Origin of the sequence: Ruminococcus sp. AF20-12LB (assembly GCF_003478985.1) — a bacterium.
GTDB lineage: Bacteria > Bacillota > Clostridia > Lachnospirales > Lachnospiraceae > Blautia_A.
The window spans coordinates 230,687-311,953 of the sequence record NZ_QUGH01000005.1 but is presented as its reverse complement, the minus strand read 5'-3'; the positions used below and the strand labels follow the sequence as shown (position 1 = coordinate 311,953).

74 protein-coding genes, 1 tRNA gene and 1 other annotated feature (1 of these 76 running past the window's edge) are annotated in these 81,267 nt (G+C 45.3%); of the genes, 64 read left to right on the top strand and 11 right to left on the bottom strand.

Annotated features, from left to right (window positions below; translation table 11 throughout):
• Window positions 1-381: 381 nt before the first annotated feature.
• From DWX61_RS09095 to pgeF, 8 genes are all read left to right on the top strand, one after another.
• Window positions 382-1,080, top strand: a complete 699-nt coding sequence (locus DWX61_RS09095; RefSeq protein WP_118624906.1) for an energy-coupled thiamine transporter ThiT — start codon at window positions 382-384, stop codon at window positions 1,078-1,080.
• A gap of 324 nt (window positions 1,081-1,404) precedes the next feature.
• Complete coding sequence (locus DWX61_RS09090; protein ID WP_118369130.1) at window positions 1,405-2,280, top strand: methionyl aminopeptidase; 876 nt, start codon at window positions 1,405-1,407, stop codon at window positions 2,278-2,280.
• 138 nt (window positions 2,281-2,418) lie between these two features.
• A complete protein-coding gene (gene rplS / locus DWX61_RS09085) occupies window positions 2,419-2,766 on the top strand; it encodes a 50S ribosomal protein L19 (protein ID WP_015525316.1) in 348 nt (115 codons plus the stop codon).
• 96 nt (window positions 2,767-2,862) lie between these two features.
• A complete protein-coding gene (lepB, locus tag DWX61_RS09080; protein WP_118369132.1) occupies window positions 2,863-3,471 on the top strand; it encodes a signal peptidase I in 609 nt (202 codons plus the stop codon).
• 42 nt (window positions 3,472-3,513) lie between these two features.
• Complete coding sequence (ylqF, locus tag DWX61_RS09075; protein WP_015525314.1) at window positions 3,514-4,371, top strand: ribosome biogenesis GTPase YlqF; 858 nt, start codon at window positions 3,514-3,516, stop codon at window positions 4,369-4,371.
• On the top strand, window positions 4,371-5,126 hold the full coding sequence (gene rnhB / locus DWX61_RS09070; RefSeq protein WP_118369134.1) for a ribonuclease HII: 756 nt from the start codon (window positions 4,371-4,373) through the stop codon (window positions 5,124-5,126). Before ylqF ends, rnhB begins: the two co-directional genes overlap by 1 nt.
• A 45-nt stretch (window positions 5,127-5,171) precedes the next feature.
• Window positions 5,172-5,531 carry a YraN family protein gene (locus DWX61_RS09065; RefSeq protein ID WP_118369136.1) on the top strand — a complete coding sequence of 120 codons (360 nt, stop codon included), beginning with the start codon at window positions 5,172-5,174 and terminating at the stop codon, window positions 5,529-5,531.
• Window positions 5,532-5,549: 18 nt separating this feature from the next.
• Entirely contained in the window at window positions 5,550-6,395 is an 846-nt protein-coding gene (pgeF, locus tag DWX61_RS09060; RefSeq protein WP_118369138.1) for a peptidoglycan editing factor PgeF, read from the top strand.
• Here the strand turns inward: pgeF and DWX61_RS09055 are convergent.
• Window positions 6,382-7,554 carry a ribose-phosphate pyrophosphokinase gene (locus DWX61_RS09055; RefSeq protein WP_059085936.1) on the bottom strand — a complete coding sequence of 391 codons (1,173 nt, stop codon included), beginning with the start codon at window positions 7,552-7,554 and terminating at the stop codon, window positions 6,382-6,384. The two genes, pgeF and DWX61_RS09055, sit on opposite strands and share 14 nt — an antisense overlap.
• A gap of 144 nt (window positions 7,555-7,698) precedes the next feature.
• Here DWX61_RS09055 and DWX61_RS09050 point away from each other — a divergent pair, with 144 nt between their 5' ends.
• From DWX61_RS09050 to DWX61_RS09035, 4 genes are read left to right on the top strand one after another with little or no spacing between them, the layout of a single operon-like run.
• Window positions 7,699-9,084: a DUF512 domain-containing protein gene (locus tag DWX61_RS09050; RefSeq protein WP_118514489.1), complete on the top strand. Its 1,386-nt coding sequence runs from the start codon at window positions 7,699-7,701 to the stop codon at window positions 9,082-9,084.
• Window positions 9,047-10,372: a ribosome biogenesis GTPase Der gene (gene der / locus DWX61_RS09045; RefSeq protein ID WP_118624904.1), complete on the top strand. Its 1,326-nt coding sequence runs from the start codon at window positions 9,047-9,049 to the stop codon at window positions 10,370-10,372. Before DWX61_RS09050 ends, der begins: the two co-directional genes overlap by 38 nt.
• A 4-nt stretch (window positions 10,373-10,376) precedes the next feature.
• Window positions 10,377-11,024, top strand: coding sequence for a glycerol-3-phosphate 1-O-acyltransferase PlsY (gene plsY, locus DWX61_RS09040; protein WP_118624902.1), 648 nt, complete (start codon window positions 10,377-10,379; stop codon window positions 11,022-11,024).
• 12 nt (window positions 11,025-11,036) lie between these two features.
• Window positions 11,037-12,053 carry an NAD(P)H-dependent glycerol-3-phosphate dehydrogenase gene (locus DWX61_RS09035; protein ID WP_118514485.1) on the top strand — a complete coding sequence of 339 codons (1,017 nt, stop codon included), beginning with the start codon at window positions 11,037-11,039 and terminating at the stop codon, window positions 12,051-12,053.
• 148 nt (window positions 12,054-12,201) lie between these two features.
• Here DWX61_RS09035 and DWX61_RS09030 read toward each other — a convergent pair whose 3' ends face one another.
• Complete coding sequence (locus DWX61_RS09030) at window positions 12,202-13,029, bottom strand: aldo/keto reductase (protein WP_173753590.1); 828 nt, start codon at window positions 13,027-13,029, stop codon at window positions 12,202-12,204.
• A gap of 346 nt (window positions 13,030-13,375) precedes the next feature.
• Between DWX61_RS09030 and DWX61_RS09025 the strand changes: the two genes are divergently transcribed.
• From DWX61_RS09025 to DWX61_RS08950, 16 genes are all read left to right on the top strand, one after another.
• Complete coding sequence (locus DWX61_RS09025; RefSeq protein WP_118514483.1) at window positions 13,376-13,768, top strand: DUF8180 domain-containing protein; 393 nt, start codon at window positions 13,376-13,378, stop codon at window positions 13,766-13,768.
• Between the two features lie 64 nt (window positions 13,769-13,832).
• Window positions 13,833-14,015, top strand: a complete 183-nt coding sequence (locus tag DWX61_RS09020; protein WP_118514481.1) for a CooT family nickel-binding protein — start codon at window positions 13,833-13,835, stop codon at window positions 14,013-14,015.
• A gap of 34 nt (window positions 14,016-14,049) precedes the next feature.
• Window positions 14,050-14,982 carry a methylenetetrahydrofolate reductase gene (locus DWX61_RS09015; RefSeq protein ID WP_118514479.1) on the top strand — a complete coding sequence of 311 codons (933 nt, stop codon included), beginning with the start codon at window positions 14,050-14,052 and terminating at the stop codon, window positions 14,980-14,982.
• A 112-nt stretch (window positions 14,983-15,094) separates the two neighbouring features.
• Window positions 15,095-15,865, top strand: a complete 771-nt coding sequence (locus tag DWX61_RS09010) for an ATP-binding protein (protein ID WP_118514477.1) — start codon at window positions 15,095-15,097, stop codon at window positions 15,863-15,865.
• 117 nt (window positions 15,866-15,982) lie between these two features.
• The gene (gene cooS, locus DWX61_RS09005) at window positions 15,983-17,875 is read left to right on the top strand and encodes an anaerobic carbon-monoxide dehydrogenase catalytic subunit (protein WP_118514475.1); all 1,893 of its coding nucleotides are present in this window, start codon (window positions 15,983-15,985) and stop codon (window positions 17,873-17,875) included.
• Window positions 17,876-17,919: 44 nt separating this feature from the next.
• Window positions 17,920-18,693: an ATP-binding protein gene (locus DWX61_RS09000; RefSeq protein ID WP_118514473.1), complete on the top strand. Its 774-nt coding sequence runs from the start codon at window positions 17,920-17,922 to the stop codon at window positions 18,691-18,693.
• Window positions 18,694-18,710: 17 nt separating this feature from the next.
• Entirely contained in the window at window positions 18,711-20,840 is a 2,130-nt protein-coding gene (gene acsB, locus DWX61_RS08995; RefSeq protein WP_118514471.1) for an acetyl-CoA decarbonylase/synthase complex subunit alpha/beta, read from the top strand.
• Between the two features lie 172 nt (window positions 20,841-21,012).
• Window positions 21,013-21,954 carry an acetyl-CoA decarbonylase/synthase complex subunit delta gene (gene acsD, locus DWX61_RS08990; RefSeq protein WP_015525297.1) on the top strand — a complete coding sequence of 314 codons (942 nt, stop codon included), beginning with the start codon at window positions 21,013-21,015 and terminating at the stop codon, window positions 21,952-21,954.
• Between the two features lie 21 nt (window positions 21,955-21,975).
• Entirely contained in the window at window positions 21,976-23,322 is a 1,347-nt protein-coding gene (gene acsC / locus DWX61_RS08985; protein ID WP_118514469.1) for an acetyl-CoA decarbonylase/synthase complex subunit gamma, read from the top strand.
• A 110-nt stretch (window positions 23,323-23,432) separates the two neighbouring features.
• Window positions 23,433-24,218: a carbon monoxide dehydrogenase/acetyl-CoA synthase methytransferase subunit gene (gene acsE / locus DWX61_RS08980; protein WP_015525295.1), complete on the top strand. Its 786-nt coding sequence runs from the start codon at window positions 23,433-23,435 to the stop codon at window positions 24,216-24,218.
• 148 nt (window positions 24,219-24,366) lie between these two features.
• A complete protein-coding gene (acsV, locus tag DWX61_RS08975; RefSeq protein WP_118624900.1) occupies window positions 24,367-26,307 on the top strand; it encodes a corrinoid activation/regeneration protein AcsV in 1,941 nt (646 codons plus the stop codon).
• A 27-nt stretch (window positions 26,308-26,334) separates the two neighbouring features.
• A complete protein-coding gene (locus DWX61_RS08970) occupies window positions 26,335-26,997 on the top strand; it encodes a DUF3786 domain-containing protein (protein ID WP_118624898.1) in 663 nt (220 codons plus the stop codon).
• A 98-nt stretch (window positions 26,998-27,095) separates the two neighbouring features.
• Window positions 27,096-28,781: a formate--tetrahydrofolate ligase gene (locus DWX61_RS08965; RefSeq protein WP_118624896.1), complete on the top strand. Its 1,686-nt coding sequence runs from the start codon at window positions 27,096-27,098 to the stop codon at window positions 28,779-28,781.
• Between the two features lie 98 nt (window positions 28,782-28,879).
• A complete protein-coding gene (locus tag DWX61_RS08960; RefSeq protein ID WP_021977714.1) occupies window positions 28,880-29,509 on the top strand; it encodes a cyclodeaminase/cyclohydrolase family protein in 630 nt (209 codons plus the stop codon).
• 14 nt (window positions 29,510-29,523) lie between these two features.
• Entirely contained in the window at window positions 29,524-30,375 is an 852-nt protein-coding gene (locus DWX61_RS08955; RefSeq protein WP_015525289.1) for a bifunctional 5,10-methylenetetrahydrofolate dehydrogenase/5,10-methenyltetrahydrofolate cyclohydrolase, read from the top strand.
• A gap of 21 nt (window positions 30,376-30,396) precedes the next feature.
• A complete protein-coding gene (locus DWX61_RS08950; protein ID WP_306466233.1) occupies window positions 30,397-31,158 on the top strand; it encodes a glucosaminidase domain-containing protein in 762 nt (253 codons plus the stop codon).
• 60 nt (window positions 31,159-31,218) lie between these two features.
• On the opposite strand, the gene DWX61_RS08945 is transcribed toward DWX61_RS08950, so the two are convergent.
• On the bottom strand, window positions 31,219-32,727 hold the full coding sequence (locus DWX61_RS08945) for a 4Fe-4S dicluster domain-containing protein (protein ID WP_118624894.1): 1,509 nt from the start codon (window positions 32,725-32,727) through the stop codon (window positions 31,219-31,221).
• A 399-nt stretch (window positions 32,728-33,126) separates the two neighbouring features.
• Between DWX61_RS08945 and DWX61_RS08940 the strand changes: the two genes are divergently transcribed.
• From DWX61_RS08940 to spoIVA, 4 genes are all read left to right on the top strand, one after another.
• Window positions 33,127-33,606, top strand: a complete 480-nt coding sequence (locus DWX61_RS08940; RefSeq protein ID WP_015525285.1) for a complex I 24 kDa subunit family protein — start codon at window positions 33,127-33,129, stop codon at window positions 33,604-33,606.
• A complete protein-coding gene (locus tag DWX61_RS08935) occupies window positions 33,603-35,474 on the top strand; it encodes an NADH-quinone oxidoreductase subunit NuoF (protein ID WP_118514461.1) in 1,872 nt (623 codons plus the stop codon). The genes DWX61_RS08940 and DWX61_RS08935 overlap by 4 nt, the downstream gene beginning before the upstream one ends.
• 15 nt (window positions 35,475-35,489) lie before the next feature.
• Window positions 35,490-37,187 carry a [FeFe] hydrogenase, group A gene (locus tag DWX61_RS08930; RefSeq protein ID WP_118514459.1) on the top strand — a complete coding sequence of 566 codons (1,698 nt, stop codon included), beginning with the start codon at window positions 35,490-35,492 and terminating at the stop codon, window positions 37,185-37,187.
• A gap of 144 nt (window positions 37,188-37,331) precedes the next feature.
• A complete protein-coding gene (gene spoIVA, locus DWX61_RS08925; RefSeq protein WP_118624892.1) occupies window positions 37,332-38,801 on the top strand; it encodes a stage IV sporulation protein A in 1,470 nt (489 codons plus the stop codon).
• Between the two features lie 36 nt (window positions 38,802-38,837).
• Here spoIVA and DWX61_RS18940 read toward each other — a convergent pair whose 3' ends face one another.
• Window positions 38,838-38,999, bottom strand: coding sequence for a hypothetical protein (locus DWX61_RS18940; RefSeq protein ID WP_015525281.1), 162 nt, complete (start codon window positions 38,997-38,999; stop codon window positions 38,838-38,840).
• A 128-nt stretch (window positions 39,000-39,127) separates the two neighbouring features.
• On the opposite strand from DWX61_RS18940, the gene DWX61_RS08920 reads away from it, so the two are divergent.
• The 3 genes from DWX61_RS08920 to DWX61_RS08910 all read left to right on the top strand — a co-directional run bounded on the left by DWX61_RS08920 (window position 39,128) and on the right by DWX61_RS08910 (window position 41,748).
• Window positions 39,128-39,400 (top strand): hypothetical protein, encoded by a 273-nt coding sequence (locus tag DWX61_RS08920; RefSeq protein ID WP_118624890.1) that lies wholly within the window; start codon window positions 39,128-39,130, stop codon window positions 39,398-39,400.
• A 148-nt stretch (window positions 39,401-39,548) separates the two neighbouring features.
• The gene (locus DWX61_RS08915; RefSeq protein WP_118514453.1) at window positions 39,549-40,373 is read left to right on the top strand and encodes a S8 family peptidase; all 825 of its coding nucleotides are present in this window, start codon (window positions 39,549-39,551) and stop codon (window positions 40,371-40,373) included.
• A gap of 163 nt (window positions 40,374-40,536) precedes the next feature.
• Window positions 40,537-41,748, top strand: a complete 1,212-nt coding sequence (locus tag DWX61_RS08910) for an NADP-dependent isocitrate dehydrogenase (protein ID WP_118514451.1) — start codon at window positions 40,537-40,539, stop codon at window positions 41,746-41,748.
• Window positions 41,749-41,869: 121 nt separating this feature from the next.
• On the opposite strand, the gene DWX61_RS08905 is transcribed toward DWX61_RS08910, so the two are convergent.
• The gene (locus DWX61_RS08905; RefSeq protein ID WP_118514449.1) at window positions 41,870-42,667 is read right to left on the bottom strand and encodes a sirohydrochlorin cobaltochelatase; all 798 of its coding nucleotides are present in this window, start codon (window positions 42,665-42,667) and stop codon (window positions 41,870-41,872) included.
• Between the two features lie 201 nt (window positions 42,668-42,868).
• Here DWX61_RS08905 and hemA point away from each other — a divergent pair, with 201 nt between their 5' ends.
• From hemA to DWX61_RS08870, 7 genes are all read left to right on the top strand, one after another.
• On the top strand, window positions 42,869-44,098 hold the full coding sequence (hemA, locus tag DWX61_RS08900; RefSeq protein ID WP_118624888.1) for a glutamyl-tRNA reductase: 1,230 nt from the start codon (window positions 42,869-42,871) through the stop codon (window positions 44,096-44,098).
• On the top strand, window positions 44,088-44,579 hold the full coding sequence (locus DWX61_RS08895) for a precorrin-2 dehydrogenase/sirohydrochlorin ferrochelatase family protein (RefSeq protein ID WP_118514445.1): 492 nt from the start codon (window positions 44,088-44,090) through the stop codon (window positions 44,577-44,579). The genes hemA and DWX61_RS08895 overlap by 11 nt, the downstream gene beginning before the upstream one ends.
• Window positions 44,566-45,459 carry a hydroxymethylbilane synthase gene (gene hemC, locus DWX61_RS08890; RefSeq protein ID WP_334303619.1) on the top strand — a complete coding sequence of 298 codons (894 nt, stop codon included), beginning with the start codon at window positions 44,566-44,568 and terminating at the stop codon, window positions 45,457-45,459. Before DWX61_RS08895 ends, hemC begins: the two co-directional genes overlap by 14 nt.
• Window positions 45,456-46,961 carry a uroporphyrinogen-III C-methyltransferase gene (gene cobA / locus DWX61_RS08885; RefSeq protein ID WP_118624884.1) on the top strand — a complete coding sequence of 502 codons (1,506 nt, stop codon included), beginning with the start codon at window positions 45,456-45,458 and terminating at the stop codon, window positions 46,959-46,961. The genes hemC and cobA overlap by 4 nt, the downstream gene beginning before the upstream one ends.
• A gap of 2 nt (window positions 46,962-46,963) precedes the next feature.
• The gene (gene hemB, locus DWX61_RS08880; RefSeq protein WP_118624882.1) at window positions 46,964-47,947 is read left to right on the top strand and encodes a porphobilinogen synthase; all 984 of its coding nucleotides are present in this window, start codon (window positions 46,964-46,966) and stop codon (window positions 47,945-47,947) included.
• Window positions 47,947-49,227 carry a glutamate-1-semialdehyde 2,1-aminomutase gene (hemL, locus tag DWX61_RS08875; protein ID WP_015525262.1) on the top strand — a complete coding sequence of 427 codons (1,281 nt, stop codon included), beginning with the start codon at window positions 47,947-47,949 and terminating at the stop codon, window positions 49,225-49,227. Before hemB ends, hemL begins: the two co-directional genes overlap by 1 nt.
• Before the next feature lie 188 nt (window positions 49,228-49,415).
• A complete protein-coding gene (locus DWX61_RS08870; protein ID WP_118369173.1) occupies window positions 49,416-50,498 on the top strand; it encodes a lactonase family protein in 1,083 nt (360 codons plus the stop codon).
• 129 nt (window positions 50,499-50,627) lie between these two features.
• On the opposite strand, the gene aroC is transcribed toward DWX61_RS08870, so the two are convergent.
• Entirely contained in the window at window positions 50,628-51,722 is a 1,095-nt protein-coding gene (aroC, locus tag DWX61_RS08865; protein WP_118624880.1) for a chorismate synthase, read from the bottom strand.
• Window positions 51,723-51,948: 226 nt separating this feature from the next.
• On the opposite strand from aroC, the gene DWX61_RS08860 reads away from it, so the two are divergent.
• From DWX61_RS08860 to DWX61_RS08845, 4 genes are read left to right on the top strand one after another with little or no spacing between them, the layout of a single operon-like run.
• Window positions 51,949-52,890, top strand: coding sequence for a magnesium transporter CorA family protein (locus tag DWX61_RS08860; protein WP_022426904.1), 942 nt, complete (start codon window positions 51,949-51,951; stop codon window positions 52,888-52,890).
• Between the two features lie 30 nt (window positions 52,891-52,920).
• Window positions 52,921-53,811: a DUF1751 domain-containing protein gene (locus DWX61_RS08855; protein WP_118514435.1), complete on the top strand. Its 891-nt coding sequence runs from the start codon at window positions 52,921-52,923 to the stop codon at window positions 53,809-53,811.
• A gap of 27 nt (window positions 53,812-53,838) precedes the next feature.
• Complete coding sequence (pyk, locus tag DWX61_RS08850; RefSeq protein ID WP_118514433.1) at window positions 53,839-55,275, top strand: pyruvate kinase; 1,437 nt, start codon at window positions 53,839-53,841, stop codon at window positions 55,273-55,275.
• Between the two features lie 52 nt (window positions 55,276-55,327).
• Window positions 55,328-56,617 (top strand): diaminopimelate decarboxylase, encoded by a 1,290-nt coding sequence (locus DWX61_RS08845; protein WP_118624878.1) that lies wholly within the window; start codon window positions 55,328-55,330, stop codon window positions 56,615-56,617.
• A gap of 128 nt (window positions 56,618-56,745) precedes the next feature.
• Here the strand turns inward: DWX61_RS08845 and DWX61_RS08840 are convergent, their stop codons facing one another.
• The gene (locus DWX61_RS08840) at window positions 56,746-58,122 is read right to left on the bottom strand and encodes an MATE family efflux transporter (RefSeq protein ID WP_118624876.1); all 1,377 of its coding nucleotides are present in this window, start codon (window positions 58,120-58,122) and stop codon (window positions 56,746-56,748) included.
• A 78-nt stretch (window positions 58,123-58,200) separates the two neighbouring features.
• Window positions 58,201-58,282 (bottom strand) — tRNA-Leu (locus DWX61_RS08835).
• Between the two features lie 227 nt (window positions 58,283-58,509).
• Here DWX61_RS08835 and ftsH point away from each other — a divergent pair.
• Window positions 58,510-60,369, top strand: coding sequence for an ATP-dependent zinc metalloprotease FtsH (gene ftsH, locus DWX61_RS08830; RefSeq protein ID WP_502696287.1), 1,860 nt, complete (start codon window positions 58,510-58,512; stop codon window positions 60,367-60,369).
• A gap of 73 nt (window positions 60,370-60,442) precedes the next feature.
• On the opposite strand, the gene DWX61_RS08825 is transcribed toward ftsH, so the two are convergent.
• Complete coding sequence (locus tag DWX61_RS08825) at window positions 60,443-61,312, bottom strand: DegV family protein (protein WP_118624874.1); 870 nt, start codon at window positions 61,310-61,312, stop codon at window positions 60,443-60,445.
• Between the two features lie 228 nt (window positions 61,313-61,540).
• On the opposite strand from DWX61_RS08825, the gene DWX61_RS08820 reads away from it, so the two are divergent.
• From DWX61_RS08820 to DWX61_RS08780, 9 genes are all read left to right on the top strand, one after another.
• A complete protein-coding gene (locus DWX61_RS08820; protein ID WP_118624872.1) occupies window positions 61,541-61,888 on the top strand; it encodes an anti-sigma factor family protein in 348 nt (115 codons plus the stop codon).
• Between the two features lie 2 nt (window positions 61,889-61,890).
• Window positions 61,891-64,530 (top strand): DNA polymerase I, encoded by a 2,640-nt coding sequence (gene polA / locus DWX61_RS08815; RefSeq protein ID WP_118624870.1) that lies wholly within the window; start codon window positions 61,891-61,893, stop codon window positions 64,528-64,530.
• A complete protein-coding gene (gene coaE / locus DWX61_RS08810; protein ID WP_118514421.1) occupies window positions 64,531-65,130 on the top strand; it encodes a dephospho-CoA kinase in 600 nt (199 codons plus the stop codon).
• The gene (locus DWX61_RS08805) at window positions 65,117-65,914 is read left to right on the top strand and encodes an MBL fold metallo-hydrolase (RefSeq protein ID WP_022427103.1); all 798 of its coding nucleotides are present in this window, start codon (window positions 65,117-65,119) and stop codon (window positions 65,912-65,914) included. Before coaE ends, DWX61_RS08805 begins: the two co-directional genes overlap by 14 nt.
• Window positions 65,915-65,927: 13 nt before the next feature.
• A complete protein-coding gene (locus tag DWX61_RS08800; protein ID WP_118514417.1) occupies window positions 65,928-66,200 on the top strand; it encodes an ACT domain-containing protein in 273 nt (90 codons plus the stop codon).
• 70 nt (window positions 66,201-66,270) lie between these two features.
• Window positions 66,271-67,635, top strand: a complete 1,365-nt coding sequence (locus tag DWX61_RS08795; protein WP_118514415.1) for a PFL family protein — start codon at window positions 66,271-66,273, stop codon at window positions 67,633-67,635.
• Window positions 67,636-67,693: 58 nt separating this feature from the next.
• Window positions 67,694-67,944 (top strand) — a binding site (T-box leader).
• 132 nt (window positions 67,945-68,076) lie between these two features.
• Window positions 68,077-69,105 (top strand): ABC transporter substrate-binding protein, encoded by a 1,029-nt coding sequence (locus DWX61_RS08790; protein WP_118624868.1) that lies wholly within the window; start codon window positions 68,077-68,079, stop codon window positions 69,103-69,105.
• Between the two features lie 57 nt (window positions 69,106-69,162).
• Complete coding sequence (locus tag DWX61_RS08785) at window positions 69,163-70,089, top strand: ABC transporter permease (RefSeq protein WP_330577218.1); 927 nt, start codon at window positions 69,163-69,165, stop codon at window positions 70,087-70,089.
• Window positions 70,090-70,092: 3 nt separating this feature from the next.
• Window positions 70,093-70,881, top strand: a complete 789-nt coding sequence (locus DWX61_RS08780; protein WP_118624866.1) for an ABC transporter ATP-binding protein — start codon at window positions 70,093-70,095, stop codon at window positions 70,879-70,881.
• A gap of 58 nt (window positions 70,882-70,939) precedes the next feature.
• Here DWX61_RS08780 and DWX61_RS08775 read toward each other — a convergent pair whose 3' ends face one another.
• On the bottom strand, window positions 70,940-72,214 hold the full coding sequence (locus DWX61_RS08775) for a tRNA(Met) cytidine acetate ligase (protein WP_118624864.1): 1,275 nt from the start codon (window positions 72,212-72,214) through the stop codon (window positions 70,940-70,942).
• Window positions 72,215-72,642: 428 nt separating this feature from the next.
• On the opposite strand from DWX61_RS08775, the gene pta reads away from it, so the two are divergent.
• The 7 genes from pta to DWX61_RS08740 all read left to right on the top strand — a co-directional run bounded on the left by pta (window position 72,643) and on the right by DWX61_RS08740 (window position 80,138).
• Window positions 72,643-73,650 (top strand): phosphate acetyltransferase, encoded by a 1,008-nt coding sequence (gene pta, locus DWX61_RS08770; protein WP_015525244.1) that lies wholly within the window; start codon window positions 72,643-72,645, stop codon window positions 73,648-73,650.
• Between the two features lie 27 nt (window positions 73,651-73,677).
• Entirely contained in the window at window positions 73,678-74,868 is a 1,191-nt protein-coding gene (locus DWX61_RS08765) for an acetate/propionate family kinase (RefSeq protein ID WP_118369303.1), read from the top strand.
• 250 nt (window positions 74,869-75,118) lie between these two features.
• Window positions 75,119-75,646, top strand: coding sequence for a YceD family protein (locus DWX61_RS08760; RefSeq protein ID WP_021652543.1), 528 nt, complete (start codon window positions 75,119-75,121; stop codon window positions 75,644-75,646).
• A gap of 3 nt (window positions 75,647-75,649) precedes the next feature.
• A complete protein-coding gene (rpmF, locus tag DWX61_RS08755; protein ID WP_015525241.1) occupies window positions 75,650-75,832 on the top strand; it encodes a 50S ribosomal protein L32 in 183 nt (60 codons plus the stop codon).
• Window positions 75,833-75,928: 96 nt separating this feature from the next.
• Complete coding sequence (locus DWX61_RS08750) at window positions 75,929-77,296, top strand: MATE family efflux transporter (RefSeq protein ID WP_118624862.1); 1,368 nt, start codon at window positions 75,929-75,931, stop codon at window positions 77,294-77,296.
• Window positions 77,297-77,458: 162 nt separating this feature from the next.
• Window positions 77,459-78,229, top strand: a complete 771-nt coding sequence (locus DWX61_RS08745) for a hypothetical protein (RefSeq protein ID WP_147419617.1) — start codon at window positions 77,459-77,461, stop codon at window positions 78,227-78,229.
• Between the two features lie 67 nt (window positions 78,230-78,296).
• The gene (locus DWX61_RS08740) at window positions 78,297-80,138 is read left to right on the top strand and encodes a GHKL domain-containing protein (protein WP_182433973.1); all 1,842 of its coding nucleotides are present in this window, start codon (window positions 78,297-78,299) and stop codon (window positions 80,136-80,138) included.
• Here the strand turns inward: DWX61_RS08740 and DWX61_RS08735 are convergent.
• Complete coding sequence (locus DWX61_RS08735; RefSeq protein ID WP_118624856.1) at window positions 80,077-80,805, bottom strand: LytR/AlgR family response regulator transcription factor; 729 nt, start codon at window positions 80,803-80,805, stop codon at window positions 80,077-80,079. The genes DWX61_RS08740 and DWX61_RS08735 overlap by 62 nt on opposite strands.
• A 455-nt stretch (window positions 80,806-81,260) precedes the next feature.
• On the opposite strand from DWX61_RS08735, the gene DWX61_RS08730 reads away from it, so the two are divergent.
• On the top strand, window positions 81,261-81,267 hold the 5' end (the start) of the coding sequence (locus tag DWX61_RS08730) for an ABC-F family ATP-binding cassette domain-containing protein (RefSeq protein ID WP_118624920.1). Its footprint extends 1,829 nt past the window's final position; 7 of the gene's 1,836 nt are visible here — the first part of the coding sequence; it begins with the start codon at window positions 81,261-81,263; its stop codon lies beyond the right edge, outside the window.

Sequence of the window (81,267 nt, the reverse complement as noted above, 5' to 3'; positions counted from 1 at the left end):
GGTGGAAGTGTGGTAACACATGGAGCTGACTGTTACTAATCGGGTGAGGGCTTGACCAATAAGCCGAGGAAGCGGGGATAACCTCCGCTGGTGAATCGGTACGCAGGTTAGAATTGATTCAACAAAAAGATTAACCATCAACAAGCATGTATGTAGTTTTTAAGGTACAAAGGGAAAGAGGAAATCAGGAGAAAAATCAGTACATGGATTTTTCTCCTGATTTTGTTGTATATGATCATACATCTCCCACCATTTACATCTCCTTTTCCATATGCTACAATAGGTAAGACCAAAGGAGCCTGACCAGACTGTGAGGAGGTGTAGGCTTCGACCTTTGAACTTGATTGGGGTAATTTCATCGTAAGGAGGAGAGAAAAGAGTATGTTTAATTTTCTTGTGACTGCCGAAGGCGGTCTAACAACGGCAGGATATGTCGTAGCTGTTATTGCAGTTCTGATTTTGATAATTCTGATAGCAGTATTACTTCAGAAAAACACATCTGTATTAAAATTTACCACACAGCAGCTGGTTACCTGTGCAGTAGCATTGGCACTTGCATATGTAACTTCCTACATTAAGATATTTAAACTGCCATTTGGCGGATCTGTGACCTTGTTCAGTATGCTGTTTATTGTTCTGATCGGTTACTGGTATGGCATTAAGGTAGGAATTCTTACCGGCCTTGTATATGGGATTTTTCAGTTCCTCCAGGAGCCATATGTCCTTTCATTTTTTCAGGTATGCTGTGATTACATTCTGGCATTTGGAGCCATGGGACTTTCAGGATTATTTGCAAAATCCAGAAAACATGGTCTTCTTAAAGCATACATAATAGCAATTCTGGCAAGAGGGGCATTCCATGCACTTGGCGGATATCTTTACTGGATGGATTATATGCCGGATAATTTTCCGAAGTCTCTGACAGCTTTGTATCCGATCATTTATAATTACAGTTATATTCTTCTGGAAGGTGTACTGACGATCGTAGTGATTTCTATTCCGGCAGTATCCAGTGCACTTGGGCGAATGCGAATAATGGCAACTGGTGGAAACCGACAATCTGCAGCCACCGAAAAATAATTAATACAGACACATAAATAAAAAGAGATCGTTCAAGCTATTACGATCTTTTTTTATTGAAAAATCACAAAAAGTTATACAAAACAAACCAAAAACACAAAGAATACTTTTCACCTAAAGAAAGTTGTGCTATGATAATCAGGCGGAATAATTTCCCATTCAAACGAATGAATGCAAGTCTCCACCCACAGCTTATTGTTTCTCGCAACCACATAGGAGACTTCTTTGATTCAGTTAAAATATTACAGACAGATATAACATATCTGAACATATAAAATACAAAAGAAAAAGCAGCCATACAGTTGCGAAAAGGAGAGGAAAAAGATGTCTAAAAAAATCGAACGAAATGATCCCTGCTGGTGTGGAAGCGGAAAAAAATATAAAAAATGTCATGAAGCATTTGATGAAAAAATGGAACTCATGAAAAAGAAGGGGTATGCAGTTCTTGACCATGATCTGATCAAGACACCTGCACAGATCGAGAAGATCAAAGAGAGCTGCAAGATTAATGTTGCAGTTCTTGATTATGTTGCAGAGCATATCGGACCAGGTGTAACGACACAGCAGATCGATGACTGGGTACATGAAGAAACAGTACGTCATGGCGGAATTCCGGCACCACTTGATTATGAAGGTTTTCCAAAAAGTGTATGTACATCTATCAACGAGGTAGTATGCCACGGAATCCCGGATGAAGAAATTGTCTTAAAAGAAGGTGACATTGTCAATGTAGATGTATCTACCATTTATCAGGGATATTTTTCTGATTCCTCCCGTATGTTCTGTATTGGGCAGGTAAGTCCGGAGAAGGAGAAGCTTGTCCGTGTGACAAAAGAATGCGTAGAGCTTGGCCTTGAACAGGTAAAACCATGGACACCGATCGGAAATATGGGAAGTGCTGTACACAAACATGCAGTGGAAAACGGCTATACAGTTGTGAGAGAAATTGGCGGACATGGTGTAGGTCTTGAGTTTCATGAAGATCCATGGGTAAGCTACACATCTAAGGAAGGTTCAGGTGTACTCATGGTACCGGGAATGATCTTTACTATTGAACCGATGGTCAATATGGGATCTGATGAAATCTATACAGATGAGATCGATGACTGGACAGTGCGGACAGAGGATGGATTGCCATCGGCACAGTGGGAGATCATGGTCCTTGTCACAGAAACAGGACATGAGGTCCTTTGCTGGTAAAAGCCCTCGAAAATCCGGAAAAAAAGTCCTTGCAATGAGAAGTTATCTAGTGTATAATCACAGATGTTGTGATAAAAGATGGTCCTCTGTTACCATATGTGTATTAAGAACATCCAGTATAATTAAGGAGAGAAAGAAATGAACGAAATTATTAAGAACATTGAGTCCGCTCAGCTGAAAGCTGAAGTACCGCAGTTCCGCGTAGGAGACACAGTAAGAGTACATGCACTGATCAAAGAGGGTACACGTGAGCGTGTTCAGATCTTCGAGGGTACAGTACTTAAGAGACAGGGCGGAAGCACAAGAGAGACTTTCACAGTAAGAAAGAGCTCCAATGGTGTTGGTGTTGAGAAAACATGGCCGCTTCATTCCCCACATGTAGTTAAGGTTGAGGTTATCCGTCATGGTAAAGTACGCCGTGCGAAACTGAACTACCTGAGAGATCGTGTAGGTAAAGCAGCTAAGGTTAAAGAGCTTGTAAAATAATTTCATAAGTAAAGAGGCAGGGACAATAACATTTGCTATTGTCCCTCTTTTTACATCAGTGCGTATGCGTGTAAAAGCACATACAGGGGATAGAATATGGGATTAAATAAGAAGATAAATATTGAAAATCTGAAGGAAAACAGAGCTGTTTCCGAAGCAAGGGAGAAGCTTCGTGATGACAGGACAAGAGGAATCGTGAAGTGGGTATTTGAAATTATTGTGACCCTGGTTTTTGCTGTGCTGGTTGCAATCTCTGCATTTCAGACTGTGACATTGCAGGAAAGTGCCATGGAACCCACGTATTCTGTAAGTGAAAAGTTTTTTGTAAACAGGGCTTTATATAAGATCAGTTCACCAAAACGTGGAGATGTGATCGTTTTTAAAACAAGCGCCAGTGATTCGGCAGCCCTGCATATCCGACGTGTGATCGGCCTTCCCGGGGAGACTGTTCAGATTAAAGACGGGAAGATCTATATCAACGGCAAGGTTTATGAAGAAAACGGAGCTTATCAGGATATGACAGATGGAGGACTTGCGAATAGTGCTATAACTCTGGAAAGCGGGGAATATTTTGTCCTTGGTGATAATCGCAATAACAGTGAAGACAGCCGCTTCAGCGATATCGGAAATATCAGTAAGAAGTACATTATCGGGAAAGTTTGGTTTACAGTTTCTCCGAAAAATAAAATAGGTTTTATAAAATAGATCAAAGTAAACAGATTAAAGTACAGATAAATGAGGTGAATTATGAACGTACAGTGGTATCCAGGCCATATGACGAAGGCGAAGCGTCAGATGCAGGAAGATATCAAGCTGATCGATCTGATCATTGAGCTTGTAGATGCAAGAGTTCCTCTTTCCAGCCGAAATCCGGATATTGATGAGCTGGGAAAAAACAAGGCACGTATGATCCTTCTCAACAAAGCAGATCTTGCCGATGAGAGACAGAACCGTGCCTGGATGGAATACTTCAAAGAAAAAGGAATCTATGCGGTAAGTATTGATTCCCGCAATAAGGGATCTATGAAGGCCGTTTCTGCGGCGATCACAGAGGCATGTAAGGAAAAGACAGAGAGAGACCGGAGACGAGGAATCAAAAACCGTCCGGTACGTGCGATGGTTGCAGGAATCCCTAATGTTGGAAAATCAACATTTATCAATACCTTTGCAGGAAAAGCCTGTGCCAAGACCGGTAATAAACCAGGAGTTACAAAAGGAAAACAGTGGATACGTCTGAATAAAAGTGTGGAGCTTCTGGATACCCCAGGAATTCTCTGGCCGAAATTTGAAGATCAGGAAGTTGGAATGCGTCTTGCCTATATCGGTTCGATCAAGGACGATATTCTGAATATTGAAGAACTTGCCCTGGGTCTGATCGGATATCTGCAGGAGTTTTATCCGGCAGCGATCAGAGAGAGATACAATGTAGAAGAAGAGCTGAAACCGCTGGATATCCTTACTGCAGTTGCAAAAGCAAGAGGATGTCTGAAAAAGGGCGAAGAGCTTGACTATGAAAAAGCATCCCGCCTTTTGCTGGAAGAATTTCGTTCCGGAAAACTGGGAAAAGTGACTCTGGAGTTTCCAAAAGGACCGGAGGAAGCGTAATGGAAACAATGAAAGATATCAAGGCGCGTTTTGCGTCAGCGAAGGAGGGCGAATATAACGCCCTTTTTCGTCATTATGAAAATGATGAGAGAAGCGGTGTACAGAAACTGATCCAGCAGTATCACAAAAAGCTTCAAGCGTTGGAGGATGAGCGTGTACGTACAGAGAGCATGAAGAAATATGAACATGAATATGAGCATCTTGGATATCTTTGTGGGATCGATGAGGTAGGAAGAGGCCCTCTTGCCGGACCGGTTGTCGCCTGTGCGGTGATCCTTCCGAAAGACTGCAATATTTTATGGCTGAATGATTCTAAAAAGCTTACAGCTAAGAAGAGAGACGAATTGTACGATGTGATCCTGGAGGGAGCAGTTTCTGTTGGAATCGGAATGGCAAGTCCGGAGAGGATTGATGAGATCAATATCCTGCAGGCAACCTATGAGGCAATGCGTCAGGCAGTGAGCAGGCTCTCTGTACAGCCACAGCTGCTTTTGAACGATGCGGTTACCATACCGGAAATCCAGATTCCGCAGGTACCCATCATCAAAGGTGATGCAAAAAGTGTATCCATTGCGGCAGCAAGTATTGTTGCCAAAGTGACCAGAGACCGGATGATGGAAGAATATGATAAGGTTCTTCCGGAATACGGATTTGCCTCCAATAAAGGATATGGTTCTGCAGCGCATATTGAAGCACTGAAGAAATATGGACCAAGTCCGATACACAGAAAAACATTTATCACACATTTTATATAAAAATACTTAAGATACCGACATCAAAAACAGAAAGGTTTTGTTTATCTGAAGGAAAATAGAAGACAGAAGGGCAGCTATTATGAAGGAATTGCTGCAGCGTTCCTGGCAGAAAAGGGGCTGCAGATCAAGGAAAGAAATTTTCGCTGCCGAAGTGGTGAGATCGATCTTGTTGCGCAGGATGGAAGATATCTGGTGTTTATTGAAGTGAAATACAGAAAGAACGGAAAGAGTGGAAGTCCTTTTTCAGCGGTAGGGAGAGAAAAACAGCGGATCATCAGCAAAGTGGCAATGTTTTATCTGATTGCCCATGGATACCGGGAGCTGCCTCCCTGCCGTTTTGACGTAGTAGGAATTGATGGAGAGAACATCCACTGGATAAAAAATGCTTTTGATTTTTGCAGTTGAAAGGACTGGTCACATAAGATGAAAATAAAATGGTATAAAGATAAACAGCTAATGAATGTAAATCAGAAGAACGAGGTTACCTGGCTTACATATCCTGCTTTTGAGAAATTTCCCGGGATCGTACATGGCTTCAGTACCCGTCTGGGAGGAGTAAGCCAGGGGATTTATGAATCTATGAACTTAAGCTTCACAAGAGGGGATGATGAGGCTGCGGTGAGGGAAAATTATCGCAGACTTTCTGATGCTATGGGATTTTCCATGGAAGATATCGTAACCTCTGATCAGACACATACCACCAATGTACGTGTGGTCACGGAAGAAGACAGAGGAAATGGGATCACAAAACCAAGGCCTTATACAGATGTGGACGGAATGATCACCAATGTGCCGGGACTGGTGCTGGCAACGTTTTATGCGGACTGTGTACCACTTTTCTTTATAGATCCGTTACATAAAGCTGTGGGACTTTCTCATTCCGGCTGGAGAGGTACTGTAGGAAAGATTGGTAAAGCGACGGTGGAAAAGATGACTGAGGAATTTCAGACAGATCCTTCAGAGCTTTATGCAGCCATTGGTCCTTCTATCTGTCAGGATTGCTATGAAGTCAGTGAAGATGTGATCGATCAGTTTAGAGAGGCGTTTGAAGAAAAATACTGGGATGCGCTTTTTTACAGAAAACCAGATGGGAAATATCAGCTGAATCTGTGGGAGGCGAACAGGAGGATCTTTCTGGATGCAGGCATAAAAGAAGAGCGGATCTCAATGCCGGGCATCTGCACCTGCTGTAATCCGCTCTTTCTTTACTCACACAGGGCTTCTCACGGGAAACGTGGAAACCTGGGAGCATTTATTACTGTTCGTTGACTTTTTTCATGAGATTCATGATCTTTTCGTTGCTGGAACGAACCTTCTCGACAGATACATCATGATTGATGATATCGATGATACTTGCAAGATACTTGCTCATATTTGCTTCGATATAGTATGGACGGTCAAGAAGCTCAGGAATACGATAGTTAAGGTTGGTTGTGATGACTCTGTCCAGCCAGCCTTTTTCGTAATATTCATCAAATTTGGCTACGCCATCTGTAAACAGACCGTAGGTTGTGCAGACGAATACACGTCCGGCTTTACGCTCTTTGAGCTGACGGGCAACATCCAGCATACTTTCTCCGGAAGAGATCATATCGTCGATGATGACAACGTCCTTGCCCTCTACGGAATCTCCGAGGAATTCGTGAGCAACGATCGGGTTCTTTCCGTTGACAACGGTGGAGTAATCACGGCGTTTGTAGAACATACCCATATCGACTCCAAGGATATTGGAGAAGTATACAGCACGGGACATAGCACCTTCATCCGGGCTGATGATCATGAGATGATCATTGTCAAGCTTGAAATCAGGGACATTTTTGACCAGAGCCTTCAGGAACTGGTATGTGGGGAAAAAGTTATCAAAGCCCTTCAGCGGAATAGAGTTCTGTACACGTGGGTCATGAGCGTCAAAAGTAATGATGTTGGAAACGCCCATGGCACTTAACTCGCGAAGTGCAAGTGCACAGTCAAGAGATTCTCTCTTGGTGCGTCTGTGCTGACGTCCCTCGTAAAGGAATGGCATGATAACGTTGATACGGTGTGCTTTACCGGTGGCTGCGGAGATGATTCTCTTCAGATCCTGGTAATGATCATCCGGAGACATGTGGTTTTCATGACCGCATACGCTGTAAGTAAGACTGTAATTGGTCACATCTACCATGATATAAAGGTCTGTTCCGCGGACAGATTCCTTGATGTAACCTTTACCTTCACCGGTTCCGAAACGTGGGCATTCGCAGTCTACAAGGAAAGATTTTTCTGCATATCCCTGTGGGATGATGGTGGATTTCTTGGCGGCTACAAGTTCTTTACGGAATTTAACCAGCTTTTTGTCAACCTCCTCGGCCAGTTCGCGGCATCCGGCAAGTGCGGCGATTCGGATCGGGGCAACAGGCATAGACTTTTCCAGCAATTCTATGTTTGGCATAATATTCCTCCTAAGTGTATGTCATTAAAAATTCTCAGTCTATTTATAACATCAGACCCACGTGTCAGTCAAGGTGTTTTCTCAAAGTGTTGATTTTTAAGAGCAAAGTTGTTATTATATACGGGATAGAAAAGGGAGATAATGATGAAATTAAGAAAGCATATGATTTCCAGGGTGCTGCCCGACAGTATTGCCGAGGAGCTGGGGCTGGAGCCGGGAGACAGACTTGTGTCTGTGAACGGACAGCCTGTGGAAGATGTCTTCGATTACCGGTATCTCATGAATGAAGAGCTCGTGGTGCTTCTGGTAGAGAAGCCTGATGGCGAGGAGTGGGAGCTGGAGGTAGAGAAGGAATATGAGGAAGACCTTGGAATAGAATTTGAGAACGGAGGACTGATGGATGACTATCGCTCCTGTTCAAATAAGTGTATGTTCTGTTTTATTGACCAGATGCCGCCGGGTATGCGTGAGACGCTGTATTTTAAGGATGATGATTCCAGGCTTTCCTTCCTTCAGGGAAATTATGTTACGCTTACCAATATGAGTGAGAAGGATATTGAGCGTGTGATCCGCTATCATCTGGAACCGATCAATATTTCGTTCCAGGCAATGAATCCGGAACTCAGGTGTAAAATGCTGCATAACCGTTTTGCAGGAAAGGCTCTGGATAAGGTGGATATGCTGTACAATGCAGGAATCACCATGAATGGACAGATCGTATTGTGTAAGGGTGTCAATGACGGAGACGAGCTGGAATACAGCCTTGAAAAGCTTTCTGCTTATGCGCCGATCCTTCAGAGCGTTTCTGTTGTACCGGTAGGACTTACCAAATACAGAAAAGGTCTTTATCCTCTGGAACCCTTTAATAAGGAAGATGCTGAAAAAGTCCTGGGGCAGATCGAACGCTGGCAGAAGATCATGATGGAGAAATATGGGATCCATTTTATCCATGCTTCAGACGAATGGTATATTCTGGCAGACAGGGAGCTTCCCTGTGAGGATGAATATGATGGATATCTGCAGCTTGAGAATGGTGTGGGAATGCTCAGGCTTCTGGAAACAGAAGTAAAAGAAACGCTGGAGGGGCTTTCCGGTGACGACCGTAAGGTGACAGGCAGGATCGCCACAGGAAAACTGGCGGCGCCTTTTATCGCACGCCATATAAAAGAGATCCAGAAGAAATATCCCAATGTGCAGATTTCGGTCACAACCATCGAGAATCGTTTTTTCGGTGAAAAGATCACAGTGTCCGGTCTGATCACCGGGCAGGATCTGAAAGAGCAGCTTTCCGGTCTTGATCTTGGCGAGAAGCTTCTGATCCCATGCAGCATGCTGAAAGGCGATGAGGAGATTTTTCTGGATGACATGACACTGGAAGAACTTTCGGAAGCACTGAACACAGAAATTGTAATCGTAGACACAGGAGGACATGATCTGGTGGAAGCCGTGATCTACCCTCCGGAACATAAACAAACAAGAAGGAGACAGATTTATGAGCAAACCAGTAGTAGCAATAGTGGGAAGGCCTAATGTAGGCAAATCCACTCTGTTTAACGCTCTGGCAGGTGACAATATTTCCATAGTAAAGGATACACCGGGAGTAACCCGTGACAGGATTTACGCAGATGTCACATGGCTTGACAGGACATTTACCCTGATCGATACAGGTGGAATTGAGCCGGACAGCAGCGATATCATCCTCTCCAGAATGAGAGAGCAGGCACAGATCGCCATTGATACGGCAGACGTGATCATTTTTATCACAGACGTCCGCCAGGGCCTTGTGGATTCCGATGCCAAGGTGGCAGACATGCTCCGCCGCAGCGGCAAGCCGGTACGTCTTGTAGTTAACAAGGTAGACAGCCACCAGAAATATATGATGGATGTATATGAGTTTTACAATCTTGGAATCGGAGAACCGATCCCGATTTCCGCAGCTAACAGACAAGGCCTTGGAGACATGCTGGATGAGGTGATCAAAGAGTTTCCGGATAAGAGTGAAGAGGAAGATCAGGATGATATTCCGAAGATCGCCATTGTAGGAAAGCCGAACGTGGGAAAATCTTCTCTGATCAATAAGCTTCTTGGAGAGGAGCGTGTGATCGTATCTAATATTGCAGGAACCACACGTGATGCTATTGACACAAAGGTTACCTGGAACAAAAAAGATTATATTTTTATCGATACCGCAGGACTTCGACGCAAGGGTAAGGTAAAAGAAGAGATCGAGCGTTACAGTGTTATCCGTACTGTGACGGCTGTAGAGCGCGCAGATGTGGTTGTAGTTGTGATCGATGCCTCCGAGGGTGTTACCGAGCAGGATGCTAAGATCGCAGGAATCGCTCATGACAGAGGAAAGGGTATTATCGTAGCGGTAAATAAATGGGATGCCATTGAGAAAAATGACAAGACCATCTACAAGCATACGGAAAAGATCCGTCAGATCCTTTCCTTTATGCCATACGCGCAGGTCATCTTTATCTCTGCAAAAACAGGTCAGAGACTTCCGAAGCTTTTCGAGAATATCGATACAGTTATCGAAAATCAGACACTCCGTATCCAGACAGGTGTTCTTAATGAGATCCTTTCTGAGGCAGTCGCTCTTCAGCAGCCGCCGTCTGACAGAGGAAGAAGACTGAAGATCTTCTATATGACACAGGTTGCGGTAAAACCGCCGACATTTGTTATCTTTGTCAATGACAAGGAACTGATGCATTTTTCCTATGTAAGATATCTGGAGAACAAGATCAGAGATGCTTTTGGATTTTCTGGAACTTCTCTGAAATTTATTATCCGCGAGCGCGGGGAAAAGGAATAAAAGTATGGAACGTATTATTTGTCTTGTTATCGGTTATGCATGCGGGCTTTTTCAGACAGGCTATATTATTGGAAAAATCCACAAGACAGATATCAGAAAGCATGGCAGCGGGAATGCTGGTACTACGAATGCCTTCCGGACCTTTGGAAAGAAGGCGGGAGCGATCACCCTGCTGGGAGACTGCCTGAAGTGTGTACTGGCTATTGCGATCGTGAGAATGGTTTATGGAAATTCCATGAATGGTATCCTTCCGCTTCTTATCCTTTATGCGGCATTAGGATGTATCCTTGGACACAATTTTCCGATTTCTATGGAATTTCGTGGCGGAAAGGGAATTGCTGCTTCTGTGGGCATGATCATTGCTTTTGACTGGCGGATATTTATTGTATGTGCAGTTGTCTTTTTTGCGCTGTTCTTTACAACACATTATGTATCGCTTTGCTCTCTCAGTGCATATGCGGTGGCTTTTATCCTGGTCCTTGCTTTTGGGCATATGGGAAAATATGGGATGGATCAGCCGCATACCGTTGAGCTTTATATTGTGATGGCAGTTCTTACAGCAATGGCGTTCTACAGACACAGGGCAAACATTGTAAGACTGTTTCATGGAACAGAGAATAAGGTGTTTTTAAGCAGTAAGAATAAAAAATAAGAGGTAAGATTTATGGCAAAAATCAGCGTACTGGGTTCGGGAAGCTGGGGATTAGCCCTGGCACTCCTGTTGCATAATAATGGCCATGAAGTCCTTCTCTGGTCAGCAAGACCGGAGAATGCCCGGAAACTCCGGGAAAAAAGAGAAAATCCTGACAGGCTTCCGGGGGTACGGCTTCCGGATGAAATCGATGTCCTGACGGATATGGAGCGTGCACTTAAGGACGTGGATGTAACAGTTCTGGCAGTAGCTTCCCCGTATATCCGGAGTACTGCACACAAGATGGCACCGTTTGTCTGCAAGGATCAGAAGATTGTCAATGTTGCAAAAGGCATTGAGGAAAAGACACTGAAAACACTCAGTGAGGTGATCGAAGAAGAAATCCCGCAGGGTAATGTAGCCGTACTTTCCGGTCCAAGCCATGCGGAAGAAGTAGGACGCGGACTTCCTACAACCTGTGTGATCAGCGCACATTCACAGGAAACTGCGGAATACCTTCAGAGCATTTTTATGAGCCCTGTGTTCCGTGTGTATACAACACCGGATATTCTTGGGGTAGAGCTTGGCGGAGCATTGAAAAATGTGATCGCACTGGCAGCAGGTACTGCCGACGGCCTTGGATATGGAGATAATACCAAGGCAGCACTGATTACCAGGGGAATCACGGAGATAGGAAGACTTGGCAAAAAAATGGGTGCGCAGATGGAGACCTTTTACGGCCTGTCCGGGATCGGAGACCTGATCGTGACCTGTGCAAGTAAGCATAGCCGTAATCGAAAGGCCGGATACCTGATCGGCCAGGGATATACGATGGAAGAAGCTATGAAAGAAGTGCAGATGGTTGTGGAAGGCGTTTATTCTGCAAGAGCTGCAAGAGAGCTTGCAGAGAAATATGAGGTGGAGATGCCTATCATAACGGAAGTGAACCGCGTACTGTTTGAAGGAAAATCAGCAGCGGAAGCAGTAATGGACCTGATGCTGCGTGATAAAAAAGTGGAAACGCCCATGCTTCCGTGGGAAAATGCGTGAGCGGATCAGTCAAGTATTTATCAGTTTCAGACATGTGAAATACTAAGCGCAGAATTATAGGATTACCATATCAGGTGAAAAGAAAAAAAGATATCTGCCAGGAGATCACTTATAATCTGGCAGATATCTTTTTGCATTATTATGGAAATTAAAACTGAATATCACGGAGATCTTCCGGAACATGAGAAGTATGCAGATCTTCGTTCAGTGTATCGATGATCGCCATATCTTCATCCTCGATATTGAAGTCAAAGATGTTTCCATTGCTACGGATTCGTTCCGGGTTGATGGATTTCGGAATGACAGAAATTCCCTTCTGTATTGCCCAGCGAAGTCCGATCTGAGCAGGTGTCCGGGCATATTTGGTCCCCAGAACACACATTACATCATTATCAAAATATGCACCTCTTGCCAGAGGAGCATAAGCCTGTACCTGAATACCGAAAGCCTTGCAGTATTCGATCAGTTCAGTAGGGTAACACAAAGGATGGCACTCGATCTGGTTTACAGCAGGAATAATCCCGGATATCTTACGAAGCTCTTCCAGATGCCGGATATCAAAATTACTGACGCCGATACTTAAAGCACGTCCGGAGTCAAGAATGGATTCCAGCTCTTTCCAGGTGCTTAAATAGCAGCCGGGAACCGGCCAGTGTATCAGATAGAGATCTACATAACTGACTTTCAGACGGTCGAGGCTACGGGAAAATGCTCCCTGGACATCGCCGAGACGCTGCGCATTGTTCCAGATCTTGCTGGTGATGAAAAGATCCTTTCTGGGAACTCCGCATTTGGCAATGGCACGTCCAACGCTTTCTTCATTTTTATAAACAGAAGCGGTATCGATCATGCGGTAGCCGGCGGAAATAGCAGATGTGACGGCTGCTTCGGCCTGTACGTCATCGGGCAACTTGTATACGCCAAGCCCCAGAAGAGGCATTTCTCTGTCGTTGTTCAGAAAAACAGTTTTTTTCAAAATAATTCCTCCTTGTATGTTCTGCTTTCCATGCTTTTGCTATTATAGCACAAAAATATGAAAGAATCACATCAATTATATTACAAAAGTGATAAAGCTTAGACTTGGCCAGGAAAGCAGATTGGGTAAAGAGTAATGGTTTGAAGAAACTAACTTCGTTAAAAATGAAACAATCGAGTTAATTTACTGTCAAAGTTTTTGGAAAAATAGGAAAAACAGCATATAATTTTGGCTATTTTTTATAATTATTTTCTTGATAATAACAGTGAAAAGATGTATAATGAATTTAATTGATAAATTCTTGTCATGAGAGTGTCCGTACGGCGGATACAGGAAAGGGGTATTTATGCATTTAATCAAAGATGAGAATGGCAATCTTGTTCAGCATGGACATGCAGATAGCCATGAACATACACATGAGCACACCCATGAGGATGGTGTGACTCACAGCCATACACACAGCCATGCGGAAGGAGACAGCCATTGTCATACACACGGTGATGGGCACTGCGGTTCCTGTGAGAATGGTGACTGCAAGAATGAGACTGTAGCACTTCTTACCTATATGCTGCAGCATAACGAGCATCATGCTGCAGAACTTGATCAGATGGCTGACAATCTTAAGAAGCTTAACATGGATGCAGCTGCTAAGACGATCAAAGAGGCAGTAGCAGATTTTCAGAAAGGTAATATGAGGCTTGGACTTGCCCTTACACTTGTTAAGGAAGAGTTGAAATAAAAACTGACAGAATAGTTTTGACAGCATAGTGGTTAAATGACGCCACTTATTTGGAGGAATGATTATGTGTCTTGCAACAGTATATAAGGAAGAAGATAATTCTGTAATTTTTAAGAATGTAAGCCGGATCGATGTAGACGGAAATAAATTGATCCTTCGTGATATCATGGGAGATGAGCGTGAGGTAGAAGGCAGTATCCTTATGGTGGATCTTGCAAACAGCATCGTGAAACTGCAGTGTAACTGATATGATCAAGACGTAAGATGTGGAGGGACGATCGATGAAATTATCTGAAGCAATGAGAGAAAAAATGTTGCTTTCCTTTGAACTTTTTCCGCCAAAGACAGAAAAAGGCATGGCAAATCTGCCGGGAACCATTGAACATCTCATGAAGTATAGACCGGAGTATATTTCCTGTACATACGGTGCCGGCGGCGGAAATGTCGGAGCCAACAGGGAAGTATGCCAGATGATCAGGAATGCAGGAACTATTCCTGTAACACACTTCACAGTGATCAAGAACACAAAAGAAGGAATCAGACAGCAGTTGGAACGGTATCTGTCAGATGGCGTTGACCATATGTTGGCACTTCGCGGAGATATTCCGCTTGGTGAGACAACGACCTGCGGAGACTTCAATTATGCGACAGACCTTGTTAAATTTGTCCGTGATGAATTTGGCGATAAGTTTGAGATTGCAGTAGCCGGTTCACCGGAAGGCCATATCGCATGCAGAAGCTTGGATGCTGACATTGCTGTTTTGAGACAGAAACAGGACAATGGTGCTGATTATATCATGACTCAGCTCTGCTGGGATATGGAACAGTTTAAATACTGGTTGGACGCTATCCGCGAGGCTGGAGTGACAATGCCTGTAGATGTTGGCGTAATGCCGATTTTGGATCAGGCAGCTACCATTAATATGGCCCTTTCACGTAACGGCTGTGTAATGGACAGTGAGCTTTGCAGGCTGATCTCCAGGAACTGGCTGTTCCCGAATCCGTTTAACGCTAAAGATGCTGATGGTAAACCATTTGACATGTTCTATGAGGACAAGGTTAAACGATTCAAAGAAGAAGGAATCGAATACACCATCAGACAGATCGATGAGTATCGCGCTCTTGGTGTTGACGGTATCCATCTTTATGCATTAAACAAATGGAAAGATGTATCCGAGATCATTGACAGATCCGGACTTCGTACACTTATCTAATCATTAACGAAATAAATAAGAATTCCGGCACGATGCGGAGGTGTCAGAACAGTATCAGGCACCTCCCTTATGCGCCGGCATAACAGATATTAAATCAGGAGGTGCCCGTTTTATGGCACATGTTATTGCAGTCGCCGGAAAAGGCGGCGTTGGAAAAACTACATTATGCGGAATGCTGATCCAGTATCTCTGCGAAAAGAAAAAAGGACCTGTACTGGCGGTAGATGCAGATGCCAATTCAAATCTGAACGAGGTTCTTGGCGTAGAAGTAGATACGACTCTTGGCGATGTCCGTGAGGAGATCGCACATGCCGAGATGACAGAGAAAAGCCCGATTCCAAAAGGAATGTCCAAGGCAGATTATGCAGAGGTACGTTTCGAGGATGCTCTTGCTGAGGAAGATGATTACGATCTTCTTGTGATGGGAAGAACCCAGGGAAAAGGATGCTATTGCTTTGTGAATGGCCTGCTTCAGGCACAGCTTGCCAAATACCAGAAGAATTATCCATATATTGTTGTGGATAATGAAGCAGGAATGGAACATATCAGCAGAGGAATCCTTCCGAGCATGGAGACAGCAATTCTTGTAAGTGACTGTTCCAGAAGAGGCGTACAGGCAGTTGGCAGGATTGCAGAGCTTATTAAGGAATGTGATATGAAACCTTCCAGAGTGGGCCTTATTATCAACCGCGCACCAAAAGCAGAACTGAATCCGGGAATCCTTGAGGAGATCCAGAAACAGGGACTCGATCTGATCGGTGTAGTACCACAGGATGAGACAGTTTATGAATATGACTGCGACGGGAAACCAACCGTTACTCTTCCTGAAGATAATCCGATGAGAAAAGCAGCTTTTGAAATTTTTGATAAATTAGGTTTATAATTAAATATAAACCTTTTTTTAAAAAAGAGAATAACCCATGGGTGGGGATGGGTTCCTGCCCGGGGCTTATTATAAAAAAGAAAAAATAAATAGATGTGCTATTAAAGGAGGTCTATAATGAGTGAATTCAAATTAACTACAGTGGAGGAATTTGAAGCCGCTACAGCCCGTCTTCTCGAGACAGGTGCAAAGGTAGGAGCAGATGCATGGCAGATCCGTGCAAAGAACCAGACTCCGCACTGTAAATTCGGTGAGCAGGGTATCTGCTGCCGTATCTGTGCAATGGGACCGTGCCGTATTACACCGAAGGCTCCAAGAGGAGTCTGCGGATGTGATGCTCATGGTATCGTAGGAAGAAACTTCCTTAAATTTACAGCTGGTGGTGCAGCTACTCACTCCGATCATGGTCGTGAGATCTGTCATACACTGTACTGTGCAAAAGAGGGCGGAAATTATCAGGTAAAAGATCCTGAGAAACTTCTTCGCATTGCTAAAGAGTGGGGCGTAGAAACAGAAGGCAAGGATATCTATGATCTGGCTCATGAGATGGCAGAGATCGGTCTTATGGAATATGGTAAACCGTTCGGATATCAGAGATTCCTTGACAGAATGCCTGCAGGACAGAAAGAAAAACTGATCGAGAACGAAATCGCACCACGTGCTATCGACCGTGAGGTTGCAAGTTCCCTGCATATGAGTCATATGGGATGTTCTTCTCTTCCGGAAGCACTTGTAAAACAGTCTATTCGCTGTGGACTGGCTGATGGATGGGGCGGTTCCATGATGGGAACAGAGTTCTCTGATGTATTATTCGGAACCCCGAAGCCGCTTGACACAGAGGCTAACCTTGGAGTAATGGTTGAAGAGAACGTAAACATTGTTGTACACGGACATGATCCGAGTCTTTCTGAGATGATCTGTGAGTATGCAGACAGCAAAGAAATGATCGATTATGCAAAATCTGTAGGAGCAAAAGGAATCACCGTTTCCGGTGTATGCTGTACTTCTAATGAGGTAGCTATGCGTCGTGGTGTTCCGATGGCTGGTAACTTCCTGCAGCAGGAGAACGTGGTACTGACAGGTGCCTGCGAGGCAATCGTAGTTGACGTTCAGTGTATCTTCCCTGCATTAGGACCTCTGAGCAAATGCTTCCATACCAAATTTGTTACAACTTCTCCGATCGCTCAGATGCCGGATTCTGAATTTATCAGATTCAACGCTGAGACAGCAGGAGAAAATGCAAAAGCAATCGTTAAGATGGCTATCGATAACTTCAAGAACAGAAAACCTGAGCTTGTACATATCCCACAGATGAAACAGAAAGCTACTGTTGGTTACTCAGTAGAAGCAATCGTTAAAGTTCTTGATGGTGTTACAAACTCTCAGGTTGACGTAACAGGAACAACCAAACCATTACTTGAGTGCATCACTTCCGGTGTTATCCGTGGTGCTGTCGCTATGGTTGGATGTAACAATCCTAAGATCCGTCCTGACTATGCACATATCGAACTGATGAAGAAGTGTATCGCAAATGATATCATTATCATTGCTTCCGGATGTTCAGCACAGGCAGCTGCAAAAGCTGGTCTGATGGACAAATCTGCAAGAGATCTCTGTGGTGCAGGTCTGAAACGTGTCTGTGAGCTGGCTGACATCCCGCCGGTACTTCATATGGGATCCTGTGTAGATATCTCCCGTATGATGATTCTGGCTGCTGAACTTGCAAAAGATTCAGGACTTCAGATCAATCAGCTTCCGGTAGTAGGATGTGCTCCTGAGTGGATGTCTGAAAAAGCTGTATCCATCGGTAACTATGTAGTTGGTACCGGTATTGATACATTCCTTGGTGTTGATCCATATGTTTCCGGTTCTTCAGAAATGTGTGAACTTCTTACAGAGGGAACAAGAAAATGGACAGGTGCTGCTTATACAGTAGAGACAGACATCGAGAAATTAGTTGATCTTATGATCGAGAGAATTGAAGAGAAGAGAACAGCATTAGGAATCTAATCCGTTGCGATCTTTAAAATGTTATAAAAGGTGGAAGACGTAAAATGAAAATAGCAGTAACCGGTAAAGGCGGAGTAGGAAAGACAACTTTCGCAGCAACACTTGCAAGATTGTACGCAGATGAGGGTAAAAAAGTCCTTGCGGCGGATGTGGATCCGGATGCGAACCTGGGTCTTGCCCTTGGATTTGACGAGGAAACCTTGGATTCTATTGTTCCGATCTCAAAAATGCGTAAGCTTATAGAAGAACGTACCGGAGCCAACAGCCAGAATCAGTTTTATAAGCTGAACCCAAAGGTAGACGATATTCCGGATACTTATGGAAAAACCTGTAATGGCGTAAAGCTGCTTGTCCTTGGGACTGTGGAAACAGGTGGAGGCGGATGCGTCTGTCCTGAACATGTGATGCTTAAAAGAGTGATCAATAACCTTGTGATCCACAGAGATGATGTGGTGATCATGGATATGGAAGCCGGCCTGGAACATCTGGGCCGGGGCACCACGGAGAGCATGGATGAATTTATTGTAGTGATCGAACCAGGGGCAAGAAGTGTACAGACCTATAAGAATGTTAAACGTCTTGCAAAGGATCTGGGAGTTTCTCAGGTTAAGGTCGTGGCCAATAAGGTAAGAAATCCGGAGGATGAGGAATTTATTCGGAATAAGATCCCGGCGGAGGATCTGCTTGGAATGATCCACTACAATACAGAAGTTATAGATGCTGATCGTCAGGGAAAATCTCCCTACGATTTCAGTGAAACTGTAACAGCTGAAATCAGAAAAATCAAAGACAAAATTGATCAGAATTCAATTCTGTAAAAATAGGAGGTATTACAGTGACTTTATTTGATAGAGTATTCGGCGGAAACGATGCTGTATATGGTTTAACAGAGGGTGCTATCGACGGCGCGATCGCTCAGTATGGCGAAGACAAAGCTGTCAGCTTCCCGAATACCGCTTACAGCCTTCCTTGCTACTATGCTGTAACAGGAACAAAAGTTACAACATTAAAAGAATTAAAAGAAGCTCTTGGCGTTGTTAAAACACTTATGACAAGAGAGAAGAGACTGAACGATGCGTTCATGTCCGGTGTTGCCACAGCACTCTGTGCAGAGTTTATCGAAGTTCTGAAATATATCGATGGAGCAACTCCTTATGAAGAGCCATGTTATGGACATCTTGGAGATGCAGTGATCCGTGAGCTCGGTGTACCGCTTGTAACAGGCGATATCCCAGGCGTTGCAGTTATCCTTGGTTCTGCTCCTACTACAGAAGAGGGTGTTGCCCTTGTAAAGAGCTATCAGGCACAGGGTATCCTTGTAACACTGGTTGGAGGAATTATCGACCAGGTTGCTGAAGCTGGAATGAAGACAGGCGCTAACGTACGTGTTATTCCTCTTGGAAAAGATGTTACATCTGTTGTTCATGTAGTTTCTGTTGCAATCCGTGCAGCTCTGATCTTCGGTAATGTAACACCTGGAGATGCAGGAACACTTATGAAATACACAATGGATCGTGTACCGGCATTCGTTAACGCATTCAAACCTCTGGATGATGTGATCGTAGCATGCGGCGCAGGTGCTATCGCACTTGGCTTCCCGGTTGTTACAAATGAGACAGAGAATATCTTCCGCGTACCGAAGAGCCTTATCGTTCAGGAGGACGTAAGCAAATTCAACGCTACTTCCCTTGAGGCACGTGACATTAAGATCAAGATCACAAATATCGATATTCCGGTTGCTTTCGCATCTGCATTCGAGGGTGAGATCATCCGTCGTAAAGACATGCAGGTTGAGTTCGATGGTTCCCGTGTAGACTGTGCAGAGCTTGTACATACCTGCGATGCATCTGAGATCGAGGATCACAAGATCACAGTAATCGGACCGGAAGTAGATGAGATGGAATTCGGCAGCAAGAACAGTATTGCGTATGTTGTTAAAGTTGCAGGTAAAAACATGCAGGCTGACTTTGAGCCGGTTATCGAGCGTAAATTCCACAACTACATCAACTGTATCGAGGGTGTATACCATACAGGACAGCGTGATATGCAGCGTATCCGTATCAGCATTGACGCATTTAATGCAGGATTCAGAATCAAACATATCGGTGAAGTTCTTTATGCATCTGTTAAAAATGAGTTCGATGCAGTTGTTGATAAATGTGAGGTTGTTATCTATACAGATCCTGCTGAGTGTACAAGAATCCGTCATGAGGTTGCAATCCCGATCTTTGACAAACGTGATGAGCGTCTTGATACTCTGACAGATGAATCTGTTGATGTATATTACAGCTGTATCCTTTGCCAGGCATTTGCGCCAAGCCATGTATGTGTAGTAACACCGGAGAGACTTGGACTTTGTGGTGCGGTTTCATGGCTGGATGCAAAAGCTACACATCAGCTTGACCCGGCTGGTCCTTGCCAGATCATCACAAAAGAGCGTCCAATCGATGAGAACCTTGGTGCTTATGAGGACGTTGATGAGGCAGTTCAGAAATTCTCCCAGGGTGCTCTGGAGCACGTTACACTGTACTCCATCATGCAGGATCCGATGACTTCCTGCGGATGCTTCGAGTGTATCTGCGGTATCGAGCCATTCTCCAACGGTGTTGTTATTGCCAACCGTGAGTATGCAGGCATGACACCACTTGGAATGACATTCCCTGAGATGGCATCCATGACAGGTGGTGGAGTTCAGACACCTGGATTCATGGGACATGGTAAACATTTCATTTCCTCCAAGAAGTTCATGAAGGCTGAGGGCGGTATCGAGCGTATCGTATGGATGCCGAAAGAACTGAAAGAATTCGTAGCTGACAGACTTAATAAGACTGCAAAAGAGCTTTACGGAATCGATAACTTTACAGACATGATCGGTGATGAGACGATTGCAGAAGACCCAGAGACACTGGTTGCATTCCTTACAGAAAAAGGACATCCGGCTCTCGGACTTGATCCGATGATGTAATTTGTCAGGGAGAAAGGATGTGCGGACATCCTTTCTCCTGTAAACTGTTAAAAAGTTTGTTGCTTTTTTAACAGAAATATAGTGCTGCATCTTGCCAATAACTGGTGTTATGTAGTATAATATGAGAAGCTCTGTAGTTTTTAATTATTATTTTTAAGGAGGCTAACGAAAAATGCCGTTTAATCAGAAACCACAAAAGTTCAATGCAAAGATTAATGCTGTCACAATCGGAAGCGGAGATAAGACTGTGACAATTGGTGGGGATTGTACATTCCCATTTTATTCCTTTGACGCAGAGTCAGAGAACTGCCCGAAGATCGGTGTAGAAATCTCTGATATGGGTCTTGAGGGCGTATCTGAAGGTATCAAAGCTTACTATGAAGGCGCTACAACAATGGCTGACATTGCTAAGAAAGCTGCAGCTATGGAGGGTGCTGACTTTGTTGCACTTATTCTTGAGGGCGGCGACCCGAACGGTGTTAACAAATCTATCGATGAGCTGATCGCAGTTGTTAAAGAAGTTGCAGATGCAGTTGACTGTCCGCTGGTTGTAGAGGGATGCAAGAATGTTGAGAAGGATGCAGAGCTCCTTCCGAAGGTTGCAGAGGCTCTTCAGGGCAGAAATGCACTGATCCTTTCCGAGAAAGAGGAGAACTACAAAGCGATCGGTGCAGCAGCAGGTCTTGCTTACAATCAGATCGTAGGCGCTGAGTCTGCCGTTGATATCAACCTTGCTAAACAGCTTAACGTTGTTACTACACAGCTTGGTGTAGATGCTAAGAAGATCGTTATGAATATCGGTAGTGCAGCAGTTGGTTATGGATATGAGTACGTAGTATCTACTATGGACCGTATCAAAGGTGCCGCTTTAGGCCAGAATGATAACATGCTGCAGATGCCTATTATTACACCTGTATCCGCTGAGACATGGAATGTTAAAGAGGCAATGGCTTCTGAAGCAGACATGCCGGCATGGGGACCACAGGACGAGCGTGGAATCGACATGGAAGTTGAGACAGCAGCAGCTGATCTTGCAGCTGGTTCTGATGCAGTTATCTTAAGACATCCGGAATCTGTTAAGACAATTTCCAAGCTGATCAAAGCACTTGCGTAATAAATAGGAGGATAAAGAGCTATGGCACTGAATGGTATTCAGATCTTTAAATTAACACCAAAGAAAAACTGTAAGGAATGTGGATGCCCTACATGTATGGCTTTCTCTATGAAAGTTGCACAGGGCGCTATGAAAATTGAGCAATGTCCTCATATGTCAGAGGATGCATTAGCATCTCTTTCTGAGGCAACTGCACCGCCAATGAAAACTATCAAAATCGGAACAGGCGATGGAGAGTTTACACTTGGTGGCGAGACTGTTCTTTTCAGACATGAGAAGACATTTGTAAGCAAAACAAGATATGCCGTATCACTTTGCACATGCATGAGTGATGAAGAAGTAGAAGCAAAACTTGCAGAGATCCCGCACGTTGACTATGATCGTATCGGTGAGAGAATGCATGTAGAGCTTGTTTATGTAAACTGCGATGAGAATGCAGATGCTGCAAAATTTACAGCACTTGTAGAGAAGGCTAAAGGTCTTGGAAGAACACTGATCCTTGGCTGTACAGATCCTGAGATCGCAAAAGCTGCCCTTGAAGTATGTAAGGACGGCAAACCGGTTCTTAACGGAGCAAACGCTTCCAACTACGAGGCAATGAGCAAGGTTGCTACAGATGCAGGCGTAGTTCTCGGTGTATCCGGTAAGGACATCAATGAGTTATATGATACTACAGCAGCTATTGAGAAACTTGGCAACAAGAATCTCGTACTTGATACAACAGGAGCTGACATCAAAGAGACCTTTGCAAATACTGTACAGGTTCGTCGTGCAGCTCTTAAGAATCAGGATAGAACATTTGGTTATCCTTCTATCGTTAACCTTGTTAAACTTGCGAAGGGTGACAAACATTTACAGGCAGCACTTGCTTCCCTGTTTACTATGAAATATGGTTCCATCATCGTTATGGAGCAGATGACATATGCAGAGGCACTTCCGCTGTTCGGACTTCGTCAGAATGTATTTACAGATCCTCAGAAGCCGATGAAGGTAGAGCCGGGTATTTATCCTCTGAACGGAGCAGACGAGAATTCTCTCGTTGTAACAACAGTAGACTTTGCTCTTACATATTTCGTAGTATCTGGCGAGCTGGAGCGTTCCGGTGTTCCGCTTAACCTGGTGATCAATGATGCAGGCGGACTTTCCGTACTTACATCCTGGGCAGCAGGTAAATTCTCCGGAAACAGCATCTCCGAGTACATCAAAGAGAATGTTGAGCCGAAGGTTAAATGCAGAAGACTGGTTATTCCTGGTAAAGTAGCAGTTCTTAAGGGCGATCTTGAGGCTAAGCTTCCTGGATGGGAGATCATCGTAGGACCAAGAGAAGCAGTACAGCTTGTGAAATTCTTAAAAGACCTTGACGCATAAGCTTGAGGTTTAAGAAATCAGCTGTCCGGCAATATCGCCGACAGTTATAAGCGGCTGTGCAGGTTTGCTGCACAGCCATATCCTACTAATATGTAAAGGAGAACACGAGTATGGCAAAATTTGTAACAATTGGGGAGAGACTTTCAACAACAGCACCGGCAGTAAATAAAGCATTTACTGAGAGAGATCCTGAGCCGATCATCAAAAGAGCAAAACAGCAGCTTGATGCAGGCGCTACATATCTTGACGTAAACATCGGACCTGCTGAGAACGATGGCGAGGACCTTATGAAATGGGCAGTACAGCTCCTTCAGTCTGAGTTTGACAATGTTCCGCTTGCTCTGGATACTACAAACCAGAAAGCTATTGAGGCTGGTATTTCCGTATACAACAGAAGCAAAGGTAAACCGATCGTAAACTCTGCAGATGCTGGAGACAGAATTTCCAATATCGACCTTGCAGCAGCTAACGATGCGATCTGTATCGCACTTTGCTCTTCCGGTATGGTTGCATCAGACAATGACGAGCGTATGATGCATTGCCAGAACATGCTTGAGAGAGGTCTTGGCCTTGGTATGGAAGCAGAGGATCTCTGGTTTGATCCGCTTTTCCTTGTTGTAAAAGGAATGCAGGACAAACAGATGGAAGTTCTTGAGGCAATCAAGATGTTCTCCGAGATGGGTCTGAACTCCACTGGCGGTCTTTCCAACAACAGTAACGGTATGCCAAAACATATCCGTCCGATCATGGACTCTGCTCTTGTAGCTATGGCTATGATGAATGGTCTTACATCTGCAATCGTTAACCCTAACGACCTTCGTCTTATGGAGACAATCAAATCCTGTGACGTATTCAAGGGTAACACACTTTACGCAGATTCTTACCTTGAGATCTAATTTGGCGTGTGAACAAAACAGGAGCGCTGTTTCAGAGGCTGGGGGCTTCGGCCTTCAGCCTCTTTTTTACTAATATAGTTTAGTCTAACTCCCAACGCCACAGGTGGAAGACGAATAACTTTTACGAGGCGAGAAAGGTGGTTGCCGAATGTTTAAGGTGACTTTTGCTTTTGAAAATGGCAGTACGGTAGAAGCATTTGCCAATGCGGGGGATAATTTACTGGAGGTTGCTCGTGGCGCCAATGTGGCTATCGATGCACCATGTTCCGGAAACGGAGCCTGTGGAAAATGTCGGGTACAGTTAAAAAGCGGAGAACTGGACTCAAAGAAAACTCTTCATATTTCGGATGAAGAATATGGCGCAGGCTGGCGTCTGGCCTGTATGAGCAAGATCAGTGCAGATGTGGAGGTTCTTGTTCCGGATATTGCATCCGCATATAAGAGCCGAATGAAAGTGGCTGATTTAAGCTCAAAAGAAGAAATTGCTATTTTTGAAAATGCCAAGCATGAAGTTGAGATGGCTGGCATAGAACTTACAAACAGTCTTGATGTTATAGAAGTACACATGGAGGAACCATCTCTGGATGATACCATGCCGGATAATGAGAGACTGACACGGGCACTGCGGAAATATATGAATCTTAAACATATCAGAATTCCCTATTCCGTGCTGAAAAAACTTCCGGATGTACTTCGAAACAGTAAATTTTCAGTGAAATGTGTGGTTCGTACAACACCGAACGACATGTTTGTATACGATATTTTTGACAGTAAAGAAGATGTTGTGATCGGTGGTCTTGCCGTAGATATCGGTACCACAACAGTTTCTGCAGTTCTGATCAATATGGAAAGCGGAGAGATCCTGGCCAAAAGCTCTTCCGGAAACGGACAGATCCGTTTTGGTGCGGATGTTATCAACCGTATTATTGAATCTCAGAAACCTGGAGGAAAAAAGAAGCTTCAGGATGCAGTGATCAAAGAGACCATCAATCCGATGATCCACGAGATGTGCAGAAGCATTCACTTCCCGGAGGAACAGATCTACCGGATGTGTGTTGCTTCCAATACAACCATGAATCATCTGTTTGCAGGGATCAATGCGGATCCGCTTCGCATGGAGCCGTATATTCCTACATTTTTCAAAACAAATTCCTTATTTGCATCCGATGTGGGAATTGAGATCAATCCGGATGCACATATTATCATGGCTCCGAATATCGGAAGCTATGTAGGTGGAGATATCACTGCCGGTACACTGGTAAGTATGATCTGGAACAGACCGGAATTTTCTCTGTTTATCGACCTTGGTACTAACGGAGAGCTTGTGTTCGGTAATTCCGATTTTATGATGAGCTGTGCATGTTCCGCAGGTCCTGCCTTTGAGGGTGGAGATATCAGCTGCGGTATGCGTGCTACAGACGGTGCTATTGAGGCATGTACCATTGATAAAGAAACTATGGAACCGACATATAAGGTTGTAGGCGAACCTGGAACCAAACCGGTAGGACTTTGCGGTTCCGGTATCATTGATGTGATCAGTGAACTTTTTATGACAGGAATCATCAATCCGAAGGGCAAATTTGTTCGTGAAGGCAAAAGAATCCGTCACGATCATTATGGCATGGGAAGCTATGTGATCGCGTTTGAAGAGGAAGCCGGTTCTGCCAAGGATGTTGAGATCACAGAAGTAGATATTGATAATTTTATCCGTGCCAAAGGCGCTATTTTCTCTGCAATCCGTACTATGCTGAATTCTCTTGATTTCGATGTTTCCATGATCGATGACGTATATGTTGCCGGTGGAATCGGAAGCGGGATCAATATGTCTAATGCAGTGCATATCGGAATGTTCCCGGATATTCCTCTTGAGAAATTCCACTATATTGGTAACTCTTCTCTTACAGGTGCTTATCTGATGCTTCATTCCACACCGGCAGAGAAAAAGACATACGAACTTGCATCCAATATGACTTATCTGGAGCTTTCTACAGTTCCGACTTATATGGATGAGTTTGTAGGTGCATGCTTTATTCCACATACGGACACAAATCTGTTTCCGTCTGTTATGGAAGAACAGCAGAAGAGATAAAGCAGACTAAAACAGCAGAGGTAAAACATGGCTTTTAGTATAAATGACTTGAATTATGAAAAAGACAGCAAGGAAAGAATGCCCTGGGAGCATTATATAGAGGAGTTCAGTAAGGCAGACCCGGCAGAAATTGCCGGACGTCTTTCACTTCCTTATGACGAAGAGAAGAAAGTACTGACTCTGAAATTCCTGGAAAGCGTTTATTATATTTCCTGGCCGGATTTTCAGGTAACTCATGAAGAAGACGATGCGGGATTTTATCCTCTTGAGGAAATGCATTATGCAAAGATCCTTGCTATCCGTTTTCTGCTGAACGGGAATGTATCTCAGGGAAGCGGAAGGTTTAAAACATACAGGGAAATGCCCTGGGGAGAGGTTTATCTCCGTCAGTTTGATGGCAGGTGCATCAAACGCCTGGCTTTCACATACGGAAACAGACTTAAGGATTTCAAGGAAATCATGGAACACATCCATGCGGTTCTCGTGGATCATGGAGATATTGCATACCAGGTGGAGATCTTTCCAGGATATGTAGTTCAGATGATCCTCTGGGAGGGGGATGATGAATTTCCGCCGTCCTCACAGATCTTGTTTTCTGATAATTTTCCGGTTTCCTTTGCGGCTGAGGATATGGCCGTTATGGGAGACGTTATCATTGGGTCTTTAAAGGCATTTCTGAAATGTCTTTAAAAATGAAAAATAGTTAAGAACAGGATGGGACCTGTTTTTATAGAGATGCAGTTTTAAGGGATTAAAAACTGTAAAAATACCTAAAGGGAGGTAACATTATGGGATTTAAAAGTGACATCGAAATTGCACAGGAGTGCGAAATGCTTCCAATCACACAGATTGCAGAGAAGGCAGGTATTGACGACAAATATCTGGAGCAGTACGGTAAGTACAAAGCAAAAATTGATTACAATCTGTTAAAAGAGAGTGACAAGAAAGATGGTAAGCTGATCCTCGTAACAGCTATCAACCCGACACCTGCAGGAGAGGGAAAAACAACAACAACCGTTGGTCTTGCAGATGCAATGCAGAAAATGGGCAAAAAAGTAATGGTAGCTCTTCGTGAGCCATCCCTCGGACCGGTATTCGGTGTAAAAGGTGGTGCAGCAGGCGGCGGTTATGCACAGGTAGTTCCGATGGAGGATATCAACCTTCACTTTACCGGTGACTTCCATGCGATCGGTGCGGCAAACAACCTTCTTGCAGCAATGATCGACAACCATATCTTCCAGGGTAATGACCTGAACATTGACCCGAGAAAGATCACATGGAGACGTTGCGTGGACATGAACGACCGTCAGCTTCGTAATGTAGTAGATGGTCTTGGCGGAAGAACAAACGGTATGCCTCGTGAAGACGGATACGACATCACAGTTGCATCTGAGATCATGGCAGTTCTTTGCCTCGCAAGTGACATCAAAGACCTGAAAGAGAGACTTTCCAGAATCATCATCGGATATACCTATGGTAAAGTTTCCGAGCAGAAACCGGTAACAGCTGGTGATCTTCATGCAGAGGGTGCTATGACAGCACTTCTGAAAGATGCCCTGAAACCAAACCTTGTACAGACACTGGAGCATGTTCCTGCAATCGTACACGGCGGACCATTCGCAAACATCGCTCATGGATGTAACTCCGTAACAGCTACAAAGATGGCTATGAAACTTGCAGATTATGCTATCACAGAGGCTGGATTCGGTGCTGACCTTGGTGCAGAGAAATTCCTTGACATCAAGTGTCGTATGGCAGGTCTTCATCCAAGCGCAGTTGTTATCGTAGCTACTGTTCGTGCACTGAAATACAACGGTGGTGTTCCGAAGGCAGATCTGAACAACGAGAACCTTGAGGCTCTTGAGAAAGGTCTTCCAAACCTTCTGAAACATGTAAGCAATATCAAGAATGTATACAAACTTCCATGTGTAGTTGCTATCAATGCATTCCCGACCGATACCAAGGCAGAGCTTGACCTGGTTGAGGCAAAATGTAAAGAGCTTGGCGTTAACGTTGCACTTTCCGAGGTATGGGCAAAAGGCGGCGAAGGCGGCATGAAGCTTGCTGAGGAAGTTATCCGTCTTGTTGAGGAGCCAAACGATTTCACATATGCTTACGAGCTTGAGGGATCCATCGAGGATAAACTGAATAACATCGTACAGAAAGTTTACGGTGGTAAGAAAGTTGTTCTTACAGCAAATGCTCAGAAACAGGCAAAACAGCTGGAAGCACTTGGATTTGGCAACTGCCCGATCTGCGTAGCTAAGACACAGTACAGCCTGACAGATGATCAGACAAAACTTGGTGCGCCGAAAGATTTTGAGGTAACAGTACGTAACCTTAAGATCTCTGCTGGTGCAGGATTTATCGTAGCTCTTACAGGTGAGATCATGACTATGCCAGGTCTCCCGAAAGTACCGGCTGCAACTAAGATTGATGTAGATGAGACAGGAAAGATCACAGGTCTCTTCTAATCACAATAGAAGATATGAAACAACCGGAGGGGGCTTTTTATAAGGCCCCCAATGGGCTCTCAGGAGTGCTAAAATAAGAATATAAGGAGGAGAGTCCTATGGGATTTTCTACAAGTACTTGTACTGAATTTGTCGAGGTATTAAGCTCCAAGGCACCGGTTCCAGGCGGCGGCGGTGCATCTGCCCTTGTAGGTGCTGTTGGTACAGCTCTTGGAAATATGGTTGGAAGCCTTACTGTCGGTAAGAAAAAATATGCGGATGTAGAAGATGAAATGTGGGAGCTGAAAAAGAAATGTGATCAGCTTCAGAAAGATTTCCTTCATCTGATCGAGAGAGATGCGGAAGTTTTTGAGCCTCTTTCCAAGGCTTACGGAATGCCAAGAGAGACAGAAGAAGAGAAGGCTGAGAAGGCTCGGGTAATGGAAGCAGCCCTCAAGGAAGCATGCTCTGTTCCTATGGAGATCATGGAGAAATGCTGCGAGGCTATTGAACTTATCGTTGAGTTCGGAGCAAAAGGTTCCAAGCTTGCAATCAGTGATGCCGGTGTAGGTGCTGCATTCTGCAAAGCAGCTCTTAAGGGAGCAAGCCTGAATGTGTACATTAACACAAAATCCATGGCTGACCGTGCGTATGCAGAGGAATTAAATAAAAAAGCAGACGCTATGCTTGAGAAATATACAAAGATTGCAGACGAGACATTTGACAGTGTTCTCGGAAGACTGAAATAGGAGGAACCAGACAAATGGCAAAGCAGTTATTAGGTAAAGAAGTTACAGCAGCTCTCAATGAGAAGATCAAAGCTAACGTTGCAGAGCTTCAGGCAAAAGGTGTAGATCCTACCCTTTGCATCATCCGCGTTGGTGAGAACCCAAGCGATATTTCCTACGAGAGAGGTGCTACAAAGCGCTGTGAGACTCTTGGTGTTGCATGTGAGAAGATCCTTCTTCCGGAGGATGTTTCCCAGGATGAGCTTCTTGCAACCATTGATAAAGTAAACAAAGATGACAAGATCCACGGAGTTCTTCTGTTCCGTCCGCTTCCGAAACATCTGGATCAGGCAGTGATCGAGAATGCACTTGCAGCAGAGAAGGATGTTGACTGTATGACAGATCTTTCAATGTCTGGTGTATTCACAGGCAAGAAGATCGGATTCCCGCCATGTACACCGCAGGCATGCATGGAGATCCTTGATCACTATGGAATCGACTGCACAGGCAAAAAAGCGGTTGTTATCGGAAGAAGCCTTGTAGTTGGTAAACCGGCTGCCATGATGCTTGTTAAGAAAAATGCGACAGTAACGATCTGCCATACAAGAACCGTTGATATGCCGTCTGTTGCAAAAGAGGCGGATATCGTCATCGTTGCAGCTGGTCGTGCTGGTGTTGTCGGCGCTGATTATGTCAGAGAGGGACAGACCATTATCGATGTTGGTATCAATGTCAATGCAGAGGGTAAGCTTTGTGGTGATGTTGATTATGCGGCAGTTGAGCCAATCGTTGATGCGATCACACCGGTTCCTGGCGGAGTAGGAAGTGTTACAACTTCTGTTCTTGTAGGACACGTAGTTGAAGCAGCAATGAGAAAAGCGCAGTAATAAAGGATTGATTATTGATATATGTACAGATTCCGAAATAGTTTTTGTTTACGGATGATGATGCTTGCAGGCGTTCTGGTATTCGGAACGCCTGTGGGTGTTTTTGCAGAAGAAGCGGATCATTCCATGGAGGGACAGATCTCCAAGCCCCAGCCATCCGGAGAGAGTGATGCAGATAGTTTTGTGGATGATTCCACAGATAATACTTACGGATATTATACGATCATGGGGTGTACCACAGTGACTGGGGAGGATATGGTGGCGCAGTATGAGGCGCAGAATGTGGAATATCCTTCCGGTATCCTGACAGAGGGTGGTGCACCGGACATTGATACGTTTTGCACAATTGTGACAGAGGAAGCGGATGCGGAGGGTGTCCGCGGGGAGGTTGTTTTTGAGCAGGCGATGCTTGAGACCGGTTGGCTTCAGTTTGGCGGAGATGCCAGTGCCGGGCAGTTTAATTTTTCCGGACTTGGGACTACCGGCGGCGGTGTTGCCGGAAATTCCTTTCCGGATGTCAGGACCGGGATCCGGGCTCAGGTACAGCATCTGAAAGCTTATGCGTCTTCGGATGAACTGAACCAGGTCTGTGTGGATAACCGCTTTCAGTATGTGACCCGGGAGAGTGCACCTTATGTGGAATGGCTTGGGATTCAGGAGAATCCTTACGGCGGTGGATGGGCCGCCGGGAGAAGCTATGGATATAAGCTTAGAAGCCTTCTGGCAAATCTGAAAGGTGAGGAATATACCTGGCCGGAGAGCACAGAGACTGTGGAGAAATGATGAAATGGAGATGTGCGTCTGAATAAAAACAGGCGCACATCTTTTTGTGTCAAAGATTAATTAATTCAATTCCAGATTTTCAAGTTCCTGAGATGGAATCTTAGGGTCTGAGCCATCTACATATTTCTTGAGTGCTTTGGAGGTTTTTGCGAAGCCGGCATTGGTTCCGGCACCGCCGATGCAGCCTCCCGGACAGGCCATTCCTTCGATCATGCAGTTTTTGATCTTACCGGCTTTGGCCAGAGTGAGGACTTTTTTGCACTCAGCGAGGCTTTCAGCGTGTTCGATGTGGACGGGGACATCAGGATAATATTCCTTCAGACAGGCTTCGATAGCACCTGCTACGCCGCCTGCGATGGCATATCCTCTTCCGGCAGCTGTTGCAGTCTGGGTTTCTTCCGGAATGTCCTCGCATGCAGATGGAATGATATCTCTGGCATCGAACAATCCCCAAAGTTCTTCGAAAGTGATAACGAAATCCACATCACTTCTTACGGAATGACGCATGGCTTCCAGTTTTTTGGAGGCGCATGGTCCGATGAATACTACTTTCGTATTGGGATGTTCTTTTTTTACAATGCGGGCAGTTGCCACCATCGGGGTCAGTTCCTGTGAGATGTTGTCGATCATAGCCGGGAAGTATTTCTTCGCCATTACAGACCATGACGGGCAGCAGGATGTAAGCAGGAACGGGAGATTGCCGGTGGCTACTTCTGTTGCATAATGATGGGCCTCGGAAATACAGCCGATATCTGCGCCGAGTGCTACTTCATAAATATTGGAAAATCCAAGCTGAGTTAAAGCAGAGCGGAATTTACCGGGAGTTACATCTTCACCGAACTGATTGATGTAAGCTGGTGCAACTTCTGCAATAATCTCAGTTCCCTCACGGAGGGCATGTGCCAGCTGGAAAATCTGGGATTTATCAGAGATGGCACCGAATGGGCAGCTGACCATACACATGCCGCAGGACACACATTTATCCTGGTTGATGGAAGCGCGTCCCTGTTCATCGCTTTCGATGGCTTTTACACCGCAGGCGCGTTCGCAGGGACGTTCTTTATGGGCGATGGCGTCGTAAGGACAGACAGCTTTGCATCTTCCGCAATGGATACATTTGTCCTGGTCGATGAAAGATTTTCCGTTTACCATGGAAATGGCGCCTTTGGGGCAGGTGAGTAAACAGGGATGTGCAACACAGCCGCGGCACATGTTGCTGACTTCGTATTTGTTGGATTCACATGCGGAACATGCGGAAGGAATCACCTGCATAAGAGGTGGTTCATAATATTTTTCATCAATATTGCTGGCTTTTACGCCATCAGTAAGATGTACAGAACGGTTCTCCGGGCGGAGGGAAAGTCCCATGGCCAGACGGACACGTTCACTTGCAACAGCTCTTTCACGATAGATGCTCTCGCGGTATTTCGCACGTTCCTCTACAATATTGTAAGGGATGGATTCAATATCGTGAATCAGGGATTCGTCCGTGGATTCAAATCCGATCTTCGCAATTTCTGTAAAAATCTTTCGCCGGATCTGTTTAACTGGTGTGTCGAGATTTCGCATAAATGTTCTCCTTTTCAAAAAATGATTAAAATGTTTTCCACGCACTTTTTATTCATCTTATAGTAATTGAGAAATAAAATCAACAATAGGAAATGTTTTTTTAGCAGAAACAAAAAAAGAATATTTGTTTCTTTATTGTCATGAATGTTAAAAAATGCACATTTATTATAAAAAATAGATGCAAAACCAGTAAGACGTTGTAAACTTTCTAATATATTCTGAAAAAAACGAAAAAATATCTTGTGAAAAATGACGATATAAGTTATAATTAAAAGCACGAAAATAGTGCAATATAATGATAGGCACGTAAATGAGGCACTGACAGAGTGTTAAAGCATTAACCTGTAGTGGAACAGGTTGATCAAGTGGAAAATCTATGAGAAACAAGGAGGGAACCGAATGTTAGACCAGACGTATTACAGGAAAACGGACGAGATCATCGAGCACTACGGCCGGAAAGCTGCATCACTGATTCCGATCATGCAGGATATTCAGGCTGAGTACCGTTATCTTCCGGGAGAGCTTCTTACTTATGTTGCGGAACAGATTGGTGTAAAAGAAGCGAAGGCGTACAGTGTAGCTACTTTCTATGAGAACTTTTCCTTTGAGCCGAAGGGCAAGTACATCATCAAGGTATGTGACGGTACTGCCTGTCATGTACGTAAGTCCATGCCTGTAAAGGAAGCAATGCTGAAGGAGCTTGGACTGAGTCATAAGAAGCATACTACAGATGATATGATGTTTACCGTTGAGACAGTCTCCTGTCTTGGTGCCTGCGGACTTGCACCGACACTGACTGTAAATGATGAAGTTCACCCGAAGATGACTCCTGAGAAGGCTGTTGAGCTTTTAAATGAATTGAGAGGTGAGAGCGTATGAGTATAACCAGTATGGAAGATCTGAAAAACAAACAGGCTGAGGTTAAGAAGAATCTTGATGGCTATACCTGCCGTGTTCTCGTCTGTTCCGGTACCGGATGTATTGCTTCCGGTGCTCAGAAGATTTATGAAGAAATGTCAAGACTTTGCGAGGGAATCGAGGGCGTTGCAGTTGAGATGCAGAAGGATGTTCCTCATGTAGGAATCGTTAAGACCGGATGCCAGGGCTTATGTGAGCTTGGTCCTCTTATGAGAATTGAGCCATATGATTATCAGTATGTACATGTTCAGGTAGATGACTGTCGCGAGATCGTAGAGAAGACCGTGATCTGCGGACTGCCTGTTGAGCGTCTGTTTTATCGTCATGATGATGAGGCCTGTCCGCATCCGAGTGACATTCCGTTCCTGAACCAGCAGACAAGGATCGTTCTTGAGAACTGTGGCAAGATCGATGCAGAGTCCATTGATGAATATATTTCCGTAGGCGGCTTTTCCGCAATGGCGAAGGCGTTCTTTGAAATGACCCCACAGGATGTTATTGATGAGATCACGAAATCCGGCCTCCGCGGCCGTGGCGGTGCAGGTTTCCCTGCAGGCAAGAAATGGTCACAGGTTGCACGCCAGCCGGAAAAAGTCCGTTATGTAGTATGTAACGGTGATGAGGGTGACCCGGGAGCCTTTATGGATGGCTCCGTAATGGAAGGTGATCCTTACAAGATGATCGAGGGTATGGTGATCGCTGCCTATGCAGTAGGTGCAGAGGATGGTTATATCTATGTACGTGCCGAGTATCCTCTTTCTGTACAGAGACTCCGGATGGCCATTGAGCAGGCAGAGTCCTATGGCCTTCTTGGCGATAATATCCTTGGTTCCGGTATCAATTTCCACTTACATATCAATCGCGGTGCCGGAGCGTTCGTATGTGGTGAAGGTTCTGCCCTGACTGCCTCTATCGAAGGCAACAGAGGTATGCCTCGAGTAAAACCTCCGAGAACTGTCGAGCAGGGTCTGTGGGGTAAACCTACCGTTCTCAATAACGTAGAGACCTACGCCAACGTACCGAAGATCATCCTTCAGGGTGCTGACTGGTTCCACACCATCGGTACAGAAGGAAGCCCCGGAACAAAGACCTTCTCACTTACCGGTTCCATTGAGAACACCGGTCTTATCGAGGTGCCGATGGGAACAAGTCTCCGTCATATTATCTATGATATCGGCGGCGGTCTTAAGAGTGGTGCTGCATTTAAGGGAGTACAGATCGGCGGACCATCCGGTGGATGTCTGATCGATGACCAGATCGATCATCCGCTTGATTTTGATTCCGTTAAGAAGCTGGACGCTATCATGGGATCCGGCGGACTGGTTGTTATGGATGAGAATACCTGTATGGTAGAGGTTGCACGTTTCTTCATGAGCTTTACACAGCGTGAGAGCTGTGGTAAATGTGTTCCTTGCCGTGAGGGTACCAAACGTATGCTTGAGATCCTGGAGAGGATCGTTGAAGGTAAGGGTGAGCTTTCCGATCTGGATGAGCTGGAAGAGCTTGCGAACATGGTTCAGAGCATGGCACTGTGCGGCCTCGGTAAGAGTGCACCGCTTCCGGTCATCAGTACTCTGAAGCGTTTCCGTGACGAATATGTAGAGCATATCGTAGATAAGAAATGTCGTGCGAAGGTCTGCACGGCGCTCCGTCAATTCCATATCAATCCTGAGTTCTGTATCGGCTGTGGCAAGTGTGCGAAGAACTGTCCGGCTGGTGCGATTTCAGGAAAGATCAAGCATCCACATGTAATCAACAACGACGTATGTATCAAATGCGGATCCTGTAAGGATAACTGTAACTTTGATGCGATTTATGTGGAAGCATAGAAGGGAGGATATCTTATGGGTACAATGACAATTGACGGAAGAAAAGTAGAATTTACCGACGAAAAAAATGTCCTGACAGTCATCAGGAATGCCGGTATCAATATCCCCACACTGTGCTATCATTCAGAGGTTTCCACATTTGGTGCCTGTCGTCTCTGTACAGTTGAGGATGACAGAGGCAAGACATTTGCTTCCTGTTCCGAGCAGCCGAGAGACGGAATGGTTATCTATACCAATTCCGGCCGTATTAAGAAATATCGTAAACTGATCGTGGAGCTGCTTCTTGCAGCACATTGCCGTGACTGTACAACCTGTGTAAAGAGCGGCGAATGTATCCTGCAGGAGCTGGCACATCGCCTTGGTGTGCGTAATATCCGCTTCGAAAATACAAGAGAACAGCATGAGATCGATGACAGTTCACCGTCCATCATCCGTGATCCGAACAAATGTATCCTCTGCGGCAACTGTGTACGTGCCTGCGAGGAGCTTCAGGGAATCGGAGCTCTTGGATTCGCATTCCGTGGAACAGAAGCCATGGTTATGCCTGCATTCAATAAAAAGATTGCTGAGACACAGTGTGTAAACTGTGGTCAGTGCCGTGTTTACTGTCCGACAGGTGCGATCTCTATCCGTACACATATGGATGAAGTATGGGATGCACTGGCTGATAAGAATACTCGTGTTGTTGCACAGGTTGCACCGGCAGTTCGTGTTGCAGTTGGTGATCATTACGGACTTGCCAAAGGCAGAAGTGTTATGGGTAAAATCGTTAACGCGCTTCACAGAATGGGCTTTGACGAAGTATACGATACCACATTCAGTGCCGACCTTACCATCATGGAAGAGACCAAGGAGTTCCTAAACAGAGTGGAGAAGGGTGAGAATCTTCCGCTTCTGACTTCCTGCTGTCCTGCATGGGTGAAGTTTATCACTGATCAATATAAAGAATATGTTCCGAACATTTCTACCTGCCGTTCCCCACAGGGAATGATGTCTGCGGTTATCAAGGAATACTTCCGTGATCCGGAGCATGCAGCAGGCAAGAAGACCGTTATGGTTTCCATTATGCCATGTACAGCCAAGAAGGCAGAGGCAATCCGCCCGAACAGCTTTACCGATGGCGAGCAGGATACCGATATCGTTATCACAACCACAGAGCTTCTCCGCATGATCGATAACTTTGGTCTTGATTTTGCAACACTGGATCCGGAAGCATGTGATATGCCGTTTGGATTTGGTTCCGGCGGTGGCGTTATCTTCGGTGTTACCGGTGGTGTTACCGAGGCAGTTCTTCGAAGACTGAGCCCGGATCACAGCAAGGAAGCCATGCATGAGATTGCAGAGTGCGGTGTTCGTGGTGAAGAGGGAATCAAGGAATTTACCGTGCCGTATAAAGGAATGGATATCAATGTATGTGTTGCCAGCGGCCTTGCAAATGCAAGAATCGTTATGGAACGTGTAAAGAACGGTGAGGCAAACTATCATCTGATCGAGGTTATGGCGTGCCGCCGTGGATGTATCATGGGTGGTGGTCAGCCGACCAGATCCGGTGACAGGACCAAGGCAGCCAGAGCAAGGGGTCTGTATAATGCAGATAATACCATGATCATCAAGAAATCCGATGAGAACCCGCTGGTTCTGGAGCTTTATGAGGGACTTCTCAAGGGCAAGGAGCATCATCTGCTTCATAATGAGTTTTATATTAAAGACTGATGTAAGGAATACAAATGGCTGCTGTTCTCGTTGAACAGCAGCATATAAGAAGCCTTCCGGGCATATACTGTGGTATGCGGGAACTATCTTTTGCAGATGGTTTCCGGAGCTTACAGGCCAGTATATGCAGGGAGGCTTTTTTATATGGAAAACTTTCAGGTTTACCGTGATATCCAGGCACGGACGGGCGGGGATATCTACATAGGGGTTGTGGGCCCGGTCCGTACAGGAAAATCCACATTTATCCGGAGATTTATGGAACTGGTGGCACTGCCTGCGCTTAGTGAGGGAAAAAGAGCAGAGCTTCAGGATGAACTGCCGCTCAGTGGCGCCGGGAAAATGATCACAACTGTAGAACCCAAATTCATTCCAAAAGAAGCGGTGGAGGTATCCATAGGGGAAAATCAGAAGATCCGGGTAAAGCTTATTGACTGTGTGGGCTTTTTGGTAAAGAATGCATCCGGAAATGTGGAAGAAGGCAGGGAACGGATGGTCAAAACACCATGGCAGGAAAAAGCAATCCCGTTTCATGATGCGGCCCGGATCGGGACGGAAAAAGTGATCAGCCAGCATTCCACCATTGGAATTGTAGTTACAACAGATGGAAGCTTCGGGGAAATTCCAAGAGAAAATTTTATTCCGGCAGAAGAACAGACGATAAAAGAGCTGAAAGCCCAGGGAAAACCCTTTCTGATCCTGGTAAACTCCCAGACTCCCTACAGTGAGGAAACCGGAAAAACTGTAAAACATCTGGAAGAGAAATTCGGAGTATCCGTTCTGGCAGTCAACTGTGAACAGCTTAGAAAAGAGGATGTGACCAGGATCCTGGAGAAGATCCTTTATGAATTCCCGGTTAGTGAGATAGAGCTTTTTGTTCCCAGATGGGTGGAGATGCTTTCTCCGGAACATGAGGTAAAGGCGGCTCTGTTAAATGAGATTCGGGAAAAGATGACAAGACTTACTCATGTGCGTGATGTAAGCAGAGAATCGGTATATCTGGAATGTCCATATGTGGAAGATACATTGCTTGAACAGATCAGTCTTTCCGATGGAAAAGTCCGTATCCGGATCGCAGTAAAAGACATTTATTATTATCAGATGCTCAGTGAAATGAGCGGGATATCCATGGAAAGCGAATATGAACTGATCCAGACCATAAAAGAGCTTGCCGGTATGAAGGAACAATTTGTAAAAGTCCAGGCTGCCCTGGAAGCGGTAAAAGGAACAGGGTATGGGGTTGTTGTGCCTGAGCTTTCCGAGATCACTATTGAGGAACCTGAGGTGATCCGTCAGGGAAATAAATTCGGAGTAAAGATCCGGTCAAAAAGTCCGTCCATTCATATGATCCGGGCGGAGATCGAAACGGAGATCGCTCCGATCGTTGGTACAGAACAGCAGGCGGAGGATCTGATAAAGTATATCAGAGAAAGTCCGGAGCGAGGGGAAAGTATCTGGGAGACCAATATTTTCGGAAAATCCATCCAGCAGCTGGTGGAAGACGGAATCCGGAACAAGCTGGCCATGATCAGTGAAGAAAGTCAGGTGAAGCTTCAGGATACTATGAAGAAGATCGTAAACGACAGCAAAGGCGGACTGGTGTGTATCATCATATGAATGGAGAATAGAATTGCAAAGCAAAAAGGACGTTCTTCAGCAGACGTCCTTTTTTTGATGTTGTTTTTTCCATTCTGCGATAAACTGAAGCTGTTCCTGGTCAGATAGTTCCTGGGAAGCGGCGTCATTTCCTGCAGCGGCACAGCAGAAAAGAACAAAGATCTGGAGTCCGAAGAATACAAGAAAAAAGAGAAGCATAGAAAAACCTCCTTTATTTTTCAGATATGTTAAGTATTGGAGGAGATAATGTATTTTATACATTATATTGCAAGAAAATCTAATTATCACCGGGTATGAAGATTTTTAAAACAGGAGGAAAAGAAACCATGAAAAAGAGAAGATTCGCACAGCTTGTTCTCATGATCACAATGCTGTTTTGCCTGACATTTGGTACAGTGTGTGCGCAGGCGGCAACAACAGCAACCACAACAACCGCAAAAGCAGCCATTAAAAATGGCTGGAAAAAAGAGGGCGGCCAGTATTATTACTACATAGGACAGGCTAAGGGCTGGCATACCGGTGTTTATGGAAACTACAGCTACGGAATGGACAATCAGATCCAGAAAACAGTTGATTTCCGTACAGGAAGAGGAAACTAAATAAAAAATATACAGCAAAGATCCCGGGGATTCAGATGTAAGATCCCGGGGTCTTTTTATATAAAACGAGTAGCGGGAAAGATGGCCGCAGAATAAGCTAAAGAAAGGTCAGCTGTCCGACGGGAGAGCTTTGGAAAGGTATAAAAGGATGTATACAGGGAAAGGGATAGGCGTGGCAGTTCTGGATACCGGTATTTTTCCCCATATAGATTTTGGCAGCCGTATTTCCGTGTTTCGTGATTTTACAGGAATCAGACGCAGCCCATATGATGATAACGGACATGGGACTCATGTCAGCGGGATCCTTGCAGGGGACGGAACTGCATCAGGTGGAAAATATAAAGGGGCTGCACCTGGCTGTAGTATCGCTGCTCTGAAGGTTCTGGATCGTTTCGGGAACGGAAGCAGGGAGGATGTGATGCGGGCATTTCGGTGGATCATGGAGTTTGGAAGCATTTATCATATCCGTATCGTTAATATTTCAGTGGGAACAACATCCCGGGATCATAAGGAACAGACAGATCTTCTTGAAGGAGTGGAAAAACTCTGGGATCTGGGATTTGTGGTGGTAGCTGCAGCAGGAAATCAGGGACCGGGGGCCGGCACGGTAACAGCACCGGGAAGCAGCCGGAAGATCATTACCGTAGGCTCCAGTGATATGCTGAATGGCAGAAAGGCAGTTTCCGGAAGAGGCCCTACCTTTGACTGTGTATGCAAACCGGATCTGGTAGCGCCGGGAAGCCAGGTCATTGCCTGTGCACCGGGACTGCCGTACTCATATGGGCTCAAAAGCGGAACCTCCATGTCGACGCCTCTGGTGTCAGGAGGAATCGCCTGCCTTCTGGAAAAAGATCCTCGGCTTTCTAATGTAGAGGTAAAGATGTTGTTAAGAGAAAGTGCAGAAGATATGGGACTTCCCAGAAATCAGCAGGGATGGGGAAAATTTAACTGTGAAAAACTGTTGGCAGGTTGAATTATTATACAATTCTTATAAACAAAGCGTGGTAACGCACAAAAGCGTTGACGGAACCGGAAAATATGAGTACAATGTACAGTAAAAGTGCTGAAGAAAGATTCTAAAGGAAAGAGCACCTGGAATCCGAACAGGAGAATAAACCTCAAAAGGAGAAAATAATATGGAAAAAATCAAAATGCAGACACCTTTAGTTGAGATGGACGGAGACGAGATGACCCGTATCCTGTGGCAGATCATCAAGGATGAACTTCTCACACCGTATCTGGAACTGAATACAGAATATTATGATCTTGGTCTTGAGCACAGAAATGAGACAGATGATCAGGTTACCATTGATGCAGCAGAAGCAACCAAAAAATACGGAGTAGCCGTAAAATGTGCCACGATCACACCAAATGCAGCCAGAATGGAAGAGTACGACCTGAAAAAAATGTACAAAAGTCCAAACGGAACGATCCGTGCCATTCTTGATGGAACTGTATTCCGTGCGCCGATCGTTGTAAAGGGAATCGAGCCATGTGTAAAGAACTGGGTGAAACCGATCACACTTGCACGTCATGCATATGGAGATATCTATAAGAATACAGAATTCTATATTGACAAGCCGGGAGATGCATATCTTGTATTTGAGGGCGAAGATGGAGAAGAGCGTAAGGAGCTGATCCAGCATTTTGACGGAGCAGGTGTTCTCCGTGGCATGCATAATCTTGATGATTCCGTAAAGAGCTTTGCGAGAAGCTGCTTTAATTATGCATTGGACACAAAGCAGGATGTATGGTTCGGAAGCAAGGATACCATTTCCAAAACATATGATGGAAGATTTAAAGAGATTTTCCAGCAGATATTTGATGCAGAGTTTAAGGATAAATTTGAGGAAGCTGGCCTGACCTATTTCTACAGTCTGATCGATGATATCGTAGCCCGTGTTATGAAGGCAGATGGCGGTTTTATCTGGGCATGCAAGAACTATGACGGAGATGTTATGAGTGACATGGTATCTTCCGCATTTGGCTCTCTTGCCATGATGACCTCTGTACTGGTATCACCGAAGGGATATTTTGAGTATGAGGCTGCCCACGGAACAGTTCAGAGACACTATTATCGTCATCTTGAGGGAAAAGAAACATCCACAAACTCCGTTGCAACGATCTTTGCATGGACAGGAGCTCTCCGCAAGAGAGGTGAACTGGACGGAAATGAGGCACTTGCTGATTTTGCAGAAAAACTGGAAAAAGCAACACTGGATACCATTGAAAGCGGAAAGATGACCAAGGATCTTGCATTGATCACTTCCCTGAAAGAGGTACAGGTATTGAACAGCAAAGAGTTTATCCTTGCTGTAAAGACAAAACTGGATGAACTGATGGCATAAATAACAGAAATTTCAGAACTTCAAGTAATCTCATAAAAATAAAAAACTGCACCGGAAGATCCTGGGATGGATCACGGTGCAGTTTTTTCATGAGGGATATATGTGGATCATCTTATCTCTGTCAGACCGAAGCGTTCATGGCCTGCTGTACATGTTCCACAAGGATCTGCCGGACCTGGGGATATTCTCCAAGTCCCTTCAGTACAGGGGTGACTTCATATCCTTCGGAAGAAAGACGGTTCATCCAGGAGTCCGAATCTGCACCGGCCAGATCGTTCTGTGCATGGTCGCCGGCTACGATCATGAAAGGCGCCAGCACGATCTTTTTCGGATGAAAGCTGTCGGCAGCCCGGAGAAGGGAGTCCAGGGCCGGATAGGCTTCTACAGTTCCAAGAAAAATATTTTTATGTCCGGTATCTTTAAAACGGTAATCCAAAGCAGCATAAACCGTGTTTGCGTAGTGCTCTGTTCCATGTCCCATCAGTACAAGTGCAGTGTCCGGATCCATGTCCCGGAATTCATCTGCAACTACCCGGACGATCGCCTGGTTATCTTCTTCCGTTGTGAGAAGAGGATTTCCGAAAACAATACTGGAAAAACGGTCACGAAAAGAAAGCGCATCGGCTTTCATCTGATCATTTTCGATACCGTTGATCACATGAGTCGGCTGTACGATCACATCGGTGATACCATCCAGAAGCATCTGTTCCAGAGCTTCCTTTACCGTGTGGATCGTAAGACCGTCCCGCTTTTTCAGTTTGGCAATGATCATTTTGCTTGTCCATGCACGGTAGGTGGGACAGGCAGGGAATGCATCGGCAATATCGTGCTCGATGGCTTCGATGGTAAGTTTACGGGTGTTTTCATAGCTTGTGCCGAAACTTACTACTAGGATCGCTTTTTTTGAAGCTGAGTTCATACGGGGATTTCCTCCATCCTGATAATTATGGTGATTATGATAAACTCTTTATATTTCTCCGCTGGAATATAAAGATAATCCGCAATTTCTACCATAAGATATTATAAAAGGGAGGGCTGACATTGTCAATCGTAGTTGACTTTCCCTGTGGAAATGTTTATCATTATAAAAGATTGTGAAAACAAAGGAGAAACGTAGGACATGAGTATATTCATGCTTGGAATCGATCATAATATGGCACCTGTAGATGTCAGAGCGCAGTTTGCCTTTACCCGCAAAAATACCGGAGAGGCGCTGCACAGGCTGAAAGAAGAAGCTGGGATCTGCGGGTGTATTATTCTGTCGACCTGTAACCGGCTGGAACTGTGGGTAAGTACTGCAGATGAGAAGAAGCCGTACCTGTATCAGTGGCTTTGTTCGTTGAAAGGTGTGCAGGGAGAACAATACCAGAAGTATTTTACCAGCAGAGAAAATGAAGAGGCGGTGGAGCACCTTTTTTATCTTACCAGCGGACTGAAATCCCAGATTCTGGGGGAAGATCAGATCCTGACCCAGGTAAAAGAGGCGTTGAGCATGTCAAGGGATGAGTTTACCACAGACAGTGTTCTGGAGGTGCTTTTCCGTATGGCGGTAACTGCAGGCAAGAAGATCAAAACGGAAGTGCCGTTTTCCCATGGAAATCCTTCTGTGATCCATCAGGCTATCCGTTTTCTGGCAGAAGGCGGTTACGATGTTCGCAATAAAGTCTGTATGGTGATCGGAAACGGTGAGATGGGGAAGATGGCTGCCCAGACACTGCGTGAAGCAGGAGCGGATGTGACGGTTACGATCCGTCAGTACAGAAGTGGTGTTGTGAGTATTCCGGTTGGATGCAGCAGGATCAATTATGGTGAGAGAATGGACTATCTGCCGGAGTGTGACCTGGTGGTCAGCGCAACAGCAAGCCCCAATTATACACTGACGGAAGAATTGTTTGAGGATGTACGTGTGGAACGACCTATGATCCTTATCGATCTGGCAGTTCCAAGAGATATTGATCCGGAGATCCGAAAAAAAGATAACATCACACTTTATGATATGGACAGCTTCCGAACCGACGAGACACCGAAGGAACTTGCAGATAACCTGGAAGCAGCAGGCTCCATTGTGAAGGACCAGATGAACGAATTTTTCCAGTGGCTGGAAGGTCGTGATATCATCCCGCGCATCCAGGAGATCAAAGCGGATGCTGTGGAAGATCTGAACCTGAGGATCGAAAAAATCTTCCGGAAAACTCCTATGGAGGATTCAGACAGAGAAAACCTGAAAAAAGCAGTGGATATTGCAGCCGGAAAGGTTGTAAACAAGCTGATCTTCGGGCTTCGGGACAGTCTGAATCAGGATGCTTTTCTGGAATGTGTGGAAGGACTGGAGAAACTTTATGAAGAATAAACCTTATTTCCCCATGTTTATAGACCTGTCCGATAAAAATATCGTTGTGGCAGGAGGCGGCAATATTGCTACCAGAAGAATAAAGACTCTTCTGAAATTTACAAGAAATATCACAGTGGTGGCTACAAAAGTGACCCAGGAACTTATGGACCTTGGAAAAGCAGGAACTGTAACTTTACATATCCGTCCCGTGAAACGTTCAGACTTTGCCAACGCATATATGGTGATCGCAGCCACCAATGACTGGAAGCTGAATGATGAGATCCACCGTGTCTGTAAGGAGGAGGGCATTTATGTCAATGTAGCCTCCGACCGGGAAGCCTGTGATTTTTATTTCCCAGGCGTATATATGCGGGATGAAATGGTAGTTGGAGTTACAGCCAGCGGACTGGATCATAAAAAAGCAAAGCGTGTAAGGGAAGAAATCCAGAAAGCGCTGGAAAAAGTACTGGGAGAGCAGGATGAAGATGAAGAGAGATAAGATCGTGATCGGCAGCAGAGAGAGTAAGCTTGCAGTGCTGCAGAGCGAAATGGTCCGTGACTACATAAAAGAAAAAAATCCGGATCTGGAAGTGGAAATCCTCACTATGAAAACTACCGGGGATATCATTCTGGACCGTACACTGGATAAGGTTGGCGGAAAAGGGCTTTTTGTAAAGGAACTGGATAAAGCACTGATAGATGGAAGAAGTATTCTTTCTGTACACAGCCTGAAAGATATGCCTATGGAGGTTCCGGAGGAACTGCCGCTGCTGGCTTTTTCCAAAAGAGAAGATCCGAGAGACGTACTGGTTCTTCCTGATGGAGTTTCTGAACTTGATAAAAGCAAGCCCCTTGGGTGCTCCAGCTTAAGGAGAACCTTACAGCTTAAAAAACTGTATCCGGATATGGATGTCAGAAGTATCCGCGGAAATCTTCAGACAAGACTCCGGAAGCTGGATGAAGGACAGTACAGTGCATTGATCCTGGCTGCTGCCGGTCTTAAGAGACTTGGATTGGAATCCAGGATCAACCGGTATTTTACAGCAGATGAGATCATTCCGGCTGCTGGTCAGGGAATCCTTGCTGTACAGGGAAGAAAAGGGGAAGCTTATGATTTCCTGGAGGACTACTGTGATAAGGATGCCTGGGCCGCGGGAAGTGCGGAGCGTGCTTTTGTAAAGCTCCTGGATGGAGGATGCTCTTCTCCGGTGGCTGCCCATGCGGAAATTCTCGGGGATGAGATCTATCTCAGAGGGCTTTATTATAATGAAAAAGACGGTTCCTATGTAACAGGAACACTGCGTGGCAATAAGGCAGATGCGGAAAGCTTAGGCAGGGAACTGGCAGAAACTCTTCGGAAAAAAGGAGAAAACAGATGAAAACAGGAAAAGTATGGCTGGTAGGAGCGGGTCCTGGCGATATCGGCCTTTTTACATTAAAAGGCCTCAAAGTGCTAGAACAGGCAGATGTGGTCGTCTATGACAGTCTGGTAGGTCAGGGAGTTCTGTCAAGAATCCCGGAAAATGTCAAGCTGATCAATGTAGGCAAACGTGCCAGTCACCATATCATGCGTCAGGAAAATATCAATCAGGTACTTCTTGAGGAGGCACAGCGGGGTCTTCGTGTGGTGCGCCTGAAAGGCGGAGATCCATTCCTCTTTGGAAGAGGAGGAGAGGAACTGGAGCTTCTTCGGGAGAATGGGATTCCTTATGAGGTTGTTCCGGGTGTTACTTCCTCCATTGCAGTACCGGCATATAACGGGGTTCCGGTAACTCACAGGGATTTCTGTTCTTCAGTCCACATCATTACAGGACATAAGAGGGCCGGAGAAGAATACGATATAGACTTCCGTGCGCTTGTTGATACAAAGGGAACTCTTGTGTTTCTGATGGGCGTGTCCGCGCTTCCGGATATCTGCGAGGGTCTGATAGGTGCAGGAATGGAAAAGGATATGCCTGCGGCGATCCTGCAGAAGGGAACTACAGCAGGTCAGAAACGGATCGTAGCAACAGTTTCTACCCTGGAAGAAGAGGTGAAACGTCAGGGAATCGAGACCCCGGCGATCATTGTGGTGGGTAAGGTGTGTACACTGGCAGAGAAGTTTGGCTGGTATGAAGAACTGCCGCTTTCAGGATGGAAAGTCCTTGTCACAAGACCGAAAGAGCTTGTTTCCAGAACTGCGGACAAGCTTCGTGAAAAAGGCGCGGAGGTTCTGGAACTTCCGGCGATCCGTACTGTCCCCATGGAAGACCAGAACCGTCTCTATAAAGCACTGGATCACCTGGAGGAATATCAGTGGCTTGTATTTACCAGCCCTACAGGTGTAAGGGTATTTTTTGAGGAACTGATCCGTCATGGAAAAGATATCCGTGCCATGGGAAATGCCCGTTTGGCCGTGATCGGGGAAGGAACAAAAAAGGCCCTGAAGGAAAGAGGTCTGCTGGCAGATTTTGTGCCTTCGGTATATGACGGGGATACTCTTGGAAAGGAACTTTCAGAGCTTCTCTCCGGTGGAGAAAAGATACTCATCCCGCGGGCAGAAAAGGGAAATGAAAAACTCACTGCATTTCTTGCACAGGCAGGTGCTGTGATCGAGGATGTTCCGACCTATCAGACTCTTTACGAAAAGAGCCAGCTCATCGATGAGAAGAAGGAATTTGAAACAGGACAGATCAGCTGTGCGGTGTTTACAAGTGCCTCCACTGTGAAGGGATTTGTGGAGGGAACAAAAGGACTGGATTATTCAAAGGTTAAGGCAGCCTGCATCGGCAGACAGACGAAGGCGGCTGCTGAGAGCTTTGGAATGAAAGCATATATGTCAGAAAAAGCCACCATTGACAGTCTTGTCAAGCTGGTGGAGGATATGAAAAGGAGCGAATGATCATGGAACTGACAAAAAGACCAAGAAGATTAAGAGGCAGCGAAAACCTTCGTAAAATGGTACGTGAGACAAGAATGGATAAATCTTCTCTTATGTATCCTATGTTCGTAATGGAAGGAGAAAATAAGGAAGAAGAAATTCCGTCCATGACTGGGCAGTACCGTTACAGCCTGGACCGTCTTCCATATAAACTGGAGCAGCTTTCCAAAGCCGGTGTAGGCAGTGTGATGTTTTTTGGTATTCCTGACCATAAGGATGAAGTGGGCAGCGGTGCCTATGATCCGGAGGGAATCGTTCAGAGAGCTCTTCACATTGCAAAAGAGAAATTTCCGGAGCTTTATTATGTAACAGATGTATGCATGTGTGAGTATACTTCCCATGGCCATTGCGGTGTTCTCTGCGGTCATGATGTGGACAATGACAAGACGCTGGAGCTTCTTGCAAAAACAGCACTTTCCCACGTGGAGGCAGGTGCAGATATGGTTGCTCCGTCTGATATGATGGATGGTCGTGTTGCAGCAATCCGTCAGTGTCTGGACAAGGCCGGACACTACACAACACCGATCATGTCCTATGCAGTAAAATATGCTTCTGCATTTTATGGCCCGTTCCGTGAGGCTGCAGATTCTGCGCCGTCCTTTGGCGACAGAAAAAGCTACCAGATGGATCCGCACAACAGCAGAGAAGGACTGAAAGAGGCACTTGCAGATGTGGAAGAGGGCGCAGATATCATCATGGTAAAACCGGCTCTTGCATACCAGGACATGATCTGGCAGGTAAAGGAGATCACAAACGTTCCGGTTGCCGCATACAGTGTCAGTGGTGAGTATGCAATGGTAAAAGCAGCAGCTGCAAACGGCTGGATCGACGAAGAAAGGATCGTGGGCGAGATGGCTACCGGGGCATTCCGTTCCGGTGCGCAGATCTATCTTACCTATTATGCGGAGCTTCTGGCAAGACTTATGGATGAAGGGAGAATCGGCTGATGACAAGATCAGAACAGTTATTTGAGCGTGCGGTAAAAAGAATCCCGGGAGGCGTAAACAGCCCGGTAAGATCTTACGGAGCGATCGGTGAGGCACCTCGTTTTATTGAAAAAGCAGATAAATGCTACATCTATGATGTAGATGGAAACCGCTATGTGGATTACATTGATTCCTGGGGCCCGATGATCCTGGGACATAACTTCCCGGAGATCCGCGAGAGTGTGATCAAGGCCTGCGAAAATGGTCTGAGCTTTGGCTGTGCTACAGGAATCGAAGTAGAGATCGCTGAATTTATCTGTGAACATATTCCACATGTAGATATGATCCGTATGGTAAACTCAGGAACAGAGGCTGTTATGAGTGCCATCCGTGCAGCAAGAGGTTTTACCGGAAAAGACAAGATCATCAAATTTGCAGGCTGCTATCACGGACACAGTGACTGCCTTCTGGTAAGTGCCGGTTCCGGTGTCATGGCAAGTGGTATTCCGGACAGCGCCGGTGTTCCGAAGGGCTGTACACAGGATACTATGACGGCTACCTACAATGATGCCGCCAGTGTGGAAGCACTTCTCAAACAGGAAGAGGGAAATGTGGCAGCAGTGATCGTGGAAGCAGTAGGAGCAAACATGGGTGTGGTTCCTCCGAAACCAGGTTTCTTAAAGCGGCTTCGTGAGCTCTGCGATGAGCACAATTGTCTGCTGATCTTTGATGAAGTGATCACAGGCTTCCGACTTGCCTTTGGCGGAGCAGCAGAGTATTTTGGTATCCGTCCGGATCTTGTCACCTACGGGAAAATAATCGGCGCAGGAATGCCGGTAGGCGCTTATGGCGGACGTAAGGAGATCATGGATCTGATCTCACCGTGTGGTCCTGTATACCAGGCAGGTACCTTAAGCGGAAACCCGGTTGCCATGGCTGCAGGTTTCACACAGCTGAAATATCTCTATGAGCATCAGGAAATCTACAAAGATCTGGCTGCCAAAGGTGAGAAGCTTTACGGCGGCTTGAAGAAGATCGTGGAGGAAAAAGGTCTTCCATATCAGGTAAACTATGATTCTTCTCTGGCAAGTATTTTCTTTACAGACCAGGAGGTAAAAGACTATGTTTCTGCAAAAACATCCAACCTGGAGCTTTTTGCAAAATATTTCAAGGGAATGCTGAAACGAGGCATTCATCTTGCACCTTCCCAGTTTGAGGCGATGTTCCTTTCCACAGCGCATACAGATGAAGTAATTGATGAAACTCTGGAAGCAATGAGAGGCGCTTTGGGAGATCTGTAAAGAGGCGTAATGGATGCGCAGGAGCCGATCCATTTGCGTGGATCATGTGTGAACGCCATAGTGAACGGCAGCTTTGCGTAAAAAATTGCACAAAAGATAACAGGATGGTAACTTGTTCTTGCAGAAGCTTTGTGATAAAATAAACACAAAAATACGTAACCAATGTAAAAAGCAGGAGGCCAGAACTTATGGGAAAAAAGAAGTACGTGGCTTACGTGGGAACATATACCCATGGAACCAGTAAGGGAATTCAGGTATACGATGTAGATGTAGAAAAAGGAACACTCACAGAACGAAGCGAAGTGGAAGTCAGCAATGCTTCTCATCTGGCGGTATCAAAAAACGGTAAATATCTGTATTCCATTGAGGATGAAGGTGTAGCTGTATTTGAAAGAGACAAGAACGGTGATCTTACCCGCCTCAACAGTGTGGATATCAACGGAATGCGAGGCTGCTATCTTGCAACAGATGTGGACGGAAGATATCTTTATGTGGCAGGGTACCATGATGGTAAGGTAACGGTTGTACATACACATAAAGACGGCCGTCTGGGAAGTGTTATGGACGGCGTTTTCCACAAGGGACTTGGAAGCGTGGCAGAGCGTAACTTCCGTCCGCATGTTAATTGTGTACGTCCGACACCGGATAATAAGTATCTCTGTGCGGTAGATAATGGTATCGATCAGGTTAAGATCTATCGTATCAATAAGAAGAAAGACAAACTGGAGCTGGTTGACATTCTTCGCTGCCCGAGAGAGAGCGGCCCTCGTATCATCCGTTTCAGTGATGACGGAAGATTTGCATATCTTCTTTTTGAGCTCAGCAATGAGGTGAAGGTATACAGCTATGACGGAAGCGGTAAGAATCCGGAGTTCCAGCTGCTTCAGAGCATTACCACTCTTGGAAAAGAGGATTCCAATGATGCGCTTCATAACGCAGCTTCCGGTATGTCTCTTTCTGCGGACGGTAAATATCTTTTCTGTACAACAGCAGGGGAAAATACTGTGACTATGTATGCAGTAGACCAGGAAACAGGCCTTCTGACCAAGAAATTTACACTTCCGATCAGTGGTGATTACCCGAAGGATCTTATGATCTTCCCGGATAACAAGCATATTGCTGTTGCCAATCATGCCAGCAACAGTATTACCGTTTTCACTGTGGATTATGAAAAGAATATCATCATGATGAACGAAAAACCGAGAAAGATCGAGACACCGAACAGTATCCATATCTGGCCGGTACCGGATACATGCGAGCAGTTGGATTAAGATCGGGATTAATCAAAGTAAGCTTTATACAGGCGGACAAAAACAGACTCAGGGACGAGTAGGAACTTTCCCTGAGTCTGTCTTTTTTTGCACATTTATAATTTCTATCCGACAGGTCAAAATACGAAATTACCGCTGATAAAATTCGTGGATACGATCCATCCGTGCACTCATATTGTTAAAAAGCGCATCTGTAATGGTAAGTGCTGCCATAGCTTCCACAACGACTACTGCACGTGGTACGATCACCGGATCATGCCGGCCTTTGATCTCAAGCTCCAGATTTTCTCCGGTGTTGGTCACAGTAGACTGAGACTGACTGATGGAAGGCGTCGGTTTGATATGTGCACGGAGAATGATATCACTGCCGTCACTCATACCGCCCATAATACCACCTGCGTGGTTGGAGGTTTTGGAAATAATACCGTCTTTCTGTACAAAACCGTCGTTGTCTTCGGAACCGGTAAGACGTGTCACATTGATGCCGTCACCGATCTCAACAGCTTTTACAGCACCAATGGACATGATCGCATGAGCGAGGGTAGCATCCAGCTTGTCAAAAACCGTATCGCCCAGACCGGCAGGAACGTTTTTGATGCGGCATTCGATCACGCCGCCGGCACTGTCCTGACTGTTCAGGCACTGTTCGAGATAGGCAGATGCCTTTGCGGCTGCGTCGGCATCTGGCATGCAGAGTGCATTATTTCGGATCTCTTCTTCTGAGAAGGACCGGATCTCTACAGGACCGATGGATCTTGCGTAGGTAGTAAATGTAATGCCAAGTTCGTTTAACAGCTTGATGGCAATGGCACCGGCTGCCACACGTCCGGCGGTTTCTCTTCCGGAGGAGCGTCCACCTCCACGGTAATCACGGAATCCATATTTCTGTTCAAAGGTAAAGTCTGCGTGACCGGGACGATAGGAGTATGCGATATTTCCGTAATCTCTGGAACGCTGATCTGTATTGCGGATCAGAAGAGAAATTGGAGTACCGGTAGTCTTTCCTTCAAAAACTCCGGAAAGGATCTCCACCAGATCGCCTTCCTTACGGGCAGTTGTATAACGGCTCTGACCGGGCTTTCTCCGGTCAAGAAAAACCTGGATATCTTCTTCACAGAGAGAAAGACCTGCGGGACAGCCGTCGAGAACGGCACCGATGGCCTTGCCGTGAGATTCTCCCCAGGTGGTAACCACGAATTTTTTTCCGAATGATGACTGACTCATTTGTATAACTTCCTTTCGTTGGAATTCTGGAATCATTATATAGGAAGCCGGAAAAAATGTAAAGAACGTGGAATGCAGAATGAATTTTTATGTAAAGATCATGTGAAATTAATTAAAAGCCTTTTTAAAAAGAAAATGTATGAATTGACAAAGCTATTTTGACTATTTATAATAAAAAAGAATTTTGCTCTGGCAAAAGAAAAGCAAGAGAAGGGAAGTGGGAATCGTGGTAAGGATTTACAAGACAATAGACGGAGCCATCCACCAGATACAGGAACCGGAGGAAGGCTGCTGGATTGCGCTGACGAATCCGACGGCAACAGAGATTTTTGAATTTTCCGAGAAGTTTGATATAGAGGTTGACGATTTACGATCCCCTTTGGATGAGGAAGAACGGTCACGTATCGAAGTTGAGGATAATTATACACTGATCCTGGTTGACGTTCCTATGATCGAGGAACGTAATGACAAGGACTGGTATGGGACAATACCGCTTGGCATCATTGTGACGGGATCTATGATCTTTACCATCTGCCTGGAGGACACACCGGTTCTTACCAGATTTATGGAGGGAAGAGTCCGGAGCTTTTTTACCTATATGAAGACCCGTTTTATCTTTCAGATCCTTTACAGAAATGCGAGTATGTACCTGCGTTATCTGCGTATCATTGACAAAAAAAGTGAGCAGGTGGAAGAAAAACTGCATCTTTCCACAAGAAATGAGGAGCTGATCGAGCTTCTGGAGCTGCAGAAATCCCTGACTTATTTTATTACGTCACTCCGGTCTAACGAGGTTGTGCTGGAGAAGCTTCTGAAGATAGACAGCATCAAAAAATATCCGGAGGACACCGATCTTCTGGAGGATGTCATCACTGAGAATAAGCAGGCGATCGAAATGGCCAATGTGTACAGCGGTATCCTGAACGGAACTATGGATGCTTTTGCATCGATCATCTCCAACAATATGAATATCGTTATGAAAGTACTGGCGATCATTACCATTGTCATGAGTATTCCGACCATTGTGTTCAGTGCTTACGGAATGAATGTGGCTGGTTCCGGTATGCCTTTATCAAGGAGTCCATTGGGATTTCTGATCATTATCCTGATTTCTGTGGCGATTAGTGTTGTGGCAGCGATCATTCTTTCCAAGAAGCGATTTTTCTGATTTTCAAAAGTTTTCTGAAAGGAGATTTTAATGAAATTTATTGATAAGCTGGAACGTAAATTTGGAAGATTTGGGATTCCGAATCTGACTGTTTACATCATCGGATGCTATGTGCTGGGATATTTTCTGGCCATGTTTGCTCCGGGAGTTTTGAATATGCTGAGTCTTGATATGTCCATGGTCATGAAGGGACAGATCTGGAGACTGGTGACATGGGTGATCTATCCGCCATCCAGTGTGGGAGGAACCGGAAATCTTGTGATGTTCCTTCTCGCAATCTTTTTCTTCTATTATCCGATCGGTACTTCACTGGAACGTACCTGGGGAACTTTCCGGTACACATTGTATATTTTTTCAGGTGTTTTGTTTACTGTGATCGCAGCAGTGCTTTTACATGTATTTACAGGTGGTTATGTGGTGATGAACGGGATCGCCTACTCTCTTGGCGGAAATATTTTTACCACATATTATATCAGTCTTTCCATTTTCCTTGCCTATGCAGTCACATATCCGGATCTTCAGCTGCTTCTTATGTTTGTGATCCCGATCAGGATGAAATGGATGGCCTTTGTATACGGACTGTTTATTGCGTGGGATATCGTATCTTATCTTCGAGTCGGGCTTTGGGTAGGCGTGGTGCCGATCGTAGCATCACTTTTAAACTTTGTGATCTTTTATTTCAGTACCCGAGATATGAATCGTTACAATCCGAAGGAAATTCACAGGAGGCAGCAGTTTAAGAAGGCGATGGCTCCTTCCAGAACGGGCTCTGGTCCGGATGGGATCGCCAAGCATAAATGTGCGATCTGCGGACGTACTGAAAAGGATGATCCAAACCTGGAGTTCCGTTTCTGCTCAAAGTGCAACGGAAATTATGAATATTGTCAGGATCATTTATTTACACATAAACACGTACAGTAAAACGCACAAACGAAGGAGAGCATTATTATGAAAAAAACTAAGATTATCTGTACACTTGGACCTGCCAGCAATAACAGGGAAACTCTGAAGGCTCTTATGGAGAATGGAATGGATATTGCCAGATTCAACTTTTCTCACGGAGACCACGAGGAACAGAAGGGCCGTGTGGATATGATCAAAGAGCTTCGTGAGGAACTTGATATGCCTATTGCCATGCTTCTTGACACAAAGGGACCGGAGATCCGTACCAGACTTTTAAAGGACGGACAGAAGGTTAAGCTGGAAGCAGGAAAACAGTTTGTACTTGGAATTGGCGATTTTGAAGGCGACAGCACAAAGGTCGCTATCACATATGAGACACTTTACAAGGATGTAAAACCGGGAAACAGGATTCTCATTGATGATGGTCTGATTGAGCTTGAGGTTAAGACAATCAGGGGAACTGATATTGTCTGTGATATCTTAAACGGTGGTGAGCTGGGAGAGAAGAAGGGTGTGAATGTTCCCTATGTAAAAGTAAATCTTCCGGGAATCACAGAGCAGGATAAAAAGGATATCATCTTTGGTATCGAACAGAAATTTGATTTCATCGCGGCATCTTTTGTCCGTTCCGCAGAGGTGATCCGTGAGATCCGTAAGCTTCTGAATGATAATGGCGGAAAAGATATCGGTATTATCGCGAAGATCGAGAATGCAGAGGGTGTTGAGAATATTGATTCCATCATTGAAGCATCTGATGGTATCATGGTTGCCAGAGGAGATCTCGGTGTGGAAATTCCTGCAAGCCAGGTACCTCACATCCAGAAGGAGATCATCCGTAAGTGTAACGAACATTATACACCGGTTATTACGGCAACACAGATGCTTGATTCCATGATCCGTAATCCGCGTCCTACACGTGCAGAGGTAGCTGATGTTGCCAATGCGATCTACGACGGAACCGATGCGATCATGCTCTCCGGAGAGACAGCAGCCGGCAAATATCCGATTGATGCTCTTAAGATGATGGCAGATATCGCAGAGATGACAGAGCCGCATCTGGATTATAAAGTGTTTATTGAACATCGTTCCATGGACGGAAGAGAGAAGATCTCCAGTGCAGTGGCACTTGCAACGGTGCGTACTGCAAAGAACCTGAAGGCGAACGCTATCGTAACACCGACAATGAGTGGAAATACAGCCAGACTGATCTCCAATTTCCGCCCGAAGGTTCCGATCTATGCGATCACACCGAACTCAACTATCCAGCATAAACTTCAGCTGATCTGGGGTGTAACACCTCTGAAAGGATATCAGAGAGATACCACGGACCATATCATGTCTCAGGCTATGAATGTTGTCCGTAGCCGTCATCTGATACATAAAGGAGACCTTGTTGTATTTACAGCAGGAGACCCTGCGACCAACATGACAAACGGTCGTGGTGCAGTGACAAATATGATGCACGTGATCGAGGCAGAATAAGACTGAGGTTTCTTCGGGAATAGCAGTCGAAAAAACAGGAGATGCAGTTATTATGAAAAAAGAACCATTTGTGACACTTGAGAAACTCAACGAGATTACTGAAAAGTTTCCGACACCCTTCCATCTCTATGATGAGAAAGGAATCCGTGAGAATGCAAAAGCCCTGAAAGAGGCTTTTGCATGGAACAAAGGATTCAAGGAATTTTTTGCGGTAAAGGCAACACCGAATCCATATCTGATCAATATTCTGCAGGAGTATGGCTGTGGCTGCGACTGCTCCTCAGAAACAGAACTTATGATGGCCAAGGCAGTAGGCTGCAAAAAGGGCGATATCATGTTTTCTTCCAATGACACACCGGAGAAAGAGTTCAGATATGCAGATGAGATCGGTGGAATCATCAACCTTGATGACATCACACATATTGAGAGCGTAGAGAAAGCTCTCGGGAAAATCCCGGAAGTGATCAGCTGCCGTTACAATCCAGGTGGAGTATTCAAGATCAGTAACGGTATCATGGATAATCCCGGAGATGCAAAATACGGAATGACTACCGAGCAGATCTTTGACGCATTCCGTATCCTAAAATCCAAAGGTGCCAAAGAGTTCGGAATCCATGCATTCCTTGCAAGCAACACAGTGACCAATGACTATTATCCAATGCTTGCAAAGGTTATGTTTGAGCTTGCCGTGAAGCTTCAGAAAGAGACAGGTGCACACATTAAATTCATCAACCTTTCCGGTGGTATCGGAATTCCTTATAAACCGGATCAGGAGCCAAACGATATCCGTGTGATCGGTGAGGGTGTCCGAAAGGTTTATGAAGAAGTCCTTGTTCCGGAAGGAATGGGTGATGTTGCGATCTATACAGAGCTTGGCCGTTTCATGATGGGACCGTATGGCTGCCTTGTCACAAAAGCGATCCATGAGAAACATACACATAAAGAATATATCGGCGTAGATGCCTGCGCAGTAAATCTGATGCGTCCGGCTATGTATGGTGCTTATCATCACATTACGGTTATGGGTAAGGAGAACGAACCGTGTGATCATAAATATGATGTGACAGGTTCCCTCTGTGAGAATAATGATAAATTTGCCATTGACCGTATGCTTCCGAAAATCGATAAGGGAGATCTTCTTGTGATCCATGATACAGGTGCTCATGGTTTTGCAATGGGCTACAATTACAATGGTAAACTGAAATCTGCAGAGATCCTTCTTCATGAGGACGACAGCTTTGAGATGATCCGTCGTGCCGAAACACCGAGAGATTATTTTGCAACATTTGACTGCTTCCCTGTTTTTGAGAAACTTCTTCAGGATGAAGACGAATTGAAATAAAATAGCAGAAATATATAAAAACAGCCTTCTATGCATCCTAGTAATGATGCTGGAAGGCTGTTTCATGTTTAAGCGTCTGATAAGAGGTATAAGACCGCGAGCGGGGTGGAAGGGGGTCAAATGCAGGGTTACTGCTTCCGGCTTCCGGAGATTTCTGCCAGGGCCTTTCTAAACTCAAAGAAAAACAGGATGGCGGTAAATGTAACAGCCAGGATATCTGCAACCGGCTCGGCCATATAAACTGCATTTGTCCGGTCAGAACGGAAAATATGGGGCAGAATATAGATCAGCGGGATGACCAGAACAAATTTTCGGACAATAGCCACAATGATGGAATCTTTGGCTCTGCCAAGGGAGATAAAGGTCATCTGGCAGGCAATCTGGATACCAAAGATAAACACAACTGCCATATAGATCCGGAGAGCTGTCTTTGTGAAAGCAAGTAATGTACTGTCCGAAGTAAACATTCCGGCAAAGAGCTGCGGGAAGATCATAATGATCAGCCACAGGATCACGGAATAAGAAATACTTGTTTTTACAAGAAGCTTAAATGTAGAACGTACACGTTTTTCATTACGTGCACCATAGTTGTAGCTGATGATAGGCTGTGCACCCTGACCAAGTCCCTGAAGAGGAAGCATGGCAAACTGCATGACGCTGGTAAGGATGGTCATGGCTCCTACGGCAACATCCCCGCCGTATTTTAAGAGGGAGGAGTTGTAGCAGACAGAGATAACGCTTTCACTGAGCTGCATGACAAAGAGAGAAGAGCCAAGAGCCATACAGGGCAGAATGATATCGGCTTTCAGTTTCATGGTGCTTTTCCGAAGCTTCAGGAAGGTCTTTTTTCCAAAGAGGAATGAGAGGACCCAGATGCAGGAAAATGCCTGGGAGATCACCGTTGCCAGAGCAGCGCCCCGGACACCCATGTGGAATCCGAAAATAAAAACCGGATCCAGAATAATGTTGGAGATCGCACCGATCAGTACAGAGAGCATTCCGGTTTTTGCGAATCCCTGGGCTGTGATGAAATTATTCATGCCAAGAGTCAGCTGTACAAAAATAGTTCCTACTGCATAGATATTCATGTAACCCACCGCATAGTCGATGGTGTTTGCACTGGCGCCGAATGCAAGGAGAAGGATGCGGTTTCCGAGAAACAGGATAACAGTCAGGATCAGGGAGATGATGATCTGCATGGTGAAGCAGTTTCCGAGAGTCTGTTCGGCTTTTGACGTGTCATTTTTACCCATAAAGATGCTGGCTCTGGGAGCGCCTCCGTTTCCGACAAGAGCAGCAAAGGCGGATACGACCATGATAAGCGGCATACAGACACCTACACCGGTAAGGGCAAGAGCACCCTCTCCGGGAATATGACCAATATAGATACGGTCGACGATATTGTAGAGCATATTGATGAGCTGTGCGGCAACTGTAGGAAGTGCAAGCCGCAGAAGCAGCTTTCCGACAGGCTCGGTTCCTAAAAAGCTTTTGTCTTTTTCCATTTTTTTATTCCTTTCGTGATTTTTTTGTATTATATAATAAAGACCTGACAGATTTCTCCGTCAGGTCTTTTATGCGAATGCCGCTGGCCGGACTCGAACCGGCACGGATTGCTCCGCTTGATTTTGAGTCAAGTGCGTCTGCCAATTCCGCCACAGCGGCATAACCATTTATTATAATAGCACAGTATCAGGTGGTTTGCAAGGAATTTTTCAGAATAAAGGTATTATTTGGAAATATTTTTAATTCTAAAATGTTTATGAAATCGGATGAGGCATCCTTGAAATTGACTGAAAAAAGTGGTACAGTGTACTACAAGGCTGTACCACCTGATATAGCACTGTGGATATAGCAATATACTATAAGATAACGGAGGAGACTGCATGAATCTGAATTCCAAAAAACCAGAGAAGCGGCCGCTGTATGTATATTATATCATTGCGGTCGTCATTATTGTTCTGCTGAATGTTTTTGCTCTTCCTGCTCTTTCTGAGAGAAGTGTAAAAGAAACCGATTACACCACCTTTCTGAAAGCCGTAGACAGAGGAAAAGTATATGAGGCAACCCTTAATTCCGATTACATTTATTATACTATGAAAGTGGATGGAAATGATGTCTATTGCAAGACGGTATCTGTGGATGATCAGGATCTTGTATCACATCTTTACGATGCAGGAGTAAGTATAGAGGGAACTGCACCCCAGAGGCAGTCATTGCTTTTGTCTCTGATCCTGGGATATGTACTTCCGATCGCGATCTTTGTTCTTCTGGGACGCTGGCTCAGCAAGAAGATGATGAGCTCCATGGGCAGCGGAGGACCGGGAGGAATGATGTCCTTTGGCAAAAGCAATGCCAAGGTTTATGTGAAATCCTCTACGGGAATCAAATTTTCAGATGTTGCCGGTGAGGATGAAGCCAAGGAGCTTTTGACGGAAATTGTAGATTTCCTTCATAATCCGGAGAAATACAGAGAGATCGGTGCTTCCATGCCGAAGGGTGCCCTTCTTGTAGGCCCTCCAGGAACCGGTAAAACCCTTCTTGCCAAGGCAGTTGCCGGTGAGGCGGAGGTTCCGTTTTTCTCAATTTCCGGTTCGGAATTTGTGGAGATGTTTGTTGGTATGGGTGCTGCCAAGGTACGTGATCTTTTTAAACAGGCCAATGAGAAAGCACCATGTATCGTATTTATTGATGAGATCGATACCATCGGCAAGAAACGTGACGGCTCCGGAATGGGCGGCGGAAACGATGAGCGTGAACAGACACTGAACCAGCTTCTGACAGAGATGGACGGTTTTGACGGTTCCAAGGGTGTTGTGATCCTGGCAGCTACCAACCGACCGGATTCCCTTGACCCTGCACTTCTTCGTCCTGGACGTTTTGACAGAAGGATCCCGGTTGAGCTTCCGGATCTTCAGGGGCGTGAGGAAATCCTGAAGGTTCATGCCAAGAAGATCAAAATTGCGGACACAGTCCGGTTTGATGAAATTGCCAAGGCGGCAGTCGGGGCCTCCGGTGCGGAGCTTGCCAATATTGTCAACGAGGCAGCTCTCCGTGCAGTCCGCGATGGACGGAAATTTGCCACACAGGCGGATTTTGAAGAAAGTATCGAAGTTGTTATTGCCGGATATCAGAAAAAGAACCGTGTACTTTCCAATAAGGAAAAACTGATCGTTTCCTATCATGAGGTTGGTCATGCACTGGTTGCTGCCAAGCAGACAGATTCTGCACCGGTCCATAAGATCACGATCATTCCACGTACCTCCGGTGCACTGGGATATACCATGCAGGTGGATGAACAGGAACATTTCCTGATGAGTAAGGAAGAACTGGAGAATAAGATCGCTACATTTACAGGCGGCCGTGCAGCGGAAGAGCTGATCTTCCATTCTATTACTACCGGTGCCTCCAATGATATTGAGCAGGCGACCAAGATTGCCAGAGCGATGATCAGCAGGTATGGTATGAGTGATGATTTTGACATGGTTGCCATGGAAAATGTGAGCAATCAGTATCTTGGCGGAGACGCAAGTCTCACCTGTTCCTTTGAGACGCAGACGCTTCTGGATAAGAAGGTTGTGGAGCTTGTAAGACGGGAGCATGAAAAGGCTACGAAGATCCTGACGGATAATATCGGAAAGCTTCATGAGATTGCCAAGTATCTGTATGAGCATGAGACGATTACCGGTGAGGAGTTTATGAAGATCCTGAATGAAGCACCGGTGGAGATTGAGGATACACAGGAAAATTAATCAGGATAGCAAGAAAAAAGCGGGGTCCGAGAGACTCCGCTTTTGTTGTAAAAATATAAATTGTTTAGATTATTTACCAGATTTCCGGGTGTACTTTGGAGCAGGTGAGAGCAAGGCTTCCGGGGCCGATGTGGCAGGAAACGCTCAGGGAGAGAGGGAAGATGTTGACTTCACCGATGTTTGGGAAGGTGGTGAGGACTTCTTTTCGGAATTCTTCGGCCGCTTCCAGGTTGTGGGAGTGGATGACATCCAGGTTGATCTTTTCTCCGAAGCGGTCTGCAATGTCATCTTTGATGGCTTTAGTCATAGTGTTTTTTGCCTGAGTCATGGTGCGGGCCTTGGAGAAGGCGTCCAGCTTTTCGCCCTGAATCTGCAGAACCGGTTTCAGACGGAGCATGGTTCCGATGGCTGCGGCTGCAGGAGTGATGCGGCCGCCCTGTTTCAGGTACTTCAGAGTAGCTACAGTGATATAGATGCTGGAGTCGAAGCGGGTTTCTTCCAGCCAGGTTCCGATCTCATCAGCAGAGAGACCGTTTTTAGCCTGCTGGACAGCCTCGATGGCAGAGTAACGTAAGGTTCCGGAGATCCTCTGGTTGTTTACGACACGTACACGGCCATCATAGTTTTCTGCAAGCATGCGGGCAGTTTGCATGGAGCTGGAGAGACCGCTGGACATGGGGATATGTACGATCTCGTCGTAGTCTTTGAGCAGCTTGTCCCAGAGGGTAGTGACGGATTCCGGTGTGGGCTGGGATGTGGAAACTCTGCAGCCTGGATTTTGTTCAAGATGCTGAAAGAATTCTGATTGGTTCATGTCAATGTCTTCCAGATATTCCTTATCATCTATAAAAAACGGCATTGGAAGCATGTAGATGCCAAGATCTTTTGCCTGAGCGGGAGACATGCCGCAGTTACTGTCTGTAACGATTGCTATAGATTTCATAATGGTGATCCTCCTTGCCTGGATTTTCATATTTGGTCAGTTTTCCTGTTTCCTGACCGTGACATCTCAAGTATACCACAGGAAACCGCCCTTGTCATTCAACGTTTAATTCGCTATAATGGTAACATTCTGGGAAGTGTTTCTCCGGCCCGGGCGAATTGTCGGGCTGAATTTCAGAAGAAGCTTTTGGGTAAGAGAGAATCTGCTGCTTTGAAAGAGAGGGATAATATGAATTGTCGTATTGCAGAGGGAATGGTTAATAGATATATCGATCATACGTTGCCGTTGAATGATCTGGAGGATTTTCTGGAGCATATTGAGAAGTGTTCCTCCTGCTACGATGAGCTTGCCACATATTTCATTGTACATAAGGCCATGCAGCAGCTGGATGAGAAACAGGAAGATTCTGTTCTGGATTTTAAGGAGCTTCTGGAAGAGGATATCCGAAAATCCAAAAGGTATATCCGAAAAAAGAAATTTCACAGAGCGATCGCTGCAGTGGCAGTCTGCGTTCTGATCGCAGCACTGGTGGTCTTTCTTGTTTTTGTGATCCTGGAACTGAAGGAGGGAATTTGATTTTGAGTGAAAAAATATTACTGATCGATGGTCACAGCATCCTGAACCGTGCGTTTTATGGTCTGCCGGATCTTACCAATGCAGAAGGACGTCATACAGGAGCGGTATATGGATTTCTGAATATTATGTTCAGGATCATGGAGGAAGAGAAGCCGGAGTATCTTACCGTTGCGTTTGATCTGAGTGCACCTACGTTCCGGCATAAGAGATATGAAGCCTATAAAGGCACCCGAAAACCCATGCCGGAGGAGCTTCGGGAACAGGTTCCGCTGATCAAGGAGATGCTTTCTGCCATGGGAATCAACATTATGTCCCTGGAAGGCTATGAAGCAGATGATCTTCTTGGTACGGTCGCCAGAAGAAGTGAAGCAAAGGGCATGGATGTTACCGTTCTTTCCGGAGACCGGGATCTTCTTCAGCTTGCCACAGATAAGGTGCTGATCCGGCTTCCGAAGACTGTCCGGGGAAAGACAACCATTGAAAATTACCATACAGCGGAAGTTCTTGAGAAATATCAGGTAACGCCGCCGCAGATTATAGAACTGAAAGCACTGATGGGCGACAGCTCCGATAATATTCCGGGAATCCCGGGCGTTGGAGAGAAAACCGCGACCAAGATGATCGTGCAGTTCGGTTCCATTGAGAATGCTCATGAGCATCTGGAAGAGGTAAAGCCTAATAAGGCGAAAGAATCTCTCCGCGAGCATTATGATCTGGCGCAGCTTTCCAAAGAACTTGCAACCATCAACACAGACAGTCCGCTGGAATTTTCCTACGAAAAAGCGAAAGTGGAAAATCCCTATACTCCAGAGGCGTATGAATTGTGTAAACGCCTGGAATTTAAGAACATGCTGAACCGTTTTGATCCGGCTACGACAGCAGATTCCTCCATGGAACTGGAATTTTTTACATGCAATGATCTTTCCGGTGTGGAGGCACTGTTTGAAAAAGCAGCGCAGAAAGATCAGGTGGGTATTTCTGTTCTTGCAGATTCGGATCAGGTGTATACCGTGGGATTGGTCCTGGATGAAAAAGAAATCTATCAGATTCCGGTGGGAGGACTTCTCACAGGGGATTACCTTTGTGGAAAACTGAAAACTCTGGCGGACAGTACGGTACTCTGTGCTATGGATATTAAATCAGTTCTCAAACATGTTTCCCTTGACGATTCGAAGAAGGTTTTTGATGTGGGGGTTGCTGCATATCTTCTGAATCCGCTGAAATCTTCTTATTCCCATGATGACATCGCCAGAGAATATCTGGATGGTATGATGCTCCCCTCAAAGGAAGACCTTCTTGGAAAGACTTCTCTGAAAAAGGCCTGGGAAGAGGAGCTGGAATGTCTTGGAAATTATGCCTGCTATCAGGCGTTTGTGCCCTGCATGGCCCGAAAAGTTCTTCTTGAAAAACTGGATGAAACAGGCATGCGTAAGGTTTATGATGAGATCGAGCTTCCTCTTGTCTTTACCCTGGATTCTATGGAAAAATGGGGGATTTCCGTTAAGGGTGAAGAGCTTAAGAGCTATGGCGAAAAACTTAAAGTCCGTATCCAGGAGCTGGAAAAAACCATCTGGCAGGAAGCAGGGGAAGAGTTTAATATCAATTCTCCGAAACAGCTGGGTGTGATCCTTTTTGAAAAGCTGGGACTTCCAGGTGGAAAGAAGACCAAGACAGGCTATTCCACAGCTGCGGATATCCTGGATAAGCTGGCGCCGGATCATGCCATCGTAAAAGATATCCTGGAGTACCGTCAGCTGACCAAGCTGAAATCCACTTATGCAGATGGTCTCGGAAATGTGATCGGAGAAGATGGAAGGATCCACTCTACTTTTAATCAGACGATCACAGCAACCGGTCGTATCAGCAGTACAGATCCAAATCTCCAGAACATACCGGTCCGTATGGAACTGGGCAGGCTGATCCGTAAGGTTTTTGTGCCGGAAGAGGGCTTTGTATTTCTGGATGCAGATTATTCCCAGATCGAGCTTCGTGTGCTGGCACATATGTCCGGTGATGAAAAACTGATCCAGGCTTATCGTGAGGCGGAGGATATCCACCGGCTCACCGCATCCCAGGTGTTTCATGTGCCGCTGGATGAGGTGACATCCCTTCAGCGAAGAAATGCCAAGGCGGTAAATTTCGGAATCGTTTATGGGATCAGTTCCTTTGGACTGAGCCAGGATCTGAGTATTACCAGAAAAGAGGCAGCTGCCTATATTGAGAAATATTTTGAGACCTATCCGAAGATCAAAGGTTTTCTGGACGGTCTGGTAAAGGATGGCAAGGAACACGGTTATGTGACAACTATGTTCGGCAGACGAAGGCCCGTGCCGGAGCTGAAATCCAGTAATTTCATGCAGCGCTCCTTCGGAGAACGTGTAGCCATGAACTCTCCGATCCAGGGTACTGCAGCAGATATCATCAAAATAGCCATGAACCATGTTTATGAACGAATGAAAAAAGAGGGACTGCGTTCAAGGTTGGTGCTGCAGGTTCACGATGAGCTTCTGATCGAGACAAAGAAAGAAGAGATCGAGGAAGTTTCCCGTATTCTGGAGGAAGAGATGAAGGGAGCTGCAGACCTTGCAGTGGAACTTGACGTAGATATGCACCAGGGTGACAGCTGGTATGAGGCGAAATAAATGAGAGTGATCGGAGTAACCGGCGGAGTAGGGGCCGGAAAAAGTACAGTACTTGGAATCCTAGAAGAAGATTTCCAGGCATATGTGATCCAGGCAGACCAGCTTGGTCACATTCTGATGGAACCGGGGGAAGAGTGTTACGATGCGGTGATCGCATTGTTTGGAAAAGAAATCATAAAAAAAGATAAAACTATTGACCGGAAACGGATTTCTGATGTAGTATTCACAGATAAGGATATGCTTTTGAAATTAAACGGGATCATTCATCCGGCTGTAAAGCAGAGAATCCTGGATCTTCTTGGAGAACAGAAGGATGCCGGAAGAGGAATCTGTGTTGTGGAAGCTGCTCTTTTTCTGGAAGAGAATTATCAGGAATTCTGTGATGAAGTCTGGTATGTGTATACAGAGGAGGAAATCCGGATCCGTCGTCTGATGGAAAGCCGCGGCTATTCCAGAGAGAAATCTCTTGGCATTATCCGAAACCAGGTATCTGACCAGGTTTTCAGAGAACATACGGATTATGTGATCGGGAATAATGGAGATCTGAAGGAAACCCGGAGACAGATCAGAGAAGGGATAGAGAGAAATGAGACTTTGTAGTATTGCCAGCGGAAGCAGCGGCAACTGTATTTATGTGGGCTCTGAGGAGGCACATGTTCTGGTAGATGTGGGGATCAGCGGGAAGAGTATCGAAAAAGGACTGAATTCCCTGGATCTTACCGGGAAAGATGTGGATGGCATCCTGATCACACATGAACATTCCGACCATATCAAGGGACTGGGAGTGATCTCCAGAAAATACGGAATTCCCATCTATACCACAGGTGGAACAGCAGATGCGATGCTTCGTATGAAATCCCTTGGGAAAATGCCGGAGGGTCTGATCCACGAGATCCGGGAGGATGAGCCTTTTGAGATCAAGGACCTGACGGTAAATCCTTTTACCATTCCCCATGATGCCGCACAGCCGGTGGGCTACCGCCTGGAATGTGGAGAGCATTCTGTGGGCATTGCCACAGACCTTGGAAAATATAATGATTACATTGTAAAAAATCTGGAGAATCTGGATGCGGTGCTTTTGGAAGCGAATCATGACATCCGTATGCTTCAGGTCGGAAAATACCCTTATTATCTCAAACAGAGGATTCTGGGAGACCGTGGGCATCTCTCCAATGAGAATGCAGGACGTCTGCTTTGTCGGATCCTTCATGATAATTTGAAGGCGGTTTTTCTAGGCCATTTAAGCAGAGAAAACAATTATGAAGAACTTGCCTACGAGACTGTGTGCTCGGAGGTGACACTTGGTGACAACCCGTACCGTTCCAGGGATTTTAAGATCCAGGTAGCGAAGAGGGATCACATATCAGAAATAATCACAGTGTAGAAAGGAAAAAACGATGAAGAAGACAATTATCACAGTAGTAGGAAACGACACAGTAGGAATTATTGCAAAGGTTTGTACATATCTTGCAGAGAATCAGGTTAATATTCTGGATATTTCTCAGACCATCGTTCAGGGTTACTTCAACATGATGATGATCGCAGACACAGCAAAATGTGAAAAGGATGGCGGTGAACTTGCAAGAGAACTTGAGAATCTGGGCAAGGAAATCGGTGTTGTGATCCACTGCCAGCATGAAGATATTTTTAACATGATGCATCGAGTATGATCAGGCACCGAATGCGGATTGCGAATGCATATGATATCTACTTTACATCAATCATCAGGGAGAAAATAAAATGATCAATATTTTTGAGGTAAACGAGACAAATAAAATGATCGAGCAGGAGAATCTGGATGTGCGTACCATCACCATGGGTATCAGCCTTCTGGACTGTATCGATCCTGACCTGGATGCACTGAATCAGAAAATATACGAAAAGATCACCACAAAGGCCAGAAATCTGGTGGCTACCGGTGATGAGATCGCAACCGAGTACGGTATCCCGGTTGTAAATAAACGAATTTCCGTAACACCCATTGCTCTGGTTGGCGGGGCTGCATGTAAGAAACCGGAGGATTTTGTGACCATCGCAAGAACACTGGATAAATGTGCCAAGGAAGTTGGCGTTAACTTTATCGGCGGATATTCTGCACTGGTAAGCAAGGGAATGACTCCGGCAGAAGAGCTTCTCATCCGCTCCATTCCTCAGGCAATGGCAGAAACAGAGCGTGTCTGCAGTTCTGTAAACGTTGGTTCCACCAAGACCGGTATCAACATGGATGCCGTAAAGCTGATGGGCGAGATCGTCCTTGCAACAGCAGAGGCTACTAAGGACCAGGATTCTCTTGGATGTGCCAAACTTGTGGTGTTCTGCAACGCACCGGATGACAATCCGTTCATGGCAGGCGCGTTCCACGGTGTCACAGAGGCGGACTGCATCATCAACGTAGGTGTCAGTGGCCCCGGAGTTGTGAAGAAAGCCCTGGAGCAGGTTCGTGGAGAGGACTTCGGAACCCTCTGCGAGATGATCAAACGTACTGCGTTTAAGGTTACACGAGTTGGACAGCTGGTTGCACGTGAGGCGTCCAAGCGTCTTGACGTGCCGTTTGGTATCGTAGATCTTTCTCTTGCACCGACACCGGCTATCGGTGATTCCGTAGCTGAGATCCTGGAAGAGATCGGCCTTGAGAGAGCCGGCGCACCGGGAACAACTGCAGCGCTTGCACTTCTCAACGACCAGGTGAAGAAAGGCGGCGTTATGGCAGCAGCAGCTGTGGGCGGATTAAGTGGTGCCTTTATTCCTGTCAGCGAGGATCAGGGAATGATCGATGCGGTAAACGAGGGAGCTCTTACTCTGGAGAAGCTGGAAGCCATGACCTGTGTATGCTCTGTTGGTCTGGACATGATCGCAGTTCCGGGAGATACCAAGGCGACCACACTGGCAGGTATCATCGCAGATGAGTCTGCCATCGGTATGGTAAATCAGAAGACAACTGCAGTACGTCTCATCCCGGTTATCGGTAAGGGTGTGGGCGAAACGGTTGAGTTCGGAGGTCTTCTTGGATATGCTCCGATCATGCCTGTAAATTCCTTCTCCTGTGATGCATTTGTACAGAGAGGCGGAAGGATCCCGGCACCGATCCACAGCTTTAAGAATTAATTTTATTTTGGGACTTGACAGACTTACGTTGATGTGCTAAAGTAAACACAACTTAAAAAACAAACCAGTGAGAAAGAGAAGTAAACATTTCAGGAAGCTTCACAGAGAGCGGTGATGGTGGAAATCCGCAGGGGACCGGATGTTGAATGGACTTTCGAGGGCGGCCCGAACTATTTATCTGTACAGTAGGCGCCGACGGGAACCGAACCCGTTACCAATGAGGAGTGTATGTTAGTACGCCGGAAAGTGGACGATTCGTCAATTTGAGTGGTACCGCGATAATAAAGAACTTTTATTACCGTCTCAAGCATGATATAAGCTTGGGACGGTTTTTGTGTTACAGGAAAAGCGATTCTGTTGCATGAAAGTTGTTCCGGAAAAGCAGACCGCAGGGTGTACAAATAAGTAATCATAAGCGGAATAAGAAGGGAGAACAAAATTATGAAAAAAAGAATGTTAGTGATCGCAGCAGCAGTAGCAGCAACAACTATGATGATGACAAGTCCGGTTATGGCGGAGGATTTTAAAGTAGGCATCTGCAATTATGTAGATGATGCTTCCCTGAACCAGATCGTAGACAATATCCAGTCCCGTCTGGAAGAGCTTGGCAAAGAAAAGGGTGTTACATTTGATGTGTCTTATGACAACTGTAATGCAGATGCCAGTGTTATGGAACAGATCATTTCAGATTTTCAGGCGGATAAGGTTGACCTGATGGTAGGTGTGGCTACACCGGTAGCAATGCGTATGCAGTCTGCTACAGAAGGAAGTGATACACCGGTTGTTTTCTCAGCAGTATCTGATCCGGTTGGCTCCGGTCTTGTAGATTCTCTGGATGCTCCTGGCGCAAACATTACAGGAACCAGTGATTACCTGGATACTTCTTCTATTATGAAACTGATCCAGGCACAGAATCCGGATGTAAAGAAGATCGGTCTCCTCTATGATGTAGGACAGGATTCCTCCACAACAGCAATTCAGGAAGCAAAAGATTATCTGGATAAAGAGGGAATCGAATATGTAGAGCGTACCGGAACCACTACCGATGAAGTCCAGCTCGCAGCAGATGCACTGATCGCTGACGGTGTGGATGCCGTATTTACACCTACGGACAACACTATCATGACAGCAGAGCTTTCTATTTATGAAAAATTCATCGACGCAGGAATCCCGCACTACACAGGTGCCGACTCCTTTGCATTAAATGGTGCCTTTGTAGGATATGGTGTTGATTATGCAAATCTGGGACAGAAAACAGCCGATATGATCGCTGACATCCTGGTAGATAATGCGGATCCGTCTAAGACAGCTGTTGAAACCTTTGACAATGGTACTGCAACAGTTAATACAGAAACCTGCAAGGCACTTGGACTTGATTTCGATACCGTAAAGAAGGCATTTGAGCCTCTCTGCACACAGGTAAATGAGATCACAACTGCAGAAAGCTTTGATGAAGTAGAATCAAAATAAATTAACCGCTTACCTTTGTGAGCAGTTATGAAATAAATCCAATTGGAGGGAATCACTGTGACGATTGCAACTATGCTCTCCCTCGGGGAGACTGCCCTGAAGCTTGGACTGATCTGTTCTCTGACAGTTCTTGCTTTGTTCCTTAGTTATTCCATGCTGAATGTCTGCGACCTTTCTACAGATGGCTGCTTTACCTTCGGGGCCGCTGTAGGAGCCGTAGTTGCTGTAAGCGGACATCCGTTTCTGTCCATTGCGGCAGCCATGGCAGCAGGTGTTACATCAGGATTTGTAACGGCTATCCTGCAGACGAAGCTGGGAGTAGACAGCCTGCTTGCAGGTATCATTGTAAATACGGCGTTATATTCCGTAAATATCGCAGTTATGGGAGGCTCATCCCTGATCAATATGAATCGGACGACCACAGTATTTACCATGATGAAGGATGCGCTTGCAGGTACACCGTTAAAAGGCAGGGAAGATATCCTCATTGCAGCCATCGCAGTGATCCTCGTGATCGTATTTCTGGTATTCTTTCTGAAAACAAGACTTGGCCTTGCGATCCGGGCAACCGGAAATAATTCTGATATGGTAAAATCTTCCTCCATCAATCCGGTCTTTACAACGGTGATCGGCCTTTGCGTGGCAAATGCATTTACCGCACTTTCCGGATGCCTTCTGTCTCAGTCACAGAAATCCGTAGATATCAACATCGGTCAGGGTATGGTCACCATCGCACTGGCATCCTTGCTGATCGGAGGTACCCTTCTCGGACATGGAGGAATTTTTGTGAGAGCGGTGGGAATGGTGCTTGGTTCCTTTATCTTCCGCCTTGTGTATACCATCGCACTTCGGTTCAATATGCCGGCATTTATGCTGAAGCTGGTATCTTCTGTGATCGTTGTTCTTGCAATTTCCGGTCCGTATCTTAAGAAACAGTGGCCGCAGATCCGAAGAAGAATGACTCATGCAAAAGGGGGAAGATGATCTATGTTAAAAATCAGCCATATTTCAAAAACATTTAATCCGGGAACCGTAAACGAAAAAAAGGCGATCACAGATCTTTCCCTGGAACTGAAAAAAGGCGACTTTGCTACGATCATCGGTTCCAATGGTGCAGGAAAATCAACACTTTTTAATGCGATCTGCGGTGATTTTCTTACAGATGCCGGTTCGATCGAATTGGACGGCAGGGATATTACATTTATGCCGCAGCATGCACGTGCAAAAGAGATCGGACGCCTTTATCAGGACCCGATGCGTGGTACTGCGCCGGGAATGACGATTGAAGAGAATCTTGCACTTGCAGCCGGCAAGGGTGGTTGGCTTTCCCGCACGACCCGGCAGGAAAAAGAGCGTTTTCGTGAAGAATTAAAGAAGCTGGACATTGGACTGGAAGAGAGGATGAGCCATCCGGTAGGTCTTCTTTCCGGCGGACAGAGACAGGCGCTGACGCTTTTGATGGCAACCATGAATCCGCCGAAATTACTTCTTCTGGATGAGCATACTGCAGCCCTTGATCCGGGAACTGCTGAGAAAGTCCTTGATCTCACCAGACGGATCGTGGAAGAAAATCAGCTGACATGTCTGATGATCACACACAATATGCAGTCAGCAATTGATCTTGGGAACCGTATCCTGATGATGGACTCCGGCAATATCGTGCTGGATATCGGTGGTGAGGAGAAGAAGAACATGACCGTGGATGGTCTCCTTGAGAAATTTAAGACAGGAGCCGGAAAGGCTTTGGACAATGATCGTATTCTTTTGTCTGAATAAATAAATTTCAAAACACCGGAATATATTAAGAAAGCTGTAGCGGAAGCCGCTGTGGATCTTAAATGATCCGCAGCGGCTTTTTCATCTCGTGGATGAAAGGCTGACCTGTTTTGTGACAGAGAAGCATTTCGTAAAGATTGGAAGCCGCACAGGTTTCATTAAAAAGCCGGAGCGCAGTTTTATCGAGGATCGCAGATGCATCTGCGGCTTTGGTGATCAGCGGGATTGAGGAGCTTTTCTTGATCTGGCTGAGAAGCGGAGCGCTGTTTTTTCGAAAGCCAAGTACCCGGGCATAGGGAATATGTCCGGGTGCGTTTGTTTTTTGGTCAAGAAAGATCCGGACAAGGCTGCGGCAGATAGCAGAACGGGTAATATCCCGTGTTTTCAAAAGATCCGCAAACTGGGAAAAACCTTCATATTGATTTCGGGATTTCAGGATACGCCGGATCAGTGCCTCCGAAAGCTCCGGATACATTTTCAAAGTTTTTTCGGATTCCAGAAGCAGTTTGTAATGCAGAGGAAGATCCAGTGCTGAGTCAGAAAGCCATGCTCCTTTTTTGAGAGAATCCAGGAAGCAGGGAAGGGAAGCAGAAGGGATCAATCGGGAAAGATCAGCAGACTGCACAGCCTCTTCGGATTTTTTCATAAGGCTCCGGATGCCGGAAGCAGAGGGAAACTCTTCGTCGGAAAGAAGAGAAAAATCTGTATCATGATAACCACTTCCCTTTCTTAAAAGTGCATGAGGAAGGATCCGGCTGTTAAGACGGAGAAGTGCTTTGCAGTATTCGATTCCCAGGATGTTGTTAGGAGAAGAAAGAATGAGGTCAACATGTTTTGATGAAGCACCGAATGTGTTATGTGCGGAAGTGGATTTTCCACGAATGTAACGGATCAAAGCACTGCTTCTTGCAGCAGGAAAACTCATTCCGGTACGAAGATTCTGCTGAAGGAATTCGCGGTATTCAAACGGTTCCTTTACAAAAATCCGTGCAATATTCATAAGAGTCTCTGTATCTCCGCATTCACTTCCGAAACATAGCTCATCTACAACACTAAGCCCGTCAAGAAGACTTATCCCTCCTCTGGAAAAACCCTCTGCACTGGCTGTTGCTGTCTGTACCGGCATTTCCAGGACCAGATCAGCGCCTCCAAGAAGAGCCATCTCAGCCCGGAGATGTTTTTCCATAAGGGCAGGAGCCCCTCTCTGTACAAAATCCCCGCTCATGGCGATCACAACATAATCAGCACCAAGGACCTCCCGGGCATAGCGGATCTGGTATTCGTGGCCTTTGTGAAAGGGGTTATATTCTGCAATGATTCCAACAACTTTCATATAAAAAAGTACCTGCCGTTTCTAAAAATTCAAATCTTGAAATAAGTTTTTATATTATGATAATGGTGCTATTTTAACATAAGCAATGTAAAAAGTTAAGCGGCATTCGAAATCTGTTTTGCTGTCATAAAACCGAATGCTACTGTACGCTCTGTATCCGGCAACGCCCTTTGTAAGATACAGAAATCACGCAAATGCATGATCATGAGCCGAAATCCTCTGACCATCTGTGACATTTACCCACAAAAAACACCTCGCAGAACATTGTCGGTGAACAGTAATAATTGCACTTCAAAAAATACGCAGTATAGCCATTTTCTGACAATGAAACGCTTGAAAAGAAAAGGGTAAGGGGGTATAATGAACATAGTGTAGTGCCCGAACAGACACTAGCGTTTTTGTTACATCAAGAAAGGAGCCATTTAATCATGGGATTTGTTGAACTGCTTAAAAAAAGAGCAAAAGAAAGCGTAAAAACAATTGTACTGCCAGAGACAGAGGATATGAGAACTCTTGAGGCAACTGACAAGATTCTGAAAGAGGGAGTTGCAAAGATCATCCTCATCGGTAATGAGGAAGAGATCAACAAGAAAGCTGCAGAGGGCGGCTTTGATATTTCCGGTGCACAGATCGTAGATCCGGAGAAATCTGACAGAACTCAGGCATATATTGATAAATTTGTAGAGCTGAGAGCAAAGAAAGGAATGACACCTGAGAAAGCGAAAGAGATCCTTCATACTCAGTACCCATACTATGGCGTAATGATGGTTAAGATGGGGGATGCAGACGGTATGGTATCCGGTGCATGCCATTCTACAGCAGATACACTTCGTCCATGCCTTCAGATCCTGAAGACAAAACCGGGAACCAAGCTTGTATCCGCATTCTTCCTGATCGTAGTTCCGGATTGCGAGTATGGTGCAAACGGTGCATTCGTATTTGCTGATTCCGGCCTGAACCAGAACCCGACTCCGGACGAGCTTTCTGCGATCGCAGCATCTTCTGCTGAGTCCTTCAAGCTTCTTGTTCAGGAGGAGCCGATCGTAGCTATGCTTTCTCACTCCACCAAGGGAAGTGCAAAGCATCCTGACGTAGATAAAGTCGTAGAGGCTACAAGAATTGCCAAAGAGGAGCATCCGGAGCTTAAACTTGACGGAGAGTTCCAGCTTGATGCAGCTATCGTTCCAAGCGTAGGCGCATCCAAAGCACCGGGAAGCGAAGTAGCAGGTAAAGCTAATGTACTGGTATTCCCTGACCTTGATGCAGGTAACATCGGATACAAGCTTGCTCAGCGTCTTGGTAAAGCAGAAGCATACGGACCTGTTACACAGGGTATCGCAAAACCTGTAAACGACCTGTCCCGCGGATGCTCTGCAGACGATATCGTAGGCGTTGTAGCAATCACAGCAGTACAGTGCCAGGCAGAGGATAAATAATTATTAAAAGATCAGGAGAGTTAAATCATGAACGTATTAGTTATCAACTGTGGAAGTTCTTCATTAAAATATCAGTTAATCGATTCTGAGACAGAGAATGTACTTGCAAAGGGTCTCTGCGAGAGAATCGGTATCGACGGAAGACTGGTATACCAGAAAGCCGGATGTGACAAAGAGATCACAGAGGCAGCTATGCCAACACATAAAGAAGCGATCCAGATGGTACTGGATGCTCTTACAAACGATAAGACAGGTGCGATCGGAAGCCTTAAAGAGGTTAATGCAATCGGACATCGTGTCGTACACGGAGGCGAGAAATTCGCTTCTTCCGCAGTGATCACAGACGAGATGATCAAAGCAGTAGAAGAGTGCAACGACCTTGCACCGCTTCACAACCCGGCGAACCTCATTGGTATCCGTGTATGTGCAGAGCTTATGCCGGGTGTACCGCAGGTAGGCGTATTTGATACTGCTTTCCATCAGACAATGCCTGCTAAAGCATATCTCTATGGACTTCCGCTTGACTTCTACAAGAAATACAAAGTAAGAAGATACGGTTTCCACGGAACATCTCACAGCTTCGTATCCAAGAGAGCTGTTGATTTCCTTGGCCTTGACAAAGACAACTCAAAAGTTATCGTCTGCCACCTTGGAAACGGATCTTCTATCAGCGCAGTTGTAAATGGCAAATGCGTAGATACAACAATGGGTCTTACACCACTTGAAGGTGTTGTTATGGGAACTCGTTCCGGTAACATCGATCCGGCTATCATGGAGTTCATTGCCAAGAAAGAGAATCTGGACATCGAGGGCGTTATGAACGTACTTAACAAGAAATCCGGTCTTCTCGGACTTTCCGGCGGACTTTCCAGCGATTTCCGTGACCTCAACGAAGCAGCTGAAGGCGGAAACGAGGATGCAGCTAACGCGATCGACGTTCTCTGCTATGGCATCGCTAAATTCGTAGGCGGATATGTTGCAGCAATGAATGGTGTTGACGCGATCGTCTTCACAGCAGGTATCGGCGAGAATGCGATCCCGGTACGTGAGAAGGTTGTCAGCTATCTCGGATACCTTGGCGTAACACTTGACAAAGATGCTAACGGACATCGTGGCGAGGAGATCGTGATCTCCACACCGGATTCCAAGGTTAAGGTTGCAGTTATCCCGACAAACGAGGAGCTTGCAATCTGCCGTGAGACTGTAGCACTGGTATAAGCAGCTGTTTCAGTATCGGTACAGAACCGTTCGGGCATGATCGGTAATCAGGCAGAATTATATATTACTGTGGATCAGCAGTATACATTCGGGGGCGGACAATTAAAGGTTCACCCCCGTAATTTACCCTGAATTTCTGATTAAGCCAACAGTAACAAAAAATTAAAAAAATGTAATATTTTCCCGAAAATAACGTTGACAAATCACAAGACCATATGTATAATGGATTGAGTGTGGATAGGAGAGACTTATGCAGATTCATTTATTAGACATTTCTTCCTGTGATGGCAAGACGATCCAGGAATCAGTTATTCCTGAACTGGAGAAGATTGATTTTCAGATGGGAAGTTTTCCGGTACTTGCGAAGGAACCGGTAGAGCTTACGATCACCAATACCGGTGATAAGGTTCTTGAACTTACAGGAACCGGTAAGATTACAGTGGGTATTCCCTGTGACCGTTGTCTTGAGACAGTAGCCGTTGAGATACCGCTGGAATTTAAAAAGAAGCTTGATATGAAGCTTTCTGATGAAGAACGTGTCAATGATCTGGATGAAAGCAGCTATCTCACAGGTATGAACCTGGATGTGGACCGGTTGGTCTATCTTGAGGTATTGATATGCTGGCCTTTAAAGGTCTTATGTAAAGAAGACTGTAAAGGTATCTGCAGCCGCTGCGGGAAGAACCTGAACGAAGGTCCCTGCGGATGCAAGGAGGAGCCTAAGGATCCCCGCATGGCAGCTATCAGTGATATATTCAGTAAATTTAAGGAGGTGTAACCTATGTCCATTTGTCCTAAGAACAAATCTTCCAAAGCTAGACGTGACAAGAGAAGAGCGAACTGGAAAATGAGCGCTATGAACCTTGTTAAATGTAGCAAATGTGGAGCACTTATGATGCCACACAGAGTTTGCAAAGCTTGCGGAAGCTACAATAAGAAGGAAATCATCAAAGTTGAGGACTAATTTTAATTAGACAGTCAATATATGATGCGAAAAGAGTCTGGTATGCTGAGATAAGTATACCGGCTTTTTTTATACTCTGGGGGAAAATAAAAAAATATGAAACAGAACAAGAATCAGAAAAATACCGCCGTGAACCAGATCACAGAGGGAGTGGTCTGGAAGCAGCTTCTGATATTCTTTTTTCCGATCCTGTTTGGAACTCTGTTCCAGCAGATCTACAATACTGCGGATACGGTTGTAGTAGGACGCTTTGTGGGAAAAGAAGCATTGGCAGCAGTAGGAGGCTCATCCAGTATGATCGTGAATCTGATCGTAGGTTTTTTTGTAGGTTTATGTTCCGGTGCGTCTGTAGTGATTTCTCATTATTATGGGGCGAAAGACCACAAAAATCTCAAAAAAACACTTCACACATCCATGATCTTCTGCCTGGCCGCCAGTATTATTGTTGGAACAGCAGGTTTTATCCTGGCTGAGCCGATCCTTCGCCTGATGAAAACACCGGCAGAAGTAATTCCCGATTCTGTATTGTATCTTCATATCTATTTTGCGGGGACATTTTTCAATCTGGTCTACAACATGGTATCCAGTATCTTAAGAGCAGTAGGTGATTCTAAAAGACCGCTCTATGTGCTGATCATTACCTGTTTGTTGAATATTCTGCTGGATGTTGTATTTGTAGTGATCTTTCATATGGGAGTCCTCGGTGTTGCACTTGCAACAGTCAGTTGCCAGGCAGTCAGTGCCATCCTTGTAACCTGGTTCCTGATGCGTGCAGAGGATATTTATCGTCTGGAATTTTATGAGATTCGTTTTGATCTTCGTTCTCTGTGGGCAGTTCTCAGGATCGGACTTCCGGCAGGACTGGAATCAGTGATGTACAACATTGCCAATCTCACCATTCAGATTTTTGTCAATGAGCTGGGGACTGATACTGTGGCAGCCTGGGGAACTATGGGAAAGATTGATGCGGTGTTCTGGATGGTATGCAATGCTTTTGCCATCTCAATTACCACCTTTGTAGGACAGAATTATGGTGCCAGAAAATACAACCGTATGCGAAAAAGTGTCCGCGTCTGTATGGTGATGGCATACATTTCGGCGTTTATTGTAAGCGGAACACTTATTCTGTTCGCAAATCCGATCTACCATTTGTTTACAACAGATCAGGTGGTTGTAGACATTGGGGTGCATATGATTCGTTTCCTGATTCCATCCTATGCCATTTATGTTGTGATCGGAATTCTTTCCGGAGCGCTGCGTGGTTCCGGAAGAGTATTGGTTCCGATGATTCTGACCTGTGGTGGGGTCTGCCTGCTCCGGATCATCTGGTTGTTTGTCTTTGTAAGATCGCATCCAGGGATCGACAGTATCATGCTCAGTTATCCGGTATCCTGGATAATTACTGCGGTATTGTTTGTCATCTATTATTTCCGGCGATTTCCAGGTATGCAGAAAAAGAAATAATGATATATGAAAAGGTGCTGATTCTGTGCAGTAGCAGTAATCAGCACCTTTGCTGTTTCGAATGATGTCGATTTATTACGTATAGATTTGATTGCCTGAAAGCTAAAAAAGAGGTATTCTGGACGCAGATAGATGAAACATGTGCAATGGGGATGACCAGATATGCATGATCTGCAAAAAACAATACGATATGGGTTTTTGTTGATACTTGAAGTTATTGCGTTGTGTGTCGGTATGATTTATAGTGCAAGAACTGTACGGGCTGAAACCGAAGCGCTGATGTCAGATTTTGCACGGATATTTAATATTTCTGGAAAAGAAAAAGTTCTTTTTTCGGCAGCAATGAAAAATATTTTGAATATTGATCCGGAAGTACAGCAGCCGGACAGAAAGGTAACAGAAGTTGTTACTGAAAATTGGACCGTGATCAGTGGAAAACGTCTGGATCTTATCCTGAAATATATGGGAGATATAAATTTTGAAAAAGATGGGATCAGTCTTCGTATCCCTGCTTCTGTGGCACAAAGCTGGAAGGTAGCAGAGAATGGCACAATACAGACACTGGTACAAAAGGTTTCCGATCATTCATATGAAATAAAGATCTATAAAGGAATTCAGAAGATCACGGATATTCCGGGAAGCCGGATCATGATACCTGTAAAAGAGATATTTCCCAAGGAAGATATGGAAACTATGGAAATTACGGATTCCCAAGGAAGAAAATTTAAGACATTCCTGGATAAAAATCAGGATATTCTGATCGTTGACACGGACGAGACAGGAATCTTCTGTGTAAAAAGTCGAAAAAAAGATATAAAAGGGAATCCTTTTGAAATGGCAGCCCTGACGGCAGCAACAGTGCTAACAGTGCTGATCGTAGGAATCCGAAGCAGATCCGGAAAGCGAGGTGACAGTCATAAAGGAGAAAAGTAGGCAATGGACCCTGATCTTTGGACTTACTGTAGTGTTATCTATGACTGCTTTTTTTATGATGTATCTCGTGAACAATGAATATACAGCGAAAGGCGAGCAGACCATTCAGGGAATCCTTTGTCTGGATAATAAAGATGCGGCGGCAAAGCTACATTATCTTGCCAGGGAATGGCAATATTTTCCGGGAAAGCTGCTTACACCTGAGATGCTGAAAAAGAATCCAGGATATTACAGTTGTTATATTTCGATCGGAGAGCGTAATGAAATGGAACTGGGGAATGAAGAGGCCTCTTCGTATGGATGTGGGACATACCGGATGTTTCTGATCCTGCCCGAGGAGGAAAAAATCTGGGCTGTTTCGCTGACGGAGGTTTTTTCTGCATATCGGATCTATATCAATGGAGAACTGGCCGGGGAAGTGGGGAATCCTGACGAAAAATCTTATAAGGACAGGATCATGAACCGTGTTTTTACATTTCAGGGATCCGGGGCTGTGGAAATTGTCATAGCAGCAGCAGACAGAAACCATACCAGATCCGGAATCCGGTACATTCCGGTTTTTGGATCTCCGTTTCGGGTAAGTATACAGAGAGGAATGCGGGCACTTGGAAGCGGTTGTGCCATTGCATTCTGTAGCTGTATTATGTTCGGGACACTTATGGTATATATCAGAACCAGGACAAAAGAATTTGCCATTTTTAATCTGGTCTGCCTCTGTGTAGTGGGATATTCTGTCTGTCCCCTGATACATAATTTTTTTCTTCTGCCCACAAGACCCTGGTATGCACTGGAAACTATGATCTATTATCTGATCCTTTCCTGTATGATCCGGCTTGAGGATTGTATTATGGGGAAAAAACGGGGGAGATATCTGACTCTTCTGATCAATCTCTGGATCGTGATCGCTTTCTTTCTGGAGAGCTTTGCGGACATACTTCCCTCGGCCGGGATTCTTTATGAAGCTGCCTGGATCAGTGAAGCTGTCAAAGGAGTGGCGGCAGTTTATATGCTGCTCAATACTTTTGGAGAAACAGATTGCAGATATGGAAAAATCGTTTTGGTGGGAACAACGGTTTATGCCTGTTCTCTTGTGGCAGATAGGATAGGGTATCTTTATGAGCCGATTTTTGGAGGAGGTTTCCCGGAGACAGGTGGGCTGGTACTGACAGCTGCGTTTGGCTGTGTTCTGTGGAGAGATCTGTCAGAAGCATATAAGATCCGTCTGACTTATGAGGTATACAGTCATCAGACTGAACTTCGTCTCCTTGCCCAGAAAAATCATTATGACCGGTTAAAGGAACAGATGGAAGAAACCAGTCGTGTCCGCCATGATATGCGTCAGCACCTTCGTGTTCTGACGGCATTGCTGGAACGGGAGCAGTATAAAGAAATGCAGAAATATCTTTGCCGGTATACCCGGGAATTCCAGGAACGGCTAACCTATCAGTCTTACTGTAAAAATCAGGTTGCCGATGCGATTTTACATTATTATGAAGAATTATGCAGAAAAAACGGGATCGTTTTTCAGTGTCAGGTAGAAGCACCGGAAAAAACAGGGATCCAGGATACAGATTTCTGTCGTCTCTTTGGAAATCTTCTGGAAAATGCCATAGAAGCGGCACAGCTTTGTCCGAAAGGCAGTTCCAGATTTGTCCGTGTACAGATACGTACCAGAAATAATAAACTTCTTATAAAAGAAGAGAACAGCTGCACAGATCCCTTACGCAGAAATAAAACAGGATTTTTTTCAGGTAAGCATTCCGGACAGGGGATCGGAACTGCGTCGATCATGGAAATTGCGGCACGTTATGGAGGGTTTGCGGATTTTCAGTCTGAAAATGGCATTTTTAAAGCTGAGATATTTCTTCATCTGACGCAAAGAGATACTGAAGATAGGCTTTACGGATAGCAGAAGAGCCACGTTTCCGGATCTGGACGACCTCCCCGTTGTCCAGAAGGAAGCCTTCTTCAGAAGCTTCCTGTATACGGTCCATATTAACGACACAGCCACGGTAACAGGAGAGAAAATTGGGACAGTCCCGGATCTGCTCCTCAAATTTGTGAAAGGTAAGATAAGAACGGACCGGACCGGCGTCGGTATGAAGGCACACTGCATTTCGGAATGTATCTGCATATAAAATATTGCGCAGAGGGACCCGGATGGGAACCCGGTCAGAAACGACTTCAATGTAACGGGATGCCAGTAAATGCCTGGATTGAAAGGAATCCAGAATGGAACAGAGTTTTTCTGGCTGAAATGGTTTCAGAAGATAATAGGAGGCTCCTACATCATAGCTTTCCACAGCGAAATCACTGCTGGTAGTGACAAAAACAAGGATGCAGTTATCGGACTGTCTTCGGATCCTGCGCGCAGCTTCCATACCTGTCATCCCGTCCATATAAATATCCAGGAACAGGATCTGAAATTTTCCGGGCTGATAATCTTCAAAAAATTCTTCTGCGCTGAAAAAATGACAGATTTCTGCCCGGATCTGTTTTTTCTCAAAATAGGAAACAGCGATATTCTTCAGGGCTTCTGCATCCGTTGAGATGTCATCAATAATTGCAATATTCAAAATAATATAACCTCCGGTTTATAAAAGAGTAGTAAAAATAGTATATCATAACTTTTGTGTATATCCAATATCGGATTTTTGCCTGAAATGACGTATTGTGTAGAAAATTATCAGGAATGAACGTGCTTTTAGCAGATATTTAACATAAAAATGTCATATTTCATGGAAACTGTCATTTTGTCACAGGTCTGTTGTCATTTCCCGATAATTTTTTTACAATAGCGTCAAAAGATACGAAAGGCGGTGGATATACGAAAAAGAAGGGAAGCAGCTGGCGACACCAGAAACTGTTGACCAAGATCCAGATAAAAAAAAATCCCCCAAAGGGGCTGTATTTCCATATGGGAGGTACAGCCCTTTCCCCTGTCATAACAGTGATTCTTGACGGAAACGCGGAAATTCGCTATCATGGAAATGATTTTTATATACTTTGGAAGAAAACGGAGAAAATGCGCATGAACA

What these genes read in the sequence shown, in the direction of transcription:
- DWX61_RS09095 (WP_118624906.1), top strand. Translation starts at nt 382, where the DNA reads ATGTTTAATTTTCTTGTGACTGCCGAAGGCGGTCTAACAACGGCAGGA.
- DWX61_RS09090 (WP_118369130.1), top strand. Translation starts at nt 1,405, where the DNA reads ATGTCTAAAAAAATCGAACGAAATGATCCCTGCTGGTGTGGAAGCGGA.
- rplS (WP_015525316.1), top strand. Translation starts at nt 2,419, where the DNA reads ATGAACGAAATTATTAAGAACATTGAGTCCGCTCAGCTGAAAGCTGAA.
- lepB (WP_118369132.1), top strand. Translation starts at nt 2,863, where the DNA reads ATGGGATTAAATAAGAAGATAAATATTGAAAATCTGAAGGAAAACAGA.
- ylqF (WP_015525314.1), top strand. Translation starts at nt 3,514, where the DNA reads ATGAACGTACAGTGGTATCCAGGCCATATGACGAAGGCGAAGCGTCAG.
- rnhB (WP_118369134.1), top strand. Translation starts at nt 4,371, where the DNA reads ATGGAAACAATGAAAGATATCAAGGCGCGTTTTGCGTCAGCGAAGGAG.
- pgeF (WP_118369138.1), top strand. Translation starts at nt 5,550, where the DNA reads ATGAAAATAAAATGGTATAAAGATAAACAGCTAATGAATGTAAATCAG.
- DWX61_RS09055 (WP_059085936.1), bottom strand. Translation starts at nt 7,554, where the DNA reads ATGCCAAACATAGAATTGCTGGAAAAGTCTATGCCTGTTGCCCCGATC.
- DWX61_RS09050 (WP_118514489.1), top strand. Translation starts at nt 7,699, where the DNA reads ATGAAATTAAGAAAGCATATGATTTCCAGGGTGCTGCCCGACAGTATT.
- der (WP_118624904.1), top strand. Translation starts at nt 9,047, where the DNA reads ATGAGCAAACCAGTAGTAGCAATAGTGGGAAGGCCTAATGTAGGCAAA.
- plsY (WP_118624902.1), top strand. Translation starts at nt 10,377, where the DNA reads ATGGAACGTATTATTTGTCTTGTTATCGGTTATGCATGCGGGCTTTTT.
- DWX61_RS09035 (WP_118514485.1), top strand. Translation starts at nt 11,037, where the DNA reads ATGGCAAAAATCAGCGTACTGGGTTCGGGAAGCTGGGGATTAGCCCTG.
- DWX61_RS09025 (WP_118514483.1), top strand. Translation starts at nt 13,376, where the DNA reads ATGCATTTAATCAAAGATGAGAATGGCAATCTTGTTCAGCATGGACAT.
- DWX61_RS09020 (WP_118514481.1), top strand. Translation starts at nt 13,833, where the DNA reads ATGTGTCTTGCAACAGTATATAAGGAAGAAGATAATTCTGTAATTTTT.
- DWX61_RS09015 (WP_118514479.1), top strand. Translation starts at nt 14,050, where the DNA reads ATGAAATTATCTGAAGCAATGAGAGAAAAAATGTTGCTTTCCTTTGAA.
- DWX61_RS09010 (WP_118514477.1), top strand. Translation starts at nt 15,095, where the DNA reads ATGGCACATGTTATTGCAGTCGCCGGAAAAGGCGGCGTTGGAAAAACT.
- cooS (WP_118514475.1), top strand. Translation starts at nt 15,983, where the DNA reads ATGAGTGAATTCAAATTAACTACAGTGGAGGAATTTGAAGCCGCTACA.
- DWX61_RS09000 (WP_118514473.1), top strand. Translation starts at nt 17,920, where the DNA reads ATGAAAATAGCAGTAACCGGTAAAGGCGGAGTAGGAAAGACAACTTTC.
- acsD (WP_015525297.1), top strand. Translation starts at nt 21,013, where the DNA reads ATGCCGTTTAATCAGAAACCACAAAAGTTCAATGCAAAGATTAATGCT.
- acsC (WP_118514469.1), top strand. Translation starts at nt 21,976, where the DNA reads ATGGCACTGAATGGTATTCAGATCTTTAAATTAACACCAAAGAAAAAC.
- acsE (WP_015525295.1), top strand. Translation starts at nt 23,433, where the DNA reads ATGGCAAAATTTGTAACAATTGGGGAGAGACTTTCAACAACAGCACCG.
- acsV (WP_118624900.1), top strand. Translation starts at nt 24,367, where the DNA reads ATGTTTAAGGTGACTTTTGCTTTTGAAAATGGCAGTACGGTAGAAGCA.
- DWX61_RS08970 (WP_118624898.1), top strand. Translation starts at nt 26,335, where the DNA reads ATGGCTTTTAGTATAAATGACTTGAATTATGAAAAAGACAGCAAGGAA.
- DWX61_RS08965 (WP_118624896.1), top strand. Translation starts at nt 27,096, where the DNA reads ATGGGATTTAAAAGTGACATCGAAATTGCACAGGAGTGCGAAATGCTT.
- DWX61_RS08960 (WP_021977714.1), top strand. Translation starts at nt 28,880, where the DNA reads ATGGGATTTTCTACAAGTACTTGTACTGAATTTGTCGAGGTATTAAGC.
- DWX61_RS08955 (WP_015525289.1), top strand. Translation starts at nt 29,524, where the DNA reads ATGGCAAAGCAGTTATTAGGTAAAGAAGTTACAGCAGCTCTCAATGAG.
- DWX61_RS08950 (WP_306466233.1), top strand. Translation starts at nt 30,397, where the DNA reads ATGTACAGATTCCGAAATAGTTTTTGTTTACGGATGATGATGCTTGCA.
- DWX61_RS08945 (WP_118624894.1), bottom strand. Translation starts at nt 32,727, where the DNA reads ATGCGAAATCTCGACACACCAGTTAAACAGATCCGGCGAAAGATTTTT.
- DWX61_RS08940 (WP_015525285.1), top strand. Translation starts at nt 33,127, where the DNA reads ATGTTAGACCAGACGTATTACAGGAAAACGGACGAGATCATCGAGCAC.
- DWX61_RS08935 (WP_118514461.1), top strand. Translation starts at nt 33,603, where the DNA reads ATGAGTATAACCAGTATGGAAGATCTGAAAAACAAACAGGCTGAGGTT.
- DWX61_RS08930 (WP_118514459.1), top strand. Translation starts at nt 35,490, where the DNA reads ATGGGTACAATGACAATTGACGGAAGAAAAGTAGAATTTACCGACGAA.
- spoIVA (WP_118624892.1), top strand. Translation starts at nt 37,332, where the DNA reads ATGGAAAACTTTCAGGTTTACCGTGATATCCAGGCACGGACGGGCGGG.
- DWX61_RS18940 (WP_015525281.1), bottom strand. Translation starts at nt 38,999, where the DNA reads ATGCTTCTCTTTTTTCTTGTATTCTTCGGACTCCAGATCTTTGTTCTT.
- DWX61_RS08920 (WP_118624890.1), top strand. Translation starts at nt 39,128, where the DNA reads ATGAAAAAGAGAAGATTCGCACAGCTTGTTCTCATGATCACAATGCTG.
- DWX61_RS08915 (WP_118514453.1), top strand. Translation starts at nt 39,549, where the DNA reads ATGTATACAGGGAAAGGGATAGGCGTGGCAGTTCTGGATACCGGTATT.
- DWX61_RS08910 (WP_118514451.1), top strand. Translation starts at nt 40,537, where the DNA reads ATGGAAAAAATCAAAATGCAGACACCTTTAGTTGAGATGGACGGAGAC.
- DWX61_RS08905 (WP_118514449.1), bottom strand. Translation starts at nt 42,667, where the DNA reads ATGAACTCAGCTTCAAAAAAAGCGATCCTAGTAGTAAGTTTCGGCACA.
- hemA (WP_118624888.1), top strand. Translation starts at nt 42,869, where the DNA reads ATGAGTATATTCATGCTTGGAATCGATCATAATATGGCACCTGTAGAT.
- DWX61_RS08895 (WP_118514445.1), top strand. Translation starts at nt 44,088, where the DNA reads ATGAAGAATAAACCTTATTTCCCCATGTTTATAGACCTGTCCGATAAA.
- hemC (WP_334303619.1), top strand. Translation starts at nt 44,566, where the DNA reads ATGAAGAGAGATAAGATCGTGATCGGCAGCAGAGAGAGTAAGCTTGCA.
- cobA (WP_118624884.1), top strand. Translation starts at nt 45,456, where the DNA reads ATGAAAACAGGAAAAGTATGGCTGGTAGGAGCGGGTCCTGGCGATATC.
- hemB (WP_118624882.1), top strand. Translation starts at nt 46,964, where the DNA reads ATGGAACTGACAAAAAGACCAAGAAGATTAAGAGGCAGCGAAAACCTT.
- hemL (WP_015525262.1), top strand. Translation starts at nt 47,947, where the DNA reads ATGACAAGATCAGAACAGTTATTTGAGCGTGCGGTAAAAAGAATCCCG.
- DWX61_RS08870 (WP_118369173.1), top strand. Translation starts at nt 49,416, where the DNA reads ATGGGAAAAAAGAAGTACGTGGCTTACGTGGGAACATATACCCATGGA.
- aroC (WP_118624880.1), bottom strand. Translation starts at nt 51,722, where the DNA reads ATGAGTCAGTCATCATTCGGAAAAAAATTCGTGGTTACCACCTGGGGA.
- DWX61_RS08855 (WP_118514435.1), top strand. Translation starts at nt 52,921, where the DNA reads ATGAAATTTATTGATAAGCTGGAACGTAAATTTGGAAGATTTGGGATT.
- pyk (WP_118514433.1), top strand. Translation starts at nt 53,839, where the DNA reads ATGAAAAAAACTAAGATTATCTGTACACTTGGACCTGCCAGCAATAAC.
- DWX61_RS08845 (WP_118624878.1), top strand. Translation starts at nt 55,328, where the DNA reads ATGAAAAAAGAACCATTTGTGACACTTGAGAAACTCAACGAGATTACT.
- DWX61_RS08840 (WP_118624876.1), bottom strand. Translation starts at nt 58,122, where the DNA reads ATGGAAAAAGACAAAAGCTTTTTAGGAACCGAGCCTGTCGGAAAGCTG.
- DWX61_RS08825 (WP_118624874.1), bottom strand. Translation starts at nt 61,312, where the DNA reads ATGAAATCTATAGCAATCGTTACAGACAGTAACTGCGGCATGTCTCCC.
- DWX61_RS08820 (WP_118624872.1), top strand. Translation starts at nt 61,541, where the DNA reads ATGAATTGTCGTATTGCAGAGGGAATGGTTAATAGATATATCGATCAT.
- coaE (WP_118514421.1), top strand. Translation starts at nt 64,531, where the DNA reads ATGAGAGTGATCGGAGTAACCGGCGGAGTAGGGGCCGGAAAAAGTACA.
- DWX61_RS08805 (WP_022427103.1), top strand. Translation starts at nt 65,117, where the DNA reads ATGAGACTTTGTAGTATTGCCAGCGGAAGCAGCGGCAACTGTATTTAT.
- DWX61_RS08800 (WP_118514417.1), top strand. Translation starts at nt 65,928, where the DNA reads ATGAAGAAGACAATTATCACAGTAGTAGGAAACGACACAGTAGGAATT.
- DWX61_RS08795 (WP_118514415.1), top strand. Translation starts at nt 66,271, where the DNA reads ATGATCAATATTTTTGAGGTAAACGAGACAAATAAAATGATCGAGCAG.
- DWX61_RS08790 (WP_118624868.1), top strand. Translation starts at nt 68,077, where the DNA reads ATGAAAAAAAGAATGTTAGTGATCGCAGCAGCAGTAGCAGCAACAACT.
- DWX61_RS08780 (WP_118624866.1), top strand. Translation starts at nt 70,093, where the DNA reads ATGTTAAAAATCAGCCATATTTCAAAAACATTTAATCCGGGAACCGTA.
- DWX61_RS08775 (WP_118624864.1), bottom strand. Translation starts at nt 72,214, where the DNA reads ATGAAAGTTGTTGGAATCATTGCAGAATATAACCCCTTTCACAAAGGC.
- pta (WP_015525244.1), top strand. Translation starts at nt 72,643, where the DNA reads ATGGGATTTGTTGAACTGCTTAAAAAAAGAGCAAAAGAAAGCGTAAAA.
- DWX61_RS08765 (WP_118369303.1), top strand. Translation starts at nt 73,678, where the DNA reads ATGAACGTATTAGTTATCAACTGTGGAAGTTCTTCATTAAAATATCAG.
- DWX61_RS08760 (WP_021652543.1), top strand. Translation starts at nt 75,119, where the DNA reads ATGCAGATTCATTTATTAGACATTTCTTCCTGTGATGGCAAGACGATC.
- rpmF (WP_015525241.1), top strand. Translation starts at nt 75,650, where the DNA reads ATGTCCATTTGTCCTAAGAACAAATCTTCCAAAGCTAGACGTGACAAG.
- DWX61_RS08750 (WP_118624862.1), top strand. Translation starts at nt 75,929, where the DNA reads ATGAAACAGAACAAGAATCAGAAAAATACCGCCGTGAACCAGATCACA.
- DWX61_RS08745 (WP_147419617.1), top strand. Translation starts at nt 77,459, where the DNA reads ATGCATGATCTGCAAAAAACAATACGATATGGGTTTTTGTTGATACTT.